This window comes from Bordetella sputigena, from assembly GCF_965137885.1.
Classification (GTDB): domain Bacteria; phylum Pseudomonadota; class Gammaproteobacteria; order Burkholderiales; family Burkholderiaceae_B; genus Bordetella_C; species Bordetella_C sputigena.
Genome location: NZ_CBCSCA010000010.1, coordinates 1 through 110871, shown reverse-complemented (window position 1 = coordinate 110871; position 110871 = coordinate 1). Strand labels below are relative to the sequence as shown.

The 110871-nt window shown below is 66.2% G+C and carries 109 protein-coding genes and 3 pseudogenes (1 of these 112 only partly in view); 51 read left to right on the top strand and 61 right to left on the bottom strand.

Annotated features, from left to right (window positions below):
* The 4 genes in view from ACNA0R_RS19360 to ACNA0R_RS19345 are tightly spaced (at most 7 nt apart) and all read right to left on the bottom strand, a layout consistent with a single transcriptional unit that may run on beyond the window.
* Positions 1-503, bottom strand: partial view of an NAD(P)-dependent oxidoreductase gene (locus ACNA0R_RS19360; RefSeq protein ID WP_415827678.1) — the 5' portion only. It extends 454 nt beyond the left edge of the window; the window shows 503 of its 957 coding nt (coding positions 1-503); it begins with the start codon at positions 501-503; its stop codon lies off the left edge, out of view.
* Positions 503-1399 carry a fumarylacetoacetate hydrolase family protein gene (locus tag ACNA0R_RS19355; protein WP_415827677.1) on the bottom strand — a complete coding sequence of 299 codons (897 nt, stop codon included), beginning with the start codon at positions 1397-1399 and terminating at the stop codon, positions 503-505. Before ACNA0R_RS19355 ends, ACNA0R_RS19360 begins: the two co-directional genes overlap by 1 nt.
* A 7-nt stretch (positions 1400-1406) precedes the next feature.
* Entirely contained in the window at positions 1407-2549 is a 1143-nt protein-coding gene (locus ACNA0R_RS19350; protein WP_415827676.1) for a mandelate racemase/muconate lactonizing enzyme family protein, read from the bottom strand.
* Positions 2550-2556: 7 nt separating this feature from the next.
* Entirely contained in the window at positions 2557-3540 is a 984-nt protein-coding gene (locus tag ACNA0R_RS19345) for a Bug family tripartite tricarboxylate transporter substrate binding protein (protein WP_415827675.1), read from the bottom strand.
* A 196-nt stretch (positions 3541-3736) separates the two neighbouring features.
* Between ACNA0R_RS19345 and ACNA0R_RS19340 the strand changes: the two genes are divergently transcribed.
* The gene (locus tag ACNA0R_RS19340) at positions 3737-4471 is read left to right on the top strand and encodes a GntR family transcriptional regulator (protein ID WP_415827674.1); all 735 of its coding nucleotides are present in this window, start codon (positions 3737-3739) and stop codon (positions 4469-4471) included.
* A 31-nt stretch (positions 4472-4502) separates the two neighbouring features.
* Here ACNA0R_RS19340 and ACNA0R_RS19335 read toward each other — a convergent pair whose 3' ends face one another.
* The 4 genes from ACNA0R_RS19335 to ACNA0R_RS19320 form a co-directional block, all read right to left on the bottom strand.
* On the bottom strand, positions 4503-5474 hold the full coding sequence (locus ACNA0R_RS19335; RefSeq protein ID WP_415827673.1) for a ketopantoate reductase family protein: 972 nt from the start codon (positions 5472-5474) through the stop codon (positions 4503-4505).
* A gap of 111 nt (positions 5475-5585) precedes the next feature.
* On the bottom strand, positions 5586-6323 hold the full coding sequence (locus ACNA0R_RS19330) for a class II aldolase/adducin family protein (protein WP_415827672.1): 738 nt from the start codon (positions 6321-6323) through the stop codon (positions 5586-5588).
* Positions 6324-6415: 92 nt separating this feature from the next.
* Entirely contained in the window at positions 6416-7558 is a 1143-nt protein-coding gene (locus tag ACNA0R_RS19325; protein WP_415827671.1) for a site-specific integrase, read from the bottom strand.
* A 353-nt stretch (positions 7559-7911) separates the two neighbouring features.
* Positions 7912-9060, bottom strand: a complete 1149-nt coding sequence (locus tag ACNA0R_RS19320) for a mandelate racemase/muconate lactonizing enzyme family protein (RefSeq protein ID WP_415827670.1) — start codon at positions 9058-9060, stop codon at positions 7912-7914.
* A 113-nt stretch (positions 9061-9173) separates the two neighbouring features.
* On the opposite strand from ACNA0R_RS19320, the gene ACNA0R_RS19315 reads away from it, so the two are divergent.
* Positions 9174-9899, top strand: a complete 726-nt coding sequence (locus ACNA0R_RS19315; RefSeq protein ID WP_415827669.1) for a GntR family transcriptional regulator — start codon at positions 9174-9176, stop codon at positions 9897-9899.
* A 1-nt stretch (position 9900) separates the two neighbouring features.
* On the opposite strand, the gene ACNA0R_RS19310 is transcribed toward ACNA0R_RS19315, so the two are convergent.
* The gene (locus tag ACNA0R_RS19310) at positions 9901-10458 is read right to left on the bottom strand and encodes a hypothetical protein (RefSeq protein WP_415827668.1); all 558 of its coding nucleotides are present in this window, start codon (positions 10456-10458) and stop codon (positions 9901-9903) included.
* A gap of 72 nt (positions 10459-10530) precedes the next feature.
* A complete protein-coding gene (locus ACNA0R_RS19305) occupies positions 10531-11487 on the bottom strand; it encodes a LysR substrate-binding domain-containing protein (protein ID WP_415827667.1) in 957 nt (318 codons plus the stop codon).
* 171 nt (positions 11488-11658) lie between these two features.
* On the opposite strand from ACNA0R_RS19305, the gene ACNA0R_RS19300 reads away from it, so the two are divergent.
* Positions 11659-12747: a tartrate dehydrogenase gene (locus ACNA0R_RS19300; RefSeq protein WP_415827666.1), complete on the top strand. Its 1089-nt coding sequence runs from the start codon at positions 11659-11661 to the stop codon at positions 12745-12747.
* A gap of 166 nt (positions 12748-12913) precedes the next feature.
* Positions 12914-13882, top strand: coding sequence for a tripartite tricarboxylate transporter substrate binding protein (locus tag ACNA0R_RS19295; protein WP_415827665.1), 969 nt, complete (start codon positions 12914-12916; stop codon positions 13880-13882).
* Between the two features lie 15 nt (positions 13883-13897).
* On the opposite strand, the gene ACNA0R_RS19290 is transcribed toward ACNA0R_RS19295, so the two are convergent.
* Positions 13898-14839, bottom strand: coding sequence for a cupin domain-containing protein (locus tag ACNA0R_RS19290; protein ID WP_415827664.1), 942 nt, complete (start codon positions 14837-14839; stop codon positions 13898-13900).
* Positions 14840-14914: 75 nt separating this feature from the next.
* Here ACNA0R_RS19290 and ACNA0R_RS19285 point away from each other — a divergent pair, with 75 nt between their 5' ends.
* Entirely contained in the window at positions 14915-15889 is a 975-nt protein-coding gene (locus ACNA0R_RS19285) for an oxidoreductase (RefSeq protein WP_415827663.1), read from the top strand.
* On the opposite strand, the gene ACNA0R_RS19280 is transcribed toward ACNA0R_RS19285, so the two are convergent.
* From ACNA0R_RS19280 to ACNA0R_RS19240, 9 genes are read right to left on the bottom strand one after another with little or no spacing between them, the layout of a single operon-like run.
* A complete protein-coding gene (locus ACNA0R_RS19280; protein WP_415827662.1) occupies positions 15890-17407 on the bottom strand; it encodes a gamma-glutamyltransferase family protein in 1518 nt (505 codons plus the stop codon). It lies immediately after the preceding gene.
* A 10-nt stretch (positions 17408-17417) separates the two neighbouring features.
* Positions 17418-18044 carry a CoxG family protein gene (locus ACNA0R_RS19275; RefSeq protein ID WP_415827661.1) on the bottom strand — a complete coding sequence of 209 codons (627 nt, stop codon included), beginning with the start codon at positions 18042-18044 and terminating at the stop codon, positions 17418-17420.
* On the bottom strand, positions 18028-19185 hold the full coding sequence (locus ACNA0R_RS19270; RefSeq protein ID WP_415827660.1) for an FAD-dependent oxidoreductase: 1158 nt from the start codon (positions 19183-19185) through the stop codon (positions 18028-18030). The genes ACNA0R_RS19275 and ACNA0R_RS19270 overlap by 17 nt, the downstream gene beginning before the upstream one ends.
* 7 nt (positions 19186-19192) lie before the next feature.
* Positions 19193-19684, bottom strand: coding sequence for a RidA family protein (locus ACNA0R_RS19265; RefSeq protein ID WP_086065174.1), 492 nt, complete (start codon positions 19682-19684; stop codon positions 19193-19195).
* A 9-nt stretch (positions 19685-19693) separates the two neighbouring features.
* The gene (locus tag ACNA0R_RS19260; RefSeq protein WP_415827659.1) at positions 19694-20812 is read right to left on the bottom strand and encodes a DODA-type extradiol aromatic ring-opening family dioxygenase; all 1119 of its coding nucleotides are present in this window, start codon (positions 20810-20812) and stop codon (positions 19694-19696) included.
* The gene (locus ACNA0R_RS19255) at positions 20809-21282 is read right to left on the bottom strand and encodes a (2Fe-2S)-binding protein (protein WP_415827658.1); all 474 of its coding nucleotides are present in this window, start codon (positions 21280-21282) and stop codon (positions 20809-20811) included. Before ACNA0R_RS19255 ends, ACNA0R_RS19260 begins: the two co-directional genes overlap by 4 nt.
* Positions 21275-22177, bottom strand: a complete 903-nt coding sequence (locus ACNA0R_RS19250; RefSeq protein ID WP_415827657.1) for an FAD binding domain-containing protein — start codon at positions 22175-22177, stop codon at positions 21275-21277. Before ACNA0R_RS19250 ends, ACNA0R_RS19255 begins: the two co-directional genes overlap by 8 nt.
* Positions 22174-24561 (bottom strand): xanthine dehydrogenase family protein molybdopterin-binding subunit, encoded by a 2388-nt coding sequence (locus tag ACNA0R_RS19245; RefSeq protein WP_415827656.1) that lies wholly within the window; start codon positions 24559-24561, stop codon positions 22174-22176. The genes ACNA0R_RS19250 and ACNA0R_RS19245 overlap by 4 nt, the downstream gene beginning before the upstream one ends.
* A gap of 4 nt (positions 24562-24565) precedes the next feature.
* Complete coding sequence (locus ACNA0R_RS19240) at positions 24566-25582, bottom strand: Bug family tripartite tricarboxylate transporter substrate binding protein (RefSeq protein ID WP_415827655.1); 1017 nt, start codon at positions 25580-25582, stop codon at positions 24566-24568.
* Between the two features lie 122 nt (positions 25583-25704).
* Between ACNA0R_RS19240 and ACNA0R_RS19235 the strand changes: the two genes are divergently transcribed.
* Complete coding sequence (locus tag ACNA0R_RS19235) at positions 25705-26409, top strand: GntR family transcriptional regulator (protein WP_415827654.1); 705 nt, start codon at positions 25705-25707, stop codon at positions 26407-26409.
* 2 nt (positions 26410-26411) lie between these two features.
* Here ACNA0R_RS19235 and ACNA0R_RS19230 read toward each other — a convergent pair whose 3' ends face one another.
* On the bottom strand, positions 26412-27317 hold the full coding sequence (locus ACNA0R_RS19230) for a fumarylacetoacetate hydrolase family protein (protein ID WP_415827653.1): 906 nt from the start codon (positions 27315-27317) through the stop codon (positions 26412-26414).
* A gap of 237 nt (positions 27318-27554) precedes the next feature.
* Here ACNA0R_RS19230 and ACNA0R_RS19225 point away from each other — a divergent pair, with 237 nt between their 5' ends.
* On the top strand, positions 27555-27926 hold the full coding sequence (locus tag ACNA0R_RS19225; RefSeq protein WP_415827652.1) for a hypothetical protein: 372 nt from the start codon (positions 27555-27557) through the stop codon (positions 27924-27926).
* Here the strand turns inward: ACNA0R_RS19225 and ACNA0R_RS19220 are convergent.
* Positions 27898-29127: a PAS domain-containing protein gene (locus ACNA0R_RS19220; protein WP_415827651.1), complete on the bottom strand. Its 1230-nt coding sequence runs from the start codon at positions 29125-29127 to the stop codon at positions 27898-27900. The genes ACNA0R_RS19225 and ACNA0R_RS19220 overlap by 29 nt on opposite strands.
* Positions 29128-29321: 194 nt before the next feature.
* On the opposite strand from ACNA0R_RS19220, the gene ACNA0R_RS19215 reads away from it, so the two are divergent.
* The 4 genes from ACNA0R_RS19215 (at position 29322) to ACNA0R_RS19200 (ending at position 33443) form a co-directional block, all read left to right on the top strand.
* A complete protein-coding gene (locus ACNA0R_RS19215; RefSeq protein WP_415827650.1) occupies positions 29322-30353 on the top strand; it encodes an L-dopachrome tautomerase-related protein in 1032 nt (343 codons plus the stop codon).
* Positions 30354-30636: 283 nt separating this feature from the next.
* Positions 30637-31044 carry a hypothetical protein gene (locus ACNA0R_RS19210; protein ID WP_415827649.1) on the top strand — a complete coding sequence of 136 codons (408 nt, stop codon included), beginning with the start codon at positions 30637-30639 and terminating at the stop codon, positions 31042-31044.
* A 245-nt stretch (positions 31045-31289) separates the two neighbouring features.
* Positions 31290-32339: a TauD/TfdA family dioxygenase gene (locus tag ACNA0R_RS19205; protein WP_415827648.1), complete on the top strand. Its 1050-nt coding sequence runs from the start codon at positions 31290-31292 to the stop codon at positions 32337-32339.
* 105 nt (positions 32340-32444) lie between these two features.
* Entirely contained in the window at positions 32445-33443 is a 999-nt protein-coding gene (locus ACNA0R_RS19200; RefSeq protein WP_415827647.1) for a tripartite tricarboxylate transporter substrate binding protein, read from the top strand.
* 12 nt (positions 33444-33455) lie between these two features.
* Here the strand turns inward: ACNA0R_RS19200 and ACNA0R_RS19195 are convergent, their stop codons facing one another.
* Entirely contained in the window at positions 33456-34361 is a 906-nt protein-coding gene (locus tag ACNA0R_RS19195; protein WP_415827646.1) for a LysR family transcriptional regulator, read from the bottom strand.
* A 291-nt stretch (positions 34362-34652) separates the two neighbouring features.
* Here ACNA0R_RS19195 and ACNA0R_RS19190 point away from each other — a divergent pair, with 291 nt between their 5' ends.
* A complete protein-coding gene (locus ACNA0R_RS19190) occupies positions 34653-35720 on the top strand; it encodes a DNA-binding protein (RefSeq protein ID WP_415827645.1) in 1068 nt (355 codons plus the stop codon).
* Positions 35721-35762: 42 nt separating this feature from the next.
* Here the strand turns inward: ACNA0R_RS19190 and ACNA0R_RS19185 are convergent, their stop codons facing one another.
* The gene (locus tag ACNA0R_RS19185) at positions 35763-37190 is read right to left on the bottom strand and encodes an NAD-dependent succinate-semialdehyde dehydrogenase (RefSeq protein WP_415827644.1); all 1428 of its coding nucleotides are present in this window, start codon (positions 37188-37190) and stop codon (positions 35763-35765) included.
* Positions 37191-37540: 350 nt separating this feature from the next.
* Between ACNA0R_RS19185 and ACNA0R_RS19180 the strand changes: the two genes are divergently transcribed.
* Together ACNA0R_RS19180 and ACNA0R_RS19175 are read left to right on the top strand one after the other, a co-directional pair.
* Positions 37541-38536, top strand: a complete 996-nt coding sequence (locus tag ACNA0R_RS19180) for a Bug family tripartite tricarboxylate transporter substrate binding protein (protein WP_415827643.1) — start codon at positions 37541-37543, stop codon at positions 38534-38536.
* A 140-nt stretch (positions 38537-38676) separates the two neighbouring features.
* Positions 38677-39792, top strand: coding sequence for an iron-containing alcohol dehydrogenase (locus tag ACNA0R_RS19175; RefSeq protein ID WP_415827642.1), 1116 nt, complete (start codon positions 38677-38679; stop codon positions 39790-39792).
* A 73-nt stretch (positions 39793-39865) separates the two neighbouring features.
* Here ACNA0R_RS19175 and ACNA0R_RS19170 read toward each other — a convergent pair whose 3' ends face one another.
* The 7 genes from ACNA0R_RS19170 to ACNA0R_RS19140 all read right to left on the bottom strand — a co-directional run bounded on the left by ACNA0R_RS19170 (position 39866) and on the right by ACNA0R_RS19140 (position 46111).
* Entirely contained in the window at positions 39866-40756 is an 891-nt protein-coding gene (locus ACNA0R_RS19170; RefSeq protein WP_415827641.1) for a LysR family transcriptional regulator, read from the bottom strand.
* Positions 40757-40825: 69 nt separating this feature from the next.
* Complete coding sequence (locus tag ACNA0R_RS19165; protein ID WP_415827640.1) at positions 40826-42130, bottom strand: type II toxin-antitoxin system HipA family toxin; 1305 nt, start codon at positions 42128-42130, stop codon at positions 40826-40828.
* A 12-nt stretch (positions 42131-42142) separates the two neighbouring features.
* Positions 42143-42487 carry a helix-turn-helix transcriptional regulator gene (locus tag ACNA0R_RS19160; protein ID WP_415827639.1) on the bottom strand — a complete coding sequence of 115 codons (345 nt, stop codon included), beginning with the start codon at positions 42485-42487 and terminating at the stop codon, positions 42143-42145.
* A 109-nt stretch (positions 42488-42596) separates the two neighbouring features.
* Positions 42597-43802 (bottom strand): acetylornithine deacetylase, encoded by a 1206-nt coding sequence (argE, locus tag ACNA0R_RS19155; protein WP_415827638.1) that lies wholly within the window; start codon positions 43800-43802, stop codon positions 42597-42599.
* A 75-nt stretch (positions 43803-43877) separates the two neighbouring features.
* Positions 43878-44855, bottom strand: a complete 978-nt coding sequence (locus ACNA0R_RS19150) for a LysR substrate-binding domain-containing protein (RefSeq protein ID WP_415827637.1) — start codon at positions 44853-44855, stop codon at positions 43878-43880.
* A 127-nt stretch (positions 44856-44982) separates the two neighbouring features.
* Complete coding sequence (locus ACNA0R_RS19145; protein ID WP_415827636.1) at positions 44983-45654, bottom strand: DUF1028 domain-containing protein; 672 nt, start codon at positions 45652-45654, stop codon at positions 44983-44985.
* A gap of 43 nt (positions 45655-45697) precedes the next feature.
* A complete protein-coding gene (locus ACNA0R_RS19140; protein WP_086065086.1) occupies positions 45698-46111 on the bottom strand; it encodes a RidA family protein in 414 nt (137 codons plus the stop codon).
* A 240-nt stretch (positions 46112-46351) separates the two neighbouring features.
* On the opposite strand from ACNA0R_RS19140, the gene ACNA0R_RS19135 reads away from it, so the two are divergent.
* The 8 genes from ACNA0R_RS19135 to ACNA0R_RS19100 all read left to right on the top strand — a co-directional run bounded on the left by ACNA0R_RS19135 (position 46352) and on the right by ACNA0R_RS19100 (position 53358).
* Positions 46352-47134, top strand: coding sequence for a maleate cis-trans isomerase family protein (locus ACNA0R_RS19135; RefSeq protein ID WP_415827635.1), 783 nt, complete (start codon positions 46352-46354; stop codon positions 47132-47134).
* 67 nt (positions 47135-47201) lie between these two features.
* Positions 47202-47999 carry a transporter substrate-binding domain-containing protein gene (locus tag ACNA0R_RS19130; protein WP_415827634.1) on the top strand — a complete coding sequence of 266 codons (798 nt, stop codon included), beginning with the start codon at positions 47202-47204 and terminating at the stop codon, positions 47997-47999.
* 26 nt (positions 48000-48025) lie between these two features.
* Entirely contained in the window at positions 48026-48751 is a 726-nt protein-coding gene (locus ACNA0R_RS19125; protein WP_415827633.1) for an ABC transporter permease, read from the top strand.
* Positions 48741-49430 (top strand): ABC transporter permease, encoded by a 690-nt coding sequence (locus tag ACNA0R_RS19120; protein ID WP_415827632.1) that lies wholly within the window; start codon positions 48741-48743, stop codon positions 49428-49430. Before ACNA0R_RS19125 ends, ACNA0R_RS19120 begins: the two co-directional genes overlap by 11 nt.
* 205 nt (positions 49431-49635) lie before the next feature.
* Positions 49636-50355: an amino acid ABC transporter ATP-binding protein gene (locus ACNA0R_RS19115; protein ID WP_415827780.1), complete on the top strand. Its 720-nt coding sequence runs from the start codon at positions 49636-49638 to the stop codon at positions 50353-50355.
* 176 nt (positions 50356-50531) lie between these two features.
* The gene (locus tag ACNA0R_RS19110; protein WP_415827631.1) at positions 50532-51557 is read left to right on the top strand and encodes an ABC transporter substrate-binding protein; all 1026 of its coding nucleotides are present in this window, start codon (positions 50532-50534) and stop codon (positions 51555-51557) included.
* 123 nt (positions 51558-51680) lie between these two features.
* The gene (locus ACNA0R_RS19105) at positions 51681-52535 is read left to right on the top strand and encodes an ABC transporter permease (protein ID WP_415827630.1); all 855 of its coding nucleotides are present in this window, start codon (positions 51681-51683) and stop codon (positions 52533-52535) included.
* A gap of 1 nt (position 52536) precedes the next feature.
* Entirely contained in the window at positions 52537-53358 is an 822-nt protein-coding gene (locus ACNA0R_RS19100; protein ID WP_415827629.1) for an ABC transporter permease, read from the top strand.
* Positions 53359-53556: 198 nt separating this feature from the next.
* Here ACNA0R_RS19100 and ACNA0R_RS19095 read toward each other — a convergent pair whose 3' ends face one another.
* From ACNA0R_RS19095 to ACNA0R_RS19075, 5 genes are all read right to left on the bottom strand, one after another.
* Positions 53557-54516 (bottom strand): 2-hydroxyacid dehydrogenase, encoded by a 960-nt coding sequence (locus tag ACNA0R_RS19095; protein WP_415827628.1) that lies wholly within the window; start codon positions 54514-54516, stop codon positions 53557-53559.
* A gap of 53 nt (positions 54517-54569) precedes the next feature.
* Complete coding sequence (locus ACNA0R_RS19090; RefSeq protein WP_415827627.1) at positions 54570-55043, bottom strand: type II 3-dehydroquinate dehydratase; 474 nt, start codon at positions 55041-55043, stop codon at positions 54570-54572.
* Positions 55044-55056: 13 nt separating this feature from the next.
* Positions 55057-55674, bottom strand: coding sequence for a glutathione S-transferase (locus tag ACNA0R_RS19085; protein ID WP_415827626.1), 618 nt, complete (start codon positions 55672-55674; stop codon positions 55057-55059).
* An 80-nt stretch (positions 55675-55754) separates the two neighbouring features.
* Positions 55755-56753: an NAD(P)H-quinone oxidoreductase gene (locus tag ACNA0R_RS19080; protein WP_415827625.1), complete on the bottom strand. Its 999-nt coding sequence runs from the start codon at positions 56751-56753 to the stop codon at positions 55755-55757.
* Positions 56754-56757: 4 nt separating this feature from the next.
* Positions 56758-57879 (bottom strand): ABC transporter ATP-binding protein, encoded by a 1122-nt coding sequence (locus ACNA0R_RS19075; RefSeq protein WP_415827624.1) that lies wholly within the window; start codon positions 57877-57879, stop codon positions 56758-56760.
* 222 nt (positions 57880-58101) lie between these two features.
* Here ACNA0R_RS19075 and ACNA0R_RS19070 point away from each other — a divergent pair, with 222 nt between their 5' ends.
* The gene (locus ACNA0R_RS19070; protein WP_415827623.1) at positions 58102-59352 is read left to right on the top strand and encodes a flavin-containing monooxygenase; all 1251 of its coding nucleotides are present in this window, start codon (positions 58102-58104) and stop codon (positions 59350-59352) included.
* A gap of 72 nt (positions 59353-59424) precedes the next feature.
* On the opposite strand, the gene ACNA0R_RS19065 is transcribed toward ACNA0R_RS19070, so the two are convergent.
* Both ACNA0R_RS19065 and ACNA0R_RS19060 read right to left on the bottom strand, forming a co-directional pair.
* On the bottom strand, positions 59425-60015 hold the full coding sequence (locus ACNA0R_RS19065; RefSeq protein WP_415827622.1) for a class I SAM-dependent DNA methyltransferase: 591 nt from the start codon (positions 60013-60015) through the stop codon (positions 59425-59427).
* A 54-nt stretch (positions 60016-60069) separates the two neighbouring features.
* On the bottom strand, positions 60070-61062 hold the full coding sequence (locus ACNA0R_RS19060; RefSeq protein ID WP_415827621.1) for a Bug family tripartite tricarboxylate transporter substrate binding protein: 993 nt from the start codon (positions 61060-61062) through the stop codon (positions 60070-60072).
* A gap of 205 nt (positions 61063-61267) precedes the next feature.
* Here ACNA0R_RS19060 and ACNA0R_RS19055 point away from each other — a divergent pair, with 205 nt between their 5' ends.
* The gene (locus ACNA0R_RS19055; protein ID WP_415827620.1) at positions 61268-61834 is read left to right on the top strand and encodes a type 1 glutamine amidotransferase domain-containing protein; all 567 of its coding nucleotides are present in this window, start codon (positions 61268-61270) and stop codon (positions 61832-61834) included.
* 1 nt (position 61835) lies between these two features.
* Here ACNA0R_RS19055 and ACNA0R_RS19050 read toward each other — a convergent pair whose 3' ends face one another.
* Positions 61836-63092 (bottom strand): DNA topoisomerase IB, encoded by a 1257-nt coding sequence (locus ACNA0R_RS19050; RefSeq protein ID WP_415827619.1) that lies wholly within the window; start codon positions 63090-63092, stop codon positions 61836-61838.
* 294 nt (positions 63093-63386) lie between these two features.
* Here ACNA0R_RS19050 and ACNA0R_RS19045 point away from each other — a divergent pair, with 294 nt between their 5' ends.
* Positions 63387-63998, top strand: coding sequence for a superoxide dismutase (locus ACNA0R_RS19045; RefSeq protein ID WP_415827618.1), 612 nt, complete (start codon positions 63387-63389; stop codon positions 63996-63998).
* 66 nt (positions 63999-64064) lie between these two features.
* Here the strand turns inward: ACNA0R_RS19045 and ACNA0R_RS19040 are convergent, their stop codons facing one another.
* Complete coding sequence (locus ACNA0R_RS19040; RefSeq protein WP_415827617.1) at positions 64065-64586, bottom strand: hypothetical protein; 522 nt, start codon at positions 64584-64586, stop codon at positions 64065-64067.
* Between the two features lie 199 nt (positions 64587-64785).
* Between ACNA0R_RS19040 and ACNA0R_RS19035 the strand changes: the two genes are divergently transcribed.
* The 8 genes from ACNA0R_RS19035 (at position 64786) to ACNA0R_RS19000 (ending at position 75973) form a co-directional block, all read left to right on the top strand.
* The gene (locus ACNA0R_RS19035) at positions 64786-65256 is read left to right on the top strand and encodes a universal stress protein (RefSeq protein WP_415827616.1); all 471 of its coding nucleotides are present in this window, start codon (positions 64786-64788) and stop codon (positions 65254-65256) included.
* Positions 65257-65290: 34 nt separating this feature from the next.
* Positions 65291-68014, top strand: coding sequence for a bifunctional acetate--CoA ligase family protein/GNAT family N-acetyltransferase (locus tag ACNA0R_RS19030; protein WP_415827615.1), 2724 nt, complete (start codon positions 65291-65293; stop codon positions 68012-68014).
* Between the two features lie 183 nt (positions 68015-68197).
* Positions 68198-69712, top strand: a complete 1515-nt coding sequence (locus ACNA0R_RS19025) for a sensor histidine kinase (protein ID WP_415827614.1) — start codon at positions 68198-68200, stop codon at positions 69710-69712.
* Entirely contained in the window at positions 69709-70122 is a 414-nt protein-coding gene (locus tag ACNA0R_RS19020) for a response regulator (RefSeq protein ID WP_415827613.1), read from the top strand. Before ACNA0R_RS19025 ends, ACNA0R_RS19020 begins: the two co-directional genes overlap by 4 nt.
* A 61-nt stretch (positions 70123-70183) precedes the next feature.
* Positions 70184-71665 carry a hybrid sensor histidine kinase/response regulator gene (locus tag ACNA0R_RS19015; protein WP_415827612.1) on the top strand — a complete coding sequence of 494 codons (1482 nt, stop codon included), beginning with the start codon at positions 70184-70186 and terminating at the stop codon, positions 71663-71665.
* Positions 71655-72296: a response regulator gene (locus tag ACNA0R_RS19010; protein ID WP_415827611.1), complete on the top strand. Its 642-nt coding sequence runs from the start codon at positions 71655-71657 to the stop codon at positions 72294-72296. Before ACNA0R_RS19015 ends, ACNA0R_RS19010 begins: the two co-directional genes overlap by 11 nt.
* A 297-nt stretch (positions 72297-72593) precedes the next feature.
* On the top strand, positions 72594-74303 hold the full coding sequence (gene aspT, locus ACNA0R_RS19005) for an aspartate-alanine antiporter (protein WP_415827610.1): 1710 nt from the start codon (positions 72594-72596) through the stop codon (positions 74301-74303).
* Positions 74304-74362: 59 nt separating this feature from the next.
* Entirely contained in the window at positions 74363-75973 is a 1611-nt protein-coding gene (locus ACNA0R_RS19000; protein WP_415827609.1) for a bifunctional aspartate transaminase/aspartate 4-decarboxylase, read from the top strand.
* Between the two features lie 35 nt (positions 75974-76008).
* Here the strand turns inward: ACNA0R_RS19000 and ACNA0R_RS18995 are convergent, their stop codons facing one another.
* The 8 genes and pseudogenes from ACNA0R_RS18995 to ACNA0R_RS18960 form a co-directional block, all read right to left on the bottom strand.
* Positions 76009-76206, bottom strand: coding sequence for a lipoprotein (locus tag ACNA0R_RS18995; protein ID WP_415827608.1), 198 nt, complete (start codon positions 76204-76206; stop codon positions 76009-76011).
* Between the two features lie 22 nt (positions 76207-76228).
* Positions 76229-77638, bottom strand: a pseudogene (gene ccoG / locus ACNA0R_RS18990) (cytochrome c oxidase accessory protein CcoG); the annotation flags it as partial.
* Positions 77605-78687, bottom strand: a complete 1083-nt coding sequence (gene ccoP, locus ACNA0R_RS18985; protein WP_415827607.1) for a cytochrome-c oxidase, cbb3-type subunit III — start codon at positions 78685-78687, stop codon at positions 77605-77607. The pseudogene ccoG and the gene ccoP, both read right to left, overlap by 34 nt.
* On the bottom strand, positions 78680-78856 hold the full coding sequence (locus ACNA0R_RS18980; protein ID WP_415827606.1) for a cbb3-type cytochrome oxidase subunit 3: 177 nt from the start codon (positions 78854-78856) through the stop codon (positions 78680-78682). Before ACNA0R_RS18980 ends, ccoP begins: the two co-directional genes overlap by 8 nt.
* Before the next feature lie 3 nt (positions 78857-78859).
* A complete protein-coding gene (gene ccoO / locus ACNA0R_RS18975) occupies positions 78860-79519 on the bottom strand; it encodes a cytochrome-c oxidase, cbb3-type subunit II (protein WP_415827605.1) in 660 nt (219 codons plus the stop codon).
* Positions 79520-79529: 10 nt separating this feature from the next.
* Positions 79530-81014, bottom strand: a complete 1485-nt coding sequence (ccoN, locus tag ACNA0R_RS18970) for a cytochrome-c oxidase, cbb3-type subunit I (protein WP_415827604.1) — start codon at positions 81012-81014, stop codon at positions 79530-79532.
* A 232-nt stretch (positions 81015-81246) separates the two neighbouring features.
* Positions 81247-81384, bottom strand: coding sequence for a cbb3-type cytochrome oxidase assembly protein CcoS (ccoS, locus tag ACNA0R_RS18965; protein WP_415827603.1), 138 nt, complete (start codon positions 81382-81384; stop codon positions 81247-81249).
* Positions 81381-82343 carry a hypothetical protein gene (locus ACNA0R_RS18960; protein WP_415827602.1) on the bottom strand — a complete coding sequence of 321 codons (963 nt, stop codon included), beginning with the start codon at positions 82341-82343 and terminating at the stop codon, positions 81381-81383. Before ACNA0R_RS18960 ends, ccoS begins: the two co-directional genes overlap by 4 nt.
* A 185-nt stretch (positions 82344-82528) precedes the next feature.
* Here ACNA0R_RS18960 and ACNA0R_RS18955 point away from each other — a divergent pair, with 185 nt between their 5' ends.
* Genes ACNA0R_RS18955 through ACNA0R_RS18945 form a run of 3 tightly spaced genes read left to right on the top strand, consistent with a single transcriptional unit; the run spans position 82529 to position 86377 of the window.
* The gene (locus ACNA0R_RS18955; RefSeq protein WP_415827601.1) at positions 82529-83263 is read left to right on the top strand and encodes a gluconate 2-dehydrogenase subunit 3 family protein; all 735 of its coding nucleotides are present in this window, start codon (positions 82529-82531) and stop codon (positions 83261-83263) included.
* Positions 83264-83266: 3 nt separating this feature from the next.
* Positions 83267-85042: a GMC family oxidoreductase gene (locus ACNA0R_RS18950; RefSeq protein ID WP_415827600.1), complete on the top strand. Its 1776-nt coding sequence runs from the start codon at positions 83267-83269 to the stop codon at positions 85040-85042.
* Between the two features lie 12 nt (positions 85043-85054).
* On the top strand, positions 85055-86377 hold the full coding sequence (locus tag ACNA0R_RS18945; RefSeq protein WP_415827599.1) for a c-type cytochrome: 1323 nt from the start codon (positions 85055-85057) through the stop codon (positions 86375-86377).
* A 117-nt stretch (positions 86378-86494) separates the two neighbouring features.
* On the opposite strand, the gene ACNA0R_RS18940 is transcribed toward ACNA0R_RS18945, so the two are convergent.
* The 5 genes from ACNA0R_RS18940 to ACNA0R_RS18920 all read right to left on the bottom strand — a co-directional run bounded on the left by ACNA0R_RS18940 (position 86495) and on the right by ACNA0R_RS18920 (position 90734).
* Positions 86495-87331, bottom strand: coding sequence for a universal stress protein (locus ACNA0R_RS18940; RefSeq protein ID WP_415827598.1), 837 nt, complete (start codon positions 87329-87331; stop codon positions 86495-86497).
* 59 nt (positions 87332-87390) lie between these two features.
* The gene (locus ACNA0R_RS18935) at positions 87391-88071 is read right to left on the bottom strand and encodes a BON domain-containing protein (RefSeq protein ID WP_415827597.1); all 681 of its coding nucleotides are present in this window, start codon (positions 88069-88071) and stop codon (positions 87391-87393) included.
* 34 nt (positions 88072-88105) lie between these two features.
* Positions 88106-88528: an Hsp20/alpha crystallin family protein gene (locus ACNA0R_RS18930; RefSeq protein ID WP_415827596.1), complete on the bottom strand. Its 423-nt coding sequence runs from the start codon at positions 88526-88528 to the stop codon at positions 88106-88108.
* Between the two features lie 179 nt (positions 88529-88707).
* Positions 88708-90066, bottom strand: coding sequence for an ATP-binding protein (locus tag ACNA0R_RS18925; protein WP_415827595.1), 1359 nt, complete (start codon positions 90064-90066; stop codon positions 88708-88710).
* A complete protein-coding gene (locus tag ACNA0R_RS18920; RefSeq protein ID WP_415827594.1) occupies positions 90063-90734 on the bottom strand; it encodes a response regulator in 672 nt (223 codons plus the stop codon). The genes ACNA0R_RS18925 and ACNA0R_RS18920 overlap by 4 nt, the downstream gene beginning before the upstream one ends.
* A 107-nt stretch (positions 90735-90841) precedes the next feature.
* Between ACNA0R_RS18920 and ACNA0R_RS18915 the strand changes: the two genes are divergently transcribed.
* The 5 genes from ACNA0R_RS18915 to ACNA0R_RS18895 are packed head-to-tail and all read left to right on the top strand — an operon-like array spanning position 90842 to position 95122.
* Positions 90842-91483, top strand: coding sequence for a thermostable hemolysin (locus tag ACNA0R_RS18915; RefSeq protein ID WP_415827593.1), 642 nt, complete (start codon positions 90842-90844; stop codon positions 91481-91483).
* The gene (locus ACNA0R_RS18910) at positions 91480-92961 is read left to right on the top strand and encodes an AMP-binding protein (protein WP_415827592.1); all 1482 of its coding nucleotides are present in this window, start codon (positions 91480-91482) and stop codon (positions 92959-92961) included. The genes ACNA0R_RS18915 and ACNA0R_RS18910 overlap by 4 nt, the downstream gene beginning before the upstream one ends.
* Before the next feature lie 6 nt (positions 92962-92967).
* The gene (locus ACNA0R_RS18905) at positions 92968-93639 is read left to right on the top strand and encodes a TenA family transcriptional regulator (RefSeq protein ID WP_415827591.1); all 672 of its coding nucleotides are present in this window, start codon (positions 92968-92970) and stop codon (positions 93637-93639) included.
* Positions 93636-94451 (top strand): SDR family oxidoreductase, encoded by an 816-nt coding sequence (locus tag ACNA0R_RS18900; protein ID WP_415827590.1) that lies wholly within the window; start codon positions 93636-93638, stop codon positions 94449-94451. The genes ACNA0R_RS18905 and ACNA0R_RS18900 overlap by 4 nt, the downstream gene beginning before the upstream one ends.
* Positions 94448-95122 (top strand): tetratricopeptide repeat protein, encoded by a 675-nt coding sequence (locus ACNA0R_RS18895; protein WP_415827589.1) that lies wholly within the window; start codon positions 94448-94450, stop codon positions 95120-95122. Before ACNA0R_RS18900 ends, ACNA0R_RS18895 begins: the two co-directional genes overlap by 4 nt.
* A gap of 39 nt (positions 95123-95161) precedes the next feature.
* On the opposite strand, the gene nfsB is transcribed toward ACNA0R_RS18895, so the two are convergent.
* Positions 95162-95815: an oxygen-insensitive NAD(P)H nitroreductase gene (gene nfsB / locus ACNA0R_RS18890; protein ID WP_415827588.1), complete on the bottom strand. Its 654-nt coding sequence runs from the start codon at positions 95813-95815 to the stop codon at positions 95162-95164.
* Positions 95816-95999: 184 nt separating this feature from the next.
* Here nfsB and ACNA0R_RS18885 point away from each other — a divergent pair, with 184 nt between their 5' ends.
* A complete protein-coding gene (locus ACNA0R_RS18885; RefSeq protein WP_415827587.1) occupies positions 96000-96917 on the top strand; it encodes a LysR family transcriptional regulator in 918 nt (305 codons plus the stop codon).
* Here ACNA0R_RS18885 and ACNA0R_RS18880 read toward each other — a convergent pair.
* Complete coding sequence (locus ACNA0R_RS18880) at positions 96909-98069, bottom strand: acyl-CoA dehydrogenase family protein (RefSeq protein ID WP_415827586.1); 1161 nt, start codon at positions 98067-98069, stop codon at positions 96909-96911. The genes ACNA0R_RS18885 and ACNA0R_RS18880 overlap by 9 nt on opposite strands.
* Before the next feature lie 121 nt (positions 98070-98190).
* Between ACNA0R_RS18880 and ACNA0R_RS18875 the strand changes: the two genes are divergently transcribed.
* Together ACNA0R_RS18875 and ACNA0R_RS18870 are read left to right on the top strand one after the other, a co-directional pair.
* Entirely contained in the window at positions 98191-99102 is a 912-nt protein-coding gene (locus tag ACNA0R_RS18875) for a LysR family transcriptional regulator (protein WP_415827585.1), read from the top strand.
* A gap of 114 nt (positions 99103-99216) precedes the next feature.
* On the top strand, positions 99217-100389 hold the full coding sequence (locus tag ACNA0R_RS18870; RefSeq protein ID WP_415827779.1) for a CaiB/BaiF CoA transferase family protein: 1173 nt from the start codon (positions 99217-99219) through the stop codon (positions 100387-100389).
* Here ACNA0R_RS18870 and ACNA0R_RS18865 read toward each other — a convergent pair.
* Positions 100366-101157 (bottom strand): IclR family transcriptional regulator, encoded by a 792-nt coding sequence (locus tag ACNA0R_RS18865; RefSeq protein ID WP_415827584.1) that lies wholly within the window; start codon positions 101155-101157, stop codon positions 100366-100368. The two genes, ACNA0R_RS18870 and ACNA0R_RS18865, sit on opposite strands and share 24 nt — an antisense overlap.
* A gap of 57 nt (positions 101158-101214) precedes the next feature.
* On the opposite strand from ACNA0R_RS18865, the gene ACNA0R_RS18860 reads away from it, so the two are divergent.
* On the top strand, positions 101215-102288 hold the full coding sequence (locus ACNA0R_RS18860; RefSeq protein ID WP_415827583.1) for an acrylyl-CoA reductase family protein: 1074 nt from the start codon (positions 101215-101217) through the stop codon (positions 102286-102288).
* A gap of 3 nt (positions 102289-102291) precedes the next feature.
* Here the strand turns inward: ACNA0R_RS18860 and ACNA0R_RS18855 are convergent, their stop codons facing one another.
* The 5 genes from ACNA0R_RS18855 to ACNA0R_RS18835 all read right to left on the bottom strand — a co-directional run bounded on the left by ACNA0R_RS18855 (position 102292) and on the right by ACNA0R_RS18835 (position 107208).
* Positions 102292-103227: a Bug family tripartite tricarboxylate transporter substrate binding protein gene (locus ACNA0R_RS18855; RefSeq protein ID WP_415827778.1), complete on the bottom strand. Its 936-nt coding sequence runs from the start codon at positions 103225-103227 to the stop codon at positions 102292-102294.
* Positions 103228-103466: 239 nt separating this feature from the next.
* Positions 103467-104234 (bottom strand): glucose 1-dehydrogenase, encoded by a 768-nt coding sequence (locus ACNA0R_RS18850; RefSeq protein ID WP_415827582.1) that lies wholly within the window; start codon positions 104232-104234, stop codon positions 103467-103469.
* 26 nt (positions 104235-104260) lie between these two features.
* On the bottom strand, positions 104261-104734 hold the full coding sequence (locus tag ACNA0R_RS18845; RefSeq protein ID WP_415827581.1) for a MaoC family dehydratase: 474 nt from the start codon (positions 104732-104734) through the stop codon (positions 104261-104263).
* A gap of 31 nt (positions 104735-104765) precedes the next feature.
* Entirely contained in the window at positions 104766-105929 is a 1164-nt protein-coding gene (locus ACNA0R_RS18840) for an acyl-CoA dehydrogenase family protein (protein ID WP_415827777.1), read from the bottom strand.
* Between the two features lie 37 nt (positions 105930-105966).
* Positions 105967-107208: a CaiB/BaiF CoA transferase family protein gene (locus tag ACNA0R_RS18835; RefSeq protein ID WP_415827580.1), complete on the bottom strand. Its 1242-nt coding sequence runs from the start codon at positions 107206-107208 to the stop codon at positions 105967-105969.
* Positions 107209-107489: 281 nt separating this feature from the next.
* Here ACNA0R_RS18835 and ACNA0R_RS18830 point away from each other — a divergent pair, with 281 nt between their 5' ends.
* The 6 genes and pseudogenes from ACNA0R_RS18830 to ACNA0R_RS18805 all read left to right on the top strand — a co-directional run.
* Positions 107490-108260, top strand: a complete 771-nt coding sequence (locus ACNA0R_RS18830) for an enoyl-CoA hydratase/isomerase family protein (RefSeq protein ID WP_415827579.1) — start codon at positions 107490-107492, stop codon at positions 108258-108260.
* Positions 108261-108441: 181 nt separating this feature from the next.
* Entirely contained in the window at positions 108442-109251 is an 810-nt protein-coding gene (locus ACNA0R_RS18825; protein WP_415827578.1) for an enoyl-CoA hydratase/isomerase family protein, read from the top strand.
* A gap of 20 nt (positions 109252-109271) precedes the next feature.
* Entirely contained in the window at positions 109272-109721 is a 450-nt protein-coding gene (locus ACNA0R_RS18820) for a MarR family winged helix-turn-helix transcriptional regulator (RefSeq protein WP_415827577.1), read from the top strand.
* Positions 109722-109746: 25 nt separating this feature from the next.
* Positions 109747-110496 carry an electron transfer flavoprotein subunit beta/FixA family protein gene (locus ACNA0R_RS18815; RefSeq protein WP_415827576.1) on the top strand — a complete coding sequence of 250 codons (750 nt, stop codon included), beginning with the start codon at positions 109747-109749 and terminating at the stop codon, positions 110494-110496.
* Between the two features lies 1 nt (position 110497).
* Positions 110498-110749 (top strand): annotated as a pseudogene (locus tag ACNA0R_RS18810) (adenine nucleotide alpha hydrolase family protein); the annotation flags it as partial.
* 1 nt (position 110750) lies between these two features.
* Positions 110751-110871: pseudogene (locus tag ACNA0R_RS18805) on the top strand (electron transfer flavoprotein subunit alpha/FixB family protein); the annotation flags it as partial.

Here is a 110871-nt window from a genome sequence, read left to right as displayed (position 1 = left end):
CGCATCTCCAGCGCCTGCGCCAGCGCCGCGAGGCGGCTGCCGATCGCCCCGACGCCGACGATGCCCAGCGTCGCGCCGGCCAGTTCGTCGCCACCCTCGCCGAAGGCGCGCGCCGGCGCCCAGCCCTGCGAGCGCAGCATGGCGTCGACCTGGGCCAGCCGACGCCGCAGATGCAGCATCGCCGCCAGGCAGTACTCGACCACCGAGGCGGTGTTGGAGCCAGGGATGTTCGCCACCGGCACGCGGTGCCGGTTGGCGGCCTCCATGGGGATCATGTCCAGGCCCACCCCGTGGCGCACCACGCCTTTCAAACGCGGCGCGTGTTCGAAAATATCGGCCGGCAAGGGGTTGCGCACGATGATCCCGTCGGCATCGACGGCCGAGGCATTCAGCGTAGCGGGCTTGGGATCGGCCGCCACGCGCACGGTGGCGTGCTCCGCCAGGCGGGCATGTTCGTCGGGGTGGATGGCGCTGGTCAGCACCACGATGGGCTTGGCGTTCATCAGGTCTCGCTTGCCAGAATCGGATTGCGCAGCGCGCCCAGGCCCTGGACTTCGGCGATCATCGTCGAGCCGGACCGCAGCCATGCCGCGGGTTGATGGGATATGGCCACGCCGGCGGGCGTGCCCGTGGCAATAATATCGCCTGGATCCAGGGGCATCTGCGTGGACGCATAGGCGATGAGTTCGGCAATGCCGAAGACCAGGTCCGCGGTATTGCCCGACTGCCGGACCGTACCGTCCAGCGTCAATGTGACGCCCAAGGCGCCCGGCGCGGATATCTCGTCCGGCGTAGCGATCCACGGTCCGCACGGGCAGAACGTCGGCTGGTTCTTGCCGCGCACGAAAGCCTTGTCGGCGCGCACCATGTCGCTGGCGCTGACGTCGTTCAGCGTCAGATAACCGGCGACGTGATCCATCGCCCGCGCCGCATCGATGCGCAGGGCCGTGCGGCTTATCACCACGGCAAGCTCGGCTTCGTAGGTGACGTTGCCGACGTCCGGGGCCAGGCGCACCGGCTCGTCGGGACCGATCACCGTACGTCCGGACTTGATGAAGATCACCGGCGTCTCGGGCGGCGGCATGCCGCGTTCCTTCAAGGCGTCGTGGTAGTTGAACGCCGCGCCGACGATCTTGCCTGGCCGCGGCAGCGGAGCGGCCAGCCGCGTCCGCGACAACGGTGTGCGCGCGGTCTCCGGGAATGCGCATGCGCGCAACCGGGTCGCCAGCCGCCGCAGGTCCATCTCGACCCAGGCCAGCAGATCGGGCGGCAGGGCGGCCGCCCACGCATCGTTGCCGGGCAGCGTTACGTCCACCACGCAGGCCTCGCCCGCGCGACGATCGTCGATGAAGCCCGGGACCACGCGGCCGTCGCCACGATAGAAAGAAACGAATCGCATGGGGATCTCAGGCGACGCGGTAGCGGTCGAGCACTTCGCGCTTGACCTCGATGCCAAGCCCCGCGCCCGTGGGGATCTGCACGACGCCCCGCTTCTGCACGATGGGTTCGACGGTCAACAGATCGCGGAAAGGGTTTTCGCACTGCTCGAACTCCAGCAGCGGCGGCATGGGCCGGAAGCTCGGCGGCTGGTCGGGCAGGGCGGCCAGGAAATGCAGCGTCGCGGCCAGGCCGATCGCCGATCCCCAGGCGTGCGGCACGCACTCCACGCCATGCGCCAGCGCCAGGGCGGCGATCTTGCGGCATTCGCTGATGCCGCCGGCGGCGCAGACGTCGGGCTGCACGATGTCCATGGCCTTGCGGGTCACGATGTCGCGGAAGCCCCAGCGCGTGAATTCGTTTTCCCCGCCGGCCACCGCCATGTCCAATGCCCGTGTCACTTCCACGTAGCCGTCCAGGTCTTCCGGCGAGATCGGTTCTTCGAACCATTCGATATTCAGCTGCTCCAGCTCGCGGCCCAGGCGGATGGCGGCGGGCACGGTGAAGCAGTGGTTGGCGTCCACCATCAAGCGGATATCGTCGCCGACGGCTTCCCGTACGGCCGCCACGCGCCGGATGTCCAGCTTGGGCGAGCCCAGTCCTATCTTCATCTTGATCGCCTGGAAGCCCTGGTCGACGTAGTCCCTGGCTTCTTCCACGGCTTCTTCGATCAGGCGATCCATATCGATGAAGTACAAGCCCGTGGCATAGGACTGCACTTCGGTGCGATGCGCGCCGCCGATCAACTTGTGGACGGGCTTGCCGCATACTTTGCCGATGATGTCCCACAGCGCGATGTCGATGCCGCTGAGCGCCGAAATCGCCATCCCGGAATTGCCGTAGTCCTTGATGCGGTTGTACAGGTCTTCCCAGATCACTTCCACGTCGAAAGCGTCGCGGCCGATGATGCGCGGTCCGTACTGCGATTCGATATAGGCCCGCGATACCTGCGCGGGTCCGTAGCATTCGCCCCAGCCCACCACGCCGTCGGCGGTTTCGATCTCGACGATGCAGGACCCACGCGTCTTGTACAGCCATCCGCGCGAGGACGTAAACGGCCGTTCGACCGGCGCGGCCACCACGTGGCAGGTCACTTTCTTGATCGTGCTCATTGTTTCCTCATTGTTGCTTGAATACCTTGGAAGCCACGCTGTTCAGCGTGGTCTGGACGTTCCGGACCTCGGTGTCCAGGGCCTGGCCCTTCATGTCGTCCACCAGGAAACCGTTCTGCTCGGCGAAGGTCTTGAACTTCTGGCTCTGGATGGCCTTGGAAAAGATATCGACCAGGCGCTGGCGCACCTGCGGCGACACGCCGGCCGGCGCGACGACGTAGGCCATCTGCACGAGCGGCCCGTAGGGATAAACGTCGTAGCCTTTCTCCTTGAAGGTCGGCACGTCGGGGTAGACCCGCAGGCGCTCGTTGCCGAAGACGCCGATGGGCTTGACGTAGCCGGCGTCGATCTGCGCCTTGCTTTCGGAAGGCTTCAGCACCGCGGCCTGGATCTGCTTGCCGGCCAGGTCGGCGATCACGCGCGAACCGCCGGGGTAGGGGACGTTCACGTAGGCCACGCCGGCCGCGCGCGCCGTCATCTCGGCGAAGATGTGGTTGAGGTTGTTGGTGCCCGGCGTGCCGATGGAGACCTTGCCGGGGTTCTGCTTCATGTGGGCCAGGAAGGCTTCCAGGTTGGCAGGGCCGTCCTTGGGCACCAGCAGGATCAGCGGGTCGGTGGATACACGGGCGATGTGGGCGAATTGTTCGTTGCGCAGCGGCGTCAGGTTCTGCGCGATCTGCGCCAATGTCGAGCTGGTGCCCATGCCGACCACATAGCCGTCGGGCGGGGCCGAAGCCACCTTGCCCAAGCCTATGGCGCCGGTCGCGCCGGGGGCGTTTTCCACGACGATGGTGATCTTCTGCTGCTCGCCGATGATCTGCTGCAGTTCGCGCGCGGCGATGTCGTTGGAGCCGCCGGCGTTCCAGGGCACGATGAAGCGGATGGCGTGGTCGGGAAAGTTGTCGGGCGCGGCGGTGGCCGTCGGTATCGCGGCCATCGTCACGGCGCAAACGCAGGCCAGGGCGCCTGCCAACCGGGTTAGCAAGGACATGCGGGTCTCCTCCGTATGAGCGCCTTATCCGGCGCGTGGCGTGGCTCTCTGGCCGACGTTTCCGGGGCATACTATCATTCGTTATAACAAATAACAATGGCGCTTTTGGTCGATGGGAACGCGCCAGGACGGCGCAACCGCCTGGCGGTCCGAGGTGCGAAAATAGGCGGGTTCAACAACCCAGGAAGGTAGGCAGATGCCCCCAGTGAAAGCCGCCGGCGCGGGCGCCGGCCAGGCGCCCGCGCCCGTGAAACCGGCGGTGCTGCAGCCGATCGAGCGCGAAACCCTGTGGGATCGCGCCTACGCGGCGCTACGCGAAGCGCTGCTGTCCGGGCGCTATGAACCCGGCCACCGCATCCTGCTGCGCGATGTCGCGGCCGAGCTCGGCATCAGCCTGACGCCCGTGCGCGACGCGGTGAACCACCTGGTGGCCGAGCGCATCCTGCGACGCGGTACGGGGGGACAGGGCGGCGGGGCGGTGGTGCCCGAGGTCGATGCGGCGCAACTGCACCAACTGCTGATCATGCGAGCCGAACTGGAAGGCCGCGCCGCGTACGAAGCGGCCGCCCACGCGACGCCCGAGGACATCGCCCAGCTGCGTGGCCTGCTGGCCGACATGAAGCGGCTGATCGACGTGGACGGGCACCAAGGCTATCTGGAAGTGCATCGCCGCTTCCATTTCCATATCTATGCCTTGAGCGGCATGGACATCATCGAGGACGCCATCGAAACCCTGTGGCTGCGCTGCGGCCCGGTCCTGAACCTGGTGCTGCCGGAATACGTTCCCTACCTGAAGCGCATGGACTACCACGCCGAAGCCGTCGAAGCCCTGGCCCGCAACGACGCCGACGCCACCGCGCGCGCCATTCGTTGCGACATTCTCGAAGCCGGTCAATACATTCAGGCTCTGCTGCGCCGCGGGCAGGCTTGAAAGCCAGCGCGAACCCGTTCCCGTCGGCGTTTCAATCGCCGTGCTGCCGGGCTCGTACTTTCAGCAGCGCGAATAGCGCGTCCATCAGCGGCGTGTCGACGCCGACCAGGCGGGCGATGTCCTGGACGGCCAGCAGCTGCGCGTCGATTTCCAAAGGGCGGCCAGCCAGCAGGTCTTGCAGCATGGACGGCTTATGGGCGAATTCGCGGCCCCGGCGTAGCAGGGTTTCGATATCGGGCTTCAAGGTGATGCCCAGCCGCGCGGCGATGGCGATGCATTCCTGGGCCAGCTTGCGATACAGCGCGACCAGGTCGGGATCGTCGGCGATGTCCTTGGAGGTCGCCAGCGCCAGGCATGCCATCGGCGACGTCACCACGTTCACCAGCAGCTTGTCCCAGACGGCGGTGCGGATATCCGACGTAGGGGTGACCGCGCCGAAGTGCGCGGAGAGCGTCTCGCAGTAGCGCGTCAGGCGTTCGGTGATCGCGCCATCCAGCTCGCCGAGCACCAAGGCATTGTTTTCCGCACGCGCCTCGATCACACCCGGCCGCACGACTTCGTTGGGCGAACGTATGACCGCGCCGATCACGCGGTGCAGGCCGATCCGCCGGGCCAGCACGCCATCCGGATCCAGGCGCGGCAGCGGCCGGCCGTCGAATTCCCCGCCGGCGCCGTAGAAGTACCACCAGGGCACGCCATTGGCGGCGAAGACAACCGGCGTGTCCGCGTCCAGCAGTTGCCCGATCCCGTCGGCGGCGGCGGGCAGCGAGTGCGCCTTCAGCGCGGTGATGACGAGGTCCTGCACGCCCAGCTCCGCCGGATTATCGGTGGCGCGCACGCGGACGTTGAACGTCTCCTTGGGCGAGGTCAACGTCAAGCCGTCGTCCTGGATGGCGCGCAGGTGGGGACCGCGGGCCACGACGGACACGTCCAGGCCGCCCCGCGCCAGCTTGGCCGCCAGGTGGCCCCCGACGGCGCCCGCGCCGAATATGCAGACTTTCATTGCTGCTTCCGTTCCGTTCAATTGCAGGTTGACCCGCGTGGCGATCGTCCAAACCGTTCGCCGCGCCGGGCTTGATCAAGGCAGCGACATCGTACCCCGGCATTCCTTACGCTATTGCGCGAAAGACGGGTCCAGGCGATGCGCCAATCGCAGGCAGGCGGCCCAGTCCTTGGCGCCGGCGTCCGCCGCGTTCTCGAAGGTGACCTGGGTGACGCCGTAGGCGGCGACCTCGTCGGGAATCAGCGTCACCTCGGCGCCGCCCGACAAGGCGGCGATCTGGCCGCGGCAGGCCATTTCCAGGAATTGATGCTCGGTCATCGCTTCGGCCAGGGTGCGGCCGCAGACCAGCGCGCCATGATTGCGCAACAGCGCGACGCGATGCGGCCCCAGGCTTTCGATCAAGGGCGCACGCTGCGACATATTGAATTCGAAGCCGCCGAAGGTGTGATACGCCAGCCGTTTGTAGAACTTGACCGCGTGCTGGTTGACCATCAGCAGGCCATGCTTCTGCGAGGACACGCCCATGTTGGCGGGCGTATGGGTGTGGAACACCGCATGGATGTCCGGACGCGCCTGCAGGATGCCGGCGTGGATCACCAGGGCGCCGGCTCTCAGCGGCGGCCCGTCGTGCAGCGGCGTGCCGTCCAGCGAATACTTGCGCAGCGAAGAGGCCGTCACCTCGTCGAACATTTCCGTGCCCTGCTTGGTGAGCAGGGCGTCCGGTTCGTCCGGCACGCGGACCGAGAGATGGTTATAGGTAAGGTCGTTCACGCCCAGGTGCGCAAGCACCCGATGACAGGCCGCGAGCTCGATGCGGGCCTGCTTTTCCGCGCTGGATATCGACGACATGGTGTCTCCACGAATCAGGCCGCCTGGCCGTACGAGCAACACATCCGATGGCCATCCATCCGGCCTTGTCCAGCGGCGAACCGATAAAGAGATTAGGTCCGGTTCTGGTGCGCACCAATCGGGGAATACCCGCCGCCGCCGGATTGCGTTTCGCCGGGCTCCAGCAAGCGCGCGGCGCGCAGCGTCGGCGCCGCGCCGGCGCGGTGATAGCCGATCACGCTGTTGACGCTGGCGTGCCCGGTCATCGCCATGACTTCGGCCAGGGGCACGCCCTGGCGTCCCGCTTCGGTCACGAAGCCGGCGCGCAGGCTGTGCGCGGCATAGCGTTCGTCCAGGCCGGCCATCGCGCAACGCTGTTTGACGATGCGCCGCACGGCTTCGCCGCTGAGCGCTTCATCACAGATCGCGCCGCCGCGGCGTATGCGGCGGAATATCGGCCCGCCATCGATGCCGGCGGCTTGCAGCCAGGCTTCCAGCGCCTGTGCCGCGCGGCCGACCACCGGCTTGTACATGTCCGCGTGATCGGCGCCGTCCTGGTGGGTCTTGGAGCGGCGCAACACGTAGATATAACCGTCCGGCGCCGGCCGCAGGTGTTCGACGCGCGCGGCGACGATTTCGGAACGCCGCCGCCCGCCGCTGGCCCAGCCGAACAGGAGCAGGGCGCGGTCGCGCAATCCGATCAGCGACTCGTCGCAGGTCCGCAGCAACTGCTCCAGGGGCTCGCGCGTCAATGCGGGCTTCTGCGATGGCCGCGCACCGCGCCTGGCGTAGGCCGCGCGCGTTCGCGCCAGCAGCGTCTGCACGGCGCGGCTGCGGCAGGGATTCGGCAGATCGCGCGTGCGATGGGCTTCGGAGAGCACCGCCAGGCGATGCTGCACGGTGGACAGCGCCAACGGACCCGGGCGGGCCTTCACACGCAACGTCACCAGGGCCGCGTCCACGTCCGCGGGTAGCCCATGCTCCAGGCCGGTACCGCCGGTGTGCTGCAAGTGATCGGTGATGAACAGGACGACCGTCCGTACCGGAACGGGCAGCGTGAACGGCGCCTGCAGCCGTTGTTCGTGCCAGGCGGCGAGATAGCGCACGGCCGCGCGGTACGAGGCGACCGTATGCGGCGAGGCGCCTTCGCCCAGCAGCGCACGCGCGGCCCGCGCGCTTTCGCCGTCCTCGTTCCAGTCGAAATCGGCCGGTGGTCCGGCGCGACCGTCCGCCCATGCGATGGGCGGCGGCGGCACGGCCCGATCCGCTGAAGGGGCGCCGGTCGGGATGGCCGTGCTTCTGCGAGGGTCTCGTCGGGACTGCATGAAAGGAAAAACTGCGAAAAACCTGGGCCGGAAAACGATCCGGCCTCCCTGCGCAGCGGCGCAATGGGAGGCCGGTCTAGCGGGGCCAGTATAAGCGTGAAGCCGCTTGCGGGCTTACAGATTCCCCGCCTTGACGATTTCGGCGAACTTCTTCCGTTCTTTCTCGACGAAGGCGCGGAAGGCAGGCCTGTCGGCAGGCCGACGAAACCGATTCATCGGCCAGGCGGCGCACGGCGCCTTCGTCCATGAACTCGGTGATCACGATCTTCCGCATGGCCATGGCCTTATGCTCCGTGGGCCGCGACGATGTAGGGCGCCAGGCGGTCCAGGGATGGCTCCACGCCCAGGCCCGGCGCGTCGGACAGGGTGACCTTGCCCTTCTTTACGGCATGGCCTTCCTGCATCAGCAGATCGCGCAAGGGGTTGGTATTGGAATCGACCTCGACATAGCCTGGCCCGCCGACGGCCGCCTTCAGATGCATGGAAGCCGTCAGGCCGATACCGCCGCCCAGCCAATGCGGGCAGAACCACCGGTCGCCGCGCAGGACATCCCGCGCCACCGGCAGGCAGCCGCTGAAGCCGCCCCATTTGCCCAGGTCCGGCTGGATGACCGCCAGGCCACCCTGTTCGATGCCGTCGCGGAAGGCTTCGGCGCCGCGCAGGTTTTCTCCCGCGGCGATACGCAGCGGGGCCTTGTCGGCCAGCGCCCGCCAGACGTTCCAGGGCGTATCCGCCGGCAACGGTTCTTCCAGCCATTCCAGGCCATGGGCCGCCAGCCTCCGCGCCATGGCCTCGGCCTGCGTGGGCGTCCAGGCCTGGTTCGCGTCCACCATCAAGATGGCGTCGCGTCCCATTGCGTCGCGCAGGGCGCGCACATTGTCTTCGTCGCGCTGATCGCCAAAGCCTACCTTGAGCTTGAAGGCGGTGTAGCCTTCGCGCGCCTTCGCTTCGGCTACCAGCTCCGGCCGGTCCGGATTGATGCCGGAGGTGTAGACCGCGATAGTCGGCTGCCCCGCGGGGTCGAGCGCCTTCCACAAGGGCAAGCCCGCGCGGCGTGCCGCCATATCCCAGATCGCGGTATCGACGCCCGCGATGGCATGCGCGAGCGGTCCATGTTCGCCCGATTGGATCGCTAAAATGCGTACGCCATCGCTCAGGGATTGAAAGCATTCCGATGGCGAAGACCACGTCCGGCCGCAAAGCAGCGGCCGGATGCAGGTGTCGACCAGGCGCGCGCGGTGCTCGGCGCCGACCGCCGGAAAGTTGCACCACACTTCTCCCCAGCCCTGGTGTCCTTCCGTATCGGTGACCCGGACCAGTACCGCGGGGCGGTCATGCATGATGCCGAAAGAGGTGCGCACGGGCGGCTCGGCCGCCGCGCGCAGGACGAATGTTTCGAGCCTGGCGACTTGGAAAGGATGGTTGACAGTCATGTGCGGCGGGTGATCCTGTGGCTGGGCCTTACGATGGATGAAGGCCCTGGCGCGAGGTTTTAGCGAAAAATCGCTTGGATTAAATCTAAAAGTACATAATACTAGACTTATATATGTCTGTACATCGCCAAACTATTGCCGCCGGTCCGATCCCGCGCTACGTCGCCGTGGCGGATCAGCTGCGCCGCCGCATCGAAAAGGGGGAATGGCCCGCGGGACATGCCTTGCCTTCGCTGCAGCAACTGGCCGCAACCTTCGACGTGGCGCGGCTCACCGCCCGGCAGGCCGTGCAGCTCCTCGTGGCCGAGGGCCTGCTGGCCAGCCATCGCGGCCAGGGCACCTTCGTCACGGCAACCGCACGGCCGATCAAGACCGCGCCGCTGGAGAGTTCACTGCACGAACTGGGGAGCACCTACCGCAGCCTGGCGCCGGTGATCCTGGCGATCGACGAGACGCCGCGTCCGCTGCCGGTGGGGGGAGGGAGGGAAGAGGGCTATGTTTATATGCGGCGCCTGCACATGAACGATGGGCGGGCGTACTGCGTGATTTCGCTTTATATCGCGCAGTCGATCTTCGCGCTGGCGCCGGAGAAACTACGCTCGCGCGCCGTCATTCCGGTGATGCTGGAGCTGCCGGGCGTGCGGATCGCGCGCGCCCATCAGACGCTGACCATAGGGACCGCCGATGCGGAAACGGCGTCATTGCTGCATATCGCCAAGGACGCGCCGGTGGCCAATGTCGCGCGCATATTCCATGACGCGGCGGGCGAGGTTCTTTACTACGCCGACGTGACGTACCGCGGCGATGCGATCCGGCTGGAGATCGATCTGAAAGCCTAGGCTATCGCGCGCCCGCCTTGGGCGGCTGGGGGCTGTTGGCGGGATTCGTATCGAGCTTGCTGATGCTTTCGACGCCCGCGTTCGTGCCCAGCGCGGATATATCCGCCACCAGCGCATCGGCAATGCGCTCGCCGTAGACTTCCTGGTCGTTCACGTACACGGTGAACACGCGCTGGTATTTGGCCTGCTTGGCCGGATCACGGATCGTGTCCAGCGTCCATTGGTACAGCGGATAGTCCTGGACGCCGTCCTTTTCGGCCTGTTTCACATATCCCGCGAAGGCGTCGTACTGCGACGTGATCGCCGCATGGTGCGCGCGCAAGGCATCGCGCAGCCTGGCCAGCGCCGGCGTGTCCCGGCCGTCGCGGTAGGCGTCGGCGAGGTCCTGGGATACGACCATCCGCACCTGGTACTGCAATTCCTTATTCATCGGTTTCCCTTCGGCATGGCGTGTCTGCGTGACCGCGTCCGTCCGCGGCGATGGGGTGCCGGCGTGGCCGTCGGCATGGGCGTACGCACCCAGGAGCAGGGTGAGCAAAGGCAAGAGCCGACTGACCATGATGTCCTCCCGATCGTTGGCTCGGCGTGGCCGATGGGCCAGGAAGACGATTGTACTAAGCGCCGCCGGCCTTCATGAAGTCGGCCGCAGCGGCTTGAAGCGCTCGACGAGGAAATCCACGAAGCTGCGGACGCGGGACACCATGCGCAGGCGCTGGTTGTAGACCGCATGGATGTCCGCTTCCGGCGTCGCGTAATGCGGCAGCACGGGCACCAGCCGGCCGCTGGCCAGGTGGCGGCGGATATCCCATTCCGCCCGCATGACGATGCCATGGCCGTCCAGCGCCCATTTCACGGCGATTTCCCCATCGTTCGTGGTCAGGTTGCCGCGTACGTGGACGGCCTCGGCGGCCGCCTTGCGCGACGATGAAGCGTTCGACGCGCGCGGCCGGCGCACCGGCGTCAAGCGCCAGACGCCGTAGGCGTCGCTGCCCTGGCGTATGCCTATGCAGTTGTGGCGCTGCAGGTCGGCGGGCGACTGCGGCGTGCCGCGCGTGCGCAGGTATTTGGGCGACGCGCACAGCAGCCGGCGGTTGGGCGCCAGAAAGGTGGCGACGAAACGTGCATCCGGCGGCGCGCCGAAGCGTACGCAAACGTCGAAGGCATCCTCATCCAGAGGCGGCGGATCGGCGGACAATTGCAGTTGCACTTCGACCTGCGGATAGCGCTGCACGAATTCCGATATTACCGGCGCCACGTGCATGCGGCCGAAGCCCAGGGTGGCGTTGACGCGCAGCAGGCCGCCCGGCTTGTCCTTGGCGCGTCCCAGCAATTGCCGCAGATCGTCGATGTCGCCCAGGATGGCGCGCGCCCGTTCCAGCAGCACCTCGCCTTCCGGCGTGGCGCTGATGCGGCGGGTGGTGCGCACCAGCAACGGAAGCCCCAGCCGCGCTTCCAGGGCCGCCAGCCGCTTGCTGACCGCGGCGGTGGAAATGCCGAGGTCGCGCGCGGCGGCGCTCAGGGTGCCGGCGGCGGCGATGGAGACGAAGAAGGCCAGGTCGGATGCCTGGAGACCCGGGGTGTGATTCATGGCGTGATGGCGTCCTTCATCGCTTGCGTATCTCGCGCCGGCATGAATTCCCGGAACAGGAGCGCCGCCGGTCATTGTTAACTACAGGTTAACGACGGTTCAACTTTAGCGGTGCTTTTCAACACTGTCCACACCGCACAATGGCGTAGCCATCCACGTTGGAGCATCGCAATGAAGACATACAGGATCGCCACCATTCCGGGCGACGGCATCGGCAAGGAAGTCGTGCCGGCAGGCCGCACCGTCATGGAGGCCGTCGCGGCGACGCAGGGCGGCCTGCGTTTCGAGTTCGAGGATTTCGACTGGGGCGGCGACTACTACCGCCGGCATGGCGTGATGATGCCGGAGGACGGCCTGGATGCCTTGCGCGACAAGGATGCCATCCTGTTCGGATCGGCCGGCGATCCGCACATTCCCGACCACATCACCCTGTGGGGGCTGCGCCTGAAGATCTGCCAGGGCCTGGACCAGTACGCCAACGTCCGGCCCACGCGCATCCTGCCGGGCATCGACGGCCCCTTGAAGCGCTGCGCGCCGGAAGACCTGGACTGGGTCATCGTGCGGGAGAATTCCGAAGGCGAATATTCCGGGGTAGGCGGACGCGTGCACCAGGGCCACCCCATCGAGACCGCCACCGACGTTTCGATCATGACCCGCGTCGGCGTCGAACGCATCCTGCGCTTCGCCTTCTGCCTGGCGCAGTCGCGCCCGCGCAAGCAGCTGACGGTGATCACCAAGTCGAACGCCCAGCGCCATGCCATGGTGATGTGGGATGAAGTGGCCGCGCGCATCGCGCGGGAGTTTCCCGATGTTGCCTGGGACAAGGAGCTGGTCGATGCCGCCACGGCGCGCATGGTGAACCGTCCGCGCACGCTGGACACCATCGTCGCCACCAATCTGCACGCCGACATCCTGAGCGACCTGGCCGCCGCGCTGGCCGGCAGCCTGGGTATCGCGCCCACCGGCAACATCGACCCCGAACGCCGCTATCCGTCCATGTTCGAACCCATACACGGATCCGCCTTCGACATCATGGGCAAGGGCTGGGCCAATCCGGTCGGTACGTTCTGGTCGGTGGTCATGCTGCTGGAGCACCTGGGGGAAATGGCAGCGGCCAAACGGGTCATGGCCGCTATCGAGGCGGTGACGGCCGATCCCGATCTGCACACCCGCGACCTGGGCGGCACGGCCGGCACGGACGACGTGACGCGCGCGGTGTGCGCGCACCTGGCCGCCAGCCGTGCGGCCGCGGCCGCCTGAACGGCCCGGCCCGCGCGGTCATCGCGGCCGCTTGCCGATGAGCCGGACATAACCGGCCGCCCGTGCCCGCCAGGCCGTCCATAACGACAATGAGGAGACAACAATGCACGCTGGATATTTCTTTACGCGTTTCACGCGTTGCTTTGCCCGTGGCTCGAGGCGCCGCATGCGCGGCGCCGCCCTGCTGGCGGCGGGATTCGCCGCCGCCGCCAGCCTGCCCGCGGCGGCGGCCGAAACCTGGCCCAGCCATGCGCTGACGCTGGTCGTGCCGTTTCCCACGGGCGGCACGACGGATGTGCTGGCCCGCGCACTGGGCGACCAGTTATCGCGCAGCCTGGGGCAGCCGGTCATCGTGGAGAACCGGCCCGGCGCGGGCGCGACCATAGGCGCGGATTACGTCGCCAAGGCCAAGCCCGACGGGTACGTGCTGTTGATGGGCGCCGTGCACCATACGATCGCCACCAGCGTCTATAAATCGTTGGGGTACGACTTCCAGAAGGATCTGGCGCCGATCGCGCCCATCGCGATGGTGCCGAACGTGCTGACCATCAATCCGGCCTACACGCCGGCGCGCAATGTGGCCGAACTGGTCGCGCTGGCGAAAAAGTCACCCAATGGGCTGGCCTACGGATCCAACGGCTTCGGCACGGCGCAGCATTTGATCGGCACCCAGTTCCAGGCCGCCACCGGCGCGACGCTACTGCATGTCCCGTACAAGGGCAGCGGCCCGCTGACCACCGACCTGCTGGGCGGCCAGGTCGCCATGTCCTTCGACACCATGACCACGGTGCTGCCGCAGATCAAGGCGGGCAAGCTGCGCGCGCTGGCGGTCACCACCGCGCAACGCAGCAAGGCGCTGCCCGACGTGCCCACGCTGGCGGAGGCGGGCCTGAAGGGTTTCGATATCGGGACCTGGTTCGGCGTCTTCGCGCCGGCCGGCACACCCAGGCCGGTGCTGGACAAGCTGAGCGCGCAGGTCGCGCAAATCACCGCATCGCCGGAGTTCAGGCAGAAGCTCGACGCGGCGGGCGCCGAGCCCATGAGCGCGACGCCCACGGAGTTCGCCGCGCGGATCGATGCTGAAACGAAGAAGTTCGCCCAGCTGGTCAAGGACCACAATCTCAAGGTCGAATGACTTTTGCGGCGTGAGTCACCGGGCCCGTGGCCCGGTCCTGCGGTATTGGCCCGGCGCCACCTTCACGATACGCTTGAAAGCGCTGCTGAAGGCGCTTTCCGAGCTGTAGCCGGCGCTGGCGGCGGCCTGGGCGACAGAGGCGCCGTTGCGCAGCGCCCGCGTCGCGAGCTGCATGCGCCATTCGGTCAGATAGCCTAGCGGTGTCAGACCCATGGTGTCACGAAACCGTGTTGCGAACGATGTGCGCGACATCCCGGCCTCCTTCGCCAGTTCGTCCAGGGTCCAGTCGCGTTCGGGCATGCGGTGCATGCTGCTCAGCGCCATGGACAGGCGCCGATCGCCGAAGCCTTTCAGCCAGCCGGTATCCGCCGGCGGGGCGTGTTCTACGTAGGCGCGCAGCGTATGCACCAGCAGCAGTTGGGTCAATCCCGCGGCCAGGAGTGAACGGCCGGGACGGCCGCCGGGCCGCATCTCCGCAACCAGCTGGCCAAGCAGCCATGCAATGGCGCCGGGCTCCTGCCGCGCCCGCGGTACATGCAGATGATCGGGCAGGCAGCTCAAAAGCAGGGGCTGGCGGTCGGCGTCGATGCGCACGATGCCGCCCAGCATGGTGAAGTCCTCTCCAGTGCCCAGCCTGTACGTACCGTCGTCGTCTTTCGTTATGTCGTCGGTGGTCGCGGTGGCCAAGCGCGAGGGATCGCTGGCCAGGATCAGCCGGCGTTTGCCGCTGGTGACCACCACGTCGCCGGTTTGCAGTGGGGCTGGGCCGTAGCCGCCATCCAGTTGAAACCAGCATGCGCCGGTTGTGACCACGCAGAATTTCACCGCGTCGGGATTGGCGAAGCGATGCACCCACGCGCCGCCCGCCACCAACTGGCCGGAGATATCGCAGCGCATATCCAGCACACCCAGTAGATCGGATAAAGCGTCCGGCGATGGATATGTACGCCCGCGCATGAAAATCGTACTCGCAAGGCTGTGAGGGGATGGAGGCGGCATCCTACCATGCATGTCCGTCATCAGGAGGAAGGCATGACCACCCCACAAACTCCCATCGGCTCCGGCTTCGGCGCCGCATCCACCGCGGCCGATGTGGTTCGCGGCATCGACCTTGCCGGCAAGTGCGCCGTCGTCACTGGCGGTTATTCGGGTATCGGCATCGAAACGGTGAAGGCCTTGAGGGACGCTGGCGCCAGGATCGTCGTGCCGGCTCGCGACATGGTGAAGGCGCGCGTCGCTTTGGCGGATATGCCGGACGTCATGCTGGAAGCGATGGATCTGCTCGATCCCGTTTCCATCGACCGCTTCGCCGCCCGTGTACTGGAGGCGACCGATAAGGTCGATATCCTGGTGAACAACGCCGGCGTGATGGCGCCCCCGTTGATGCGCGACGCGCGCGGTTATGAATCGCAGTTCTCCGCCAACCATCTCGGCCATTTCCAGCTGACGTGCCGGCTGTGGCCGGCTTTGGTCAAGGCCGGAGGGGCGCGCGTTATCTCGCTGAGTTCCTATGGGCACCGCCGTGCCGGCGTCGATTTCCACGATCCCAATTTCGACCGGCGCCAGTATGAACCCTGGGTCGCCTACGGCCAGTCCAAGACCGCCAATGCCTTGTTTGCCGTGGCGTTGGACTCGATAGCCCGACGATGGGGGGTGCGATCGTTCGCCGTACATCCGGGCGGCATTGTCACGGATCTGATCCGGCATATGCCGCAAGCGCTGATCGATGCCAGCGATGTCATCGACCGGAATGGCAAGCCGATCATCGACCCGGAGAACAATAAAAAAACGCCACGGCAGGGCGCCGCGACCAGTGTCTGGTGCGCCACCAGCCCCTTGCTGGCGGGCATGGGCGGCGTTTATTGCGCGGATTGTGAAATCGCGCGCGCGTTGCCTTCGGATGAGTCCACGGAACTGCACGGTGTCAGGCCGCGCGCCATCGACCCGGTCGCCGCGGGCCGGTTGTGGCAGCTCAGCGAGCGGCTGACCGGTACGCGCATCGATTAGCTACCATGCCGATGCGCAGGCCTGGCGGCGCAGGTCCGCCGCGGCCTCCAGCATGCCGTCCAGGTAGCGCACGGCCTTGATGGAGCCGAAGTAGAAGGGGTGCAGCGAATTCTCCACCACCCGGACGCCGGCATCACGCAACAGGCCGACGGTTTCCTGCGGGAAGCCCGGTTCGCACATGAGCTGGCCGTCGCGGCCGATGCTCCAGCGCGGCAGGTCCAGCGCCTGCGGCAGCGGCGTATGGTCCAGCAGCACGTTGGAGATGCATTGCACGGCGGTGGTGGTCTGGCTCACGCCGCCCGGCGACACGGCATAGAGCGCCGGCCGGCCATCCTCGAAGACCATGTAGGGATTCAGCGTATGCACCGGCCGTCTGCCCGGCGCCAGCAGGTTGTGGCGTGCAGGATCGGTGCTGAACTCGCTGAGCCGGTTGTTCATCAGGATGCCGGTCGCGGGGTCCACGCAGCCGCTGCCGAAAGGCTGGAAGACGCTTTGCAGCATTACCAGGCCGTTGCCCCGGTGGTCGGCGAGCACGATGCCGGCGGTGTCGCCCGGTTCGCCGCGCACCGGGCCGGGGACTGCCGCGGCCAACGCATCGTCGCGCCATGGCCAGGCGGCCCGGTCGTCGGCGACGCGGTCGTGCAGCCGGGGCAGGCAGGCGCGGGCGTTCATGACCTGCGCGTACAGCCGTTGCGCGCGAGGCGCGGCGAAGCTGCCTTGCAGTCGCGCCAACTGCGCCAGCATGAGGACGCCGACGGAGTTCGGCGGCATGACCAGCGCTTCGAGCTTGCCGTATCGCTGCCTGACGGGTTCGGTCCAGTCGGCGGCGACGCGGCGCAGGTCCTCCTGTTGCAGCAAGCCGCCGGTTTCCGCGGAGAACGCGCATAGGGCGCGAGCCACGGGGCCTTCGTAGAAGCCTGCTTCGCCATGCAGGGCGATGTGTCGCAGGGTGTCCGCGAGCGCGCGTTGACGCCATGGCGCGCCTGGGCGGCGGTCAACGCCGTCGACCTGGAATGCGGTGTCGAAGCCCGCCTGCGCGCGCACCTGCGGCGCGACCAGCGCCAGATTGCGCGCGACCTCGCTGGAGAACGCCGCGCCGTCGGCGGCGAGCTCGATGGCATCCTCGAACAGGGTGCGCCAGGGCTGTCGTCCGTGGGCGCGGTGCGCCTGCGCCCACAGGCGCACCAGGCCAGGGACCACCCAGCTGCGTGGCCCTCGCGCGTCGATGGCCTGCGCGAACAGGGCAGGGGTGGCCCGGGCCGGCGCGATGCCGGAACCGTTCAGCGCGCGTGTCTTTCCGCTGGCGGCATCATGGAGCAGCATCATTCCGCAGCCGCCCAGCGAGGTCGCGTGCGGCAGCACCACGGCCAGGACCGCGGAAGCCGCGATCATCCCGTCCACCAGCGTGCCGCCGCGTTCGAGCTGCGCGCAGGCGGCGCGGGTCGCGAGATGGTGTCCTGTCACGACGCCATGGCGGTGTCCGTACAGGCTGGCGCGGGGGCGCGCGGCTTCGGTCATCGTATCGATCTCATCGCAGATATCCGGCCAGGAAGGTGCCGGCGAAGCAGCCCAGGCCGCAGGCCAGCGGCAGCCACCACGATGTCCGGACAGGCGGAGCGGCCGGCCCCCATGCCTGCGTTCCCGGCGCGGCTCCCGCTCCGCGCGGCTGGCCTCCGAACGAACCGGAGGCGGCCGCGCGAGGATCCGCGGTGGACGATCCCGCCAACCGCTTCTGGACGTTATGGAAGAAACGCTCCGAGAACTTGCGCGCGGCGCCGTCGATCAGGCGGCTGCCCAGCTGGGCAAGCTTGCCATTGATCGCCGTCTCCGCCGAATACGCCAGCAACGTCCCGCCCGGCATATCGCTGAGCTCGATGCGAATGCGGCCCTGCGCCGAGCCGGCCATGCCGCCGTTGCCTTCGCCTATCAGCACATACGACTGCATGTCGGTCTCGACCTCGCGGCGGAACGTTACGTCGAACGAGGCGCGCACCGGGCCTACCGCGCTGACCAGCGTCGCGGCATAGCGGTCGCCATCGATCGCCTGCAGCGTCTTGCAGTCCGGAATGGTCGCGCGCAGGAAGTCGGCATCCGCCAGCGCGCGCCACACCGTGGCGCGGTCCGCCGCGAGTGTCTTGCTACCGTCTATCAGCATGGCTGCGTCCCGTATCCACGTGTATGCCAGCCAGCGCAAGGCCGTGGTCGGCGATGCGCATGCGGTTGTTCAGCGACCGGAACCGCCCGAAGCTCCACACCACCAGCGGCCTTGCGAAATCCAGCACCGTGGGCCACTGGCGGGTGAAGGCGTCGTAGCGGCAGGCCCAGGCCTGCGTGCGGTCGCTGATGAAGCGTACGCGCCGTTCCCAGCCCTGCAGCGCGGCGGGGATGTCGGTGGCGTCGCGCACCAGCGTGGCCAGGGCCAAGGCGTTCATCAAGGTCAGTCCCGCGCCCTGGCCCAGCGTCGGCGGCAGGCCGTGCGCGGCATCGCCCAGGATGGCGACGTTGCCCACCGCCCAGCGCGGGCAGTTCACCACGCCGTAGGGATACTGGGTGGCGGGCGCCCTGGCGAGCACCTCGAACAGCGGCCGCAGCAGGGGAAAGCGGCGCGACCAGTCGGCCACGTCCAGGGGCAGGCGCGCCGCGCCGGCGTCGGAGGCGGGCGCCACCATGTAGACATAGGTATGGGCCGGCCCGGCCGGGGTCACCCCTATGCGGCGGTTGCCCGACCAATGTTCTACGGTTTGCAGTTCCTTGGTGAATTCCCGCGACTCGATCAGGAAACGATCTATCAGCGTGGGCAGCTCGGTGAACCCGCCGCCGATGTTCAGCGATTCGCGCACCGCCGAACGCACGCCATCGGCCGCCACGATAAGGTCCGCCGCGTGGCTGCCGTCCTTCGTGTGCAGTTTGCCGCCGCCGGCGCCGGTGACGCGGGAGCCGGTCAGAATCTGCACGCCGCTGTCCAGCGCCACATCGCGCAGGCCTTCGATCAAGGCCTGGCGGGGGAAGGTGTGGACGCGGGAGGCGCCGGTCAATTGCCGTTCCTGCTTGACGCGGCCGTCGGCGAAACGGATCTGCGCGCGTTCCAGCTTGGTGCCGCGCGCTTCGATGCGGCGCATGACGCCCAGGTGTTCCAGGACTTCCAGGCTGTTGTTCTTGATGTAGATGCCGGCGCCGATCTCGCGGATTTCGTCGCCTTGCTCGTGGACGCGTACGCGCCAGCCCTGGCGGGCCAGCAGCGCGCCCGCGGCCAGCCCGCCGATACCGCCTCCGGCAATTTCTGCAGTGCGTGTCATGCTGTCCTCACTCGATCTCGACGACCATTTCCAGTTCGATCGGCATGTTGAAGGGCAGTGCCGCGAAACCCACCGCGCAGCGCGCATGGATACCGGCGGCGCCGAATACGGCGGTCAGCACGTCGGAGGCGCCGTCGATCACTTCGGGCTGGCGGAAGAAGTCCGGCGTCGAAGCCACCATGCCGAACAGGCGTACCACGCGCTTGACGCGCGACAATTCGCCGATTTCGGCCTTCAGCGAGGTCAAGGCGCTGATGACGGCGTTGCGGGCGCCGGCCTTGCCTTCTTCGATGGACACCTCACCACCCAGCTTGCCCTTGTGCGTCTGTTCGGCGCCCTTGAAGGTGCCATGGCCGGCGACGAAGACCAGCTTGCCGGTGGTCACCGCGCCGGCGTAATTGCCGACGGGCTGGCGGCGTTCCGGCAGTTCGATGCCGAGTTCGGCCAGGCGGGCTTCCGGCGTGGCGCCCTTGAGGGAGTTGAAGGTTTCGATGGACATGGCGGTTTCCTAAGGGTTGGATGATGGGTGGGATGCCTGTTCGGATGAAGCGCCGCGTTCGCGCAGGATGCGCAATTGCGTCGCCGCGCCGGAAGTCAGCAGGGCATGGATGGAGAATTCATCGCGCAGGCGTTCGGGATTCATTTCGAGCAAGGCTACGCGTTCGTCCGGCGCCAACGCGTAGCCGTCGCACCAGGCGCTCGGGTCGTCCAGGTAGCGGCGCGCGCTGTCCGGATCGCTGCGCAGGCTGTACAAGGCCTGCACCAGCGGCACGCGCTGCGGGGGCAGCGCCGGATAGATCAGGGGCGCGGTCTCGCCGGGCTCGGTAAGGTCCCAGGCCAGCACGCTATAGGTGTGATGCCAGGACGGTTCGAACGTGGCGATGAAGGGCTTGCGATTGCCCATGGCGCCGGCCGCGATCAGCGGCGCCCGCAATTCCAGGTTGCCCGTGCGGTCGAGCGCGGCATCGTCCAAGGCGAGCAGGGCGGTCAGGTTGCCGGCGCACATCTGCTCGTACAGTTGCCGGTCGGTGCCGACGTCGGGATGCGGATAGTGCGCGGTACCCGGATAGTGCGACAGGCCGCCGCTGGCGATCAGCAGCGCGCGTCGCCCCATGCGGGTGACGGCGCGTTGCAAGGCCTGGCCGAAGGCATGGCAGCGCAGCGCCGACGGCTGCGGCGGCACGTAGGCGTTCACGAAGATCGGCGTCAGCGGCACCTCCCTGCCGAAACCCATGAACTCGTAGGGAATCGTGAAGGCGGTCGGCAGCTTGGCCGACAGCGTGTAGGCCAGGTCGAAGCCTTCCTCTTCCATGGCGCGCACCAGCCCGTAGCCCATGGACGGGTCCAGCGTCCAGTTGCCGCGATGCTTGTGCATGCCGTCCGCGCTGGCGGCGGCATGCACGCAGAAAGCGGGCACGGAGTGCGTGACGAAGTGGTCGCCGTGGTCATTGGACAGCATGATGATGCAGTCCGGCCGCAGCGCGCGCAGGCGGTCGCCGGCCTGCGCCATCGCGACGCGGACGCGTTCGACCTGGTCCAGGTCTTCGGTGTCCGGGCGCGACAGGAACTGCGGCGCGTGCGGCACGCAGGCGACGCCGACGATGCCTGCCTGATCGGAGGGCTTCATGTGGATTCCTCTATGGTGGTCTGGATGGCTGCGACGATGCCCTGGTAGCCGGTGCAGCGGCAGATGTTGCCGCACAGCTGTTCGCGTATGTCCGCGGGGCAGGGGGACTGGCCGCGCGCCACCATGTCGTGGGCGGTAATCAGCATGCCCGGCGTGCAGAAGCCGCATTGCAGGCCATGGTGGCGATGCATGGCGTCGCGCAGGCGGTGCGCCAGGTCGTCGTCCAGGCCCTCGGCCGTGGTCACGGCGGCGCCGCCGCAGCCCGCTGCCAGCGTCAGGCAGGCGCGTACCACTTCACCATCGACGATGACATTGCAGGCGCCGCAGACGCCGTGTTCGCAGCCCAGATGCACGGAAGTCGTGCCCGCCTGTTCGCGCAATGCGTCCGCCAGGCTGGCGTTGGGTTCCACGTCCAGCGTCGCCGGCTTGCCGTTGACGAGCAGGTCTACGCTTATGCGGGTTTCAGTCATGGCGATACTCCCGCGCCTGCTCGATGGCGCGTACCAGGTTGGCCGCGTGGCGGTGATGCGCGACGGCCGGCTCGTCCGGCAGCATCCGCGCGATGTCCTCCATGGCTTGCCGCATCAGCCGCGCGGTATCGGGTCGCGCCGCGCCAGGCCGGGCCGCGTCAGGCCGGGCCGCGCCAGGCTGGCTTGAGTCTGGCGAGGCCGCGTCGAGCAGGGCGGCGCAGCCCGCCGCCGCGCGCGGGCCGGTGGACGGCGCCATGATCCAGCAGGACCACTGTCCGGATGCGCGCCGCAGCGCCACCGCGGATGTGGCGGCGTACTCGCCCGCCCGGTGCATCAGCTTGGCGCGGCCCCACGCGGTCAAGCCCGCGTGGTCCGCATCCAGCATGATGGACGTCAGCAGCTCATCGATCTCGATCTCCGTGGTCAACGGTCCCTGGATGAAATCGCGCAACGCGGCCGCGCGCCGTCCGCGCAGGCTGCGCAGCTCCACCGCGGCGTTCAGCGCCGAAAAGAGCAGCGGCCAGTCACCCGCCGGATCGGCGTGCACCAGGCTCCCGCCCACCGTGCCTTGCGTGCGCACGGCCGGGAAGGCAATCTGCGCGGCGTGCGCCGCCAGCAGCGATGCCAGCGGCGTATCCGGCGCGCCGCGCGCGAGATCGGCATGCGTGGTCATCGCGCCGAACGAAATGCCATCGTCGCGTACCTGCCGCCCGCGCAGCGCCGGCACGCGCTTCAGGTCCACCAGCACGGCCGGGCGCGCCAGGCCGTAGCGCATCGTCGGCAACAGGCTTTGCCCGCCGGCCAGCACCTTGGCATCGCTGCCCAGCGCCGCCAGCGTATCCAGCGCTTCGTCCAGCGAGGCGGGCGCGCGATAGTCGAAATCCGGGAACTTCATTGCGCTTGCTCCCGCGCCAGCCACTGCGCCAGCAGGTAATCGGGTTCGACCGGCGTGCGATCCACGGCCACGTCCCGTTCGCGCAGGGCGGCGCGCACCGCATTGGCGATGGCCGCGGGCGGCGGCACCGAGCCGCCTTCGCCCATGCCCTTGACGCCGAAGGCGGAAAACGGCGAAGGCGTGCACAGGTGGATGATCTCTATGGCCGGCACTTCCATGGCGCTGGGCACCACGTAGTCGCCGAAGGTCACCGTCTGCGGCTGGCCGTCGTCGTTGTAGCGCATGGCCTCGTACAGCGCCTGGCCGATGCCCTGGGCGACGCCGCCGATCACCTGGCCGTCGGCGATCAGCGGGTTGACCACGGTGCCGCAGTCCTCCACCACCAGGTAATCGGTGATCGCCACAAAGCCGGTATCGATGTCGACTTCCACCCGCGCCGCGTGCACCGCGTACGAGAACGTGCCGGTTTCGACGCTGGGCCGGTAGAAGGCCTGCACAGACATGCCCGGTTCGATATCTTTCGGCAGCTTGTGTATCTGCACGGTGGAAATGCGGGATATTTCCGCCAGGCTCAGGCAGCCGTGCGCGCCGTGCAGCGCGCCGTCGCGCAGTCGCAGGGCTTCCGGCGCATCGCCCAGGTTCGCCGATGCGATGCGGCGCGCCTTGGCGATCAATGCTTCGCAAGCCTGGGCCACCGCGCCGCCGCCCATGACGATGGAACGCGAGGCGACCGTGCCCATGCCATAGGGCGTGGCCGCGGTGTCGCCCTGGCGCACGCGGATATCAGCGATAGGAATGGCGGTGATCTGTGCGGCGATCTGCGCGTAGCTGGTGGCATGGCCCTGGCCGTGGGCCAGCGTGCCGACGTCGATCTCCAGCGTGCCATCGCCGTTCAGGATGACGCGCGCGGCCTCGTGTCCATAGACCGTGGGCGACCCACGGCGAAACCATTCTTCCGAGCCATGTCCCGCCTGCTCGACCAGCATGGCGTAGCCGACGCCGGCGCGGCGGCGGGCGCTCGCGGGCGGGCGCTCGCCCCAATTCGTCCGCACATGCCGCGCTGCTTCGTCCACCGCCTGCCGGTAGTCGCCCGAATCGTAGGCCAGCCCCGTCGCGGTGACGTAAGGCATCTTCTCCGCCGGGATCAGGTTGCGCCGGCGGACTTCCACCGGATCCATGCCCAGGAAGTGCGCGACCTCGTCGACGATGCGCTCCATGGCGAAGCAGCCGCCGGGCCGGCCCACGCCGCGATAGGGGCCGACCGGACTTTTGTTGGTGTAGATGCTGATGGCCTGGAAGCGGTAGTTCCGGATGTCGTAAGGCCCCAGCATCACATTGGCCGCCATATTGGCCTCGATCGCGCCGGTGGATGTCTTGGCGCAATACGCGCCCGCATCGACGATGAAGGTCGCGTCGATGGCATGGATGCGGCCATCGCCGTCGAACCAGGCGGCGATGTCCTGGTCGTGCTGGCGGCTATGGTTGCTGGCGACGAAATGCTCGTAGCGGTCCTCTATCCAGCGCACCGGCCGGCCCAGCTCCATGGCCAGCGCGGTCAGCAGTACTTCTTCCGGGTACAGATTGCTCTTGGCGCCGAAACCGCCCCCCACGTCGGGGACGATCACGCGCAGGTCGCTTTCCCGCAAACCGGGTATCTGGGCGGCGATGAAGCTGCGTATCAGATGCGGCCGCTGCGTCGACAGATGCACGTGCAGGGCGCCGCTGGCCTTGTCGCGATAGGCCAGGCAGCCGCGGCCTTCCAGCGGGCTGGCCAGTACCCGCTCCATGGCGAAGCGGCGTTCGATGCGATGCAATCCCGCGCCGTCGCGCGCCGCGGCCTCGATGCGGTCGAAGTCGCCTATCGTGCGCGCCGCGCGCATGATCAGATTGGACTGCAGGTTTTCATGCAGCGGGATGCCCGGGTTTTCCCATTCCGCGCGAGCCTGGAGCACCGGCTGCAAAGGTTCGATATCCAGCGTGAAGGACTCGGCCCAGCGTTCCGCCTGGGCGCGCGTGGGCGCCATCACCAGCGCGACCGGTTCGCCCACGAAGCGCACCTTGCCCGTGGCCAGCAGCGGGTAGGGCGCGCCATGGAATCCATCGCGCAGCAGCTCGGCCTTGATGGGCAGGGCGCGTCCGTCGAAGTGCCGGGCCAGCCGGATATTTTCCGGCGGCACGTCGTCGCCCGGATGTACGCCCTTCAGCACCCCATGCGCGACCGGACTGCGCACGAAGGCGATCTCCAGGCAGTCGCGCACCGCGATGTCGGCGATGAAGGCGGCGGCGCCGGCCAGGTGGCGCGCATCCTCGCGGCGCGGAATGCGCGCGCCGATGATGCCCGGGGCGGTGCCGGCCTCGTGGGCCGGCGCTTCTACGCTATGCATGGGCTTACTGGTCCACGGTGACGTTGCCGGCCTTGATGATGGCGATCCATTTTTCGCTATCGGCCTTCATGCGGTCGGCCAATTGCTGCGGCGTGCCGCCGGTGGGGACCAGGCCCAGGTCCAGCAGCCGTTTCTGGATGTCCGGCCTGGCCAGGATGCGGTTGACGGACGCGTTCAACTTGTCGACCACGTCGTCCGGCGTTTTTGCCGGCGCGAGCAGCACGAACCAGCTGGCCATGTCCGTATCGGGCAAGCCGAAGTCTTTCAGCGGCGGGACGTCGGGCAGGGTGGGAAAGCGCTTCGGCCCGGCGATGGCGAGCAGGCGGATACGCTGACTGGCGATTTGCGGCTGCGCCGGCGCCAGGTTTTCGAACGAGTAGTCGACTTCGCCCGAAGCCAGCGCCACGACTTCGGGTCCGCTGCCCTTGTACGGGATATGCACGCCCTTCAGGTGCTCGACCTGGTTCAGCCACTCGCCGGCCAGGTGCAGCGTGCTGGCCGTGCCGGCCGAGCCGAAGGACAGCTTGTTGTTGTCGGAGCGCTGGTGCGCGATGGAAAGAAACTCGGGCACCGTCTTGGCCGGCATGGTCGGACCGACGATCAGGAAGGCCGGCACGTCGACCAACCCGATGACCGGACGCAGCGAGCGGGCCGCGTCGTAGTTCAGGTTCTTGTACAGATAGGTGTTGTTGACGACGGAAGTCGTGGCCAGCAGGAGGGTGTGGCCGTCCGCGGGCGCATTGATCACGAAGCGTGTGGCGATCTGCGTGCTTCCGCCCGGCTTGTTTTCGACGATGAAGGCCTGGTGGTATTCGTCGTTCAGCTGCTGCGCCACCACGCGGGCGACGATGTCGGATGCGCCGCCGGCGGCGAACGGCACGACGATGGTGACCGGATGATCCGGATAGGCGGCCCGCGCCGTGCCCATGCCGGCGCCGTTCACGATTACCGCGACCGCACAGGCCGCGCGGACCAGGGCGGCCGCCCTGCGCGTGCGGCCCGGCTTTTGAAGACTGAACATGAACTTCCCCTTAAAGTATACGTAGTGTCCATAAAGTATACGAAACGGGAGAATAATATCTGAGCGTGCTAGCATGTCAAGAAAAATCTGGCTCATCGCGAGTCGCGACATTCGGAAACTCCATGGCAACCATCGCTGAAGACCTGCGGTCTTCGCCCGCCGGCGTGGAAACACGCGCCGCCCGCTTACCCAATGTCTATGAGGCCCTGTTCGAGCAGATCGTTACCGGCAAGCTGCGCGCGGGAGAGCGCCTGCTGATCGACGAGCTGGCCGAACGGTTCGGGGTCAGCAAGATCCCGGTGCGTGAAGCCTTGAAGGCGCTGGAAGCAAAGGGCTGGGTGGAATCGGCGCCACGGCGCGGCACCTATGTGCGCCGGCTGTCGATGGGCGAGCTTCATGAGCTGTTCGAACTGCGGCAGATCATCGAGCCGGAAATCACTGCCATGGCGGCGCACCGGCGGCGCGCCACCCATCTGCAGCAGTTGCTGGCGCTGGTGGACGAAGGCGAACGCGCGGTGGAGCTGAGCGACTTCGTCACCAGCTCACGGGTCAATTCGCAATTCCATACCGTGATCGCGCAGGCCGCGGATAACGCGCTGGCCTTCTCGGTGATCCAGGAGCTGGAGCTGCGCCTGTGCCGTTATTTCTTCATCGCGGAGTGGGAAGAGCGCAAGGAATCCATGCGGCAGCACCAGCGGCTGTACGAAGCGATTCGCGCGCAGAACGCCGACGAAGCGCGACGCCTGACCATTGCCCATTTGCGGCATACCGAGGCCATGGCGACCCGCTCCATATCGGCGCAGCGCACGCCGGAGCTCGCCGACTAGTCTTAATCGCCGATGGTATTGCGAAGGACGCCCAGTCCTTCGATGCGCGCGGTGACGACGTCGCCCTTTTGCAGATAGCGGGGCGGCACCAGGCCCAGTCCCACGCCCGACGGCGTGCCGGTGGCAATGATGTCGCCGGCCTCCAGCGTCATGCCGGCCGATAGCTGCGCGATGATGTCCGGGATCTTGAATAGCAGGTCCGCGGTATTGGAATCCTGCCGGCGCTCGCCGTTCACATCCAGCTGTATCGAAAGCGTGTGCGGGTCGGCGACCGCCTGTTTGTGCACGACCCAAGGTCCCATGGGGCAATGGCGGTCCAGCGCTTTGCCCTTGAACCATTGGCCGTGCGCCTTCTGCAGGTCGCGGGCGCTGATGTCATTGATGATGGTGTAGCCGAATACGTGCTCCATCGCTTTTTCAGCCGGGATGTCGATGCCGCTTTTGCCGATCACGACGCCCAATTCCACTTCGTAGTCGAGTTCGCGCGTAACGTGCGCATGGGCCGCGATGACGGCGTCCGGGCCGATGACCGTGGTCGGCGGCTTGGTGAAGACTTCGATCACCTTGGGAAAGTCATGGGGATCCCGTCCGCGCGCACGGTTGCCTTCAATGATGTGCTCGCGATAGTTGCGCCCGATGCAGAAGATGTTCTTCCGCGGCCGCGGGATGGGGGCAAGCAGGCGCAGGTCGGCCAATCGCGCAGTGAATCGCGCGGCGCCGGCGTGCTCGCGCGCCAGGGTTTGCGCCCGTTCGATGCCGGCGTCGCCCAGCGCCAGGAGCTCTCCGACATGCCGGGGCGCGGGCGTGATGGCGTCATCCGGCCAGGCGGTGGTCAGATCGAATACGGTTTCCGTATCGAGCAGCATGCCGAGGTGGTGGGTATCGCGCGCGTAAGCGAGGAATTTCACGAAGGCTCCAATAAAGGTTTAGCGATAACGTATACGTAATCTTATAAAAGTATACGTTAATGTCGCGCGGCGTTGACCCGGGGCCGGCTGGTGAAAACGGGGTTGCATCATGCGATCTTGTGGATGGGCTGCAAACCCGCGTCGTTCCAGGCGGTCGCGGACAAGGGCGCCGGCTCGGCGACGAGGCGGCAATCGGGTCTATATACTGGTTATATATACAGTATTAAAGTGCGGGCGATGTCGAGATATCCGGCGCTCTTCCATAAGGAGCTACGCGCGTTATGGGACGCGAATCCCTGTCCCGAAGTGCGGCGCCTGCTGTGGGAAATCGCCCGCCTGCACGGCAGCTTGATCGAGGTTTACGACCTGCTGGAGCGTCTCGCCACGGAACAGGCCGGGCACTATGCGTCCATGCGCATGGCGAATCTGCGCGTGATGCTGGAAGCCGAACCGGCGGTAAAGCGCGAACTGGCATCGCGCAAGCGCGTAGCGGCGCGGCATGCGGCACAGCCCAAGCCGGTGATCGGCGCGATGATGATGCCGCCCTTGCATGGTCCGCCATGGCCTTTCCCCCGCTACATCAAGGCGAAGAAGCGCAGCCGCCGATAGCAGGTACAGGCGCGCCTTCCAGCGCGCGCTCGTCGGCGGGGAAGTAGAGCGACACGGTCGTGCCCACGCCGACTTCCGAACTGATCCTGAGCGCTCCGCCGGATTGCCTGACGAAGCCATAGACCATGGAAAGGCCCAGGCCCGTTCCCTTGCCGGCCTCCTTGGTGGAGAAGAAGGGGTCCAGCGCGCGCTTGCGTATGGCTTTCGGCATGCCGTGGCCGTTATCGGAAATCGCCACGCACACATAGCGGCCCGGCGGCAGAGCATCGAGAGTACGGGTCGCTTCGTCGTCCAGGACGACGTTGCTCGTCGTGGTGGTGATGCGACGATCGGAGACATCCCCTACCGCATCCCGCGCGTTGTCGTAGACATTCATAAGCGCGATTTCCAGCTGGGCGCTATCCAGTCGCACGTTCCACAGGTCGGGCGCCAGCTCGTACCCGGCATGGATGTCGCCGAAGGTGCTATCCGGCCACAGGCGGGATGATCGGATCACATTGTTCAGGTTGACGACGCGGCCTTCCAGGCTTTGCTTCCTGGAGAATGCCAGCAATTGCTGCGTAAGCGCCTCCGCCGCCTTGGCCGCCTGGCTGGCGTCGTCCACGCTGCGCAGCACGCGGGCCTTGTCCACGTCATCTTGTTCCATGCCGCGGCGTATCGATTCGATGTGGCCTTGCATGACCTGGATCAGGTTGTCGAAATCGTGCGCGATGCCGCCCGTCAGCTGCCCCAGGGCTTCCATCTTCTGCGCGTGCTGCAAGGCGTATTCGGCATCCTTGCGGCGGCTGATGTCGAGCTGGGATGCAAAGAAGTACGTCAGTTTCCCGGCTTCGTCATAGACCGGCGAGATGAACAGCGCATTCCAGAAACTGGAGCCGTCCTTGCGGTAATTGATGAGTTCCATCGAAATCTCGCGGCGTGCGTCCACCGCCGCGCGGATGCGCGCCACGGATTCACGGTCGGTGTCCGGGCCTTGCAGAAAGCGGCAATTCCGCCCGAGGATTTCCTCCACGGCATACCCGGTCATCCGGATGAAAGCCTGGTTGGCGAAAACGATGGGGTTGTCCGGCAGAGTCGGGTCGGTGACCAGCATGGGCATGCGCGTGGTCTGCACAGCCGCGGAAAAGACGTCCTTGCCCGGGGTTATCGCCTTGCCAGCCTTGTTCTCGACCGGTGTGCGGTCTGTCTGCCGGTGCGCCATGGTTTCGAACTCCGAATCGGAAATGCGGCGGCTCGTCATTGATGAGCGGAGGCATATTGATAGCACATCCGCCGACGTTATCGGCCCTTTCGGAACAAGGGATGTTCGAGGCGGCAAGCCCATGCAACCCACATACCCCTGTCCGGCACGTCGGGTGCTGCGCGCAGGGATCCAGAACATACCGGGACAGTTCCATGACGACCTTAAACACCATCGCCGAATTCGATCATCAGGTGACCGGAGTCACCGTCGCGGAAGACGGCCGCATCTTCGTCAACTTTCCGCGTTGGACCGAAGATGCGCCTATATCGGTGGCCGAGGTTTTGCCGGACGGCGGGCTGCGGCCGTATCCGGACCAGGAATGGAATTCCTGGCGCAACGAAACGGCCTTCGAAAAGTCGCTGGACCAGCATTTCGTTTGCGTGCAGGCCTTGTATGCCGATGGCCGGGGAACATTGTGGGTGGTCGATCCAGGCGCGCCGGGCAATGAACGCGTATTGCCGGGCGCGGCCAAGCTGGTCTGCATCGATCTGGCCAGCGATAGCGTGCGCCGGGTCATCTCCATGCCGCCCGACGTGGCGAAGCAAGGCAGCTATCTGAACGACATACGCTTGAGCCCGGACGGCAAGACGGCCTACTTGACGGATTCGGGCGCCGAAGGGGCGATCGTCGTGCTCGACGTGGAAAGCGGCGAGAGCTTCCGCGCCTTGGCCGGCCATCCGTCCACGCAGCTGGAAAAGGACGTCATCGTCGAGGTGGACGGCGCGCCCTTGCGCCGGCCCGACGGCCGGCAGCCCATGTTCGCCTCCGACGGCATCGCGCTATCCAACGACGGCGCCACGCTGTATTGGCAGGCGCTCACCGGGCGCACCTTGTATTCCATCGATACGGCGCTGCTGCGCAAGGATAGGAGCGAGGAACAGCGCGAGCAGGGCGTGCGCAAGGTGGGCACGACGCACGTCAGCGACGGTTTGCTGATAAGCCGGGAGGGCTCCCTGTACCTGACCGCGGTCGGCAACAACGCCGTTACCCGCTGGACCGGTAGCACGACGGAGGTCGCCGTGCAGGATCAGCAGCTGCGTTGGCCGGACACCATGGCGGAAGGACCCGACGGCGTCATCTACGTGACCGCCTCGCATATCCAGGATACCTACTGGTTCAAGCCGGGCGCTCCCGCGGCGGTACGCACGGCCTTGTTCTGCTTTACGCCAGCCGACGCGGGGTGACTGGGAAGCGCCGGTCTTTACCAGATCGCGTATCTCCTGTACCGCCGCGCGGTTGGCTGCGCGTCGCGGGGCGGGAGCAACGCGCGCCGCGTCCCGCTTTCATCGGCGCGGGAGTCCAAGGCACGATCACTGATCGCGGCGCACCGGCACTGTTGATCCGAGGGCAAGGCGTAGCGTGGAATTTTTGAATAATTTCTAGTTATCTACTGTTACTTAAGTCGTAAACAAAATTAAGTAAAGTTCTCCCGCTTCGATTCGGACGAATCCTACCTGGGGAACATCTATGTCTTTTCGCGCATTGACAGCTGCCTTGCTCCTTTCGACTCTTGCGGCGTGCGCCAATATGGGTAGCGGCAGCGGCGAGGACAAAATGAGCATGGCCTATCTCAAGCAGCACCTGGTCGCGAACCAGACCACCAAGGCCGACGTATTGCAGTTGTTCGGCGAGCCTCACTATAAGAGTGAGCAGCCGGATGGCGCGGATTATTGGGCTTATAGCGAAGACCAGATCAATGGCAAGGACTACCTTGGCGAGGCTTCGAAGTATCTCTCCGGAATGGCAGGGTCGTTCGGCAGCGCGGCTGCACAAACGCAGCAACGCAAAACCGACCGCGACCTGAATATTTTCTTCAACGCCAAAGGCACGGTCCGGAACTTCAATACGTCCGGCAGGACGGGCGCCGGCGCCTGACGCACGGGTGTGGCGGGGCCTGGGCTGACGCCTGATCAATGGCGTCCGGCAGGCTGGCACGCCGCGTTGTCCCACACAAGCCGCGGGAGCGCGACGCCCCGCGGTTTTTTTGCGCCCGCGACCGCGCTCCTGGTAATCCCGGATATCGGATTTCCCGTCGCCGCGGCGACGGAATTATTCGTTTTTGCCGCCACGCTTGCCTTCCTATACTTCCCCACGAACCGCAACCAAGGGGAAAGGCATTCATGGAAATGCAAGTCGAACGCACACGGGATCTCGCCGAAGGCGAGGAAGTCACCATACTGGACACGTCGGCGCCGGGCCGTCCGTTGATACGCGATACGCCCCTGGCCGGTCCCATCGTCTGGGACCGCGATACGTTGGCGCCGGACGACGGCATGATCCATATCGATGACGATTGCCTGGCGGAAATCGACGCATTCGTCGAATCCCTGCGCCGCAATCCGCTGCCCACTTTGCTGCTGGCCCCCACGGATTTCGACATGCCGCGCTGCATGGCGATGATGCGGCGCGCTCGCGAAATCCTGCAGGACGGCGTGGGTTTCGTGATCCTGGACAAGGTGCCGGTGCAGCGCTATTCGCAAGAGGAAAACCGCGCCATCTATTGGATGCTGGGCCAGATGGTGGCCCGGCCGGTGGCGCAGAGTTTCGACGGCAAGATGATCTACGACGTGAAGGACCAGGGCCGGGCCTACAGCACGTCGGTGCGCGGCGATACCACCAGCAAAGACCAGAACTTCCACACCGACAACAACTACAACCTGTGCCCGCCGCATTATGTGGCGCTGTTCTGCCTGCATCCGGCCATGGCCGGCGGCATCAATAGCATTGTCAGTTTCTACTCGGTCTATAACGAGATGCTGAAGCGGCATCCCATCGAGCTGGTCGAGCGGCTGTACCAGCCGTTCCTGGCGAACCGGCAGCGCGAGCACTATCCGGGCGATCCGATGGTGCTGAGCCGTCCGCTGTTCACTTACGACGGCGAATGGCTGAACTGCAAGCTGTCGCGCCATCAGACGCTCAGCGGCTATCACCTGGCGGGGCAGGAGCTGGATCCGCTGGGATTCGAGGCCTTGGACGCCTTGGAATCCATCATGCGTGAAGAACGCTGGAACCGCGAGTTCTTCTTCGAGCGCGGGCAAATCCAGATCGTGGACAATCGCCGTTGCGGGCACCGCCGCACAGGCTTCGTCGATTATCCGGAGCCGGAGCGCAAGCGGCATTTGCTGCGCCTGTGGCTGCGCGACGAAGGGCGACGCTCGTATCACGGGTGACAGGCAGGCCGCGCGGCCGCCATAAGAAGCTGTACACGCCCGCCGGCGGCGAAGGCGAGGAGACATGGACACCGGCCTTCCGGATAACGATACAAGGGGTATTCCATGGACATTTCCTGCGCGATGCGCGGCCTCGGCACGCGTCTGCTGGCGGCGTTGTCATTGATTCTTCCGTTGGGGTGGGCGGGCGCGGCGCACGCCGGCGCCTATCCCGAGCGGCCCATCAAGATCATCGTGCCGTTCACGCCGGGCGGCACGTCGGACGTACTGGCGCGCACGCTGGCCGAACAGATGACGCTGGACCTGGGCCAGCCGGTGGTCGTGGAAAACCGTCCTGGCGCCGGCAGTGCGCTGGGTACCGGCGTGGCGGCGCGCAGCGCGCCGGACGGCTACACCTTGTTGATGGGATCGAGCTCGGCGCTGGCGGTGAATCCCGCTTTGCAGGACGACCTGCCTTACGATGCCGTGCGCAGCTTCGCGCCGGTTTCACTGGTGGCGGGCATCCAGAACATCCTGCTGGTGAACCCGTCGCTGCCGGTCAAGAACGTGAAAGAACTGATCGCCTACGGCAAAACGCGCAAGCTGTTCTACGGCAGCGCCGGTACGGGATCGTCGCCGCATATGTCGGCCGAGCTGTTCGAGTCCATGGCCGGCATCGAAATGACCCACGTGCCGTTCAAGGGCGGCCCGCAGGCCGTCAGCGAAGTGGTGGCGGGGCGGGTCGATCTGATCTTCGACAATATGCCGACCGCCGCGACCATGGTGAAGTCCGGCCAGCTGCGCGGCCTGGCGGTAACGGGCGCGCATGGGTCGCCCATGGTTCCGGAGATCCCCACCGTCGCTTCGCAGGGCCTGCCCGGATACGACGTAACGGTCTGGTACGGCCTGGTCGCGCCCGCGGGCACGCCACAGGCCATCGTCGATATGCTCAGCAAGGAAACCGCGAAAATTCTTGCGCGCGACGATATCCGGCGGAAGCTGGTCGGTATCGGCACCGAGCCGCAAAGCATGACGCCGGCGGCGTTCGGCGAGTTCATGGCGGGCGAGCGCGCCAAATGGGCGCAGGTGATACAGAAGGCCGGGATCAAGACCGCCGCGCGCTGACGCGGGCGCCGCTTACGCCAGCGGCATTGCTTCACGCGGGAAGTCGCTGACCTCGGCCGCGAGCAGGGCCACGGCCGTCACCAGCGGACTGGTGTTGCCGCGCTGGTGCACGGCCACGAATTCCAACCGTGGAAAGGCCGGCGAGGTATCCAGCACCGTCAGCAGGCCGGCCAATACCTCGTTCCTGTGCGAGGCGCGATGCAGTAGTCCCACCCCCAGTCCCGCGGCGATCAGCTTGGCGGCCACGCCCATGTCGCTACAGGAAATCAGCGGGTTGTATTCCACCCCGGCCGCGCCGAACCACTGCGCGATCGCGGGGTAGTGGGGCGAGGCCTGCGACAGGCCGACGATGGGATATTGCGCCAGATCGGCGGGCGTCAGCGTCCGTTCGGCCGGAAGCTCCAGTTCCGGCGACGCCATCCATGTGAATTCGTCATGGCCCAGCGAGACCGCCTCCAGCGTGGGATCGGTAATGGGCGCGCCCGCAAAGGCGATATCCAGTTCCCCCGAACGGACCATCTGCAGCAAAGGGGCCGTCAATCCCAGGCGTATTTCGAATCTGACGCGGGGATAGCGCGCGCGGATGGCGGCGATCAGCCGCGGCAGCCATGTGTGGGCGATGCGCCCGGCCACGCCCATGCGCAACAGCCCGGTGATGGCCTCGGGCTCTCCCAGATGAAAGCTGATGCGTTCGGACAGGGCGATGATCTGCTTCGCCCAAGGCAGGATTTCCTCGCCCTTGGCGGTCAATTGCAGGCCGTGGTGCGAACGGTCGAACAGCTCCACGCCCCAGGTGGTTTCCAGCTCGCGTATGCGGGTCGAAATGGTGGACTGCGTCGCATGCAGGGCCTTGGCCGCGGCCGCGAAGCTGCCCAGCTGGGCCACGCGGGCGAATGAAACGAGCTGCCGGATGTTCATAAAAACAGTGTCCCGGTAATCCTTTACGGGCGCAATCGGGGAACACCTCGTGTCCGGCTGGCGCGGCGCGGGGGGCGCCCGGAACCCGCATCCGCGGTTGCCTGTTCCGGTGGCGCCGGGACGCAGCCGCTACGGTCGAGCCGGAGGGCAGCTGTACCGGATTGGCGCCGGGCGCGCCGGTAATCCGGACGGCGTCCGGGAAATGTATGAAATAATACGTCCGATGTAGTATATATAGTGGTCGTGCGCCTTTTGAGGCGGATAAACTTCCCTTATCGCAACTTAAAAACCATGGCGATTACAGAGCTCGATGTCCATACCGCCGCTGACGCGCTGCTGCGGGACGGTGAGCGTCCCACCATCGAACGCGTCCGCCTGAAACTGGGCCGTGGGTCCCCCAACACCATCACCGGTTTTTTGAACTCCTGGTTTGCCGGCCTGAGCGAACGCCTGACGGGCGCCGGCCACGCCGCGCTGCCCGAGCCCGTCGCGCGTTTGTCGCGGGAGCTATGGCGCGCGGCGCTGGAACAGGCGCGCGAGCAGGTTCACGCGCGGCAGTCCGAAGAGGCCGGCCGCCTGGCCGCCGAACGGCATCGCCTTGCGGCGGTGGAACAGGAGCTGGCGCAGGCGCGGGACCGCTTGCAAGCACGCGAGGCGGACCTTGAGCTTGGCCTGCAGGCCTTGCGCGAGCAATTGGAAGCCGCGCAGGATGCCGCCCGTGCCGCCGGCGATGAATCGCGGTCCCAGCAAAGGCAGGCCGAGTCGGCCCGTAAGGCATTGGCCCAATCGCAAGACGAGGCCCAGGCCCTGCGCGCCCAGTTGGTCGAGGTGCAGAACCGCCACGCGGATGCGTTGGCGGAAGCGCAGGCGCGCCATGCGGCGCAGGAACGCCGCTGGTTGAATGAGCTGGATGCGGAGCGTCAGGCCAACAAGCGGCTGACGGCCGAGATCGAACGCGAGCGGCAGGCCGCCGAACGCGACCGGCTATCCGCCGAACGGGATCGTGAGGCGGCTGAACGTGAACGCCAGGCCCTGGACAAGGAAAGGCAGGCCACGGAGCGCGCGCGCGGCGAGATGCAGGCGGCGATCGCCAGCCTGCAGGAAGAATTGCGGCAAGCGCTACGCGGCGAAACGACGCTGCGCGCCGAGTTGGCCGCTACCTCCGCCAGGCTGGAGGCGGAACAGGCTTCCGCGCAAAACGCGGCGGCCGCCGCCGGCAAGCGCGAAACGGAGCTGCTCCAGTCGATATCCGAGTTGTCGACGCAGTTGGCAAGCAAGGACAGGCAACTGGATGCGCTGGCCGGTTCGCTGGCGCCGCGCCGCAACGGCCGTCGCGGCGATAGTCCGGAACAACGCTAGCCTGGCCCCGCGAGCATGCCGGCGCGATTCCCGGCAATGCATTTACCGATGCGTGATGAATTTGGTGACCAGATACCCGTCGAAGGTCTCCGCGCCGCCTTCGCTGCCTATGCCGCTGTCCTTGACCCCGCCGAACGGCATTTCCGCCGCGCCGCTGCCGTAGTGGTTGATGTTCACCATGCCGGCCTCCAGCGCATTGGAGGCCAGCGTCGCGGTGCGCAAGGACTCGGTGAAGACATAGGAGCTCAGCCCATAGGGCAGGGAATTGGCCAGCCGTATGCCGTCCTCGAAGCTATCGAAGGACGCGATGGGCGCGATAGGCCCGAACGGCTCTTCGTGCATCAGGCGCGCATCCGCGGGGAGGCCGGCGACCACGGTCGGCGCGAAGAACGATCCGCGCGTGCCGACGCGCGATCCGCCTGTCAGCACTTCGCCTTTGCGCTGGCGCACGTCTTCCATAAAGCTTTCCATGGCGGCGACGCGGCGGTCATGGACCAGCGGTCCCATGTCCACGCCCTGGTCCAGGCCATCCCCCACCTTCAGCGAAGCCGTGATTTCGACGAAGCGCGAAACGAACCTGTCGTAGGCTCCGCGCTGCACGAAGAAGCGCGACGGTGAAATGCACACCTGGCCCGCGTTGCGCATCTTGAAGCGCGCCAGGATGTCGGCGGCGCGATCCAGGTCGGCATCGTCGAACACCAGGACAGGCGCGTGCCCGCCCAGCTCCATGGTCATGCGCTTCATATGGCTGGCGGCCAACGCCGCCACCTGCTTGCCGACGGCGGTCGAGCCGGTGAACGACACTTTGCGCACGATGGGCGAGCGAATCAGGTAGCTGGAAATATCCGCCGGGACGCCCCAGACCAGGTTCAGGCAACCGGCCGGCAGGCCGGCGTCGTGCAGGGCGCGCACCAGTGCGATGACGCCGCTGGGGCTGTCCTCGGGACCTTTGATGACCAGCGTGCAGCCGCTGCCCAGGGCCGCGAATACCTTGCGCGAAGCCTGGCCGATCGGGAAATTCCAGGGCGAGAAGGCCACGCACACGCCCACCGGTTCGCGCACCACGAACTGGCGCACGTCCGGCTGGCGCGGCGGAATCACACGGCCATAGATGCGGCGGCCTTCTTCGGCGTGCCAGTCGGCGTGTTCGGCGCTCTTGTCGGTTTCCGCCAACGCTTCGGACAAGGGTTTGCCCTGGTCGAGGGAGATATTGCGGGCGATGTCCCGCATACGTTCGCGCAGCAGGTCGCCGGCCTTGCGCAGGATGGCGGAGCGCTCCATGGGGGACGTGCGCTTCCAGGTCTCGAAGGCTTTTTGCGCGCCGGCCAGCGCCTGATCCAGGTCCTCGGTGGTTGCATGGGGCAACTGGCCCAGGACTTCGCCGGTGGCGGGATTGGTGATCGCCTGCGTGGCTCGCCCTTCGGCGGGAATAAAGCGGCCGTTGATATAAAGGGCGGGTTGTTCGTACATCGTTGTCTCCTGTTGTTCCGCAGCGCCTGCGATGCGACGGGCTATCGTATCAGCGGCCCGCGCGCGCCGATTTCTTTTTGGGAACGCCACTGTTCTCGTTTGGAAAAAGCGCGGGGCGGCCATCCGCGGGGCCGGCCATCCGGGGCCGGCCATCCGCCGCCGCGGGAGGACAGCGTCCGGGCGGCCGGCGCCGCGCGCATGCATCGACTATTGCCTGGCAGAGAACTGCGGTGTTCCAAAAATTCAATGCAGTTTCCGCTGGCCTGCCCATAATCTCGGCTGGTGCCCGCTGGACAACACGCGGCGCCACGGTTGCCGCCAACAGGCCGGCGCCGCAGAACCAGAACAAAATGGAGACACTCATGGGCCCGTCCTGGAAGCTCAAGCATTTCTTTGCCGCCGCGGCGGCGCTGGCCAGCCTGGCCTTGGCCGCTCCGGCCGCGGCCGATTACCCGGACCGTCCCGTATCGGTAGTGGTCGGTTTCCCGGCCGGCGGCTCGGCCGACCCCTTCGCGCGCCTGTTCGGCCAGGAGCTGTCCAAGAAGTGGGGCCAGCCGGTCGTCATCGAGAACAAGGCCGGCGCCAACGCCCTGATCGGCACCAGCTATGTCGCCAAGGCCGCGCCGGACGGCTACACCCTGCTGGTCGCGCTGGGCAACCACACCATGAACCCGGCCATGTACAAGGGCATGCAGTTCGATACGTCCAAGGACTTCGCCCCGATCGCGCTGCTGGCGCTGGCGCCCAACGTGCTGGTGGTGCGCGACAACTTCCCGGCGAAGAACTTCCAGGAGTTCCTGCAGGTGCTGAAGCAGAATCCGGGCAAGTACACCTATGCGTCGTCGGGCAACGGCGGTACGCCGCATCTGGCGGGCGTGCTGTTCGGCCAGAAGACCGGGACGTCCATCCTGCACGTGCCGTACAAGGGCGCCGCGCCCGCCATCGCCGACCTGATGGGCGGGACCGTGGATATGTCGTTCGCCACGCTCAGTTCGGCGCTGCCGCAGATCAAGGCGGGCAAGATCCGCGCGCTGGCCATTACCTACGACAAACGCGTGCCGCAGTTGCCCGATGTGCCCTCGCTGGACGAACTGGGCGTGAAGGGCGTAAACATCGCCACGTGGTACGGTTTCCTGGCGCCGGCCGGCACGCCGCCCAGGATCGTCGAGAAGATCCACGCCGACCTGGCCGAGATCGCCGCCCGGCCCGCCGTGCAGGAGCAACTGACCACCATGCTGGGCTCGGTCATCATTTCCGAAGGGCCGAAGCAGTTCCAGCAGCGCATCGACAAGGAGCTGGCCGAATGGGACGTCGCGATCAAGCAGGCCGGCGTTTCGCTTAACTGAGGTTGCCGGCGCCCATCGCGGGCCGGCTCCGGCCGACCGGCCGAAGGCCCGCGTCCCATGCGGACCTGGCCTTTGTGCTTTCCCGGTGTCGCCCAGCCAGGCGGCGCCGTTTCCACGAACACTGAGTAGCGAGCAAGCGCGTGTCCATCCTACAGTTCCTGACCAAAGTGCATTTCGACTACGGCAGCCGGCGCGAGTTGCCCGGCGAGCTGGCGCGCAATGGCGTGAAGCATCCCATGTTCGTGACCGACAAGGGCCTGATCGCGGCGGGCGTCTTCGCCATGGCGATCGAGCCTCTGGGCGCGGACGCCGCGCGCGCGGTGTTCGACGACACGCCGGCCAATCCGACGGAGGACGCCGTGGAAGCCGGCCATGCCATGTTCGTCCGCGAGCAATGCGACGGCATCGTGGCGATCGGCGGCGGCGCGTCCCTGGACCTGGCCAAGGCCATCGCCGTGATGTGCGGCGATCCGGCGCCGCTGTGGGAGTACTGCAATCGCCACGCCAAGCCGCGCGCGGTGGTCAATACGCCGCCGCTGGTCGTGCTGCCCACCACATCGGGCAGCGGCAGCGAGGTCGGCCGCTCCGCGGTGATCATTTTCCGCAATGGCATCAAGGCCGGGGTAGGGTGCCCGAACGTCGTCAGGGCGGCGATCTGCGATCCCGAACTGACGCTGGGCCTGCCCCGCTACATGACCGCCGCGACGGGCATGGACGCGTTGACGCATTGCGTCGAGACCTTCTGCTCGCCCACCGTGAACCCGCCGGCGGACGCGATTGCCCTGGACGGCCTGAAACGCGTCTACGCCAACATCGAAAAGGTCACCGCCGACGGCGGCGATCGCGAGGGGCGCTGGCACATGATGATGGGCGCGCTGGAAGGCGCGATCTGTTTCCAGAAGGGCCTGGGGGCGGTGCATTCCATGTCGCACGCGCTGGGCGCCCTGAACCATCACCACGGCACGCTCAACGCCATCCTGCTGCCGCACGTCATCGGCTACAACCATGACTGGCTGGCGGACAAGCTGCCGGCGCTGCGCCAGGCCATGGGCCTGCCCGCCGACGCCGACCTGCGCCAGGTCTTCCTGGACTTGAACGAGCGCCTGGGCCTGCCGCCGGGTCTTAAGGCGCTGGGCGTGGACGAGGGCATCTTCGATGCAATAGCCGATGCGTCGCTGGCCGACAATGCCCACAAGACCAATCCGCGGCCGCTGACCAGGCAGGATTATCTGGCGCTGCTGCACGCGGCGTATTGAGGGCCGAGCGCGCGTGCGGAGGGCGGTGGGGGCTACGCGCGGCGCCGCGCGCGGTTGACGAGCGGCGCGCTGGCTATTCCGTCGCCTTCAGCACCTCCACCAGTTCCTCGATCGCCGCGTCGCGATCGCTGCCTTGCCCGACGCAGATGTAGAACTGGCGTTCGGCCCAGTCGTCCTCCAGCCGCAGCCACGCCAGGCCCATGTCGACCAGGTATTTGCTGGCGATCGCTTCGGGCAACACGGCCAGGCCCAGGCCTTCCTGCACCATGCGGCAGCGCGCCTCGAAATTGGACACTTGCAGGCGTACGTTCGGCGGCCGCGACACCGACTGGTCCACGTAGGCCAGGAACTGGTCGAAGGAATGGCGCGGGAAATAACCCACCAGGTCATAGTCCACCGCGTCCTCCAGATGGACCGCCCGGCGCTTCGCCAGCGGATGTCCCAGGGGCACCACCAGGCCCACGCGATCGCGGATATACGGATAGGAAACGACGCCCGGCGCGGGATGGCGGCCGTGGTAGATACCGATGTCGGCGCGGTCTTCCACCACCATGCGCGGGATCTCGTAGCTGTAGCACTCCAGCAGATCCACGCTGATGCGCGGATTGGCGCGCAGGTAGCGGCCGATCTGCGCGGGCAGCATCACCAGGATGGGCGATGGCACGCTGGCGAGGCGGATCTTGGCCATGCCGTCCACGGCGTAGCCTTCCACCGCGGCTTCGGCCAGCTGCAGGCTGCGCAGGATGGCCTTGGCACGCTGGTACAGCAGCATGCCCGCGGGCGTCGGTTCGACGCCGCGGCCGTGCCGGTGCAGCAGGACGCGGTTCAGGTGCCGCTCCATTTCGGCGACGCGCTTGCTGGCCGCCGACGTGACCAGGCTTTGCCGCTCGGCGGCCTTGGACAGGCTCTTTTCTTCGACCGCCGCGACGAATATCTTCAGGGCTGGTATGTCCAGGCCGCTCATTTTGTGCTCCCCCAATATGCCGGCCATGATGCCGGCAAGGCCGACAAGTTTAGCTTCCCGGGCGATGCGCTATTCGCCGGCACGCCAGGCGGACAACGATGATTCGATCCGTTCGACTTCGTCGGGCGTCATGCCGGCCTGGCTGTAATAGCGCCGTCGCCGGGCGACCACCGCGCGGACCCTGTCCAGGATCGAGCGCGCGGCCGCTTCCGTGCGCAGGCCGAAACGGCGGTATTCGGTCAGGCAGTTTTCGAACGAGCTCAGCCTTCCCTGCGCGCCGACGTGCAGATAATGCCTGGCCGAGCCTTCCTGCGTGGTGACGTCGAAAAGCGGCGCCAACCGGTAGGTATCGGCGTCCGGGTCCTTCAGGAAGCCGATGTTTTTAAGGTGGTCGTCGGTGTTGTGGACGGCGACGTTCAGCATCATGCGCGCGTACAGCTCTTGCAGATCGCGCACGGGATTGGACGACACGCGCCGGATCACGTCGGCCAGCCGGGCATAGGAATACGTCGCCTTGCCGCGCGCGCCGTCCAGTTCGCGCTTGCCGATCTGCACCGATGGACTGATCAAGGCCGCCCCGCTCAGGAAATGCCGGCGCGCGACCACCGGGCCGGTAGCGTCCCTGGCCGGCAGCAGTTCGCGATCGAACCGATGCGTCAGCAGCACGGCGCCCAGGTGCGTCTCCACCAGCCGGATTGGCGGCACGGTCAGGCCGATGTCGCGCGCCATGCAAAGATTGGCGTACTCCACGCGCTGGCGATCGTAGGATTCGCCGCGGCGTGGGAACTTGGCGATCCACATTTCGCCGCCATCGTCGCGCACGATGGTCTTGGGGCGCGCGCCGCCGATATCCCAGGAACTGCCCAGCAGATCGCGATACAGCCCCTTGGGCTTGATACCCTGGTCGATGTCGGCGATCAGGTCCGTCAGCGATTCCACCTGGGTGATTTCCGGCAGCCGGTACACCTTGCGCATATTCGGCGTCAGCAGGCGTGCGCTGAAGAAGAGGGCGCCCACGCCCATGCCCCGGCCTTTCAGGAGGACTTCGTCTTCCGTCACGCGTGCGCCGGCGTTGTCCATGCGCATGACGTTGCGGCCCCAGGCGTCCGGCGCGGCGTCGAAAATGGCGCCCAGCGTTTCATAGCGGCTGGTGGTGCTGAAGGTGGTGCGCGCATCGATCAGCGGCAGGTTCAGCGGATCCAGCGGGAAAGCGCGCGGGTCGTTCACATAGGATTGCACATAGGTGAACTGGGCGAAGAAGCGGTCTTCGCCGGAATCGTCCAGGGTCAGCAGGCCGCAGAGCACGGCTTCGCCGCGGATGTCGACGTAGACGTAGAGCTCGCTCTCCACGGCTTTGTCCTTGCGGTTCTTCATATCGCAACCGCGCTAAAGCTTGCCGGGGTCGGCGCGGTGCGCCTGCGCGGCCTTGCGGGAGCCGCGGGCCGGCCGGCGTACCGCATCCAGGCGCAGGCCTACCTTGTCCTGCTGCGGGTCGGCCAGCGCGAAGACCTGCTCGCTGAAGCCGTACCGCAGCAGGGCTTCCACCAGCAGCGCCGCGGACACGCCGCCGTCGCCTTTTTCCAGGCGCACGATGGTCGAGCGGGACACGCCTATGCGCCCGGCCAGGCCGGCTTCGGTTTCGGCGCGGCGCAGGCGCGCGGTGCGCAGGTTTTCGCCGATACGGACGAGGGCCTCGGCCGCATCGAAGCTGGGCTCGATTTTCTTTTTCATGACTCAATAATAGTACGTTTCCGCTCGGAATGTACTATTAATGGATCAATTTAGGGCGGGGCGCGCCGCGGGGCCGTAAGCTCGCTGGAATGTGCTATTAATGAGTCACTCAGGCCGATAATGAGCTATTAATGCACAAATAGTCCGTCAGCCTGGCCATCATTTCGTCGCACGCGCTGATCTGCGAGATTTCGACGTACTCATCGGCCTTGTGCGCGACTTCGATGCTGCCCGGACCGCATACCAGCACCGGCGTCTCGTCCCACTGCTGGCGGAACAGGCCGCCCTCGGTGCCGAAAGCCACTTTGGTGCGGGCGGTGCCGTCGGGCAGCAGCGAAGCCAGCAGATGCACCGCGGCGGAATCCTCGGCCGTGGACAAGCCCGGGTAGGCATTGACGATGTCCACCTTGGGCGGGGCGGCGTCCGGCAAGGCCTGCGCCTCGCGCATGCGCGCCTGGGTGCGTTCCAGCACGCGGGCCAGGATGTCGGCGGGATCGTCCTCCATCACGTTGCGGATCTCGAAGTTCACCTCGCATTCCTGCGGCACGATGTTCAACGCGGTGCCGCCGCGTATCGTCCCGGCGTGGATGGTCGAATAGGGAACGGCATAGCCGTCCTCGCGCGGGCCGTGCTCGCTCAAGTCGCGCTGCACGTCGCGCAAGGCGGCCACCAGGTCGGTGGCGGTGTGGATGGCGTTGACGAAGCGCGGGGCCAGGCCGGAATGGCCGGCCTGGCCGCAGCACAGGGCGCGATAGGCTGCCTTGCCCTTGTGGCCGGTGCCGATTTTCATCAGCGTGGGTTCGCCGACGATGACCAGCGAGGGCGCCGGACGCATGTCCGCCAGGGCGCGGATCAGGTGGCGTACGCCGACGCAGCCGATTTCCTCGTCGGAGGACAGGGCCAGGTGCAGGGGCCGCCGCAACGGGCGGCCGGCGGCATGGACCATGGCCATGACGGCGCAGGCGACGAAGCCCTTCATGTCGGCGCTGCCGCGGCCGTACAGGCGCCCGTCCTTTTCCGTGGGCTCGAAGGGCGGCGTGGTCCAGGGTTGGCCCTTGGCGGGGACGACGTCGGTGTGGCCGGACAGCACCACGCCGGGGACGTCGCGCGGGCCGACGGTGGCGAAGAGATTGCAGCGGCTGGCGTCGTCCGGGTCCGGAACCAGCATGGACTCGATGCCGGCTGCCCCCAGCAGCTCGCGCACACGAGCCATCAGGTCGGCATTGGGGGTCAGCGTGACCGAAGGAAAGGCGATCAACTCGCGCAGCAGCTCCAGGCTGGTGGCGGGGGCGGGGCGGCTTATTGCTTTGTTCATGGAATGGGCGTCGGTTTTGAATAGGTGGCTGCCGGCGCGGCCGGCGGGGCCCGGAACGGGGCGTCGCAAGCGTTGTCAGCGCACCGGCGGCACGTCTTCGCCCGGAATATAGGGATCGAAGAAGCTGGCCGCGCTCATGCCCGGGATGTATTGATCCGAGATATACGAGCGGCAGCGTTGCATGAAGGCCAGGGCCAGGCGCGAGGGCTTCAAGGGCTTGTAGGTGGCCAAGCCCAGCAGCATGGGCCGGTGCTCGCCGGCCAGCCGCAGGCGCACCAGGCGCTTGCCATCCAGCGACTGGGTCGATTTCGGCCGCACGTTGAACAGCGCATAGCCGATGCCGTTGGCGACCATGGAACGCACCACGTCCTCGGAGCGAGAGCGCGCGACGATGTTGGGTTCCAGCCCGGCCTTGGTGAACAGCGACATGAAGTACTCGCGGCTCATGGGCAGGTCCAGCAGCACCATGGGCTGCGCGGCCAGTTCGTCCAGCGTGACGGCAATCTGCTGGGCCAGGGGGTGCAACTCGCTGACCAGCACGTGCGGCGGCAGATGGGCCAGTATTTCGAAGCTCATTTCCTCGCCCAGCTGCAGGTCGTAGGTGAGGGCGACATCGATTTCCAGCGTATGCAGGCGGGTGATCAGCTCCTGCTGGTCGCCTTCGACCATGTGCAGTTCGACTTTCTCGAATGCGCGCGCAAAGCCGTAGATGACCTCGGGCGCGATCATCGCGGCCAGCGGCTGGAAGCAACCCACCCGCAGTACGCCCTGCAGGGTGTCGCTGGACACCGAGGCGATTTCATACAGGCGCGAGGCGCGTTCCAGCAGTTCTTCGCATTCCTGCATGACCTGCGCGCCCAGGATGGTCAGTGCGAGTCCCTTGGAGGGATGCCGCACGAACAGCTGCACGTTGAGTTCGGTTTCGATGTGGGCGATGGCCGCCGAGATCGAAGGCGGAGAAATGTGGATCTGGGCGGAGGCCGCGGCGATGCTGCCATGCTTGGCGGTCGCTACGAAGTACTCCATCTGGCGCAGGGAAATGCGATTGAGCATGGTCCGGGAAAGGGCAACAGGGGCGGGCCGGCCTCCGGGGTCGCCGGGCGCATCGCCGGGGTTCGCAGGCTCAACATTACCAGCGATGCGCGTTTCCGCCATGCGGGAATAGCACCAGGACCGGCGGTCAGAGGTCTCCCGGCACGCCGAAACTGGGCGCGGCGCGCGGATCGCGGGCGCGCGTGATGTAGTCCTGCACCTGCGGTTCGTAGATTTTCCAGGCGTCGTACAGCGCCTCGATGGGGCCCGCCTCCACCCAGTCCAGCCGCAGGTCGACGATGGGCCACGGCAGGTCGGCATAGACCAGCAGGCCCGCGGAATGCACCGGACCTTCCTCGCCGCCGGCCGCCTGGCCGGCCAGCATGGCCTGCATCAGGCGTTCGGCCAGCGAGCCCCGGGCGCTGTCGAAGGCGGCCAGCATGGCCTTGGGCACGTCCAGCGTGGCCAGCATGTTGCCGGCGCAGGCGGCATGGGTACCGGCGATGCTGGAGATCGTGCCCAGGCAGCTTTCCCCTGTGTAGATCGCCGGCGGCTGCGTGGCGTCGATGGCCATGAGCTGGCGGTAGGCGATATAGGGGCGCTGCCGGAGTTCGGCCAGCGCCTGTTGCGGCGTGCGGCCGGCTTCCATCAGGTCCAGGGCCGCCGGTCCCAGCATGGGGTCGGTGATGTTCTGGCTGACGGCCGCGCCGACGCCGGCGCGTGCGCGGATGCAGCGCGACGCCACGGCGGGCGACGACGATGAAACGGCCGCGCCGAACTGTCCCGATTCCGGGCAGCGCGCGATGATGGAAAAGGTCATGTCGGAACTCCGGGCGGGACGGTTTCTGGGCCGGNCGGCGGCGTCAGTCGGGAATGACGGCCGTGGCGTCGATTTCCACCAGCCATTCAGGACGAGCCAGGGCCGAGACCACGATACCGGTCGAGACCGGGAAAACGCCCTTGAGCCAGCGGCCGACCACGCGGTACACCGGTTCGCGGTAGCGCGGATCGATGATGTAGATGGTGATCTTGCAGATGTGCTCCAGCTCGCCGCCGGCTTCCTTCAGCAGCATGGCGATGTTGGACATGGCCTGTTCGGCCTGTCCCGCCGCGTCGCCGATGCAGACGCTTTCGGAGGTGTCCAGGTTCTGGCCGATCTGCCCGCGCAGGAATACGGTGCTGCCGCGCGCGACGACGGCCTGGCACAGATCGTTGTCCAGGTTCTGCTCGGGGTAGGTGGCTTTGGTATTGAAGGTGCGGATGCGGGTATGTTTCATGGCTGCGTCGGCGAGTGTGTGCGAATGGGATGGGCCCGAGCGCGGGCAATGGCGGATGGATGGCGCGGCGCATGTCGCGCGCCTTGCCTGGACGAATGCCATGGTCGAACGGACCGGCGGCCGCGCCTATTTGTATTTTCCGGCGGACCATCTCGGAATTTCCGACTTGGTCGCGTGGAGGCGCGTCTCCCATCATTGGTCGCATCGAACAACGCATCCAAGCATCCAAAGGGGCGGCAAATGTCCAAGACGCGGGAATACCCCCGTTTCCGTTATGACGGTTCCGGAGACCTCGCTCGCATCGGCCTGATCTACATCGCGTCCAGCGTGGTCATGGAAGAGGAAATGTGGGCCATGTCCGCCCCGGGCGTGTCCACGCATACGGCGCGCATCAAGCTGCCCAAGGTGACCGTGCAGGGTATCGAGGAAATGATGAACGCGCCGGAACTGGAGCTGGCGGCGCGCATGGCGGCGGCGCCGCCCATCGATGTGCTGCTGTTCGGTGGCACCAGCGCTTCCTTCCTGCATGGCACGGCCTATGACCGCGCGCTGATCGAAAAGATACGCCAGTGGGTGCCCGGGCCCAAGGTCACCACCGCGTCCACCGCGACGCTGGCGGCGCTGAAGAAGGTCAAGGCCGGCAAGGTTGCCCTGGCCACGCCGTATTTACCGGAAATACACGAACGCGCCATCCGTTTCCTGGAGGAAAACGGCCACCAGGTAGTGAAAAGCAACTACCTGGGGATCTCGGACGACCATGCCCTGGCAGAGGTGCCCATCGAGAAGGTCTATGACCATGTGCTGTCGGTGGACCATCCGGACGCCACGGCCATCTTCGTGTCGTGCACCAACTTCAGGACGGTCGGCGCGATCGAGGCGCTGGAACAGCGGCTGGGCAAGCCGGTCGTGTCGGCCATCCAGGCGTCTTTCTGGCACTGCCTGGAATTGACCGGCGTGGCGGGCGCGAAGCCGGGCTACGGGTCGTTGTTCGCGGGAAACATCGCGAGCGAAGGCGTGGGATAGGGCTTGTTCCGCGGGTGTTCGCGACCGTGGGGACTGTCAAACAAACAACAGACAGCAAGGGGAAGTCATGAAATCCGATCGTCTATTCAAAGCATTGGCCCTGGCGGCCGCCATATTGGGCGCCGGCGGCGCGGCGCCGGCGGCGGCCGAAAAGCTGGTGCTGGGCAACGAGGGGAGCTATCCCCCCTTCAGCATGGTCAACGCCGCGGGCGAGCTGACCGGCTTCGAACCCGACCTGGCGCGCGAGATGTGCAAGCGCATGAAGGTGGACTGCGAAATCGTCGTCATGGATTTCAAGGGCCTGATCCCCGCCTTGCTGCAGAAGAAGCTGGATGCCGTCGTCAGCCAGACCAAGCCCTTGCCGGAGCGCAAGGAGAAGGTCCTGTTCGGCCGTCCGGTGCTGTTCAATCCGGATTCGTACGTGATTCCGGCGAACAAGAACTACACCTTCACCAAGGAAGGCCTGAAAGGGCTGCGCATCGGCCTGCAGCGCGGCTCGGCGCAGGCCAAGTATGTGTCCGAGCAGTTCGGCGACGCGGTCCAGATCGTGTACTACGACAATCCCGACCAGATCCGCCTGGACCTGGCCAGCGGCCGCCTGGACCTGAGCCTGGGCCCCAAGATCAGCTGGACCAACGAATTCCTGACCAAGCCCGCCGGCAAGGACTGGAAGTTCGCCGGCGGCGATCTGTGGACCGGCGGGGGCGAGGCCGGCTCCAGCTGGATTACCCGCAAGGACACGCCTGAACTGCTGGCGCGCATGAACCAGGCCCTGGACACCATCATCCGCGACTGCACCTTCACCAAGTTGCGCAAGAAGTACATGGAAGTCGAGCTGTTGCCCGAAGAAGCGGCCTGCCGCTGACCCCGGACAACCGCGGGAAACTCGCCATGCCTTCATTGGGCTTCGTGCAGCAGCTGGCGATAGGCGCGATGATGACCGTCAAGGTCGCCGTCTGCGCCTATCTGCTGGCGTTGGTCATCGGCACGGCTTTCGCGCTGGCGACGCTGCGTCCGCGGCTGGCCACCCGGCTGGTCTGGCGCGCGTATGCCTCGATTTTCACGGGCGTGCCTTCGCTGCTGGTGGCTTTCCTGTTCTATTACGCCGGTCCCGGAATGGTGAACAGCCTGCTGGCGCCTTTCGGGCTGGAAGTAACGATCGAGGTCACGCCCTTCATGGCGGCCGTCACCGCGCTGGGCATGGTGTATGGCGCCTATCTGGCGGACCTGATACGCGCCGCCATCCAGAACGTGCCGCGCGGGCAGTTCGAGGCCGCCCAGGTCCTGCTGGTGGGGCGGCCGGCCATCTGGCTGCACGTGATCCTGCCGCAGGTATTGCGGCTGGCGCTGCCAGGCATGACGAACACCTGGATCGTCGTGCTGAAGGACACGGCGCTGGTTTCCCTGATCGGGCTGAAGGAGATCATGGCCTACGCCAAACTGGCGTCCGGGGTGACCAAGGAGCCCTTCGTCTATTTCATGCTGGCGTCGCTGTTCTTCCTGGGCATGACGTGGCTGACCTATGTGGTGGCCGGACGCATCGAATCGAACGCGGGACGCGGGGTGCGCGCCGTGCCGGGCGCCGCGCCGGGCAAGGAAAAGGCCGATGCACTTTGATATCCACGTCGCCTGGGACAGCCTGCCCAAGCTGCTGGCGGGCACCGCCACGACCTTCATCGTGTTGCTGCCGGCGCTGGCCCTGGGGCTGTTGATCGCGCTGCCGGTCGCCCTGGCCCGGTTCAGGCCAGGGCCCCGCTCGACGCTGGCCGGGGCGTATATCTCGTTTTTCCGCGGGGTGCCCAGCCTGGTGCTGCTGTATCTGATCTACAGCGGCCTGCCGCAGTTCTCGATCGTCCGGGACACCGTCCTGTGGAAGCTGTTTTCCAATGCCTATGTCTGTGCCTGGCTGGGGCTGGCCCTGACACATTCCGGCTTCATGGCGGAGATCATACGGGGCGGGCTGGCGGCGATCCCGGCGGGAACCATAGAAGCGGCCTCGGTGCTGGGCTTGAAGCCGATGCAGATACTGTTCCGCCTGAAGCTGCCGATGGCCGCCCGCTATGTGCTGAAGGCCTACCAGAACGAATTGCTGATCATGGTGAAGAGCACGTCCGCGGTCAGCGCCATCACGCTGGTCGACCTGACGGCGGCCGCCAATACCGTTTTCGACTACACCTACGATCCGTTCACGCCGCTGGTGACGGCGGCGGCGATCTACTGGTGTATTACCAATACCATGCGGCTGGGTTTCGCCGCGCTGGATCGCAGCCTGAACCGTCATCTGGCCCGCGCTTGAATTATGGGCGGGTCCAGGCCGGCCGCGCCTAGCCGGCCGCGCCTAGCCGGCCGCGCCTGGCCGGCCGCGCCTGGCCGGCCGCGCCGGCCGGCTCGTAGCACTTCTGGAGTGAATCGTGGACGCCACCTCCCTGAATGGAAACCCGCCGAAGCCCGCCGCGGCCGGCCGCGCGCCGCGCGCCCTCCCTGGCGCGGCGGCACCGGCGATTTCAATCTCCGGCCTGAACAAGTATTACGGATCCTTCCATGCGCTGCGCAACATCGATCTGCGGATCGACGGCGGCGAGATCGTCGTCCTGTGCGGCCCGTCGGGCTCCGGCAAATCGACCCTGATCCGCTGCATCAACCATCTGGAGCAGCACGATTCCGGCGATATCCATGTCGGCGGCCTGAGGCTTACCCGGCGTGCGGAAGACGTGGAGCAGGTGCGCCGCCAGCTGGGCATGGTGTTCCAGAGCTTCAACCTTTTCCCGCACATGACCGTGCTGGCCAACTGCACCTTCGCCCTGCGCCTGGCGAAGAAGCTGCCTTCGAAGCAGGCCGAACGCATCGCCCTGGAGTACCTGGAGAAGGTCAACGTGATCGAACAGGCCGGCAAGTTTCCGGCGCAGCTGTCGGGTGGACAGCAGCAGCGGGTGGCGATCGCCCGGGCGCTGTGCCTGGAGCCGCGCATCATGCTATTCGACGAGCCGACCTCGGCGCTCGATCCGGAGTCCGTACGGTCGGTGCTGCGCATCATGGAAAACCTGGCGGAAACCGGCATCACCATGGTGTGCGTGACACACGAACTAGGGTTTGCCCGCAGAGTCGCGGACCGCTGCGTGTTCATGGAACGGGGCGAGATCATCGAGTCCGGCCCGGCCGACCAGTTTTTCGATTCACCGGCCAGCGAGCGCCTGAGAACCTTCCTGGACCAGGCCTTGTAAACCAGCCGGCCCGCCGGGGCCGCCGCGGCGTCAGGAAAGTTGAGCCATCCCTATGGAAAAGGCGACTTGGTCGAGCCGGGGGCTGTCCCGCATCATGGCTGCAGCCAAAGCGGACGATATCGAACGCCAAGCACGAACGCCGAGTACTTCACCAGGCACATTCCAAGGGGCATGCAATGATTCGAAAACTTTTGTCGGTCGGTATTCTTGCCAGCACGCTGGCGGCCAGCGCGGCCTGGGCGGAGGATGCCCTGGTCATCAGCACCTGGGGCGGCAGCTTCCGGGACCTGATCGATGAGAACATCGGCAAGGAATTCACCCGCCAGACCGGGGTGCCGGTCAAGTACATCACCGGCGGCACGATAGACCGCCTGAACAAGGCCAAGCTGGCGACCAAGCCGGAAAGCGATATTACGTTTACGACTTCGCATATCGGCTGGCTGTACGTCAACAGCAATCTGTACGAAAAGCTGGATACCAGCAAGCTGAAGAATTACTCGCACCTGGTGGATCGCGCCAAGATCAGCCCGTACCATATCGGCAGCTGGGCCTACGTTTACACCATCGGCTATCGTCCCGACCTGGTGCCGTCGAACATCAAGTTCGATAGCTGGAATGATCTGTGGAATCCGGCGCTGAAGGGCAAGCTGTCGGCGCCCGACTTTGATCCGAGCCACATCATCACGGTCGCGGCCATGCTGTCCGGCGGCGACGCGGCCACGTGGCAGAAGGGCGAGGAAAAGCTGAAGGCGCTCAAGCCCAACTTCAAGGCTTTCTATACCAATGACGCCAACAGCCAGCAGCTGATCGCCACGGGCGAGACGCCGGTGCAGGTGCTGCTGTCCATGAACGCCTACTACATGATCGGCCAGGGCGTGCCCATCAAGGTGGCGATGCCCAAGGAAGGCGCGGTGCTGGGCGTGGACACGATGGGGATCATGAAGGGCAGCACGAAGACGGACCTGGCCTACAAGTTCATCGATATCGCGCTGTCGCCGGAAGTGCAGGCCAAGATCGTGGCCTACAAGAAGGCCAGCCCGGTGGTGGACAACGCCAAGGTGTCGCCCGAGGACGCCGCCTTGCCCGGCGTGTTTACCACCAAGGAACAGTGGGCCAAGCAAGCCATCGTGATCGATGACAAGCTGCGCGCCGAGAAGACCGCCGAATGGCGCAAGTGGTTTACCGAAAACATCATGAACTGAGCGCCGACGGCGTTCCACGACCGCGTCGCGACGGCTGGCTGGCCGCCGCGGCGCGGCCGTTTTCCGGCGCGCGCATGCGTCAGGCAACTTGGGCAAGCAACGTAGACGGAAGTACATCGATTCATGAACAAGCGTTCCGGGCTAAGGGGATGGCTGGTTTCCCCCGCGAGTATCATCGCGCTGTTCATCGTGGCGGCGTTGATCACGGTGTTCCAGTTCAGTCTGCGCACCTTCATCCCTGGGTCGATGGAGGTAGGCGGGCTGACACTGGCCAATTTCACGACGCTGAACAAGCCTATCTATCTGGACGCGTTCGCCAATACGCTGCTGCTGAGCGTGGAGACGACGGTCTGTTCCCTGCTGGTCGCCTATCCGCTGGCGTACGCGCTGGTGCGGGTGCGCAACCGCGCGCTGAAGTCGTTCATCCTGATCGTGTCGATCACGCCGCTTTTCCTGGGCGAGATCGTGCGGACGTATTCGTGGATCATTGTGTTGGGCAACAATGGGTTCATCAATACGATACTGCGCAAGGCGGGGCTGATCGATATGCCGCTGAATCTGATGTTCAGCCACCTGGGCGTGCTGGTGGCGCTGGTGCACGTGACGATCCCGGTGGTGGTACTGATGCTGGCGACGGCGATTTCGCATATCGACCGGGATTATGCGAAGGCGGCCCAGAGCCTGGGGGCGGGGCCGGTCCGCACTTTTCTGACGGTGACGCTGCCGCTGTCGATGCCGGGGATCCTGGCCAGCGTGACGACGTCGTTCGCCTGGACGTTCAGCGCGTTCGCGACGCCGCAGATGATAGGCGGCGGCCGCGTGCCGACGGTGTCGACGCTGGTTTACCAGCTGGGCTTTTCTTCGATGAATTTTCCGCTGGCGGCAAGCTTGAGCGTGGCGGGGCTGGCGTTGACGGTGGTTTCGTTGATGCTGCTGGGGCGGCTTACGCGCCGGTTCAAGGCGATCCAGGTGCACTGATATGAAAAGACGCAATACCGTACCGATGTGGATGCGCGTGGGCGCGCCCTTGCTGATCGTGTTGATCCTGGCGTTCATTCTGTTGCCGGTGGTGGTGGTGACGATGGCGTCCTTCAACGAGAAGGCGCTGCTGACGTTTCCGCCGCAGAGCTGGTCTTTGCGCTGGTTCGAACGGGCGTTCACCTATCCGGATTTCCAGGATGGTTTCCGGGCCAGCGTTGTGGTGACGGTGTGGGCGTCCTTGCTGGCGCTGGTGATCGGGACGGGGTTGGCGATCGCGGTCAAGAGGCTGGAGTTTCCGGGGAAGGATGTGCTGCAGGCGGTGTTGTTGTCGCCGCTGGTGATACCGCATTTCACGTTGGGGCTGGGGTTGTTGATCCTGGTGGCCCAGCTGAATCTGGACCGTGGGTATGGGCTGGTGATTCTGTGCCACGTGATGCTGGTGTTGCCGTTCGTGCTGCGCAGCGTTTATGTGTCGATGGAGAATCTGGATGCGCGGCTGGAGCAGAGCGCGGCCAGCCTGGGCGCTTCGCCGGTGCGGGTGTTGTTCACGATCACGGTGCCGTTGCTGGCGCCGGGGTTGTTTGGCGGGTGGCTGTTCGCCGCGATCATGTCGTTCAGCGAGTTCACGGCTTCTTTGTTCGTGACGACCCAGGCCACGCAGACGTTGCCGGTGTCCATGTACAACTATGTGCGGGAGTTCGCGGATCCTACCTTGGCGGCGTTGTCGGTGGTTTATATCTTCGTGACCGCGGGGGTGTTGGCGGTGGCTAATGGGTTCCTGGGGTTGGGGAAGGTTTTGAACATCGAGGAGTCGCGGTAGGGGGGCTGTGTGCTTGGCCCTTCGTGGCTTCTGGGTTGGCTTAAGAAAGATTTGCTGTTGCCCGGCGTGGTGCGGCCGCCCTGCGCGGCCACGCCACGCCTACGCGGTTCTGTGCGCCACGCCTGCGCGGTTTTGTCAGTAGCGCACGCCTGTTTCGCGGTGCGACGCGGGTGGATTGGGGGCCGGCTTTGCGGCGGTTCAATAGCCGCGGCCGGGGTCTATCCGGTTGGCCGGTTCCTGGCCGTGGGAGACGCGGACGATGTTTTCCGCGATTTGCGTGGCGGCCGAGGCCGGGATGGCGACGGAGGCCAGATGGGGCGTGATCAGGACGTTGTCCATTTTCCAGAGCGGGTCGCTGGCGGGCAGGGGTTCGCGCTCGAAGACGTCCAGCGTGGCGCCGCCCAGGTGGCCGTTTTGCAGCAGCTCGGTGAGCGCGGCCTGGTCTACCAGGGCGCCGCGGGCGACGTTGATCAAGGAGGCGCCGCGGGGCAGTTTCCGCAGGCGCTCGCGGCTCAGCAGGCCGCGCGTTTCCGGGGTCAGGGGCAGCATGACGACCAGGATTTCGGCCTGCGATAGCACCGTGTCCAGGCTGTCGATGCCGGAGTGGCACTGGATGCCGTCGATCTGGCGGGGGCTGCGGGACCAGCCGAGTACGGTCAGGCCCTGGCGTTGCAGTTCACGGGCGGCGTAGGCGCCCAGTTCGCCCAGGCCGAGGACGGCGACGCGGATTTCCTCCGGGGAGCGCGGGTGGCGGTAGGCCCATTCGGCGCGGCGCTGGGCTTGCTCGAACCAGGGGATGTCGCGGGCGTAGCGCAGGGTGGCGAAGAGGACGTAGCCGGCCATCATGCGGCCCATGTTGGGGTCGGTGATGCGGGTGATGGGGATGCCGGGGGGCAGGTCCTTGCGGCCGACCAGGGTGTCGACGCCGGCGCCCAGGTTGATGATGAGGCGCAGGTTCGACATGCTGTCGAAGAAGCCCTCCGGCGGTTTCCAGGCCAGGGCGTAATGGATGTCCCTGGGGTCGGTGACCTCGCTGGCGTGCAGGACGCGCAGGTCCGGCAAGCGGGCCCGCAGGGCGGACTTCCAGGTGTCGAAGTGGTCGAATTCGCTGTAGAAGACCAGGGAGCCGGAGCATGCTCCATTGTGCGGTGCGGTCATGGCGGGGTTCTCGGGCTCGAAGGCAGGTTTGGACCCAGGCTGGGTTTCCGGGCTCAGGCGGGGCGGCGGATGAGGCGGGACATGGCTTCGATGGCCAGTTCGTATCCCTCGGCGCCCAGGCCGGCAATGACGCCGTCGGCGGCCTTGGAGATGTAGGAGTGGTGGCGGAAGGGTTCGCGCTTCCAGATATTGCTCATGTGGACCTCGATGATGCGGCCGGGAAAGGACAGCAGGGCGTCCAGCAGCGGAATGGAGGTGTAGGTCAGGCCGGCGGCGTTGATGATGACGCCCTGGGCGTCGCCGCGCGCTTCCTGGATCCAGTCGACCAGCTGGCCCTCGTAGTTGGACTGGACGAAGTTCAGGGCGATGCCGAGCTCGGCCGCCTTGTTTTCGCAGCGCTGGCGCAGCATGGGAAAGCTTTCGGAGCCGTAGGTCTTGTTGGCGTCCAGGCCGTAGAGATTGGCGTTGGGGCCGTTCAGGAACCAGACCTTGGTCGTGGCGGTGGCGGGCGTGTCGGTCGTCGTCATGGCGGTTCGGTTCTCAGGCGTCGTGCGGAATGGTCGCCTGCATGGCGGGCAACTGGCTGAAGGTCGCGAACCAGCGTGCCGCCCGCGGATGGCCGGCGCGCCAGTCGAGTTCGGGAAAGCGGAAGTCCAGATAACCCAGGGCACAGCCCAGGGTGACTTCGCCGATGGTGGGGCCTTGCACGGCCAGGGATGCGGCCTGGGGCTCGATTTCGTCCAGGGTGGCGCTCACCTTGACCAGCTGCGCGGCGCGCCAGTCGGGCCATTGCGACGCGGGCGGACGCGCCGTGGTTTCGTAGCGCGCCAGCAGGGCCGCGTCGAGCAGGCCGTCGCCCAGCGCCTGCTGGGTCAGGGCGCGCCAGCGTTGCGGTCCGGCGGCGGGAAACAGGTGTTCGTTGCGGGCCAGGTCGGCGATGTACTCGCAGATGACGCGGCTGTCGTAGAGCGACTGGCCGTCGGGCAGGATCAGGGTGGGGACCTTGGCCAGCGGGTTGTGGGCGGCGATGCGGGCATCGCGGCGTATGGGGTGGGCGGCGCTATCCAGGAAGGTGATGCGGTCGGCGATGCCGCACAGGTGCGCGCAGGCCATGACCTTGCGGACGAAGGGGGAGGTCGGGGCGTAGAGCAGTTGCATGGAGGCAGCCTTCGGGTGATGGTCGGGGCATACACGGCATCCTGCTTGCCACGGAGCCCCGGGCAGGCAGGAAGTCGCGGTCAGGGCAGCAGCACGATCTTGCCGAATACGTCGCCGCTTTCCAGCAGGCGATGCGCATCGGCGGCCTGGGCCAGCGGCAGGCTGGCGTGTATTTTCGGGCGGACGCGGCCGTCCGCGACCAGCGGCAGGACGTGGCGCGCGATGTCCCGCGCCATGCGGGCCTTTTCAGCCGGCGTCTGCGGCCGCATGGTGGACGAGTGCAGGCTCAGCTGTTTCTGCATCAAGGTCAGCAGCTCGATGTTCACCGACGATCCCTGCAGAAAGGACAGGCTGACGTGGCGGCCGCCGAAAGCCAGGGCCTGCAGGTTGCGGCGCACGTAGTCGCCGCCGACCATATCCAGCACGACGTCGACGCCGCGTCCCTGCGTGTATTCCTGGCAGGCGGCGACGAAGTCGGTATCCCGGTAGCAGATGGCCAGCGCCGCGCCCATGTCGCGCAGTTCCGGCAGGCGTTCCGCCCGGCCGGCGGTGGCGATGGCGCGCGCGCCCGCGGCGTGGGCCATGCGGATCGCCAGCGTGCCGATGCCGCCGGCGGCGCCGTGTATCAGCACGGTTTCGCCCATGCGCAGCCGGCCAAGTTCGAAAAGGTTGTGCCAGACGGTGAAGAGGCCTTCGGGCAGCGCGCCGGCCGCCGCGTCGTCCAGGTCCTCCGGCACGGGCAGCGAGTGGTCGACGCGGGCCGCGCACCATGGGGCGTAGCCGCCGCCGGGCAGCAGGCTCATCAGCCGCTGGCCCAGCAGCGTGGCGGGGACGCCGGGCCCGCACGCGGCGACTTCGCCGCAGGCTTCCAGGCCCAATACGTCGGTGACGCCTTCGGCCGGCTTGGACTGGCCCTGGCGCTGCATGATGTCGGGCCGGTTGACGCCGGCCGCGCGCACGCGCAGCAGGACTTCGCCGGGGCCGGGGACGGGCACCGGGCGCTCGGCCAGGGCCAGTACGCCGGCGTCGCCGGGACGGGTGGCGATGACGGCCTGCATGGTGCGGGGGATATCGGTCATGGGCTCAGGCGGAGGCATTGAATACGCTAATTCCTTGGTCGGGCAGCACCAGGCCGGCCACCGCGCCGACGGGCCACTGCTGCATGGCGTCCAGGCCGGCGCTGCGCACCATGACGCGCTGCCGTCCGGCCACGGGGATATCGACGTCGATGTAGGAATCGATGTGATCGCCCTGGAATACGTGATTGACGACGGTGCCGCTAAGCACGGAGTTGCCGTGCAGGTTCTCCAGCGTGATCTGCTCGGGACGCACGTAGACGTCCAGGCGGCGTCCCTCGTGCGAACCGCCAACCAGGCGTTCGCGCGGCACGCGGATCAGGCCGGCGCCCAGGCGCAGGTGGATGCCGTCCGTGTCCGCGCCGTGGTAATGGGCCGGCAGGATGTTGACGTCGCCCAGGAAGGATGCCACGAAGGGATCCTGCGGATTGCGATAGAGCTCGCCCGGGGTGGCGATCTGGCGGATGACGCCGGCCGACATGACGGCGATGCGGTCGGACATGCTCAGCGCTTCGCCCTGGTCGTGGGTCACGAAAACAGTGGTCACGCCCAGCCGGCGCTGGATATCGCGGATTTCGACCTGCATGGCGCCGCGCAGGCTCTTGTCCAGGGCGGAAAACGGTTCGTCCAGCAGCAGTACCTTGGGCCGGATCACCAGGGCGCGCGCCAGGGCCACGCGCTGTTGCTGGCCACCCGACAGTTCGCGCGGCTTGCGCTGCCCCAGGCCGTCCAGCTTGACCATCGCCATGGCTTCCTTGACGCGCTCGGCGATTTCCCTGGATGGCACGCGCCGCATCCGCAGGCCGTAGCCGATATTGCGTTCCACCGTCATATGCGGGAATAGCGCGTAGTTCTGGAAGACGATGCCGATTTCCCGCTGGTAGGGCGGCAGGTCGGTGACCAACTGGCCGTCGATGAAGATCTCGCCGTTGTCGGCATCGGCGAAGCCGGCGATCAGGTTCAGCAGGGTGGTCTTGCCGCAGCCCGACGGACCCAGCAGGGTCAGGAACTCGCCGCGCCGGATCTTCAGCGACACGTCGTGCAGCACAGTCTGGTCGCGGTATTTCTTTACCACTCCTTCCAGACTGACCGCGCAAGAGGAATCCGGAAGAGAGGGGTTGTTCTGCATGGCGGCGGCAATTTAGACACGATGGATGCCGGGAAGAATACGGCAAGCAGGGGGCGCCGGCCCTTTGTGGATGCTGAGGCCGTTCATCGGAAAAAACGAAAGCCCGGGGCGCCTGGCCGCCATTTGGTTTTTCCTAGGTCCGGCGTCCGAAAAACGAAGTTATCAAGCCTGGTGTTCTGGCTCACACTGCGTGCCATCCCCGAGTGAGCGAAGGAACTCCAAATGTCAGTCGAAAAAACCAATACGCTGGTGATCGGCGCCGGCCAGGCCGGCATCGCGATGAGCGAGCACCTGGGCAGGATGGGTATTCCCCATATCGTGCTGGAACGCAAGCGTATTGCCGAGCGGTGGCGTTCCGAACGCTGGGACTCCCTGGTGGCCAACGGCCCCGCCTGGCATGACCGCTTTCCGAACCTGAAGTTCGGCGACGTCGCGCCCGACGTATTCCCGCCCAAGGAGCGCATGGCGCAGTATTTCGAAGACTACGCGAAGATGATAGAGGCGCCGGTCCGCACCGGCGTGGAGGTGCTGAAGGTCACGCGCAACGAGAAGCGGCCCGGCTTTACCGTGACGACGTCGGCCGGCGTGATCGAGGCGCGCCACGTGGTGGCGGCGACGGGCGCCTTCCAGATTCCCAGCTACCCGAAGATCGTTCCGGAAAGCGCCGGCATCCAGCAGGTCCATTCGTCGGCCTACAAGAATCCCGGCCAGCTGGCCGAGGGCGCGGTGCTGGTGGTGGGCGCCGGCGCATCGGGGTCGCAGATCGCCGAGGAACTGCGCCAGGCCGGCCGCACGGTCTACCTGTCCGTGGGCGAGCACTATCGGCCGCCGCGCTCCTATCGCCAGCGCGATTACTGCTGGTGGCTGGGCGCCCTGGGCATGTGGGACGAGGTCAAGAAAAAGCCCAAGCGCGAGCACGTGGCCTTCGCCGTGAGCGGCTACGAAGGCGGCAAGACGGTGGACTTCCGCCGTCTCGCGCATGCCGGCATCAAGCTGGTCGGCATCACCAAGGGCTATGAGAACGGCACGGTGACGTTCGAAGAGGGCCTGGCCGCGAACATCGCGCAGGGCGACGCGGACTATTTCGAGGTGCTGCGCGAGGCCGATGCCTATATCGAGCAGAACGGCCTGGACCTGCCGCCGGAGCCGGAAGCCTGGGAACTGCTGGAAGATCCCGAATGCCTGAAGCACCCCATCCTGGCGCTGAACCTGGCCGAAGCGGGTATCAAGAGCATCGTCTGGGCCACCGGCTTCAAGGTGGATTATTCGTGGATGGAGATCGATACCTTCGACGAGAAGGGCTATCCGGTCCACAAGCGCGGGATTTCGGCGGAGAAGGGGATTTACTTCCTGGGCCTGCCCAACCAGACGAACCGCTCTTCGTCATTCATCTGGGGCGTGTGGCACGACGCCAAGTACATCGCGGACCATATCGGCATCCACATGGATTACCTGGCGTACGAAAAGGCCTGAGGCCGGCGGCGGCCGTTCACCGGGCCGGCGGGCGGCGGCTCGCGCAAGCGGCCCGGCGCGGCGCCGGCGGGGTCAGGCGGCCGGGCCGGCCGGATCCGCCCGCCGCCAGACATCGATCATGAAGCGCTCGTCTTCATGACGAACGGCCTTCGATAGACCGCCCAGTTCGTCGACACGGCCGTGCAACGCGGCCGTCGGCTGGGGACGGCCCTCCAGGTCCTTGCTGTAGTGGCACATCGCCCATTCGCCATGCTCGCCGAGCATGGCCGCGCATCGCGCCAGGAAGGACGGCAGGTCGGCTTCCGCGATGTAGTAGGCCAGCTCGGACACCACGATCAGGTCGAAACGCTGGCCGGCGTCCACCGGCCAGGCCTCGGGCAAGCGCGCCACGTGCGTGCTGGTGTTGCGCAGGCCATCGCGCGCCAGGGTTTGCTCGCATAGCGAGATGGCCGTGGCGGAGCTGTCCACGGCCACCAGCGCATCGCAGCGGACCGCAAGGTGGCGCGTCATCTCGCCGTTGCCGCAGCCCAATTCCAGGATGCGGCCATAGCGGGCCCGCGGCAGGCAGGCCAGCAGCACCGCGCGCTTGCGCTGCTCGTACCACGAGGTCCGGACTTGCCAGGGGTCGGCCGATTGCCGGTACAGCGCTTCGAAGTCGCTCATGGGGTCACCTGCCGGAGTCACCTGCCGGCTATGCGCGGAGGAAAGGCGCGGCGCTTATTGCGGCGCGATCTTGGCTTCCTTGATCACCTGCGCCCACTTGGCGGTTTCGGACTTGATAAAGGCGGCGTAGTCTTCCGGCGTGCCGCCGGCGGCCTGGCTGCCCGTATCGACGATGGCCTTGGCGACTTCCGGATCCTTCAGCACCGCGTTCAGTTCCTGGTTCAGGCGATCGATGATGGGACGCGGCGTGCCGGCCGGCGCGACGATGCCTTGCCAGTTATAGGATTCATAGCCCGGCAGGCCGGCTTCGGCCATGGTGGGCACGTCCGGCAGCACGGCCAGGCGCTTGGCGGCGGTGACTGCGATGGGCCGCACCTTATTGCCCTGGATGGCGGGCAGGGCGGCGTAGCCCATTTCGAACATCATGGTGATGTGCCCGCCCATCAGGTCGGTGGAGGCCAGGTTGCCGCCTTTGTACGGCACGTGGGTGATCTCGATGTGCGCCTGTTCGGCGAACATTTCGCCGGACAGGTGATGGGCGCCGCCTACCCCGGAAGAGCCGAAAGTCAGCTTGCCCGGCTCGGCCTTGGCCAGCGCGATCAGCTCCTGCAGGTTCTTGGCCTTGACCGTGTTGTTGACGCTGAGCACGAGCGGGCTGTTCTCGATCAGTATGACGGGCGCCAGATCCTTCACCGGATCGTAGGGGATGCTCTGCATCAGCGTGGGATTGACCGACAGGGGCGCCAGGTTGCCCGCGCCGATGGTGTAGCCGTCCGGTTTGGCGCGGGCGATGAAATTGGTGCCCACCACGCCGCCCGCGCCGGCGCGGTTCTCCACGATCACCGTCTGCTTGAGCCGCGGTTCCAGCTTGGCGGCGATCAGCCGCATGCGGGTATCGGCGAAGCCGCCGGGCGCATAGGGAATCACGATGGTGATGGGTTTGCTGGGGTAGTCGTCCGCCCCTTGCGCCGCCGCGGGCGCGCCCTGGATGAGCAGCCCGGCCGCGAGTCCCGTTGCCGCCAGCACGCGCTTGGCATATGCCTTCATTGTTTATCTCCCGTTCGGTTATTGATCTGCGTTGGGCGGTTTTGACATACGCCCGCACGATCGCGATTGTGCCTGGATTAAGCGGCTGATGCTTCAGGGCGCTGTAAGCCGCCGGCGCGGCCGGCGCCGGCACCGGGTTTGCTGCGGACGGAAGGTCGCCGGCCGCGCCGGCGTTTCGATAACCATGTCTTCGATGGAGTACACAATGGCTGAGGAATTGAAAGGTATATCGGTGGCCATCCTGGCGGTCGACGGCTTCGAGCAGGCCGAGCTGATCGAACCCCGCAAGGCGATCACGGAAGCCGGCGGCAGGGCGGTGATCGTGTCCAATACGCTGGAGCCCATCCAGGGCTTCAAGCACACCGACAAGGGCGACACCGTGAAGGTCGACCTGACCTTCATCGACGTGGACGCGGAGCCGGAGAAGTTCGACGCCGTCATGCTGCCCGGCGGAGTGGTCAACGCGGACGAGATCCGGCGCCATCCCAAGGCCCTGGACTTCGTACGGCGCATGGATGCCGCGGGCAAGCCTGTCGGCGTGATCTGCCACGGCCCCTGGCTGCTGATTTCCGCCGGCCTCGTACGGGGCCGGACCCTGACCAGCTGGCCGTCGCTGCAGGATGACCTGCGCAACGCCGGCGCGACCTGGGTCGACCAGGAAGTCGTGGTGGATCGCAATTGGGTAAGCAGCCGCAAGCCCGATGACCTGCCCGCCTTCAACCGCGAATTCATCGCCCTGGTGGCGAAGGCGGCGCACGCCCACACCGCGTGACTCAGGCGACGGCCGGGGCCGCCGCCGCGGCGCCGGCCGGGCGGGCGGCGGCTTGCCTGGCGCGGCCGCGTTCGCGCAACTGCTTTTCCTTTTTCGGCGTATCGGCCGGCCGCTCGTCCAGCGGCATTTCCTGTTTCTCCGCCACGCCCGCCGCCTGCTCGCGAGGCGACGGCGGGGTGGACAGGAAGTGCAGCAGGCGTCGTTCGTCGGCGTTCAGTCCGCGCGGCGTGGACGGCGCCGCGCCGTGGCCGGACATTTCGCCGGCCAGGTAGGCTTCCAGGATGCGGGGGTGTATGTAGCACTGCCGGCAAACAGTGGGCGTATTGCCCAGGCGCTTGGCCACCGCCTTGACCACCTCCACCACATTGCGCTTGGCTTCGGTCTGGGTCGTCCAGGGCCGCTTGCCGAGCTCGGCGAGCGCCAGCACCGACCCCGCCCAGGTGCGGTAGTGCTTGGCGGTGAAGTCGGCCTGGCCGGCTTCGCGCAGATAGTCGTTGACGCAGCCGGAATCCACCGTCCGCACCTTGCCGTCGTCCTCGCGATAGGTGAACAGCTCGTGGCCGGTGATTTCCATGCAGCGTTTCACCACGCCCGCGATACGGCGGTCGTTCACCGTCACGTCATGTTCGACGCCGCTCTTGCCCTTGAAACGGAAGCGGATGCGGCTGCCGGCGATGGTGGTGTGGCGCCTGCGCAGCGTCGTCAGCCCGTAGGATCCGTTGGTGCGGGCATACGTGGACGAACCGATACGGATGAAGGTGGTTTCCAGCAGGCGCACCACGACCGAAACCACTTTGTCGTGCGTCAGCCCGGGCCTGCCCAGGTCGCGCTCGACCTTGCGGCGGATGCGGGGCAGGGCGGCCGCGAACTCGGTCAGCTGTTCGTACTTGTTGGCGTCCCGTACCGCGTGCCAGGAGGGGTGATAGCGGTACTGCTTGCGCCCGCGCGCGTCACGGCCGGTGGCCTGGATGTGGCCCGCGGGGTCGGGGCATATCCACACATCCGTATATGCCGGCGGGATCACCAGCGCATTGATGCGCGCGATGACCTCGGGATCGCGGATGCGTTTGCCCTTGGGATCGAAGTACTCGTAGACCTCGCCGGAGATGCGCCGCGTGATGCCGGGGCCGCGATCATCGACATAGACCAGGCCAGCGACTTCGCAGCAAGGGTTGGCGACGGGCGGGGTCGTGGCCGGGGCCGGCTCGGGCGGGCTCTTGGGCGCTTGGGCTGGGGACTTGTTCTGTATGGACGGCATGGTGGGATCCGACAAGGCACGCCGCTCGTGCAAACGCCGTGCCCGCCTTGCCGGCGATGGCGCGCGCACCGGTACGTTTCCTGCGGACCCGTTTCGACCATGGCCGGGCGCCGCGGGCTTGTATCATGCCCCGGTGTCCGCCCTGCGCGCGGGAGCCCCAATGCTGCTCATCCTTCGGAAACCCCATGCCCCCTGCCACCCCAGGCGTCGCCATGCGCCGATGGGGGCGCGGCGGCATGCGTCGAGGTCCATCGGCTCCTGTATCCCACCATGAACCATTCATCGGAGAGTCGCATGGCCTACACACTGCCTCCTTTGCCCTATCCCTATGACGCGCTGGAGCCGAACATAGATGCGCAAACCATGGAGATCCACTACACGAAGCACCACCAGACCTATATCAATAACGTGAACGCGGCGCTGGAAGGGGCGAAGCTGCCTTTCCCTCCCATCGAAGAGCTGGTCGCCGGCATCGATAAGCTGCCGGAAACCGTGCGCGGCGCCGTCCGCAACAACGGCGGCGGCCATGCCAATCACAGCCTTTTCTGGACGGTGATGTCGCCCGACGGCGGCGGCGAACCCACGGGCGACCTGGCGGCGGCGATCGACAGCCAGCTGGGCGGCATGGAAAAGTTCAAGGACGCCTTCACCAAAGCCGCCCTATCGCGTTTCGGCAGCGGCTGGGCCTGGCTGAGCGTGACCCCGCAGCAGAAGCTGGTCGTGGAAAGCACGGCGAACCAGGATAGCCCGCTGATGACCGGCAATCAGCCCATCCTGGGGCTGGACGTGTGGGAGCACGCCTACTACCTGAAGTATCAGAACCGCCGGCCGGAATATATCTCGGCGTTCTACAACGTCATCAATTGGGATGAGGTGGCGCGCCGCTACGATGCGGCGACGGGTTGATCTTCCCGCGCCCGGCCGCGGCGCCGCCTCGCTTCGGCGGGGCGGCGCCGGATCACCGGGCCTCGTTCAGCCCAATTGCAGGGACGGCGGCCGCGCCAGGGCACGGCCCTTGGCCACCGCACGCAGCGCATAGGCGATCGCGCCGGAGAAGGCTTCGTCATACCAGGGATTCGCGCCGCTGGTCGCCACGACGATCCCGTCCACCACGGCGCTGCCCCAGACCCCCGCGTCGCCCGCGCGCAGCAGATGGGGCGCCTGCGTCGCGGCGTCGTGCGTGTCGCGGCCCAGCCGCCACGTGGTGCGCGCCTTGGCCCGCGCGTACGCGGCATAGTCGGCATCCCAGTCGGCGCGGTCGCGGCCGGCCGCGTGTTCCAGCAGGATCGCGTCCTCGAACCGCGCCTCCCACGGCCGCAGCGCGGGATTCATGATGACCACATAGAGAATCCCGCTTTCGCCCACCGCCGGATTGCGCAGGGCCGCCTCGATTGAAGGCATTACCAGCGCAAGCGCGTGTTCCGCGTCGGCGCGGCCAAGGAAGAAGGGCTGGGGGCTGGCGGGCCCGGCTGGCGTGGCGGCGGTATCTTGCATGGCGATGTCGGTCCGTGATGAGTCGGGGCGCCCCCGGCCCGCAAGCTGCATGCCGTCCTTGCCGCGGCGGCGCGAGCACGGCCGCATTTCCGTCCGGCGTTCGCGCGGCGGCCGCGTACAAACGTCCGCCGCCGTTGACCCATATCAATGGGTGCATCGCCCGGTGCCGATAAAGTGGGTTCTCCCCTAGGAGGACATCATGTACCGACACATCCTGGTTGCCGTTGACGGCAGCGTCACTTCCGAGCGCGCCCTGGACCACGCGATTTCGCTGGCCCGATCCGAACACGCCCGCATCCTGGCCGTGTATATCGTGGAATACCCCAGTTCCATGTATTCCTCCGCCTTCATCGACGTCGAGCCTTTCCACGACGCCATGGTGGAAGAAGCCCAGTCCGTGCTCAACACCGCGCAGGCGAAGTTCCGTGACGCCAACGTGAACGGCGCGGTCAAAATGGTGGATCTGGGCCTCATGAGCGGCACCATCGCCGACCAGCTGCAGGCCACGGCGGCCGAGGCCGGCGTGGACCTGGTGGTCATGGGCACGCATGGACGCCGTGGATTCCAGCGACTGATGCTGGGCAGCGTGGCCGAGAGCTTCGTGCGCCTGTCCGAATGCCCGGTGATGCTGGTGCCGCACAAGGAAGCCAAGCCGGGCTCGGCCCACTGAGCCTGCGCGCGGGCATACAGGGGGAGGCGCGACGATGACGATCAGAAACCTGCAGGCATTGTTCCGGCCCGAATCGGTGGCGGTCATCGGTGCCTCGGAGCAGCCGTATACGGTTGGCGCCCATGTCCTTTCCAACCTGCTTGCCGCCGGATATGCGGGCACGATCTACGCCGTCAATCCCAAGTATTGCGTGGTGCGCGGACTGGCCTGCCATCCCGACGTGGAAAGCCTGCCGCGGGCGCCGGATCTGGCGGTCATCTGCACGCCCGCGGCGACGGTTCCGGCCCTGATCGCGCAACTGGGCGCGAAGGGCACCAAGGCGGCGGTGGTGCTGAGCGCCGGCCTGTCGGCCGCGGCGCCGGACGGCGGCACGCTGCGCGAAGCCATGTTGCGCGCGGCCCGGCCGCATCTGTTGCGCATCCTCGGCCCCAACTGCCTGGGCCTGCTTGTCCCTGGCCTGGGCCTGAACGCCAGTTTCGCGCCCGCCATGGCGCTGCGCGGCCGCATTGCCTTTGTCTCGCAGTCCGGCGCCCTGGCGACGGCGGTGCTGGATTGGGCCAATAGCCGCAACATCGGCTTTTCGCACTTCGTCACGCTGGGCGACAGCGCGGACGTCGACCTCGGCGACGTGCTGGATTACCTGGCGGACAGCGCCGATACCAACGCCATCCTGCTGTACGTGGAAGCGGTGACCTCCGCGCGCAAGTTCCTGTCCGCGGCGCGGCGGGCGGCGCGCAACAAGCCGGTGGTCATCGTCAAGTCGGGCCGGGTGGCGGAAGGCGCGCGGGCGGCCTCCACGCATACCGGCGCGCTGGCCGGCTCGGACGTGGTCTACGATGCCGCCATACGCCGCGCCGGCATGCTGCGCGTGGATACCACCGACGAACTGTTCGACGCCGTGGAAACCCTGGCCCGCGCGCGGCCTCTGCGCGGCGAGCGCCTGGCCATCCTGACCAATGGCGGCGGCGCGGGCGTCATGGCCACGGACGCGCTGGTGCGCGGCGGCGGCGCCTTGGCGACGCTGGATCCGGCAACGCTGGATGCGCTGAATGCGGTGTTGCCGGCCACCTGGTCGCACGCCAACCCTATCGATATCGTTGGCGACGCGCCGGTCAGCCGCTATGTCGATACCATCGATATCCTGTTGCGGGACCGCGGCAGCGATGCCGTGCTCTTCATCCATGCGCCGACCGCCATCGTTCCCAGCGAGGATATCGCGGCGGCCATGCAGCCCCATATCGTCGGCTCCTCCCGCAACGTCTTCGCTACCTGGCTGGGCGGCGATGCCGTGCTGCATGCGCGCAAGCGCTTCCGCCGCGCCGGCATTCCCACGTACGACACGCCGGAGCAGGCGGTCAGCGCCTTCCTGCATGCCGTGGAATACCGCCGCAACCAGACGCTGTTGCTGGAAACGCCTTCATCGAATGGTGGCCAGCGCGACGGCGATACGGCGCAAGTGCGGGCCATCGTCGCCGGCGTGCTGGCGGCAGGCCGCACCATGCTGACGGATAACGAAGCGAAGGCGGTGCTCGCCGCCTATGGCGTTCCGGTGCTGGAAACCGAGATCGCCAGCGACGCCGAGCAGGCGGTGGCCTGCGCGGCCGCGCTTGGGTATCCCGTGGCGCTGAAGATCCTGTCTCCGGCGATATCCCATAAATCCGATGTCGGCGGCGTGGCGCTGGACCTGGAAAGCGGCGAGCAGCTGCGGACCGCGGCCGACGCCATGCTGCGCCGGGTCGCGCAATTACGGCCGGATGCGCCCATCCAGGGCTTTATCGTGCAGAAGATGCTGCGGCGGCCGCAGGCGCACGAACTGATCGTCGGCGCATCCGTGGACCCGGTCTTCGGTCCCATCGTGCTCTTCGGCCAGGGCGGCACATCCGTCGAGGTGGTCGCCGATCGTGCCGTGGGGCTGGTCCCGCTGAACGAGCCGCTGGCCCGCGACATGGTGTCGCGCACGCGGGTGTCGGCATTGCTGGCAGGATACCGGGACCGCCCGGCCATCGACCATGCGGCGCTGCACCGCGTACTGATGCAGATATCGCGCCTGATGTGCGATATTCCGCAGATCGTCAGCCTGGACATCAATCCGCTTCTGGCGGACGCGGCGGGCGTCGTCGCCGTCGATGCGCGCGTCAGCGTGGCGCAATACGCGGGCCGGGCCACCGACAGGCTGTCCATCCTGCCTTATCCGGTCGAGCTCGAAGAACGCATGCAGTGGGGAGACTCCACCATATTGATCAGGCCGGCCCGTCCGGAAGACGAAGCGCTCTATGCCCGTTTCCTGTCTGCCCTGACGCCGGACGACCTGCGCCGCCGCTTTTTCGGGATGGTCGGACAACTGCAGCATCGCGAACTGGCGCGGATGGCGCAGCTGGACTACGACCGTGAAATGGCTTTCCTGGCCGTCCGCAAGGATGCGTCGGGCGCGGACTATATCGTGGGGGAGGCCCGCGCCGTTGCCGATCCCGACAAGGAAGCGGCCGAGTTCGCCCTGATGGTGCGCTCGGATTACAAGAACCGTGGGCTGGGCACTTTGCTGCTGAGCCGTCTGATCCGTTATTGCACGGACCGCGGCATAGGCATGTTGTCCGGAATTGTCATGGCGGACAACGACGCCATGCTGGAAGTTGCCCGGCGCTGCGGCTTCAGCGTCGAGCCGCACGGCCTGGGCTCCGAGGTTCGCGTGCGTCTGTCGCTGAACACCGGCGACGGCCCCCCGGCGGCGGACAAGCCGCTGGCCGTGCACGCCGGCTGACGGGTGCGCCCCTACAGACCGAGGTCCGGTGTGCGCGCGAAAAAATGGCCTCGGCCGGCGAGCGCTCGCTTAAAATCCCGCCGTGGCCCGCGCCCGTCGCGCCTGGGTCGCTCGCGGGCGGCGTACTTATGCCGGCCCGCGCCCCCGCCCACCCGTCCAACCCGGCAGCCACGACGCCACCGCATGAAAGACCACTTACTGGAGAGCCAGACCCTGGACTGGCTCATACGATCGGCCAAGGAAGCCATCGTCATCGCCGACGCCGGAGGCCGTATCCTGATAGGCAACAGCGCTACGGCCCGCCTGTTCGACCGGCCCGTCGATGAACTGGGCGGGCTGCGGGTGAAGGATCTGCTGCCCGATATCTCCCTGGGCGAGCCGGGCGACGACAATGGCCCGGCGGCGCAGGATGAAACCGCGCGGGAAACGACCCAGGTCATCGAGGTTTCCGGACGCCGCGCCGACGGCACCGCGCTCCCGGTCGAGCTCTGCATTTCGCCGCTGACCACGCACTGGGGCCTGACGCTGTACATGGTCAGCATCCGCGACATCCGCGCGCGCAGGCAGGCGGAACAGGACGTGCGGGACAACGAGGCCCGCCTGCGGGCCGTGTTCGATACCGCCGTGGACGCCATCGTCACCATAGACGAACAGGGCCGCATCGAGCGCTTCAATCCTGCCGCCGTGCGGGTCTTTGGGTATGCCCAGGAAGAGGTGCTGGGACGCAACGTATCCATGCTGATGCCCGGCCCGTACCGGGAGATGCACGATGGCTATCTGCACAACTATCTGCGGACGGGCGAAAAGAAAATCATCGGCATCGGCCGCGAGGTGCTGGGCATGCGCAAGGACGGCACCGTCTTCCCCATGGACCTGGCGGTGGCCGAGATGCGGGTAGGGGAGCGCCGGATGTTCACTGGCATGGTGCGCGACATCACCGAGCGCAAGCGCGCGGAAGCGCAGTATGCCGAGCTGCTGCGTGAGGTCACCAGCGCCAACGAGGAGCTCACCAACTTCGCCTACATCGTCTCGCATGATCTGAAGGCGCCGCTGCGCGGGATCAGCTCTCTGGCCAACTGGCTGATGGCCGATTACGCCGATAAACTGGACGACGAGGGGCGCGAACACCTGCGCCTGCTGGTGGGACGCGTGCATCGCATGAGCGGGCTGATCGACGGCATCCTGGAGTATTCGCGCATCGGCCGCATCAAGGAAGCGCGCGCGCCGGTGGACCTCGACGTGCTGGTACGCGAAATCATCGATCTGCTGGCGCCGCCGCCCCATATCGAGGTGCGCGTGGAGGGCCCGTTGCCGGTGGTCCACGCTGAACGCACACGCATGCAGCAGCTGTTCCAGAACCTGCTTTCCAATGCGATCAAGTACATGGACAAGCCCGCGGGCATCATCCGCGTCACCTGCGAGCCGGCCGGCGACCGCTGGCGCTTCGCCGTCGCGGACAACGGGCCCGGCATCGAAGAGCGCCATCACGAACGCATCTTCCAGCTGTTCCAGACCCTGGCGCCGCGGGATCGCATCGAAAGCACGGGGGTAGGCCTGACGCTGGTCAAGAAGATCGTGGAAATGTACGGTTCCGAGATATCCGTACAATCGGTCATAGGCGCCGGCACCACATTCTCGTTCACATTACCGGTCCTGGATGCCAGCCGGGCGCCGGACGAATCGGAAATGTCCTCATGAAAACCACGACAAAACCCATACTGCTGGTCGAAGACGACACCGTCGATGCCATGACCGTCAAGCGCGCGCTCAAGGAAATCAACGTCTGCAACCCGCTGGTGCGCAGCGAGAACGGCGAAGAGGCGATGGAATACCTGCGCGATGCCGGTAACGAAAGGCCCTGCATTATCCTGCTGGACCTGAACATGCCGGTGATGAATGGCATCGAGTTCCTGCACGTCATCAAGGCGGACGAACAATTGCGGCGGCTGCCCGTTATCGTGCTGACGACGTCGGAAGAACAGCAGGACAAGATCAACAGCTTCAATATGAGCGTGGCGGGCTATATCGCCAAGCCGGTGGACTATCGGCAGTTCGTCGACGTCATGCGGTCCATCGATCTTTACTGGACCATCAGTGAGCTTCCCTAGCTGGCGTTTTCGCGCGCGGAGCGATCGCGCGCCTGTTCGCTGAACGATAAAAGGGCCGCCCATGGGCAAGCCGCGCATCCGCATCCTGCTGGTCGAAGACGATGTCGTCGACCGCATCGCCTGCCGCCGCGCCCTGGCGGCGGAACAAAGCCCCCAGTTCGACATCATCGAGACCGAAACCGCCGAGGACGCGCTGCAACGCCTGCGTTCCGAGGACTTCGACGCCGTCCTGCTGGATTACCGGCTGCCGGACCGGACGGGACTGGAGTTCCTGGCCGCGCTGGCCGACGACGCCGGCGAAGTGCCCATACCGGTGCTGGCGCTGACGGGCGAAGAAAGCGCCGCGGTCGCCGTGGAAATGATGCGGCACGGCGCGCGCGACTATCTGTACAAGGACCAGGACCGCCATTACCTGCAGGCCTTGCCGGCCGCGATCGAGCGCATGCTGCGCGGCCAGCGCCTGCTGGAAGACAAGCGCCAGGCCGAAGCCATGTTCCGCACGCTGGTGGAGCAGACGCAAACCATCACCTATGTGCGCGAGCTGGGCAACGCGGGCGCGTACCGCTACGTCAGCCCGCAGGTACGCACGCTGGGTTTTTCGGCGGAGGAATGGATGGCCGATCCGGCTTTGCGCCTGTCCGCCATCCACCCGGCCGACCGCGCGCGCGCCGAAGCGGGGATCGCGGGCAGCATGGCCCACGGTACGCCGATGCGGTTGGAGTATCGCCTGATCGCCAGGGACGGCCGCGAACGCTGGTTCCGCGACGAAGCCGAGGTCGTCCGTGATCCGGCCGGACGCAAGCTGTTCCTGCAGGGGATCCTGATCGACATCACCCAAAACAAGCTGGCCGAGGAAGCCCTGCGGGAGTCGCGCGAGGCGCTGCGCCGGCTGGCGGCGCACCAGGAAAGCATCAAGGAAAGCGAGCGCAAGCGCATCGCGCAGGAAATCCACGACGAACTGGGCGCGCTGCTTACCGGCATCAAGGCCCACGTATCGGTGTCGGCCGAGCGCGCCGCCCAGGCCGGCGGCAGCCCCGATCCCTTGCTGTTGGAAGCGGCGCGGCTGTCGGAAGAGGCCATCCAGGCCGTACGCCGGGTGATCAACGACCTGCGGCCCAGCGTGCTGGACCAGTTGGGCGTCTGGGAAGCCATCGCCTGGCATGCCAGCCAGGTGGAAAGCCGTTTCGGCCTGGTGTGCGACTGCATCATCGCGCCTTCCGCATTGGCGACGGAGGTGGACGCCGATCGCAGCATCATGCTGTTCCGGATCGTGCAGGAGTCCCTGACCAACGTCGTTCGCCACGCGGACGCATCGCTGGTCACGGTGCAGGCCGCGGTCAAGGATGGCGTGGTGAATCTGGAGATTCATGACGACGGCAAGGGCTTCGCGGCGGAGTCGCCGGCCAACCGGCATTCCTGGGGCATCCAGGGGATGCAGGAGCGCACGCGCCACTTCGGTGGACAATTGACGGTGTCGAGCACGGCGGGCCACGGGACGCGCGTGGGCCTGCGATTGCCTTTGGAAGATAACGATGGCCGGTGAACCCATCAAAGTCCTGCTGGTCGATGACCATACCGTGGTGCGCAACGGCGTGCGGCTGATGCTCAGCTCGGCCGCCGACATCCAGGTCGCGGGCGAGGCCGAGAATGCCAGGCAGGCCCTGGAGCGTGTCAAGGAACAGGAGTTCGATGTTGCGCTGATCGATATCGCGATGCCGGGCAAGAACGGGCTGGACCTGCTGCAATCCCTGCGCGTCGAGCGTCCCGGCCTGGCGGTGCTGGTGCTGAGCACCTACGCCGAAGATATCTACGCCGTGCGCGCCTTGAAGCTCGGCGCGGCCGGCTACCTGACCAAGGACAGCCCGACCGCGACGCTCATCGAAGCGGTGCGCAAGGCGGCCGCCGGCGGCAAGTACGTCAGCCCGTCGCTGATGGAGCGCTTCGCCGTCATGATGGCGGGGGGCGGCGCGGCCACGCATGAAACCTTGTCCAACCGCGAGCTCGAGGTGCTGAAGATGATCGCCAAGGGCGAAAGCCTGGCGAACATTGCCGAGGTGCTGCATCTGAGCCCCAAGACCGTTACGACCTACCGGGCCCGCATCCTGGAAAAGATGGGCGTGCGCAGCAATGCCGAACTGGCGCGCTACGCGGCGGAGAACGGCCTGTTGATGTAGCCGGATCACCGGACGCAATGTCCGTGGATGGATCGGCCCGTCGGGCCGATGGCGCTGCTCCTTCCTTTCAGTGGTGAAACCTACCTGTCCTGTGTAGGGCTAGGCCTACAGGAAGTATCAAGGGATCGCCGATGGCGGCCATGCGCGGCCATGCGGAGAATGCATTCCCAAGCAGGAATGCCGTAGCCACACACCTACACGCTTCCCCCACCGCCTGCCGGTCTGTCCGCCATCGTCATGAAGGCGGCATTACTTCCTTCATCCGCTTCACGGAGATGGCGCTACGCCTATCAGGACATGGATGCCCTACGTCAGTTCATTGTCAGCCAGCCGCTGATCGCCTTGTTCATCACGATCTCGCTCGGCTATTTCGTCGGCAAAATCAAAATCGGGACTTTCGTCCTCGGTGGTATCGCCGGCACGCTGCTGGTCGGCGTGATCGTCGGTCAATTGGGTTTGATCAATTTCGATCCCGCCCTGAAGTCGATCTTCTTTGCCTTGTTCATCTACGCCGTCGGCTTCCAGGGCGGCCCGCAATTTTTCCACGCGCTCAACCGGCGTTCCTTGAACCAGCTGGTGTCCGCGTTCGTCATGTGCGTGATGGGCCTGCTGTGCGTGCTGGTGGCCGCGTGGATGTTCGGACTGGACCGCGGCATGGCGGCGGGCCTCGCCGCCGGCGGCCTGACCCAATCGGCCATTCTGGGCACGGCGGGCGACGCCTTGGCGCGACTGGGCCTGCCGGCGGCGGTGACCAGCACCATGCAGACCAATGTGGCCGTGGGCTACGCGGTCTGCTATATCTTCGGTTCCCTCGGCCCCATCATCATGGTGACCTGGTTCCTGCCGTGGATCATGAAGTGGGACATCCGTGGCGAAGCGGTCAAGCTTGCACGCACCTTGTCGGGTGGGCGCCTCGACCTGGAGGCGGGCCAGTTCGACGCGCTGCAGGACATCGTGACGCGCGTGTACGCGGTCTCGCCCACCGGCAAGGCCGTGGGCAAATCCGTGATGGCCATAGACACGGAGCTCGCGGATGCCTCCATCGAGGCGGTATGGCGAGAAGGCGCCTTGCTGGAGCTCAACGACGATACGATCATCCGCGCCGGCGACCAGGTCGCGGTCACCGGGCGCGCCGAGTTGATCGGCGCCATGCCTGGCGTCCTGGGCGGCGAGATCGCGCCGCCGGCGCGGCAGCAGTTGGTGGAAGAGCGCCGCGAAATCATCCTGACCAATCGCGCGCTGTGCCATCGCGAGCTCGGCGATATCCATGATCACGCCAGCGTCCAGTCCCGCCACGGGGTGTTCCTGACCGCCGTCAGGCGCATGGGCAGGGACTTGCCGGTGCTGCGCAAGCTGACCCTGCAGCGTGGAGACGAACTGCATTTCGTCGGCGCGCCCAAGGATCTGGACAGGGTGCAGTCGAGCATCGGCTACAAGATCAACGCCGGCGCCGTGACGGACTTCATCTTCTTCGGCATCGGCATGACGCTGGGCATGCTTATCGGCATGATCCAGTTCAAGTTGCTGGGCGTGCCGGTGTCGATCGGCAGCGGCGGCGGTTGCCTGCTTTCGGGCCTGCTGTTCGGCTGGCTGCGCAACGTGCATCCGCGCTTTGCCGCGCTGCCCATCGGCGCGTCCACATTCCTGCGCGACTTCGGCCTGGCGGTATTCGTCGGCATCGTCGGCATCACCGCCGGGCCGCAGGCCCTGGCGGCGATCAAGCAATATGGGCTGGCGCTGTTCTTCCTGGGCGTGGGCGTCACGCTCATTCCGCAGGTCATCACATTCTTCTTTTCTTACTACGTGCTGCGCATCCGCAACCCCATCGAGGCCCTGGCCTGCGTGGCGGGCGGCCGCAGCGCCAATCCGGCTTTCGCCGCGCTGCTGGCGAAGGCCGGCAATGCGACGCCGGTGGTTTCCTTCACCGTCACTTATGCCGTGGCCAATGTCTTCCTGACGCTATGGGGACCGGTCATCGTCGCCCTGGTCACCCGCAACGCCGCCTGAGCGGCGGCATCGATCGCGCCGCCGCGCGCGGCGCCCCAACTTTTCAACGGATGAACATCATGCTTGATCTTGATATCGCCAAACTGTCGGCCTTGAGTCCTTTCGAACTCAAGGATCAACTGGCCGCCGCCGCGTCGTCGGACGCCGAACGGCTGATGCTGAATGCCGGCCGTGGCAACCCGAACTTCCTGGCGATGCTGCCGCGCCACGCCTTCCTTAGCGTGGGAGAGTTTGCGATGCAGGAAGCGGGACGATCCTACGCCTACCTGGACAGCGGCTTCGGCGGACTGCCGGAAGCCCGCGGTATCGTGCAGCGCTTCGAGGCCTATGCCATGCATCGGCCCGGCAGCGAAGGCGTCAACTTCCTGCGCAAGGCGATCGCCTACGTGAAGGACCAACTGGGGCTGGACCGGGATGCGTTCCTGTTCGAAATGGTGGCCGCGTTCCTGGGCTGCAATTATCCGACGCCGCCGCGGATGCTGACCCATATGGAGGAAATCGTCAAAGCCTACCTGGTACAGGAGATGTTCGGCGCCGTTCCGTCCAATGGCGATTTCTCGCTGTTCGCCACGGAAGGCGGGACGGCGGCGATGACCTATATTTTTCAGAGCCTGGCGGTGAACAGGTTGATCCGTCCCGGCGACAAGATCGCACTGGCCACGCCGATTTTTTCACCTTATCTGGAGATTCCCGCGCTGGCCGAATACGACCTGGACGTGGTCGACGTGCGTATGGACGGTCATGACGATTGGCAGTTGCCGGACGCCGAGATGGCCAAATTGCTGGACCCGGCCGTCAAGGTGTTCTGCCTGGTGAATCCCAGCAATCCACCGTCGACGCGGCTTTCCTCCGCGACACTGGATGCCCTGGCGCGGTTGGTATCGACGGCCCGGCCGGACCTGATCATCGTCACCGATGACGTCTATGGGACCTTCGCCGACGATTTCGTGTCGGTGTTTGCACGGTGCCCGCGAAATACGCTGTGCGTGTACTCCTTCTCGAAATTTTTCGGGGCCACCGGCTGGCGCCTGGGAACGATCGCGCTGCATCACGACAATGTCCTGGACGCGGCGTTGGCGGCACTATCGACCGACGAAAAAGCGCTGCTGGCTCGCCGCTACGGTTCGCTGACGACCGAGCCGGACACCTTGCGCTTCATCGACCGCCTGGTGGCGGACAGCAGGGCGGTGGCGTTGAATCACACCGCCGGACTGTCCGTGCCGCAACAGCTGCAGATGGGCTTGTTCGCGCTGAACGGGCTGATGGACAGAGAAGGGCGCTACAAGACGGCGGCGAAGCAGTTGATACGCAAGCGGTACCAGACCTTGTACCGCAGCATGGGCGTGGACGTCGGCCATGGGCCTAACGATGTGAACTATTACACGCTGATCGATTTGCAGGAGCTGGCCGGAAAGATCTACGGTACGGCGTTCGAAAGGTGGTTCGTGCAGCGCGATCTCGGGATCCGCTTTCTGTTCCGCCTGGCCGAGGAAACGGGCGTGGTGCTATTGCCGGGCAATGGCTTCGAGGTGGTGGATACTTCGGCGCGGGTATCGCTGGCCAACCTGACGGAGATCGAATACGCATCGATCGGCAAGTTCACCCGTCAAGTGCTGGATGAGTATTTCAAGGACTTCACCGAGAGCGTGGCGGTACCGGCCGGGGTGTGATCCCCGCCCGGGCGGCGGGGGCCGGCGATGGTGCGTTATCGGCTTTTGGTGACCACCAGCCCCTGCCGCGTTACGCCTTCCGTGATCGGTATATCGACATAACGGGTAGTGGCCAGGTAGATCGTGAGCATGCAGGCGATCAGCGCAATGGCCGGCCCCGCCATGAGTATCCAGGGCCATGGCTCCCGATACCAGGGGCGGGCAGGCGGGGCTGGCGTCTTATCGTTTTCCATCGTGTTCATCCAGGCAGGTCCGCTATTGCGGAATAAAGAAACTGGCGGGCTCGTCCGTCCGCACCACCGATCCGTCGGGAGCGGTGCCGACGGCATGGATCACGATGCGATGGGCGCCCGGCTCGGCGCCGGCCCCCGGGGCGCGCGCGACAGCCGCGATCACCTTGTTGTCGAGCGGATCCACGTGGACGCCGGACGATCCATCCGGCGCTCTTACCACGACATCCCGCAGCCCATCGGCGGACAAGGCCACCTGTAGCGGCAGGCTGGACGTGTTGATGAATTGCAGGCGGTAGACGTTTTCCACCATGCCGCCGGCCACCTCCCGGCCCAGCACGCCGCGATCGCGGATGACGTCCATGCGCAATGGCTGGCGCAGCCACAGCGCGCCCGCCATTGCCAGCACCAGACCCAGGAGCAGCGTGCCATACACCGCGGTACGCGGGCGCAACAGGCGCCGTATCGCCGCCGTGCGGGACACGCTCTCCGTCATCGCGCGCTCGGACGCGTAGCGGATCAGGCCGGGCGCATAGTGCATTTTCTTCATGACGCCGTTGCAGGCGTCCACGCAGGCGCCGCAGCCTATGCACATGTACTGCAGGCCGTTGCGAATATCGATTCCGGTGGGGCATACCTGCACGCACCAGTTGCAGTCCACGCAATCGCCCAGGCTCAGCCCGCGCGCATCCGCCTGGCGCGAACGGCCGCCACGCGGTTCGCCGCGGGCCTTGTCGTAGGCGACCACCAGGGTATCGCGGTCCACCATGACGCTCTGGAAGCGCGCGTAGGGGCACATGTACTTGCATACCGATTCGCGCAGGAAGCCCGCGTTGCCCCAGGTCGCCAGGCTGTAGAAGACGATCCAGAACCACTGCCACGGCCCCAGCTGCAGGGTGAACAGGTCATGCGCGAGTTGCCGGATGGGCGCGAAGTAGCCGATGAAGGTACTGCCGGTCCACCAGGCGATCGCCAGCCACAGCGCGTGCTTGGTCGCCTTCAGCCGCAGCTTGCGCGCCGACCAGGGGGCCTGGTCCAGGCGCTGCCGGGCCGACCGGTCGCCTTCCACCTTGCGTTCTATCCAGGCAAAGATCTCCGAGTACACCGTCTGCGGACAGGCGTAGCCGCAGAACAGGCGGCCGGCCAGGGCCGTGAACAGGAACAGGCCCACGGCGCTGATCAACAGCAGGAGGGCCAGGTAGACCATGTCCTGCGGCCACAGCACCAGGCCGAACAGGTAGAAGCGCCGCGCGCCCAAGTCGAACAGCACCGCCTGCCGGCCGTCCCACTGCAGCCAGGGCAGGCCGTAGAACAGCGCCTGCGTCAGGAACACGAAGACCACGCGCCAGCGCGCGAAGGTACCCGTGACGGCGCGGGCGTAGATCTTGGCGTCGACCGCCGTCATGGCCGGGCTGACGCCAGGGTCCGGGCCGCGTCGCCCGCGCCGCTGCTGGCCGCGGCGGGGCCGGGATGCGGTTCGGCGGCGCTGGTCGCGCCGGGCGCCGCGGCGGCGCCGCCGGGACGCGCGTCGCCAGGACCGCCGGCACTGCCGGTCGCCGCCGTGCCGCCCTCGGGGGCATTCCAATTGGATTGCCGCCAGACCCAGGCGGTCAGGATGCGGATCTGCGCCGGCGTCAGAATGCCTTCCTGCGCCGGCATGCGGCTGTCGCGGCCGTTCAGGATGGTGGCCTCGATGGTGCGCTGCGAACTGCCGTACAGCCAGACATCGTCGGTCAGGTTGGGCGCGCCCAAGGCCTGGTTGCCCTTGGCATCCACGCCGTGACAGGCTACGCAGTACGTCCCGTAGGCATCCTTGCCATTGAAGATCCGCGAACGGTCCACGCCCAGCCCCGACAGCGAGCGCACGTAGTCGGCGATATCCGACGCGGTACGGGCATCGATCACGCCTTGCCAGGCGGGCATCACGCCATGCCGGCCCTTGGTGATGGTCTGCAGGATGGTTTCCGGCGAGCCGCCATACAGCCAGTCGCCATCGGTCAGGTTGGGAAACCCCGGGGCGCCCTTGGCGTCCGAACCATGGCATTGCGCGCAGTTATTCAGGAACAGCCGCTGGCCGATTTCCAGCGCGCGGGTATCGCGCGCGATTTCCGGCACCGGCATGGCTTCGTAGCGCGCATACAGCGGACGCGTCGCGGTTTCCTGGGCCGCCTGCTGCTTGCGCACGTCGTCGGCGCTGGTGTATCCCAGTGTGCCGGCGTAATGGCCCAGGCCGGGAAACACCACCAGATAGCCGACGGCGAACACGCACATCAGCAGGTACATCACGGTCCACCAGCGCGGGACCGGATTGTTCAGCTCCGTCAGGTCGCCGTCCCACACGTGACCCGTGTCGGCGGGCTGGTTCGCCGGCGCGCGGCCCAGCCAGCGCCGCTGGGTGTACAGCAGCCACAGGCACCAGACGATGCCCACCATGGCCACGATGCCGACGAAGTAGCCCCAGAAGGGAGTGGTGAAGTCACTCATGGGAACGTCCTTTGCCGGCCTGCGGCGCGCTGTATTCCTCGGGCAGCGCGAAGGGGATCAATGCGGATGCTTGGTTGGCGGGCTGCCGGCCGCGCGACCAGGCCCAGGCGATGATGCCCAGAAATGTCGCCATGGAGATGGCGGTGACGATGCCAGTCAGGTAGGCCATGATTCATTCCCCCTTGCGCGGCGCGGGTGCCGGCATGTTCTTGCGCGCGGCCAGGCCCAGCCCCTGCAGATAGGCCACCAGCGCGTCTTCCTCGGTTTTGCCTGCCAGCGCCTTGGGCGCATCGGCGATGTCCTGGTCGGTGTAGGGCACGCCCAACTGGCGCAGGGCGCGCATGCGGGCGGCCACGTTCTGGCCGGCCAGCGGCGTGCCGCGCAGCCACGGGTAGGCGGGCATATTCGATTCCGGCACCACGGAGCGCGGATCGCGCAGATGCTCCCGGTGCCAGGCATCGGAATAACGTTCGCCCACGCGCGCCAGGTCCGGTCCGGTGCGCTTGGAGCCCCACAGGAAGGGATGGTCGAACACCGATTCGCCCGCGGTGGAATAGGGACCGTAGCGCTGCACCTCGGACTGCAGCATGCGGACCTGCTGCGAGTGGCAGCTGACGCAGCCTTCGCGGATGTAGATGTCGCGTCCCATCAGGCGCAGGGGGCTGTAGGGTTCGACGCCGGCTTCGGCTTCGGTGGTCGAATGCTGGAAGAACAGCGGAATGATCTGCACCAGGCCGGCCATCGAGACGACGACGATGGTGGCGATGATCATCAGGCCGATGTTCTTCTCCAGCGTGTGATGCGAGAAGAAGGATTGCTTTCCGGTAGTCATGGTCGGCCTTTCAAGCGGGAGTGGTGGCGACGGCCGGCTCGCCGCGCGGCGCCTGGGCGGGCACGGGCGCGACGTCGGGGATGGCGGGATTGACCGCGGAGGCCGAGCGCACCGTCATCCAGGTATTCCAGGCCATGACCAGCACGCCGCCCAGGAACAGCGTCCCGCCCAGCAGCCGGATCAGGTAGTAGGGCACCCGGGTCTTCAATTCCTCGACGAAGCTGTAGACCAGCGTGCCGTCCGGCGCGGTGGCGCGCCACATCAGGCCCTGCTGCACGCCGGCGGTCCACATCGCGGCGATGTACAGGACCACGCCCAGGGTGGCGATCCAGAAGTGCAGCTCGATGGCGCGCACGCTGTACATGCGCTCCCTGCCGTACAGGCGGGGAATCAGGTAGTAGAGCGAGCCGAAGGTAATCATGGCCACCCAGCCCAGCGCGCCGGAATGCACGTGGCCGATGGTCCAGTCGGTGTAATGCGACAGCGCGTTCACGCTGCGTATCGACATCATCGACCCTTCGAAGGTGGCCATGCCGTAGAAGGACAGGGCGGTCACCAGGAACTTCAGGATGGGATCGGTGCGCAGCTTGTGCCAGGCGCCCTGCAGGGTCATGATGCCGTTGATCATGCCGCCCCACGATGGCGCCAGCAGGATCAGCGAGAAGGTCATGCCCAGCGACTGCGTCCAGTCCGGCAGCGAGGTGTACAGCAGGTGATGCGGGCCGGCCCACATATAGGTGAAGGCCAGCGCCCAGAAGTGGACGATGGACAGGCGGTAGGAGTAGATGGGACGGCCGGCCTGCTTGGGCACGAAGTAATACATCATGCCCAGGAAGCTGGTGGTCAGGAAAAAGCCCACCGCGTTATGGCCGTACCACCACTGCACCATGGCGTCCTGCACGCCGGCGTAGGCGGAATAGGACTTCCACAGCGTCACCGGCAGTTCGACGTTGTTGACGATGTGCAGGATGGCGATGGTCAGGATGTAGGCGCCGAAGAACCAGTTCGCCACGTAGATGTGGCGGATGCGGCGCTTGACGATGGTGCCGAAGAACACGATGGCGTAGGCGACCCACACCAGGGTGATCAGGATGTCGATGGGCCATTCGAGTTCGGCGTATTCCTTGCTGCTGGTCAGGCCCATGGGCAGGGTGATGGCGGCGGCCACGATCACGGCCTGCCAGCCCCAGAAGGTGAACTCCGCCAGCCAGCCGCAGAACAGCCGCGCCTGACAGGTGCGTTGCACGACATAGTAGGAAGTGGCGAACAGGCCGCAGCCGCCGAAGGCGAAGATCACGGCGTTGGTGTGCAGCGGGCGCAGGCGGCCGTAGCTGAGCCAGGCGGTGTCGAAGTTCAGGGATGGCCAGATCAGTTGCGCGGCGATGACCACGCCGACCGCCATGCCGACGATGCCCCAGACGATGGTCATCAGGGCGAAACGCCGCACGACGCCATAATTGAATGTTTCGGCTGTCGCCGCTGGACTGTCCCTCATGGATTCTCCCCCATGGTTTGTGTAAGCGCCATGATGGTGCGGCGGGGCGGGGCGCCGCTTGACATCGATCAAGGGAGAATCGTCGGACGAAGTCGCCTCGTTGGGTGGGGGTGCGGTTGTTGCGGGAAAGCAACCCGGCGCGGCCGTGTCGGGGTGGCCGCGCCTGGCCGGCCGTGACTAGCCGGCCGCGCCTGGCCGGCCGCGCCTAGCCGGCCGCGCCTAACCGGCCGTGTCATTCCCCATCTGGCAGTTTGCCCGCGGTGGCGTCCGTATCGTCGTATTGGCCGGTCAACACGGCCCATGCCAGAAAGCCGCCGATCGCGCCCACGAAGAGCAGCGACAGGGGCAGCAGCAACAGCAGGATGCTCATGGCGCCTTCACATACGCCTCGTGGCGTCCCGGTTCGGGCGCCGCCCATTGCCGGCGCAGGCCCCAGGCATTCCCGGCCACGGCCAGCGACGACGCCAGCATGGTGATCGCCGCCAGCCAGGGGGTAACCCAGCCGAAGGCCGCCAGCGGCATCATCAGCAGATGAAAGGCCGCGCTGCCGTAGAGGTTCTGCATGGCCTTGCGCGTGGCCAGCGCCTGGATGGTCCGGATGTCCGCGTCGCCGGCGTCCGGCAGGGCGCCCAGGACGGCGTCCGCGCTGGCCATCACGGACGGCACGGACATCGACATCGCGCAGGGGCAACTGATCACCAGCATGGCGACGGTAACCGGCAGGAAGCGTTCGGCATCGACCCAGATCCAGACCACGCCCGTGACGAAGGTCGCCCCCAGCTGCAAGGTGCAGAAAAGAGCGGCGCGGCGGTCCGCGTACAGCGTCAGCAGGGAGCGCAGGCGCCGCAGGCGATCCTGGCGGCCGGCATGGCGGGATTGCCTGGCGCACAGCGCCAGATAGCGCGCGGTCAGCAGAAACGCCACGAACATCGTCACCGAATCGAAGTACACATCGCCCGCGCCCGCGATGGTGGCGTGGACGCTGGGCAGGAAGGCGGCGGCCATGCCGATGGCGACCGGCAGATCCATCCCGACGCGGCCCTGCCACAGCCGCAAGGCGGCGCCGCGCCACAGCGGCCAGGCGGAATAGACCAGTACCGGCAGGGTCAGCACCAGGCTGGTCCAGTTCATCAGGCCGATCGCCCAGTCCAGCGTCGCCAGATTGCCGGGCGCCAGGCCGTCGTGCCGCACGTAGGCGGGCCAGGCCAGCATCATCACCTGCATCATGACCAGCCATGCCAGGCCCAGGCGCAGCAGCGCATGGCGGCGGGCACGGCGGGCCGCGGACGGCAAACCCGCGGGCATGGAGAAAATGGAATAAGGGCGCATGGGACGCAGCGTATGCCGGGCGGCGCGAACCCGGCTTGACGCAGGTCAACGGCCGCGCCGGACGGTGCGCGTTAAGACCTTGTAAGGCGGTATCTGATATAAGTGCCGGATCCGGCTCCGGCGAAGCACAGTCCGAAGGATGGTCATAGAGGCTGTTTCGCCGCCGGTTTCCACGGAGAAGCTTTATGACCCAAGAGCGAGAACCGCGCAGGCGTTTCCTGCAGCAGGTGTTGGCCATCGTGCCCGCCTCGACCCTGGCCGCGGGCGCCGCGGTAAGCCAAACCGGCTGTACCGGCCAGCCGGCGCAGACCACCGCGGCGGCAGGCGCGAATCCCCCCAAGCCCTACACCCCGACCTACTTCACCGAAGCGGAATGGAAGTTCGTCACTGCCGCGGTGGATCACCTGATCCCGGCCGACCAGTACGGCGCCGGCGCCATCCAGGCGGGGGTGCCGGAATTCATCGACCGGCAGATGGAAACGCCCTGGGGCCACGGCCAGCTGTGGTACATGCAGGGCCCGTTTCATCCTGACGTGGTGCCGGAGCTGGGCTACCAGATCAACCAGACGCCGCGCGATGTCTACCGCCACGGTATCGCCGCGTGCGATGCATGGTGCAAACAGCAGCATGGCAAGGTCTATGCCGAGCTGGACAAGCCGCTGCAGGAGCAGATCCTCAAGGATCTCGACACGGGCAAGATCGCTTTCGACAACGTGCCGTCGCGCACCTTCTTCAACTTCCTGCTTTCCAACACGAAGGAAGGCTATTTCGCCGATCCCATTTACGGCGGAAACAAGCAGATGGCGGGGTGGAAGATGGTGGGCTTCCCGGGCGCCCGGGCGGATTTCGCGGACTGGACCGACCAGCCCAACGTCAAGTACCCGTACGGGCCTGTGTCCATTTCCGGAGAAAAGGGCTGAACGATGGCGATCAAGCGAGATAAAGTCGACGTGGTGCTGGTCGGATTCGGCTGGACCGGCGCGATCATGGGACAGGAGCTGACGGAGGCGGGCCTGAATGTCGTGGCGCTGGAGCGCGGCCCCATGCGGGATACGCCGACCGATGCGCAGTATCCGAAAGTTATCGACGAACTGGCGTACTCGATACGCGGCAAGCTTTACCAGGAACTGGCCAAGGAAACCGTGACCATACGCCACGGCGTGAACGACCTTGCGGTGCCTTACCGGCAAAACGGGTCCTTCCTGCTGGGCAACGGCGTGGGCGGCGCGGGCTTCCATTGGAACGGCATGCACTACCGGGTGCTGCCCGAGGAACTGCAGCTGCGCACGCGCTACGAGGAACGCTACGGCAAGAAGTTCATCCCGGAGAACATGACCATCCAGGATTTCGGGGTGACCTACGAGGAACTGGAACCGTACTTCACGCAGTTTGAATATGTGTGCGGCACGTCGGGCAAGGCGGGCAATCTGCAGGGCAAGATCGTCCCCGGCGGCAATCCGCTGGAAGGCGCGCGCAGCAAGGAATATCCGGTGCCGCCGCTGCCCAACACCCTGGGCGCGCAGCTGTTCGAGAAAGCCGCGCGCGAGGTCGGCTTCCATCCCTATCCGGCGCCGGCCGCCAACGCATCGCAGCCGTACACCAATCCCTACGGCGTGCGCCTGGGACCCTGTAATTTCTGCGGCTTCTGCGAGAACTACGGCTGCTATATGTACGCCAAGGCGTCGCCGCAGACCACCATCCTGCCGGTCCTGCTGAAAAAGCCGAATTTCGAGCTGCGCACGCATTCGCACGTGCTCAAGGTCAATCTGGATTCCTCGGGCAAGAAGGCGACGGGTGTCACCTACGTCGACGCGCAGGGGCGGGAGGTCGAACAGCCCGCCGATCTGGTGATCCTGACCGCGTACCAGATGCACAACGTGCGCCTGCTGCTGCTTTCCGGCATCGGCAAGCCCTACGATCCCGTCACCAACGAAGGCACGGTGGGCAAGAACTACGCCTACCAGATGAACGGCGCGGTCAATGTGCTGCTGCCCAAGGGCACGCAGCTCAATCCCTTCGTCGGCACGGGCGCGGGCGGGGTAGCGATGGACGACCTGAATGGCGACCAGTTCGATCACGGGCCGCTGGGCTTCATCGGCGGCGCGTCGATCCGGCACATCCGCTATGGCGGCCGGCCCATCGCGCAAACGCCCACCATGCCGGGCGCGCCGCGCTGGGGCAGCGGCTGGAAGGCGGCGGTGCAGGATACCTATCAGCGCTATATGAGCATCGGCATCTCGGGATCGGTGATGTCCTATCGCGACGCATATCTGTCGCTCGACCCGACCTATAAGGATGCATTCGGCCAACCGCTGTTGCGCATGACCTTCGACTGGCACGACAACGAGTTCGACATGATCGGGCACCTGGGCACGCGCATGGACGAAGTCGCCAAGGCCATGAATCCGGAAAAGCACTTCATCGCCGTGCGCAAAAAGGGTTCGCACTACGACACCCGCGTCTACCAGAGCACGCACAACACCGGCGGCGCCATCATGGGAACGAATCCCAAGGAAAGCGTCGTCAACCGGTATCTACAGAGCTGGGACGTTTCCAACGTCTTCGTGATGGGCGCCTGCCTGTTCCCGCAGAACATGGGATACAACCCGACGGGACTGGTCGGCGGGCTGGCCTACTGGGCCGCGCATCATATCCGCGAGCAGTATCTGAAGAATCCCGGCCCGCTGGTGCAGGCATAAGGAGGCGTCAACATGATGAAGCCACATCTCATCGCCGCCGCCTTCACGCTGGCGGCTACCCATGCGTGGGCGCAGGCGCCCGCGGCCGGCAATGCCGATGCGCAAATGATCAAGCAAGGCGAGTACCTGTCGCGCGCGGCCGACTGCGTGGCCTGCCACACCGCGCCGGGCGGCAAACCCTACGCCGGCGGCCTGGGTTTCGAGACACCGATAGGCACGGTGTACTCCAGCAACATCACGCCGGACAAGGACACCGGCATCGGCAGGTACAGCTACGAGGACTTCGACCGCGCCTTGCGCCATGGCGTGGGCAAGGGCACCGGCAACCTGTACCCGGCCATGCCCTATACCTCGTACGCGCATATCCGGCCCGACGACGTCAAGGCGCTGTACGCGTACTTCATGCACGGCGTGGCGCCGGTCAGCCAGCGGAACAAGGACGCGGATATTCCGTGGCCGCTATCGATGCGCTGGCCCCTGGGCATCTGGCGGGCGCTGTTCGCGCCGGACGTCGCCGCCGGGCCGGCCCCCGGCGCCGGCGAACCAGCGGCGGCCGCCGGCGACGCCGAGGTGCTGCGCGGGCGCTATCTGGTCGAGGGCCTGGGCCACTGCAGCGCCTGCCATACGCCGCGCGGCTTCGCGCTGCAGGAAAAGGCGTCCACCGATGCCGGCGGTCCCGAGTTCCTGTCCGGCGCCGTCGTGGAAGGCTGGCTGGCGAAGAACCTGCGCGGCGACGTCAATAGCGGACTGGGCGGCTGGAGCAGGGAAGACATCGTCGCGTTCCTGAAGAGCGGGCGCAACGCGCATTCCGCCGCCTTCGGCGGCATGGCGCAGGTGGTGCAGGACAGTACGCAATACATGAGCGACGCCGACCTGAACGCCATCGCGGCCTACCTGAAGACGCTGAAGCCCGCCGATAAGGAGGGGGCGCCCAAGCTCGCCTACAACGATGCGACGGCCCAGGCCTTGCGCACGGGCGGCGACAAGAGCGACGGCGCCATCACCTTCCTGAACAACTGCGCGGCCTGCCACCGCAGCAGCGGCAAGGGTTACGCGGAGACCTTCCCGCAGCTGGCGCAGAGCTCGACGGTCTTGAGCCAGGATCCCGCCTCGCTGATTCATCTGGTGCTCAAGGGCGCGCAGATGCCGGGTACCCGGTCGGCGCCCACGGCGTACGCGATGCCGGGCTTCGACTATCGCCTGACCGACGGCGAAGTCGCGGCGGTCGTGACCTTCGTGCGCAATAGCTGGGGCAACCAGGCCCCCGCCGTCAGCGCGGATCAGGTCGCCAAGGTGCGCAAGGAGGTGGGGGCGGAGCCCGCCCCGGTGCGATAACGCCGGCTCCGCCGCTTATCGGGCCGCCGCCGGGCGGCGTCGCGCCCGGCGGCGCCGGCTGCGCGGACGGGGCGCCAGCCGCGCGTGTCCTGTCCGCGGCGCGGGCGCGGCCGGTGTTCAATGCGAGAACAGCACCGGGACGGTCATGGCGTTCAGCATGTCACGGGAGGCTCCGCCCAGCACCCATTCGCGCATCCGGCTGTGTCCGTAGAGTCCCATGACGATCAGGTCGCAGCTGTGGTCGGACGCCGCGTTCAGGATGGCGTTGCCATGGCCCAGTTCGGCCGTTTCGCGCGTCAGCATCCGGGGATCGCCGTAGCCTTGGGCGCGGAACCAGGCCTGGAGGTCGCCAGGAACCGTCTCGCGCGACCGCATCGCATCGGAGTCGGCGTCCAGCGTGAGGACCAGGACTTCTTCCGCGCTCGCCAGGAAAGGCGCCGCGTCCGCCAGCGCGCGCGCGGCTTCGCGGCCGCCATCCCAGCACACCAGTATGCGGCTGCCGATGCGGGTGTATTCGCCGGCATAAGGAACGACCAGCACCGGACGGCCCGCGTTCATGATGACGTTCTCGACCATGTAGGGATCGACGATGGAGTCCGTGTCGCGCTCGTGCGCCTGGCTCAAGACCAGCAGGTCGGCGCAGCGCGCGTGCAGCGGCAGCGTTTCATCGGGACGTCCGCCCGGATTGCGCCACTGCGTCGCGATGCCGGTATCGGCAACGCACCGCTCGAATTCCATGTGGCATTTGTCATGCTCCTGCGCGAGCTGCTGCAGCATGACTTCATAGGCGGCGCTGGGGATGACGCTCTCACCGTAGGGATAATGGGCCCAGGTGTAGTTGACGTAGATGGCCAGCAGTTCGGCCTCGAAGCGCTGCGCCAGCGCCAGTGCGGTAAGGGTGCGGCCGGCGCAGGCCTGATCTTTTTCGACGTGTAGGGCGATGCGTTTCAGCATGGTTGTTCTCGCTATTCATGGGTTGGGCCGGCGAGGCCGCCGGCCGCGGATCGTGCGGCTCAAACAGCGGTCTGGGCCCGTATCGACAGTTTGTTCTCCACGCCTTGTATGCCCGGCACGGACCAGCATGCGCGTTCGGCCGCGGACTTTTCGTGCCAGGTCGACACGTGTCCTTCCAGCACCGCCGTGTCGCCATGGATGGTGACGTGTATGCCGGCCGCTTCGACTTCCGCGTTGCGGCGCAGCGCGGTTTCTATGACATGCTGCACGTTGTCCGGGCGTATGCGCCGCTGCAGCTCGATCTGGTTGGTGATGCCCGTGACGCCGGATAATTTGCGCACCGCCGTCTCCGCCGCCATGCGCTGGAAGTGCCATGGAACCTGGCCGTTCAAGGTGACCCAGCCATGCTGGACCGTGACCTGGATATCCTCGGCGGGGATGCCCACGCTCCACTTGATGATGGACAGCGCGCGTTGCGCGATCTGGTCGTCTTCCAGCTGCTTTCCGGACGTATGGCGCACGTTGACTTCCTGGGCGATGCCGCGTACGCCGCGCACCTTGCGCACGATGCGCTCGATGTCGAATTTTTCGGCGTAGCTCTCGACGTAGCCCGATAGCATGACGATGCCGTCGCGCGCGCTGACGCCGACGTGCGCGGTATCCACCGCGGGGTCGACCGCCAGCGCATCGATCACGTGCTGGCGCAGCTCGTCGTCACTGGCTTTTCGGTCCTGTTCCATGCTTATCCCTCCCACTTAGGCGCGCCGGGGCGCATCAGGATATCGTCAGGCGACGCGAGGCATCGCCGGCCTTTTTGGGCAGCGTCAGCTTCAGTACGCCCTTGTCGTAGACCGCGGTCGCCTTGCTTTCGTCGACGTTGCTGGCCAGCGCGACGGCGCGCTGCATCTGGCCCCAGTAACGCTCGCTGCGCACGACGCGTTCACCGTCCTTCACTTCTTTCTGCGACGATTTCTTGGCCGAGATGCGGACTTCATTGCCGTTGATATCCACCTGGATGTCTTCTTTCTCCACGCCGGGGATTTCGGCCTGGAGGACATACTCGTTGTCGCTTTCGGTGATATCCAGGTCCATGCGGGGACCGTCTTCCACCATGCCGCGTATCGGGCGCAGAAAGCCTTCGAATGCGTCGGCGAGCGGTTCGGTGCTGAATGGGCTGTAGCGGGTGAGTCGGCTCATGGTGTGCTCCAGGGGTGGATGAATGTCAGGCTTCGATGGAAGCCGTGTTTTCATACTCGCCCCGTGGCGGCCGGCTCGCGTTGATATTGGTCAAGCATTGCGCAGCACGGCCGGCGCCTCCCGCGCGGCATGCCGGCGGGCCATCCACAAAGACTAATCCGGTGTGGCGGAGCCGCGTGTCAGACCCCGCGCAATATAGTCAGCCGCAGTCCCGCGCCCAGATCACTGTCGGCCCCGCGCATCTCGAAACGCAGCGCCAAGCCGTGGTTCTGGGCGATGCGGCGGGCGATCGAGACGCCCAGGCCGCTGCCGGATTCTTCGTTGCCGGCCGCGCGCAGGAAACGGTTGCCGATCCGCGGCAGCAGGTCGGGCGGTATGCCGGGCCCCTGGTCGTCGACCAGGATGCGGGATGGCGTAAAGGTCAGGCGTACCCGTGAGTGCCGCGGGCTGTAGCGCACCGCATTGTCCAGGATATTGCGCAGCATGATGACCAGCGCATCGGAATCGCCGGCAATGGGCAGCGGGGCCTGGCCGTCGGCCGGCCACTCCACCTCGATGTCGATGTCACGTCGATTGGCGATCCACAGGCAATCGCCGACCGCCTGTTCCGCCACGCAGCGCCAGGCGATCGCTTCGCCGAAGCCCACGTGCCTGCTGCTGTCCAGCCGCGCCATGGTCAGCAGCTGCGCCACCAGCCGGTCCAGCCGTTCCAGGCCCCGCGTGACGCTGGCCTGGACTTCGCGCCGCTGGGCCGGATCGTCCGTCCGTTGCGCCACGTCCCATTGCGCGCGCAGCGCGGCCAGCGGCGTGCGCAACTCATGCGCGGCGTCGGCCGTCAGGCGCCGTTCCTGGTCGATGAGCGTCGACACGCGCGTCAACAGGCCGTTCATGGCCTGCACCAGAAGGCGCAGTTCCGCGGGCGTGCCCTCCATGGGCAGCGGCGTATCGTCGTCGGGGTCGCGCCGCTCCAGGCGGGCGGACAGTTCGCGCACCGGTCGCATCGCTCGCCGCACGGCGAAGACCAGCAGGCCGATGAGCACCGGCAGGCTCAGCAGCCACGGCACGGCCTGGCTGGCCAGGTAGGCGACGATCAGGTCATCCCGTTCACCGATGCGCTGGCCGACGGCCACGCGCGTGCCGGAGGCCGCGTCGTTCAGGTAGAACAGCCGCCAGGGCGTGTCGTCGATGCGGGTTTCGAAGAAGCCTTCCAGGGTGCCGTTACGGTCGAACTGCCTGGCTTCCGGATCCAGCGCCAACGGTTCGCCGGGGCCGCGCCATAGCGCCACGGCCCAATCGCGCAGCCCGGCATCGCCAAGGTCGGCGGGCAGCGTCTGCTGCAAGGGGGCGGGCGGAACCGTCTCGCCCGGAGGCAACAGCCGCGACACCGCGAGCGTTTGCTCCGCCAATCGCAGCATGTCGGTGTCGTAGAGCTCGTTGATCTCATGTTCGGCGCGCCAGTAGGTGCCGGCGATGGTCAATACCCAGGCCAGCGGCGCGGCCAGCAGGACGGCGACGATCAGTCTTTGCTGCAGCGTCATGGCTGGACTTCCACCTGTCCCAGCGCATATCCCGACCCGCGCAAGGTGCGGATGATCTTGGGATGGATCTTCTTGCGTACGTGATGCACGTAGACGTCCAGCGCGTTGCTCTCGACATCGGCATCCCAGTCGTAGAGCTTTTCGCGGATGAATTCGCGGGTCAGCACGCGGTTCGGATGGGTCAGGAACAACTCCAGGAGCAGGGCCTCGCGCGAGGACAGATCCACGCGGCGGCCCTGCCAGTACACCTCATGCGAAGCGGGGTGGTATTCCAGGTCGCCATGCCGCCATACGGGCTCGGGCTTGCCGGCGCCGCGCCGGGTCACCGCGCGCAGGCGCGCCGCCAGTTCGTCCAGCGCGATCGGCTTGAGCAGGTAATCGTCGGCGCCCGCATCCAGCCCCTTGATGCGGCTTTCGACGGCGTCGCGCGCCGTCAGCACGATGATGGGCAGCGTGTGTCCGGCGCGGCGCCAGCGCGTCAGCAGGGCCATGCCGTCTTCGCCGGGCAGCCCCAGATCGAGCACCACCGCGTCGTACTTGACGACCTGCATGGCGTGATCCGCGTCCTTGCCGCTGGTGAACCAATCGACCGCATAGCCCAGCAGCCGCAGGCCCTGTTTTACGCCGTCACCGAGGAGTGGATCGTCTTCGATGATGAGGATTCTCATTCACGTTCCTTCCGCCGCAATGCGCGCCAGCTTAGCACCCCGGCGGCCGTTAATTTCCGATTAATGTTGCGGTCCTATGCTGCGCCGCATCGCATTGGAAACCGAACATGCATTGCCTGGAATTCTTGATGTCGCAGCGCAGGGGGCCGTCCTCCTCGATTCCGTGGTCGCCCGGGGGCGGCGGACAGCAGCCCCTGCTGCAGATACATCAGCCGCACGATCCGGTGCGGCACCGTGTCGAATCGTATATCGCCCAGCGCTACCGGCAGCGGTACGGCGCGAATCTCAAGGAGTGGCTGCCGACGCTGGTCAGCGTGCAGGCCGATGGCGAGATCGTGGCCGCGGCCGGTTACCGTCCCGCCAGCCAGCCCTTGTTCCTGGAACGCTATCTGACCGCTCCGGTTGAACGCTACATCCGCGAGGACGGCGTGCCGGTAAGAAGGGAAAGCATCGTCGAGGTCGGGCATTTTGCCGCCATGCGTCCCGGGGCGGGCCGACTGCTGGTGCCTTTGCTGGTGGCGCACCTGCATCGCCAGGGATATGAGTGGGCCGTCTGCACGCTGACGGCCGAACTGCACCATCTGTTCGCCAGGATGGGCCTGGCGCATCGTTCGCTTGCCGTGGCCAGCGCGGCCAGCCTGGATGAACGGGAGCGCCAGGACTGGGGCGACTACTACGCGCACGGTCCGGAGGTGTTCTCCGGCCACCTGCGCACCATATTGCAGCGATTCGGGGAGCAGTCCGCATGAACGCGCAGGACTTCCTGGCGCTATTGCGCGAACCGGGGCGTGCGTCGATGACCGCGCTGGAAACGCCGGACGGTCCGGTCAGCTATGCCGCGCTGAACCGCCGCGTCGCGGCGCTTGCCGACGCACTGGGCGCGACCGGCGCCGGCGCGGTGGCGTCGCTGATGGACAACGGCGCGGAATGGATCGTGCATGACCTGGCCTGCATGAAGGCCGGCGTCGTGCATCTGCCGCTGCCGCTGTTTTTCACGCCCGAACAGATCGTCCCCACCCTGGCGGCCGCCGGCGTGGGAACCGTAGTGGCCGGCGCCGCCATGCGCGGCGCCCTGGACGGCCTGATGATGGGCGAGGCCCGCTCCTTGTCACCGGCGCTCGACGTGTACCGGCGCGATGTTCCGCGGGCCGCGCTGCATGCCGGCACCGCCAAGATTACGTTCACGTCGGGATCCACGGGCACGCCCAAGGGCGTCTGCCTGGCCGCGCGCGACATGCTCGGCGTGGCGGCCAGCCTTGCGCGCGCCACGGATTTCCTCGGGATACGCTGCCATCTCACAGCGCTACCGCTGCCGATCCTGCTGGAAAACATTGCCGGCGTGTATGCGCCCCTGCTGCAAGGCGCGGCCATCGCCGTGCGCCCGTTGGGCGAGGTCGGCATGAAGGGATCCTCGGGCTTCGATCCGGGCGGCTTCGACCGCGCGTTGCGCACGACTGGCGCGCAGAGCGTGATCGTGCTGCCGCAGATGCTGCGTGCCTACGCCGGATGGCTGCGGGCGACTCAGGGGACGGCACCGCCCAGCCTGCGCTTCATGGCGGTGGGCGGGGCGGCGGTCGGCGCCGAATTGCTGGCGCAGGCGCGCGCGGTGGGCCTGCCGGCTTACGAAGGCTATGGCCTGTCGGAAGCCTGCTCGGTACAGACGCTGAATCTGCCCGGCGCCGATCGCGCCGGCTCCGCCGGACGGCCGCTGCCGCACGCTCGTTTGCGCGTGGCGGCCGATGGCGAGATCGAGGTCGCCGGCACGCATGCCCTGGGCTATCTTGGCCACGCGCCCTGGTCGGGCGAATGGATGCCGACCGGCGACCTGGGCCATATCGACGCCGACGGTTTCCTGCACGTCAGCGGCCGCAAGAAGAATGTCCTGATCACCGGATTCGGCCGCAACGTGTCGCCGGAATGGGTGGAGCTGCATCTGGCCAGCCAGGCGGGTATCGCCCATGCCGTGGTGCTGGGAGAAGGGCAGGCAGCGCTGGGCGCCGTCATCTGGCCGCTGCCGGGCGCCGGAGAGGAGGCCATCCAGGCGGGCGTCGAGCGCGCCAACCAATTGCTGCCCGATTACGCCCGCATCGGTGTCTGGGTGCGCGCCCGCGCCGAATTCACCGCGGCGGCCGGTATGGCGACGCCCAACGGGCGTCCGCGGCGCGACGCGATCGCCGCCCGGCATGGCGACATTTTCCTGACAACGCATCTTTCCAATTTGCCCTGAACCATCATGTCCTTCTTTGAAACACTGCTCGCCGAGACCCAAGCAAGCCGGGCATCCCTGGTGCAGACTCCCATCATCCAGGACTGTCTGCGCGGCCAGGTCGCGCTGCCTTCCTACGTCGCCTTTCTGCGCGAGGCCTATCACCACGTGCGCCATACGGTGCCCTTGATGCAAGCCTGCCGCGCGCGACTCCCCGATCGCCTGGCGTGGATGGATGGCGCCCTGGACGAATACATCGAGGAGGAGACCGGCCACGACGAGTGGATACTGAACGACTTGCGCGCGCTGGGCCAGGATGCCGACGCAGTGCGGCGCGCGGGCCCCGGCCCGGATACCGAGATCATGGTGGCCTACGCGTACGACACCATCGCACGCGGCAACCCGGCGGGATTCTTCGGCATGGTGCATGTGCTGGAAGGCACCAGCGTGGCGCTGGCCCTGAATGCCGCCGACCGCATCCAGCAGACGCTGGGTCTGCCGGCGACCGCCTTCAGCTATCTGCGTTCGCATGGCACGCTGGACCAGGAGCATACGCGCCACTTCGCCGACTTGATGGACCGGCTGGACGATACCCGCGACCAGGTGGCCGTGCTGCATGCCGCGCACATGTTCTACCGGCTTTACGGCGGCATCTTCCGCGGCCTGCCGCGTGTCCAGGCCGGGGAGGCCGCGCAATGAAGCCGACGGAAGCATCCGTGGTATTGACCGGCGCCGCCGGCGGACTGGGCAGCGCGATCGCGCGCCGCCTGCTGGACGAAGGCGCGCGCGTGTTGCTGGTCGGCCGTACGGCCGAGCCGCTGCTTGCCTTGGCGCACGCGCTGGCCACCGGTTCCTTCGACCGCTGGCGTGTCGATGCGCTGGTGGTGGACATCACGACCGACCACGGCCGCGCCGCCGTGATCGATGCGGCCGCGGCTCGCGAGGCCAATGTGCTGATCAACAATGCCGCCGTGCCCGCCTTCGGCCGTGCCCAGGACCTGCAGCCCGAGCAAGCCCGCCGCGTGGTCGAGACCAATATCCTCGCGCCCATGCTGCTGACCGCGGGCGTGCTGCCGCATCTGCTGGCCTGCAAGCGGGCGCAGATCATCAATATCGGCTCGACGCTCGGCAGCCTGGGCGTGCCCGGGTTTTCCGCCTACGGCGCCAGCAAGGCGGCATTGCGCATCTACACCGAGTCGCTGCGCCGGGAACTCGCCGATACGCGCGTGCGCGTGCAGTACTACGCCCCGCGCGCCATCGCGACGTCCTTCAATGCACCCGAGGTGCTGGCCTTCAACCGGGCGACGGGCTCGCGCAGCGATACGCCGGACGCGGTGGCGCGCGACCTGGTGCGCATGCTGCGCGACGAGTCGCCGCAGCGCTTCGCCGGCACGGTCGAAGCGCTGGCCGTGCGCTTGAACGGACTTTTTCCGAAATGGATGGACGGGGCGTTTTCCAAGCACAGGCGCGCCCTGAAGCCTTCCGCCTTTCCCCCTGGAGCTTCTTCATGATTCGATTTTTTTCCCGCGCCGCGCGGTTGGCCGGATGGACCGCGACGCTGCTGATGGGCGCGACCCTGACGCTGGGAGCGCCCGCCCGGGCCGAACCCGCGGACCTGGATCAGGGCATCCATGCCCTGCAGACCGAGTGGGCGGTGATCCAGTACAAAACGCCGGAGGATCAGCGCGCGAGCCGCTTCGAAGCCCTGTCCCGGCAAGCTCACGCGCTGACCGCGCGCTACAGCGGCCGGGCCGAGCCGCTGATCTGGGAAGGCATCATCATGAGCTCCTGGGCCGGCGCCAAGGGCGGCCTGGGGGCCCTGGACCTGGCCAAGCAGGCCAAGGCCGACTATGAGGCGGCGATACAGATCAACAGCAAGGCGCTGGACGGTTCCGCCCTGAATAGTCTGGGCGTCCTGTACTACAAGGTGCCAGGCTGGCCCATCGGTTTCGGCGACAACAAAAAGGCCGAGGCCCTGCTGCAGCAAGCATTGTCGGTGAACCCGGATGGCATCGATCCGAATTACTTCTATGCCGATTATCTGGTCTACCGCAACCGCAAGGCCGAGGCGATCCCGTACCTGGAAAAGGCGCTGAAGGCGCCCCCCCGACCGGGCCGCGAAGTGGCCGACGAAGGCAGAAGGGCGGATATACAGGCGCTGCTGGCCAAGATCCGCTCCTGAGCCCGGCACGCCGCGCGGCGTCCGCATGGCCGCGCCAGGTCAGATGAACGTCATCACCTCTGCGCGTGGCAGGCGCGACTTCGGCAGGCGCACGTTGAAATCCGTTTCGGCGTGATACCCCAGCGAGAGCAGGACCACGCTGCTGTAGCCGCGCTCGCGCAGGCCCAGCTCGGCATCCAGCAGCCGGAAATCGAAGCCTTCCATCGGCGTGGTGTCGATGCCCAACGTCGCCGCGGCGAGCATGAGCGTGCCCAGCGCCAGGTAGACCTGCTTCTCCATCCAGTGCTGCAGGTCCTTCTGCTCGTAGCGATGAATATCGACGAAGGACTGCCGGCCCCTGCGCTGGCCTTCCTTCGCGCCTTCCAAGCTGAAGCGGCCGTCACGTTCTTCCTGTTCCAGGATGGCGTCCATGTGCCGCGTCGTCATATCGGTCCGGGCGGCGAAGACGATCACGTGCGACGCGTCCATGATCTTGGGCGCGTTATAGCTGAAGGTTCCCTGCGCCGCCTTGGCGATGCGAGCCTTGCCCGCGTCGTCCCCGGCGACGATGAAATGCCAGGGCTGCGAATTCACCGACGAAGGGCTCAGGCGCAGGCCTTCGAGCAATTGCTCGATCCGCGACTGCGGGATTCGGCGGGCCGGATCGTAGGCCTTGGTGGTGTAGCGGTCCTGGATGGCGGTAAGGGTTTCCATGGCGATGTCCTATGTGTGAGCGCCGCCGTGAGCGGGCGCGTGGCGGAAGCCGCCGGCGTAGCCCGGAGAAGGCTGGCCGGTCTGGAACGGCGGTCCTTCGCCGTCGAAGTGCGCGTATCTTCCGCTTGCCACACTTGATGAAAAACAGGGAAAATCAAGCAGGCCTTTCACTGTTTTCGTGAAAATGATCAAGCTCGATGACCTTGCCCTGTTCGTCCGTTCCGCCGCCCTGGGCAGTTTTTCCGACGTCGCCCGCGAAGCGGACCTGCTGCCTGGACAGGTCAGCGCCGCCATCAAGCGCCTGGAAGGCGAACTCGATGTCCGCCTGTTCGCCCGGTCCACGCGCAGCCTGCGGCTGACGGCGGAAGGCGAGGCCTATCTGCCGCACGCGCGGACCATCCTGGACAGCGTGCGCGCCGGCCACGAAGAACTGCACGGCCAGCAGCGCGAACTGCGCGGGGTGTTGCAGGTCGCGGCGCCGTCCGACCTGGGGCGCAACGTGCTGCTACCCTGGTTCGCGCTGTTTCGGCAGCCTTATCCGCGCCTGACGCTGAAGCTGTTCTTTTCGGACCGGGTGACCGATGTCTTCCGCGATCCGGTGGACGTGGCCGTGCGCTATAGCGTGGCGGAGGACGCCAGCTACGTCGCGCTGCCGCTGGCGCCGGCAAACCGGCGCGTGCTGGTGGCGTCGCCCGAATACCTTGCGCGCCGGGGCATGCCATCGTCGCTGGACGATCTGGCCGGGCACGACTGCCTGCTTTATCTGCTAAGCAGCCGGCTCTACGACCGATGGACCTTCGAGGACGGCGATCGCAAGCTGTCGGTGAACGTCACGGGCGCGATACACAGCGACGACGGCGACGTGGTGCGCCGCCTGGCCCTGGCGGGGCAGGGCATCGCCTACAAGTCCTGGCTGGACGTCAGCGATGACGTCCGCACTGGCCGCCTGCATATGCTGCTGCCGCATCTGCGCGGCGTGTCGGCGCCCTTGATGCTGATCTGCCCGCATCGCAAGCAGTATTCGCCCGGCGTGCAGGCGCTGTACAAGTTGCTGCGCGAACGGTGCGAAGCGGTGCAGAAGACGCTGCCGGTCCTACGCTGACTTCATCAGCTGCTTGCCGATCACCAGCTGCTGGATCTGCGTCGTGCCTTCGTACAGCCGCAGCAGACGCACGTCGCGGTAGAAGCGTTCGACCTTGTATTCGTTGATGTAGCCCGACCCGCCATGCACCTGCACGCCGCGGTCGGCAACGCGGCCGACCATCTCGGTGCTGAACAGCTTGGCGCAGGCCGCCTGCATGCTGACGTCCGGATCGGTCACGCCGAAGGGTTTGTCGTCGTAGCGGCGCGCCACGGATCGCACCAGCGACCAGGCCGCCAGGATCTCCGCCTGGCTGTCGGCCAGCATGGCCTGCACCAGCTGGAAATCGCCGATGCGCTGGCCGAATTGCTTGCGCTGCTGGGCGTAGGCGACGCTTTCCCGCAGGATGCGGTCGGCCATGCCGCACGCCACGGCCGATATGTGCAGGCGGCCGCGGTCCAGCACCTTCATCGCGGTCTTGAAGCCTTTGCCCGGCACGCCGCCGATGATGTTGGCCGCCGGTACCCGTACATGGTCCAGGACGACGTCGCAGGTCTTGGTGCCGCGCTGGCCCATTTTGCGATCCGGCTTGCCCAGGCTCAGGCCCGGCAGACCGGCCGGCACGATGAAGGCCGAAATACCGCCGGCGCCGGGGCCGTCGGTGCGCGCCATCAGCGTGAAGGCGCCGGCGCGCGGCGCGTTGGTGATGAAGCGCTTGGTCCCATCCAGAACGTAATCCTCGCCTTCCTTGACGCCGCGCGTCTTGATCGATGCGGCGTCCGAGCCGGCATCCGGCTCGGTCAGGGCGAAAGAGACGACCAGGTCGCCGCTGGCGATGCGCGGCAAATATTCAGCCTTCTGCGCGTCGGTGCCGTCCATCAGGATCCCCTGCGAGCCGATACCGATATTGGTGCCGACGACCGAGCGGAACGCCAGGGCGGTATGGCCCAGCTCGTAGGCGACCTCGCATTCCTGCGCCATGCTCAGGCCGATGCCGCCGTATTCCTCCGGGATGGACAGGCCGAACAGGCCCAGTTCCTTCATGTCGGCGACGATGTCGGCGGGGACTTCGTCGTGCTCCTCGACGTTGTCTTCGGCGGGCATCAGCCGCTCGCGCACGAAGCGCTGGACGCTGTCGCGCAGCAGCTGGAAGGTTTCTTGGTCCAGGGGCATCGGCTGTCTCCGGCATTCGGGGCCTAACTGTGAGGAGCCTATTATTTTCCTATCGACATGCCTTGACAATCCCAAAGACAATGAACAGTCTGTCAAATATTATTGACAAATGAGGTGGCCGATGGATGCACAGTCGCTCGCGTTCTTTGTAGATATCGTGGAAGCGGGCAACCTGAGCGCGGCCGCGCGCAACCTGAAGATGAGCCGGGCCAATGTCAGCTATCACCTGGCGCAACTGGAAAGATCCGTAGGTATGCAGCTGATGCGGCGGACCACGCGCCGGGTCGAGCTGACCGAGGCCGGGGAACGTCTTTACCGGCACGGCCGTGTCATCCGCGATGAAGTATTCGCCGCCCGGGAAGCAATGGCAACCTTGGGCAGGGGCTTGCACGGCTCGTTGCGGATCAGCCTGCCCACCGGCTTCGGACACATGGTCATGTCCGACTGGCTCATCGAGTTCAAGCGTGGCTATCCGGATATCGCACTGGACGTACTGTTCGACAATCGTGTGGACGATCTGCTGCGCGATGAAGTCGACGTGGCGGTTCGCGTCATGTCGGAGCCGCCCCAGCAGATGGTGGCCATCGAATTGGCGGAAGTGCGCTATGTGGTCTGCGCGTCCGCCGGCTATGCGGGTGGGCAGCCCTTGCCCCGCACCCTGGAAGGGCTGGCGGACGTGCCCCTGATCACGTCCGGCGTCTCGGGGCGGGACCTGCGCGTGTCGGCGTACCGCGCGGACGGACGGCGCGAGCTTACTTTGCATCCCACTTTGGCTTCGGAGAACTTCCAGTTCCTGCGCGAGGCAGTGTTGGCGGACCTGGGTGTGGGACTGGTGCCGGATTACGTCGTTGCACGCGATGTCGCCGACCGGCAGGTCGTTACCGCGCTGTCGGATTGGCGGCTGAGCGTTTTCGGCACGCGCATGTTTCTGCTGCGTATGCCGGGGCGATACCAGACCTTGGCCGCGCGCACCCTGATCGATTTCGTCGTCGGCAAGGCACGCGCATGGCGGGAGCAATCCGGCGCGCGTTGATCGGCCCGCTTTACAAGCCGCCAAGGCCAGAACTAGAATGTGAATGTCGTTCATAATGATGAACATCATGATGCGCCGGCGAATCACGAACGGCGAATGGAGACGGCTTTTCCGATGGGCCCCCTGCAAGGATTGAAGATCATCGAATTGGCCGGCATCGGTCCATGCCCCATGGCCGCGATGCTGTTGGCCGACCTCGGCGCGACGGTCCTGCGCATAGACCGTCCGGAACCCGCGCCGCTCGGCATCGAACGTCCGCTGAAGTTCAATCTGCTGCTGCGGAGCCGCAAGGCCATCGCGCTGGACCTGAAGGCCGCCGCGTCGCGTGAGCTGTTGCTGCGCCTGGTGCAGGACGCCGATGCCCTCATCGAGGGTTTCCGGCCAGGCGTCATGGAACGCCTCGGCCTGGGCCCCGATCCCTGCCTGCAGCGCAATCCCCGATTGGTCTACGGCCGCATGACCGGCTGGGGCCAGGCCGGTCCGCTATCCCAGGTAGCCGGCCATGACCTGAACTACATCGGCGTTACCGGCCTGCTGCACGCGATCGGTCGGGCAGGCCAGCCACCCACGCCACCATTGAACGTGGTGGGGGACTACGGTGGAGGCGCCCTGTATCTGGCCCTGGGCGTGCTGGCGGCGATTATCGAGGCCCGCCAGTCGGGGCAAGGGCAGGTCGTGGATGCAGCCATCGTGGACGGTGCCGCATCGCTAGGCACGGCGCTCTTCGGCCTGCACGCCGCCGGGCTATGGGATGAACGCGGCACGAATACCTTGGATTCCGGCGCTTACTTTTACGATGTCTACGAATGCGCCGACGGCGAGTGGATCTCCGTCGCGCCCCTGGAAGCGAAATTCCATGACAGGTTGCTGGAAGTGCTCGGCTTGGATCCCAGCGCGTTCGGCTCGCGGCACGATCGCCAGGCATGGCCGCGGGCGAAGAAGCTCCTGGCGGAAAAGTTCAAGACCCGAAGTCAGGCGCAGTGGTGCGAAATCCTGGGCGGCATCGACGTATGCGTCGCCCCAGTGCTGCCGCTGGACCGGGTCGGGCAGCATCCGCATATCCGCCACAGGGAGGTGTTAATGGAGGTCGATGGCGTTACACAACCCGCGCCGGCGCCGCGTTTTTCGCGAACGCCGACGGCGTGCCCCACACCGCCGGAAGCGGCCACCGCGGGCGCGATGCAGGCTGCCCTGGCTGCCTGGCTGGCGCCGGGGGAGGCTCAGGAATGGGATGATCGTCTGGCGCGGGATTCCGGAGGCGGATCAGCCACCCGGCATATGGCGTAGGGTTTCGGAAGCTTCCGCGGCCACTTCCCGTATCAACTGGCGCAGGGACGGCATGGTGTGGACGAAGCGGTCACTGGGCGCGGCGATCATCAAGGCATAGGTGGCCGTACCATCGGCCTTGACGATGGGCGCGGCAATACCGGAGGCGCCGGGCACCGCCTCGCCCATGCTGATGGAGATACCGGAAGCGCGGATCTCTTCGAGTTCCGCTTCCAGCGCCGTCTTGTCCGGCAGGGGCTTGCTGGTCATCGGCTTGAGCCTGGCGGTCTTCAGGTATTTTTTGCGCCATTCCTGGTCCTGGAAGGCGAAGAGCACTTTGCCGGCGGCCGAGACGTGCAGCGGTCGCTTGGTACCGATCGGGACCGAATAGCGGATCGCCTGCCTGCTGTCGATCCCATCGATATAGGTGACCGCCTTGCTTTCCTTGTCGACCTGCACCAGGAAGACGCTTTCCTCGGATCGGCTGGCGAGCTGCTCCAGATAGGGACGCAAGATCTTCGTCACGCCCGCGCTGGCCATGACCTCCGCGGACAGTTGGAAGATCGCGGGGCCCAACTCGTAGCGACCGGCGGTATGGAACAGGTACTTGTGCGCGACGAGCGGGCGCAGCAACAGCAGCAGGCTGCTTTTGGGCGCCTCGAGCTCAATGCTCAGCTCGGCCAACGTGGCGCCGCCGGCGTTGCGGGCGAGTACTTCGAAAAGGCCGAGTATACGCAACAGGGAGCGCGGCTCGGCCGGTGTGGCGCTGGATTCGGATGGCGTTTTCATTTTGACGAATGATACCCGCAAGCGCGGGACGATTTGACCGGAACGGAGGCATCTACGATGAGGAACGACCAAACGGGAGCGGCGGCTGCAGCCGGCAACGAAGATATACCGGACACGGTCCCATCGCGGTCCTTCCTGGCCTACCAGGTCAGCGCTGGAGAAAACCGTGGGAAAGAAGGAGCGACCGCGCTATCGGCGGCCATCGTGCCTTTGACGCTGGATGATCTGTCGCCTGGCGACGTGGTGATACGCACCGCCTACGCCGGCATCAACTACAAGGACGCCCTGGCGACCATCGCGGATGGGAAAGTGATCCGGCGCTTTCCACGCGTCATCGGTAGCGATGTCAGCGGATGGGTCGTCGCCTCGCGGCATGCGGCTTTTCGTGAAGGCGACCCCGTGGCCGTGCTGGGACGGGGCTTCGGCGTGGACCATGACGGCGGCTTCGCGGAGTTTGTCCGGGTGCCTGCCGATTGGGTCATGCCGCTACCGGCCGGCATGACGCTACGAGATGCAGCGGTGCTCGGTATCGCCGGCTATACCGCCGCGCTTGCGGTGCATTTGCTGGAAGACGCCGGCTGCGTGCCCGGGCAGGGCGATGTACTGGTCAATGGCGCCACCGGTGGGGTCTCCAGCATGGGCATCGAAATGCTTTCGCGCCTGGGCCATGCCGTGACCGCGGTCAGTTCGAAGCCCGGACAGGCCGGCTACCTGCGCGAACTGGGCGCGCGTGAAGTCATGGTTGCATCGGACCTGGTGGATACGGGCAGGCCGCTGGAGACCGCGCGGTGGGCGGGAGCCCTGGATGCGCTCGGAGGCCGCCATCTGGATCTGTTGCTGCGTTGCATCCGGCCGCGCGGATGCGTGGCCAGCTACGGTAACGTGGCAGGCAACGAATTGACGACCAATATCCTGCCTTTCATCCTGCGCGGTGTGCGGCTGATCGGTGTGAACCTCACCTATTATCTGGACCTGCAAACGCTGCTGTGGCAGCGGCTGGCCACGGATATCAAGCCCGTGCATACGCTCCAACACGCCCGGGGGATACCTCTGAACGCGCTGGCCGCCCAGCTGCGGCGCATGCTGGACGGCCAGAGCACGGGAAGGACGGTGGTGGACTTCCAAGGCTGAGGTTCAATCCAGCGTCAGTCCGGACGCCTTGATCACCTTGGCCAGGGAGTCGATCTCCTTGCGCAGGAAACTCTGGTATTGCTCGGGCGTGGACGGGGTAGCCTGCGCGCCTTGCTCCGCGAAGAAGCGCTGCGTCTGGGGATCGGCCAGGGCCTTGTTCACCGACGCATTCAATCTGGCGATGATTTCGGCGGGCGTGCCGGCCGGGGCCATCAGGCCGGACCAGGCGGCCAGCTCCAGGTTTTTCGCCACGGTTGCATCGAGCGTCGGGACGCCGGGCAGCGAAGCCAGCGGCTGCTTCGTCGCCACCGCCAGGGCTTTCAGGCGGCCGGACTTGACCGCCGGGATCGCCCCGGCGGATGTCGCGAAGTAATAGTCGACCATGCCGGCCATCAGGTCGACGATCGCGGGCGCCTCGCCTTTGTAGGGCACATGCGTGCACTTGATGCCGACGGCGTCTTCGAACAGCAGCGATGACAGGTGCGTGACGTTGCCGTTGCCTGCCGATGCGTAATTCAGCTTGCCGGGGTTTGCCTTGGCATAGGCGACCAATTCCTGCACGGTCTTGAAGGGCGAGTTGGTCGGCACCACCAGCACGATGGGCAGGCTGGCGGTCAGGGCCACGGGCGTGAGGTTCTTGGTTACGTCATACGAGAGCCGCTTGCTGTACAGCGCAGGGCTGGATGCGATGGCCGACGTGTTGTAAAGCAGTGTATAGCCGTCGGCCGGGGCGCGGCTGACTTCATCGGCGGCGATGTTGCCATTGGCGCCGGGCTTGTTGTCGATGAAAACGTTGGTGTGCAGGTCGGAGGCCATTTGCCGGGCGAGCGCCCGCGCGATGGCGTCGGTGCCGCCGCCCGCCGAAAATCCCAGCACGATGCGGATCGGCTTGGACGGATAACTGTCCTGCGCCGCGGCGGCGCGGGCGGGCCCGCTCATGGCCAGGCCTAGCGCGAGGGCGGCGGTGATGAGCAGCGCGGCCGAGCCGGCCCAAGTGCGCCAGGCGCCCCGGATGTGCGGAGTGCCACGGGTGTCGCGGATCGCCCGACGGCGACCGCCGGAAGCGGGCGAGCTATCCGTTATGCGAAGCTGCTTGTGTTGAAACATGTCTCTCTCCTTGTACTTGCTGTATGGGCGTCCCGCTGCGGGAGGGTCACACCCTTATGGTCCGGCGGGTGCTAGCCCGCCATGGTCAGGCCACCCGATACGGACAGCACCTGCCCGGTAATGAAGGCCGCATCGTCCGAAGCCAGGAAGCACACCGCGCCGACCATGTCGTGCGGCTGGCCGAGACGGCCGAAGGGGATGGCTTTTTCCAGCGCTCCGCGCAGCTTGGCGCCGTTTTCACCTTCGCCGGCGAAATCGCGGAACAGCGGCGTGTCGGTGGGGCCGGGACAAACGACGTTCACATTGATCTGCTTGCGCGCCATCTCGCGCGCCATGGTCTTGGTGAAGGCGATGATTCCGCCTTTGCATGCCGAATACACCGATTCGCCCGACGAGCCTACCCGGCCCGCGTCCGAGGCAATGTTGACCACGCGGCCCCTGCCGCGCTGGCTCATGCCCTTCAATACCGCGTGGTGCAGGTTGATGGGGCCTTTGAGATTGATGTTCACGATCTTGTCCCACAGCGCCGGTTCGGTGTCCAGGAACCTGGCCGCGTGATCCCAGCCGGCGTTGTTGACCAGCACGTCGATCGTGCCCAATTCGCTTTCGACCTTGGCGACGGCGGCGACGACCGCGGCATGGTCGGTAATATCCAAAGGGTAGGCGGTGGCGATTCCGCCCGCGCCCCGGATATGCGCGGCGACGCCCGCGGCGCCTTCCACGTTGAGGTCGAAGATGGCGACCTTCGCGCCTTCCTCGGCGAAACGTACGCACAACGCGGCGCCGATGCCGCCGCTGCCGCCCGTGACGATCACGACTTTGTCCTGCAATCCTTTCATGGTGTGCTCCTGGCGTTGCGGCCGGTTCAGCCGCGGCACTTGATCATGCGCAGCGGGGTATAGGTCATCACGACGGCGCCATTCTGATTGACCACTTTGTTGAAGGTGCGGACTAGGCCTCGCCCGGGCCGGCTGTTCGATAGGCGGGCTTCGATCACCTCGCATTCGACGTGTATGGTGTCGCCGACCATGGCCGGCGCCTTGATGTCCAGCTCCATGTGGAGGAAGGCATAGCCCGTTTTCTGCATGGTGGCCTGGGCCAGCAGACCCTCCGATATGCCGTAGACGAAGGCGCCTGGGGCGAAGCGGCCCTTGATGTCGGATTCCTTTGCGACGAAATCCATATCGGTGAACAGCACTTCCGTCATGTGGATGACATTGATGAAGGCGCAAACGTCCGCATCCTGTATGGTGCGCCCCAGGGTCTTGAATTTGCGGCCAATAGGCAGGTCTTCGTAGTACAGGCCCAGGCCGACGGTGTCGAGTTCCTCGTTGTTCAAAGCGGTCTCCTCACGGTTGTGCGATTAGCGTTCACTTCCTGCCTGGGCGTCCAAGCAGGGCATTCGAAATGATGTTGCGCTGGATCTGGTTGGTGCCCTCGATGATCTGCAGCACCTTGGCATCGCGGAAGTAGCGATTGATGGGGTATTCGGAAGATATGCCTGCCGCGCCGAACAGCTGCACGGCGTCGGTGGCGACCTTCATGGCGGTATCGGTCGCGAAACACTTGGCCATGGCGGCGATGGGGGCCAGTTGCTCGGCGGGAGCGGCGGCATCGACCAGCGAGGCCGCGCGGTAGACCAGATGGCGCGCGGCCTCCGTCTGCATCGCCATATCGGCCAGCATCCAACGCACGCCCTGGAAATCGCTGACCGGCTGGCCAAAGGCCGAGCGGTTGGTGACGAATCCGATGGCATGGTCCAGCGCGCCCTGCGCCAGACCGACGCCGCGGGCGCCGATAAGCGGGCGGCTGGCATTGAAGGCTTCCATGACGGCCTTGAAGCCGCCACCGAGCATGTCCTGCTCCGGCACGAAGACGTTGTCCAGAAAGAGGGGGCATGAAGGCACGCCCCGCGCGCCCATTTTCTCTTCCTTGCGGCCGACCTGAAGGCCGGCGGCGCCTTTATGGACGATGAACAGGCTGATCCCGTCCTTATGGTCCTTGGCCGGATCGCGGTACTTCGCCGCAACCAGGATAAAGTCGGCAATGTCCGAATTGGTGCACCAGATTTTTGCCCCGTTCAGGATGTAGCCGCCGGCTGTCCGTTCCGCGCGCGTCGCGATGCCACCGACATCGGATCCGCTCTGCGCTTCGGTGGTGGAGAACGCGCCACGCAGTTCGCCGCTGGCCAGGCCTGGCAGCAGGCGCGCCTTCTGGTCGGCCGTGCCGCCATGCAGGATGGCGCCGAAGGGGACCCACTGCACCAGCAGGAGATACGCCGTGTTGTAGCAAACGCGGCCGAATTCCTCGATGGCCAGGCAGGCCGACAGCATGCTGCCCGCACCGCCATATTGTTCCGGAAAGGGCAAGGTAAACAGCCCCAATTCCTTCAACAAGGCAAACATATCCTGGGGATACTCGGCCGTGCGATCGATCTCATCGGCGCGTGGCGCGACTTTTTCACGGGCGACACGTCTGATCAGGTCGCGGATCTGCCGCTGGTCGTCATTCAGGTCGTACTGGAAGGAATTCATGATGAAAGCCTGTTGGGTGCCGTGCATCGCGCCGTCTTCACGGCAACTTGCGGGTTTCGATGACCCGGGCCGCCTCCAGCGCCTCGATAGCGGCGGCGCTCTTGTGCAGCAGGGACTGGAGGACCTCGGCGGTGTGTTGGCCGCGCAATGGCGGCGGATACCGGTACTCCACCGGCGTATCTGAAAGACGTATGGGGTTGGCCACCGTCCCGACAGTTGCCCCGCCGGGATGAGGCATGTCCACCCGCATTCCACGGTGCATAACCTGTGGATGTTCGAAGACCTGCGCGTAGTTGTTGATGGAGCCGGTCGGCACTTCCGAATTTCCCAGGACCTCGAGCCAGTGCGCCGAGGGGCGTGTGCGCAGCATGGCCTCCAGCGACGCGACCAGCGCCGCCCGGTTCACATTGCGATCGGGCATGGTCAGGAAGCGCGGATCTTCGGCGAGGGCGGGCAGCCCGATCAGCACGCATAATTTGCGGAACTGGCCGTCGTTACCGCAACCGATGATGATGTGCCCATCGGCCGTGGCGAAGGTCTGGTATGGAGCCAGGTTGGGATGTTCGTTGCCCCAGCGTCGCGGGATGATGCCGCTGGCGAAATAGCTGGCGATCTGGTTGGCGCCGAAGTTCACCACGCTATCCAGCAGCGCCACGTCTATGCGCTGTCCCAGGCCGGTGGCGTGTCGATTCTCGAGCGCCGCCAGGATGCCGATGGTGGCGTTCAAGCCCGTCAATACATCGGCGACCGCGATGGCGGACTTCATCGGCCCGCCGCCGGGCTTGTCGTCGCGTTCGCCATTGATGCTCATCAGGCCACCTTCGCCCTGGAAGATGAAGTCGTAGCCGGGCAGATGGGCGTACGGGCCGTCCTGGCCGTAGCCGGTAATAGAGCAGTAGACAAGGCGGGGATTGAGCTCGCGCAGATCGGCGTGGGCAAGGCCGTAGCGGGCCAGGTCGCCAACCTTGTAGTTCTCGACCAGGACATCGCATTGCCGCGCCAAGTCGCGAACCAGCCCCTGGCCTTGTGGTGTCGCGATGTCGATGGCGATGGATCGCTTGTTACGGTTCGCGGAGGTGAAGTAGGCCGAGTCGCCGACACGCTCGCCGCGGCTGTTCTCGATCCAGGGCGGCCCCCAATGCCGCGTATCGTCGCCCGTGACGGGCCGTTCCACCTTGATTACGTCCGCGCCAAGGTCGGCCAGCATTTGCGTACACCAAGGACCTGCCAGGACGCGAGTCAGGTCCAGAACACGCAGATGGGCAAGGGTTCCTGGCATGTCATGTGTCTCCTGCCGTTTGGTCTGAACGGCGTTCATATATACGAATAATGGTCGAAATTCTAAACGTGTGCGGCGGCCGGCGCAATGGTTTTCTCGACATCACCTTGCACAGATTCATCAGCATCATGTCGTATTGGCTGCGCATTCGAAAGTAGAGTCCGCCATTTATGCGGGAGATAAACTCGCAAAGTTGGAGTAAGATTGCTTTTTTCGCTTTACAAGCGAGACGGATTTGAATCATGATGTTGATATAATTACGAACCATGGGAGACAAGGCAATGACCGTAGTCACGACCTTCCAGCACCACATCGCCCTGATCGAACTGAACCGGCCCGAGGCGATGAACGCACTGAATGAGCAAATGCTCGCGGACCTGAACGCAGCGCTGGACGAGGTGGAGTCGTCGACATGCCGCGGCATGGTGTTCACCGGCGCGGGCGACAGGGCGTTTTGCGCCGGCGCCGATATCTCCCAGCTGCAGGGTAGGACGCCGCGCGCCCACCGGGCCAATGCCGTCCTAGGTCAAGCCGTCTTCGACCGCGTCTATCGTTCCCCTTTGCCCAGCGTCGCCGTCATACACGGCTTCGCATTCGGCGGCGGACTGGAGCTGGCGCTGGCGTGCACCGCCCGTATCGCCACGTCCCGGGCCAAGATGGGCTTGCCGGAAGTCAAGCTGGGCCTGATTCCGGGCTACGGCGGCACGCAGCGGCTACCGCGCCTGATCGGCGAGGCTCGTGCAGCCGAGATAATCCTTGGCGGCGAAGTCCTCGGCGCCGAAGAGGCACTGCACATCGGGCTGATCAACCGCATCGTCGACGGCGGGCGGCCCGGGGAGCTCGGCATTGCTTACTTGGCGCCGTGGGTGCGGCATGGCAAGGTCGCGGTGGCGGCGGCGCGCCAGGCCATGCGTCGCGGCCAGGAGGTCAGCCTGAATGCCGGCCTGGCCATCGAGGCGGATGTTTTCTCGGCATGCACGCAGTCACGCGACGCGGCGGAGGGCATTGCCGCTTTCCTGGCGAAGCGGCCGGCCGTATTCAGGGACGAGTGAGTCTCGAACCTATCGTTCGCCATGCGGCCGCGTCGCCGCGGCGAATCGCGGCGGTGGGCGGCGCCCGGCACGCAACCAAGCTCGACGCCGTCCGAGCCATCGCGCAGGCCCCGCGGTGGGCGCGATCGCTCACCGGGGAAACCCCGACTAACGAAAATCTCCAAACCAGGACACCAAGCCCATGAACGACCGCTACGCCAGCTATACCCGACTGAAATTCGATCGACCCCATGCCCGCGTGCTGCGCATTACGCTGGCCTCTCCGCTGAAGATGGGCGCGATGGACGCGGCAATGCATCACGAAGTCTCCGAAATCTGGAAGGACGTCGACGCCGATCCTTCCGTATCGGCCATCATCATTACCGGGGAAGGGCGCACGTTCTCCGCGGGCGGGGATCTCAATCACGAACGCAAGGGCGCCGACGATTACGACACACGCATGCAAACCATGAGGGAAGCGCGCGACATCGTCTACGGGATGATCAACTGTTCCAAGCCCATCGTCGGAGCGGCGCGCGGCTGGGCCGTCGGCGCCGGACTGGCCTGCCTTATCCTGGCCGACATTTCGATCGCCTCCAAGGACGCGCGGTTTTCCGACGGCCATATGAAGATAGGGGTGGCGGCGGGCGATCATGCCACCATCGTCTGGCCGCTGCTATGCGGCATGGCGAAGGCAAAATACTATCTGCTGACGGCGGACAGCTTCACCGGTGAGGAAGCCGAACGCATGAACCTGATTTCCCTGGCGCTGGACGATGCCGACGTCGAAGCCAAGGCCGTCGAGATCGCATCGCGCCTGGCCGACGGCGCGCCGGGCGCTATCCGCTGGACCAAGCATGCGCTGAATAACTGGATGCGGCAGGCCGGTCCCATTTTCGATGCTTCGCTGGCGATGGAGTTCATCGGTATGGCCAGTCCCGAGGGCAAGGAAGGCATGGACGCCTTCCTACAGAAGCGCCCGCCCGCGTTCCCCGCGGATACACCATTCTGAACAATCAAAAGGGCATCACCGTGGCAAATAAAAACGGCGCCGAGATACACAACCGCCTGTTCTTCCGGCTGTTCCAGCTCGGCAATTCCCTGCAGCGTCAGGCTGTCAAGGAACTGGGCATCAGCACCGTGCAGTGGGCCGTGCTGGGCGCGCTGACGCGCCCGCAGGCTGCCGATGGCATGACGTTCAGCGAACTGGCGGATTACCTGGTCGTCAGCCGGCAAAGCCTGGACGGGGTGCTCAAACGGCTGGAGGCCGAAGGCCATGTGCGCAGGGTGCCTCATGAAGCCGACCGGCGCGCCCGCGTGGTGATGCTGCTGCCGGCCGGCAAGCGTTTCTGGGACGGCATCCAGCCTGGCATCTACGAGTTCTACCGGCAGGCGTTGAAGAACTTCCGTTTCGACGATAGCGTCGCCTTCGTCCATTTCCTGAATCGCCTGCAGCACGATATTGCCGACGTGCGGTTGTGATGCTGCTGCTATCCATAGGATCCTCATGAAGATACTGGTACCGGTCAAACGCGTGGTTGACTACAACGTCAAGGTGCGCGTGAAGTCTGATCAAACGGGCGTCGACATCGCGAATGTGAAAATGTCGATGAACCCGTTCGACGAAATCGCCGTGGAAGAGGCCACCCGGCTCAAGGAAAAGGGCACGGCCAGCGAAGTGATCGCGGTATCGTGCGGCGTACAGCAATGCCAGGAAACCCTGCGCACGGCGATGGCGATCGGTGCGGACCGCGGCATCCTGGTGCAGACCGATGCGGACCTGCAGCCCCTGGCGGTGGCCAAGCTGCTGAAGGCCCTGGTCGACAAGGAGCAGCCTCAGCTGGTGATCCTGGGCAAGCAGGCCATCGACGACGACGCCAACCAGACCGGCCAGATGCTGGCCGCGCTGCTGGATTGGCCCCAGGCGACCTTCGCCAACAAGGTCGAGGTCGCCGATGGCAAGGTCACCGTTACGCGCGAAGTCGATGGCGGCCTGGAAACCGTGGCGCTGAAGCTGCCGGCCATCGTTACCACCGACCTGCGCCTGAACGAGCCGCGCTACGTCACGCTGCCCAACATCATGAAGGCCAAGAAGAAGACGCTGGACACCGTCACGCCGCAGGACCTGGGCGTGGACCCGGCGCCGCGCCTGAAGACCTTGAAGGTGACCGAGCCGCCGGCGCGCAAGGCCGGGATCAAGGTGCCGGACGTGGCGACGCTGGTGGACAAACTGAAGAACGAAGCGAAGGTGGTTTGAGATGACGAGCCTGGTTATTGCCGAACACGATAACGCCCAGCTGAAGGGCGCGACGCTGAACACGGTCGCCGCGGCCGCGAAGATCGGTGGCGACGTGCATGTGCTGGTGGCCGGCGGCGGCGCGCAAGCCGTGGCCGACGAGGCCGCCCGCATCGCCGGCGTGTCCAAGGTCTTGCTGGCCGACGCGCCGCACCTGGCCGACGGCCTGGCGGAAAACGTTGCCGCGCAAGTGCTCGCGGTGGCGCAGGACTACNGCCACATCCTGTTCCCGGCCACCGCGTCGGGCAAGAATGTGGCGCCGCGCGTGGCGGCCAAGCTGGACGTGGCGCAGATCTCGGATATTTCCGCGGTGAATGGCCCGGATACCTTCGAGCG

Coding starts and splice junctions, on each gene's coding strand:
- ACNA0R_RS18900 (WP_415827590.1), top strand. CDS start 93,636: ATGAAGCCGACGGAAGCATCCGTGGTATTGACCGGCGCCGCCGGCGGA.
- ACNA0R_RS19135 (WP_415827635.1), top strand. CDS start 46,352: ATGTCCAAGACGCGGGAATACCCCCGTTTCCGTTATGACGGTTCCGGA.
- ACNA0R_RS19210 (WP_415827649.1), top strand. CDS start 30,637: ATGTCTTTTCGCGCATTGACAGCTGCCTTGCTCCTTTCGACTCTTGCG.
- ACNA0R_RS18950 (WP_415827600.1), top strand. CDS start 83,267: ATGGCGATCAAGCGAGATAAAGTCGACGTGGTGCTGGTCGGATTCGGC.
- ACNA0R_RS19240 (WP_415827655.1), bottom strand. CDS start 25,582: ATGTTCAGTCTTCAAAAGCCGGGCCGCACGCGCAGGGCGGCCGCCCTG.
- ACNA0R_RS19030 (WP_415827615.1), top strand. CDS start 65,291: ATGACGATCAGAAACCTGCAGGCATTGTTCCGGCCCGAATCGGTGGCG.
- ACNA0R_RS19295 (WP_415827665.1), top strand. CDS start 12,914: ATGCGCGGCGCCGCCCTGCTGGCGGCGGGATTCGCCGCCGCCGCCAGC.
- ACNA0R_RS18815 (WP_415827576.1), top strand. CDS start 109,747: ATGAAGATACTGGTACCGGTCAAACGCGTGGTTGACTACAACGTCAAG.
- ACNA0R_RS18870 (WP_415827779.1), top strand. CDS start 99,217: ATGGGCCCCCTGCAAGGATTGAAGATCATCGAATTGGCCGGCATCGGT.
- ACNA0R_RS19025 (WP_415827614.1), top strand. CDS start 68,198: ATGAAAGACCACTTACTGGAGAGCCAGACCCTGGACTGGCTCATACGA.
- ACNA0R_RS19130 (WP_415827634.1), top strand. CDS start 47,202: ATGAAATCCGATCGTCTATTCAAAGCATTGGCCCTGGCGGCCGCCATA.
- ACNA0R_RS19335 (WP_415827673.1), bottom strand. CDS start 5,474: ATGAAAGTCTGCATATTCGGCGCGGGCGCCGTCGGGGGCCACCTGGCG.
- ACNA0R_RS19200 (WP_415827647.1), top strand. CDS start 32,445: ATGGACATTTCCTGCGCGATGCGCGGCCTCGGCACGCGTCTGCTGGCG.
- ACNA0R_RS19020 (WP_415827613.1), top strand. CDS start 69,709: ATGAAAACCACGACAAAACCCATACTGCTGGTCGAAGACGACACCGTC.
- ccoS (WP_415827603.1), bottom strand. CDS start 81,384: ATGAGCATCCTGCTGTTGCTGCTGCCCCTGTCGCTGCTCTTCGTGGGC.
- ACNA0R_RS19235 (WP_415827654.1), top strand. CDS start 25,705: ATGGCAACCATCGCTGAAGACCTGCGGTCTTCGCCCGCCGGCGTGGAA.
- ACNA0R_RS19165 (WP_415827640.1), bottom strand. CDS start 42,130: ATGAAGAACCGCAAGGACAAAGCCGTGGAGAGCGAGCTCTACGTCTAC.
- ACNA0R_RS19225 (WP_415827652.1), top strand. CDS start 27,555: ATGTCGAGATATCCGGCGCTCTTCCATAAGGAGCTACGCGCGTTATGG.
- ACNA0R_RS19205 (WP_415827648.1), top strand. CDS start 31,290: ATGGAAATGCAAGTCGAACGCACACGGGATCTCGCCGAAGGCGAGGAA.
- ACNA0R_RS19055 (WP_415827620.1), top strand. CDS start 61,268: ATGGCTGAGGAATTGAAAGGTATATCGGTGGCCATCCTGGCGGTCGAC.
- ACNA0R_RS19040 (WP_415827617.1), bottom strand. CDS start 64,586: ATGCAAGATACCGCCGCCACGCCAGCCGGGCCCGCCAGCCCCCAGCCC.
- ACNA0R_RS18850 (WP_415827582.1), bottom strand. CDS start 104,234: ATGAAAGGATTGCAGGACAAAGTCGTGATCGTCACGGGCGGCAGCGGC.
- ACNA0R_RS19195 (WP_415827646.1), bottom strand. CDS start 34,361: ATGAACATCCGGCAGCTCGTTTCATTCGCCCGCGTGGCCCAGCTGGGC.
- ccoN (WP_415827604.1), bottom strand. CDS start 81,014: ATGAGGGACAGTCCAGCGGCGACAGCCGAAACATTCAATTATGGCGTC.
- ACNA0R_RS18955 (WP_415827601.1), top strand. CDS start 82,529: ATGACCCAAGAGCGAGAACCGCGCAGGCGTTTCCTGCAGCAGGTGTTG.
- ACNA0R_RS18935 (WP_415827597.1), bottom strand. CDS start 88,071: ATGGAACAGGACCGAAAAGCCAGTGACGACGAGCTGCGCCAGCACGTG.
- ACNA0R_RS19300 (WP_415827666.1), top strand. CDS start 11,659: ATGAAGACATACAGGATCGCCACCATTCCGGGCGACGGCATCGGCAAG.
- ACNA0R_RS19125 (WP_415827633.1), top strand. CDS start 48,026: ATGCCTTCATTGGGCTTCGTGCAGCAGCTGGCGATAGGCGCGATGATG.
- ACNA0R_RS19110 (WP_415827631.1), top strand. CDS start 50,532: ATGATTCGAAAACTTTTGTCGGTCGGTATTCTTGCCAGCACGCTGGCG.
- ACNA0R_RS19140 (WP_086065086.1), bottom strand. CDS start 46,111: ATGAAACATACCCGCATCCGCACCTTCAATACCAAAGCCACCTACCCC.
- ACNA0R_RS19080 (WP_415827625.1), bottom strand. CDS start 56,753: ATGACCGATATCCCCCGCACCATGCAGGCCGTCATCGCCACCCGTCCC.
- ACNA0R_RS18865 (WP_415827584.1), bottom strand. CDS start 101,157: ATGAAAACGCCATCCGAATCCAGCGCCACACCGGCCGAGCCGCGCTCC.
- ACNA0R_RS19350 (WP_415827676.1), bottom strand. CDS start 2,549: ATGAGCACGATCAAGAAAGTGACCTGCCACGTGGTGGCCGCGCCGGTC.
- ACNA0R_RS19090 (WP_415827627.1), bottom strand. CDS start 55,043: ATGACGACGACCGACACGCCCGCCACCGCCACGACCAAGGTCTGGTTC.
- ACNA0R_RS18915 (WP_415827593.1), top strand. CDS start 90,842: ATGCATTGCCTGGAATTCTTGATGTCGCAGCGCAGGGGGCCGTCCTCC.
- ACNA0R_RS19315 (WP_415827669.1), top strand. CDS start 9,174: ATGTCTGTACATCGCCAAACTATTGCCGCCGGTCCGATCCCGCGCTAC.
- ACNA0R_RS19170 (WP_415827641.1), bottom strand. CDS start 40,756: ATGAGCGGCCTGGACATACCAGCCCTGAAGATATTCGTCGCGGCGGTC.
- ACNA0R_RS19285 (WP_415827663.1), top strand. CDS start 14,915: ATGACCACCCCACAAACTCCCATCGGCTCCGGCTTCGGCGCCGCATCC.
- ACNA0R_RS18980 (WP_415827606.1), bottom strand. CDS start 78,856: ATGGCCTACCTGACTGGCATCGTCACCGCCATCTCCATGGCGACATTT.
- nfsB (WP_415827588.1), bottom strand. CDS start 95,815: ATGGAAACCCTTACCGCCATCCAGGACCGCTACACCACCAAGGCCTAC.
- ACNA0R_RS18860 (WP_415827583.1), top strand. CDS start 101,215: ATGAGGAACGACCAAACGGGAGCGGCGGCTGCAGCCGGCAACGAAGAT.
- ccoO (WP_415827605.1), bottom strand. CDS start 79,519: ATGACTACCGGAAAGCAATCCTTCTTCTCGCATCACACGCTGGAGAAG.
- ACNA0R_RS18875 (WP_415827585.1), top strand. CDS start 98,191: ATGGATGCACAGTCGCTCGCGTTCTTTGTAGATATCGTGGAAGCGGGC.
- ACNA0R_RS19190 (WP_415827645.1), top strand. CDS start 34,653: ATGGCGATTACAGAGCTCGATGTCCATACCGCCGCTGACGCGCTGCTG.
- ACNA0R_RS19180 (WP_415827643.1), top strand. CDS start 37,541: ATGGAGACACTCATGGGCCCGTCCTGGAAGCTCAAGCATTTCTTTGCC.
- ACNA0R_RS19105 (WP_415827630.1), top strand. CDS start 51,681: ATGAACAAGCGTTCCGGGCTAAGGGGATGGCTGGTTTCCCCCGCGAGT.
- ACNA0R_RS19260 (WP_415827659.1), bottom strand. CDS start 20,812: ATGAAGCCCTCCGATCAGGCAGGCATCGTCGGCGTCGCCTGCGTGCCG.
- ACNA0R_RS19255 (WP_415827658.1), bottom strand. CDS start 21,282: ATGACTGAAACCCGCATAAGCGTAGACCTGCTCGTCAACGGCAAGCCG.
- argE (WP_415827638.1), bottom strand. CDS start 43,802: ATGAACAAAGCAATAAGCCGCCCCGCCCCCGCCACCAGCCTGGAGCTG.
- ACNA0R_RS19280 (WP_415827662.1), bottom strand. CDS start 17,407: ATGACCGAAGCCGCGCGCCCCCGCGCCAGCCTGTACGGACACCGCCAT.
- ACNA0R_RS19085 (WP_415827626.1), bottom strand. CDS start 55,674: ATGCAACTGCTCTACGCCCCGACCTCCCCCTTCGTCCGCAAGGTCATG.
- ACNA0R_RS19095 (WP_415827628.1), bottom strand. CDS start 54,516: ATGACCGCACCGCACAATGGAGCATGCTCCGGCTCCCTGGTCTTCTAC.
- ACNA0R_RS18855 (WP_415827778.1), bottom strand. CDS start 103,227: ATGAGCGGGCCCGCCCGCGCCGCCGCGGCGCAGGACAGTTATCCGTCC.
- ACNA0R_RS19160 (WP_415827639.1), bottom strand. CDS start 42,487: ATGAAAAAGAAAATCGAGCCCAGCTTCGATGCGGCCGAGGCCCTCGTC.
- ACNA0R_RS19060 (WP_415827621.1), bottom strand. CDS start 61,062: ATGAAGGCATATGCCAAGCGCGTGCTGGCGGCAACGGGACTCGCGGCC.
- ACNA0R_RS19015 (WP_415827612.1), top strand. CDS start 70,184: ATGGGCAAGCCGCGCATCCGCATCCTGCTGGTCGAAGACGATGTCGTC.
- ACNA0R_RS18995 (WP_415827608.1), bottom strand. CDS start 76,206: ATGGAAAACGATAAGACGCCAGCCCCGCCTGCCCGCCCCTGGTATCGG.
- ACNA0R_RS18930 (WP_415827596.1), bottom strand. CDS start 88,528: ATGAGCCGACTCACCCGCTACAGCCCATTCAGCACCGAACCGCTCGCC.
- ACNA0R_RS19355 (WP_415827677.1), bottom strand. CDS start 1,399: ATGCGATTCGTTTCTTTCTATCGTGGCGACGGCCGCGTGGTCCCGGGC.
- ACNA0R_RS19100 (WP_415827629.1), top strand. CDS start 52,537: ATGAAAAGACGCAATACCGTACCGATGTGGATGCGCGTGGGCGCGCCC.
- ACNA0R_RS18885 (WP_415827587.1), top strand. CDS start 96,000: ATGATCAAGCTCGATGACCTTGCCCTGTTCGTCCGTTCCGCCGCCCTG.
- ACNA0R_RS18835 (WP_415827580.1), bottom strand. CDS start 107,208: ATGCCAGGAACCCTTGCCCATCTGCGTGTTCTGGACCTGACTCGCGTC.
- ACNA0R_RS18830 (WP_415827579.1), top strand. CDS start 107,490: ATGACCGTAGTCACGACCTTCCAGCACCACATCGCCCTGATCGAACTG.
- ACNA0R_RS19265 (WP_086065174.1), bottom strand. CDS start 19,684: ATGTCCATCGAAACCTTCAACTCCCTCAAGGGCGCCACGCCGGAAGCC.
- ACNA0R_RS18945 (WP_415827599.1), top strand. CDS start 85,055: ATGATGAAGCCACATCTCATCGCCGCCGCCTTCACGCTGGCGGCTACC.
- ACNA0R_RS19000 (WP_415827609.1), top strand. CDS start 74,363: ATGCTTGATCTTGATATCGCCAAACTGTCGGCCTTGAGTCCTTTCGAA.
- ACNA0R_RS19250 (WP_415827657.1), bottom strand. CDS start 22,177: ATGAAGTTCCCGGATTTCGACTATCGCGCGCCCGCCTCGCTGGACGAA.
- ACNA0R_RS19145 (WP_415827636.1), bottom strand. CDS start 45,654: ATGACCTTTTCCATCATCGCGCGCTGCCCGGAATCGGGACAGTTCGGC.
- ACNA0R_RS18825 (WP_415827578.1), top strand. CDS start 108,442: ATGAACGACCGCTACGCCAGCTATACCCGACTGAAATTCGATCGACCC.
- ACNA0R_RS18920 (WP_415827594.1), bottom strand. CDS start 90,734: ATGAGAATCCTCATCATCGAAGACGATCCACTCCTCGGTGACGGCGTA.
- ACNA0R_RS19050 (WP_415827619.1), bottom strand. CDS start 63,092: ATGCCGTCCATACAGAACAAGTCCCCAGCCCAAGCGCCCAAGAGCCCG.
- ACNA0R_RS19320 (WP_415827670.1), bottom strand. CDS start 9,060: ATGACTGTCAACCATCCTTTCCAAGTCGCCAGGCTCGAAACATTCGTC.
- aspT (WP_415827610.1), top strand. CDS start 72,594: ATGGATGCCCTACGTCAGTTCATTGTCAGCCAGCCGCTGATCGCCTTG.
- ACNA0R_RS19290 (WP_415827664.1), bottom strand. CDS start 14,839: ATGCGCGGGCGTACATATCCATCGCCGGACGCTTTATCCGATCTACTG.
- ACNA0R_RS19070 (WP_415827623.1), top strand. CDS start 58,102: ATGTCAGTCGAAAAAACCAATACGCTGGTGATCGGCGCCGGCCAGGCC.
- ACNA0R_RS18910 (WP_415827592.1), top strand. CDS start 91,480: ATGAACGCGCAGGACTTCCTGGCGCTATTGCGCGAACCGGGGCGTGCG.
- ACNA0R_RS19345 (WP_415827675.1), bottom strand. CDS start 3,540: ATGTCCTTGCTAACCCGGTTGGCAGGCGCCCTGGCCTGCGTTTGCGCC.
- ACNA0R_RS18925 (WP_415827595.1), bottom strand. CDS start 90,066: ATGACGCTGCAGCAAAGACTGATCGTCGCCGTCCTGCTGGCCGCGCCG.
- ACNA0R_RS19045 (WP_415827618.1), top strand. CDS start 63,387: ATGGCCTACACACTGCCTCCTTTGCCCTATCCCTATGACGCGCTGGAG.
- ACNA0R_RS19215 (WP_415827650.1), top strand. CDS start 29,322: ATGACGACCTTAAACACCATCGCCGAATTCGATCATCAGGTGACCGGA.
- ACNA0R_RS19305 (WP_415827667.1), bottom strand. CDS start 11,487: ATGAATCACACCCCGGGTCTCCAGGCATCCGACCTGGCCTTCTTCGTC.
- ccoP (WP_415827607.1), bottom strand. CDS start 78,687: ATGAGTGACTTCACCACTCCCTTCTGGGGCTACTTCGTCGGCATCGTG.
- ACNA0R_RS18905 (WP_415827591.1), top strand. CDS start 92,968: ATGTCCTTCTTTGAAACACTGCTCGCCGAGACCCAAGCAAGCCGGGCA.
- ACNA0R_RS19270 (WP_415827660.1), bottom strand. CDS start 19,185: ATGACACGCACTGCAGAAATTGCCGGAGGCGGTATCGGCGGGCTGGCC.
- ACNA0R_RS19275 (WP_415827661.1), bottom strand. CDS start 18,044: ATGCTGATAGACGGTAGCAAGACACTCGCGGCGGACCGCGCCACGGTG.
- ACNA0R_RS18895 (WP_415827589.1), top strand. CDS start 94,448: ATGATTCGATTTTTTTCCCGCGCCGCGCGGTTGGCCGGATGGACCGCG.
- ACNA0R_RS19220 (WP_415827651.1), bottom strand. CDS start 29,127: ATGGCGCACCGGCAGACAGACCGCACACCGGTCGAGAACAAGGCTGGC.
- ACNA0R_RS18940 (WP_415827598.1), bottom strand. CDS start 87,331: ATGCTGAAACGCATCGCCCTACACGTCGAAAAAGATCAGGCCTGCGCC.
- ACNA0R_RS19075 (WP_415827624.1), bottom strand. CDS start 57,879: ATGCAGAACAACCCCTCTCTTCCGGATTCCTCTTGCGCGGTCAGTCTG.
- ACNA0R_RS19035 (WP_415827616.1), top strand. CDS start 64,786: ATGTACCGACACATCCTGGTTGCCGTTGACGGCAGCGTCACTTCCGAG.
- ACNA0R_RS19245 (WP_415827656.1), bottom strand. CDS start 24,561: ATGCATAGCGTAGAAGCGCCGGCCCACGAGGCCGGCACCGCCCCGGGC.
- ACNA0R_RS19185 (WP_415827644.1), bottom strand. CDS start 37,190: ATGTACGAACAACCCGCCCTTTATATCAACGGCCGCTTTATTCCCGCC.
- ACNA0R_RS19120 (WP_415827632.1), top strand. CDS start 48,741: ATGCACTTTGATATCCACGTCGCCTGGGACAGCCTGCCCAAGCTGCTG.
- ACNA0R_RS19340 (WP_415827674.1), top strand. CDS start 3,737: ATGCCCCCAGTGAAAGCCGCCGGCGCGGGCGCCGGCCAGGCGCCCGCG.
- ACNA0R_RS18840 (WP_415827777.1), bottom strand. CDS start 105,929: ATGAATTCCTTCCAGTACGACCTGAATGACGACCAGCGGCAGATCCGC.
- ACNA0R_RS19310 (WP_415827668.1), bottom strand. CDS start 10,458: ATGGTCAGTCGGCTCTTGCCTTTGCTCACCCTGCTCCTGGGTGCGTAC.
- ACNA0R_RS19330 (WP_415827672.1), bottom strand. CDS start 6,323: ATGTCGTCGATATCCAGCGCGGAAAAGCAGGCCCGCATCGAGCTCGCG.
- ACNA0R_RS19010 (WP_415827611.1), top strand. CDS start 71,655: ATGGCCGGTGAACCCATCAAAGTCCTGCTGGTCGATGACCATACCGTG.
- ACNA0R_RS18880 (WP_415827586.1), bottom strand. CDS start 98,069: ATGCCCCTGGACCAAGAAACCTTCCAGCTGCTGCGCGACAGCGTCCAG.
- ACNA0R_RS19150 (WP_415827637.1), bottom strand. CDS start 44,855: ATGCTCAATCGCATTTCCCTGCGCCAGATGGAGTACTTCGTAGCGACC.
- ACNA0R_RS18960 (WP_415827602.1), bottom strand. CDS start 82,343: ATGCGCCCTTATTCCATTTTCTCCATGCCCGCGGGTTTGCCGTCCGCG.
- ACNA0R_RS19065 (WP_415827622.1), bottom strand. CDS start 60,015: ATGAGCGACTTCGAAGCGCTGTACCGGCAATCGGCCGACCCCTGGCAA.